The organism is Amycolatopsis sp. NBC_01480 (genome assembly GCF_036227205.1).
Lineage (GTDB): Bacteria > Actinomycetota > Actinomycetes > Mycobacteriales > Pseudonocardiaceae > Amycolatopsis.
The window spans coordinates 2659402-2771061 of sequence record NZ_CP109442.1; the positions used below are offsets into that span (position 1 = coordinate 2659402).

At 70.5% G+C, this 111660-nt stretch carries 108 protein-coding genes, 3 tRNA genes and 1 other RNA gene (2 of these 112 cut by a window edge); 51 read left to right on the forward strand and 61 right to left on the reverse strand.

What is annotated here, in order from left to right:
• The 4 genes from OG371_RS12615 to OG371_RS12630 all read left to right on the forward strand — a co-directional run.
• Nucleotides 1-62: the end of a hypothetical protein gene (locus OG371_RS12615; RefSeq protein ID WP_329068753.1), read on the forward strand. The gene continues 187 nt to the left of window position 1, outside the view; only the last 62 of its 249 coding nucleotides appear in the window; the start codon falls outside the window, past its left edge; its stop codon occupies nt 60-62.
• A 22-nt stretch (nt 63-84) separates the two neighbouring features.
• Nucleotides 85-1089 (forward strand): ArsA-related P-loop ATPase, encoded by a 1005-nt coding sequence (locus OG371_RS12620; protein WP_329068755.1) that lies wholly within the window; start codon nt 85-87, stop codon nt 1087-1089.
• Nucleotides 1089-2216, forward strand: coding sequence for an ArsA family ATPase (locus tag OG371_RS12625; protein WP_329068756.1), 1128 nt, complete (start codon nt 1089-1091; stop codon nt 2214-2216). Before OG371_RS12620 ends, OG371_RS12625 begins: the two co-directional genes overlap by 1 nt.
• A 239-nt stretch (nt 2217-2455) precedes the next feature.
• The gene (locus OG371_RS12630; protein WP_329057553.1) at nt 2456-3724 is read left to right on the forward strand and encodes an IS110 family transposase; all 1269 of its coding nucleotides are present in this window, start codon (nt 2456-2458) and stop codon (nt 3722-3724) included.
• Between the two features lie 117 nt (nt 3725-3841).
• Here OG371_RS12630 and OG371_RS12635 read toward each other — a convergent pair whose 3' ends face one another.
• Complete coding sequence (locus tag OG371_RS12635; RefSeq protein WP_091626996.1) at nt 3842-4138, reverse strand: WhiB family transcriptional regulator; 297 nt, start codon at nt 4136-4138, stop codon at nt 3842-3844.
• A 340-nt stretch (nt 4139-4478) separates the two neighbouring features.
• On the opposite strand from OG371_RS12635, the gene OG371_RS12640 reads away from it, so the two are divergent.
• The 4 genes from OG371_RS12640 (at nt 4479) to OG371_RS12655 (ending at nt 9658) form a co-directional block, all read left to right on the forward strand.
• A complete protein-coding gene (locus OG371_RS12640; RefSeq protein WP_329068758.1) occupies nt 4479-6623 on the forward strand; it encodes a transglycosylase domain-containing protein in 2145 nt (714 codons plus the stop codon).
• Nucleotides 6624-6999: 376 nt separating this feature from the next.
• Nucleotides 7000-7476: a hypothetical protein gene (locus OG371_RS12645; protein WP_329068760.1), complete on the forward strand. Its 477-nt coding sequence runs from the start codon at nt 7000-7002 to the stop codon at nt 7474-7476.
• 1098 nt (nt 7477-8574) lie between these two features.
• Nucleotides 8575-9555: a metallophosphoesterase gene (locus OG371_RS12650; RefSeq protein WP_329068762.1), complete on the forward strand. Its 981-nt coding sequence runs from the start codon at nt 8575-8577 to the stop codon at nt 9553-9555.
• Nucleotides 9556-9584: 29 nt separating this feature from the next.
• Nucleotides 9585-9658 (forward strand) — tRNA-Pro (locus OG371_RS12655).
• Nucleotides 9659-9808: 150 nt separating this feature from the next.
• Here OG371_RS12655 and OG371_RS12660 read toward each other — a convergent pair.
• Complete coding sequence (locus tag OG371_RS12660) at nt 9809-10498, reverse strand: methyltransferase domain-containing protein (protein ID WP_329068764.1); 690 nt, start codon at nt 10496-10498, stop codon at nt 9809-9811.
• Nucleotides 10499-10537: 39 nt separating this feature from the next.
• On the opposite strand from OG371_RS12660, the gene OG371_RS12665 reads away from it, so the two are divergent.
• Complete coding sequence (locus OG371_RS12665) at nt 10538-12385, forward strand: S9 family peptidase (protein ID WP_329068766.1); 1848 nt, start codon at nt 10538-10540, stop codon at nt 12383-12385.
• Nucleotides 12386-12612: 227 nt separating this feature from the next.
• Here the strand turns inward: OG371_RS12665 and OG371_RS12670 are convergent, their stop codons facing one another.
• The 4 genes from OG371_RS12670 to OG371_RS12685 all read right to left on the reverse strand — a co-directional run bounded on the left by OG371_RS12670 (nt 12613) and on the right by OG371_RS12685 (nt 15822).
• On the reverse strand, nt 12613-13239 hold the full coding sequence (locus tag OG371_RS12670; RefSeq protein WP_329068768.1) for a TIGR03085 family metal-binding protein: 627 nt from the start codon (nt 13237-13239) through the stop codon (nt 12613-12615).
• 22 nt (nt 13240-13261) lie between these two features.
• The gene (locus OG371_RS12675) at nt 13262-14653 is read right to left on the reverse strand and encodes a glutamate decarboxylase (protein ID WP_329068770.1); all 1392 of its coding nucleotides are present in this window, start codon (nt 14651-14653) and stop codon (nt 13262-13264) included.
• Nucleotides 14654-14707: 54 nt separating this feature from the next.
• Nucleotides 14708-15130 (reverse strand): organic hydroperoxide resistance protein, encoded by a 423-nt coding sequence (locus tag OG371_RS12680; RefSeq protein ID WP_329068772.1) that lies wholly within the window; start codon nt 15128-15130, stop codon nt 14708-14710.
• Nucleotides 15131-15249: 119 nt separating this feature from the next.
• Entirely contained in the window at nt 15250-15822 is a 573-nt protein-coding gene (locus OG371_RS12685) for an NADPH-dependent FMN reductase (protein WP_329068774.1), read from the reverse strand.
• Nucleotides 15823-16009: 187 nt separating this feature from the next.
• Between OG371_RS12685 and OG371_RS12690 the strand changes: the two genes are divergently transcribed.
• Together OG371_RS12690 and OG371_RS12695 are read left to right on the forward strand one after the other, a co-directional pair.
• Nucleotides 16010-17068, forward strand: a complete 1059-nt coding sequence (locus tag OG371_RS12690; protein ID WP_329068779.1) for an alpha/beta hydrolase — start codon at nt 16010-16012, stop codon at nt 17066-17068.
• 9 nt (nt 17069-17077) lie between these two features.
• Entirely contained in the window at nt 17078-17455 is a 378-nt protein-coding gene (locus OG371_RS12695; protein ID WP_329068780.1) for a nuclear transport factor 2 family protein, read from the forward strand.
• Between the two features lie 81 nt (nt 17456-17536).
• Here OG371_RS12695 and OG371_RS12700 read toward each other — a convergent pair whose 3' ends face one another.
• From OG371_RS12700 to OG371_RS12710, 3 genes are all read right to left on the reverse strand, one after another.
• A complete protein-coding gene (locus OG371_RS12700) occupies nt 17537-18067 on the reverse strand; it encodes a hypothetical protein (RefSeq protein WP_329068782.1) in 531 nt (176 codons plus the stop codon).
• 478 nt (nt 18068-18545) lie between these two features.
• Complete coding sequence (locus OG371_RS12705) at nt 18546-19988, reverse strand: catalase (RefSeq protein WP_329068784.1); 1443 nt, start codon at nt 19986-19988, stop codon at nt 18546-18548.
• Nucleotides 19985-20431, reverse strand: coding sequence for a Fur family transcriptional regulator (locus OG371_RS12710; protein WP_329068786.1), 447 nt, complete (start codon nt 20429-20431; stop codon nt 19985-19987). Before OG371_RS12710 ends, OG371_RS12705 begins: the two co-directional genes overlap by 4 nt.
• A gap of 203 nt (nt 20432-20634) precedes the next feature.
• Here OG371_RS12710 and OG371_RS12715 point away from each other — a divergent pair, with 203 nt between their 5' ends.
• Nucleotides 20635-21795: an MFS transporter gene (locus tag OG371_RS12715; RefSeq protein ID WP_329073032.1), complete on the forward strand. Its 1161-nt coding sequence runs from the start codon at nt 20635-20637 to the stop codon at nt 21793-21795.
• A gap of 1 nt (nt 21796) precedes the next feature.
• Here OG371_RS12715 and OG371_RS12720 read toward each other — a convergent pair whose 3' ends face one another.
• The 4 genes from OG371_RS12720 to OG371_RS12735 form a co-directional block, all read right to left on the reverse strand.
• Nucleotides 21797-22174 (reverse strand): hypothetical protein, encoded by a 378-nt coding sequence (locus tag OG371_RS12720; protein ID WP_091627032.1) that lies wholly within the window; start codon nt 22172-22174, stop codon nt 21797-21799.
• A 61-nt stretch (nt 22175-22235) separates the two neighbouring features.
• On the reverse strand, nt 22236-23426 hold the full coding sequence (locus OG371_RS12725) for an RtcB family protein (protein WP_329068790.1): 1191 nt from the start codon (nt 23424-23426) through the stop codon (nt 22236-22238).
• 231 nt (nt 23427-23657) lie between these two features.
• The gene (locus tag OG371_RS12730) at nt 23658-24698 is read right to left on the reverse strand and encodes an aspartate-semialdehyde dehydrogenase (RefSeq protein WP_329068792.1); all 1041 of its coding nucleotides are present in this window, start codon (nt 24696-24698) and stop codon (nt 23658-23660) included.
• Nucleotides 24698-25963, reverse strand: a complete 1266-nt coding sequence (locus tag OG371_RS12735) for an aspartate kinase (RefSeq protein WP_329068794.1) — start codon at nt 25961-25963, stop codon at nt 24698-24700. The genes OG371_RS12730 and OG371_RS12735 overlap by 1 nt, the downstream gene beginning before the upstream one ends.
• A 232-nt stretch (nt 25964-26195) precedes the next feature.
• Between OG371_RS12735 and OG371_RS12740 the strand changes: the two genes are divergently transcribed.
• Nucleotides 26196-26789 (forward strand): nitroreductase family protein, encoded by a 594-nt coding sequence (locus OG371_RS12740; RefSeq protein WP_329068796.1) that lies wholly within the window; start codon nt 26196-26198, stop codon nt 26787-26789.
• A 57-nt stretch (nt 26790-26846) separates the two neighbouring features.
• On the opposite strand, the gene OG371_RS12745 is transcribed toward OG371_RS12740, so the two are convergent.
• The gene (locus OG371_RS12745) at nt 26847-27728 is read right to left on the reverse strand and encodes an ANTAR domain-containing protein (RefSeq protein WP_329068798.1); all 882 of its coding nucleotides are present in this window, start codon (nt 27726-27728) and stop codon (nt 26847-26849) included.
• Between the two features lie 120 nt (nt 27729-27848).
• Between OG371_RS12745 and OG371_RS12750 the strand changes: the two genes are divergently transcribed.
• Nucleotides 27849-28637, forward strand: a complete 789-nt coding sequence (locus OG371_RS12750; RefSeq protein WP_329068800.1) for an ANTAR domain-containing protein — start codon at nt 27849-27851, stop codon at nt 28635-28637.
• A gap of 7 nt (nt 28638-28644) precedes the next feature.
• Here the strand turns inward: OG371_RS12750 and OG371_RS12755 are convergent, their stop codons facing one another.
• From OG371_RS12755 to OG371_RS12765, 3 genes are all read right to left on the reverse strand, one after another.
• Entirely contained in the window at nt 28645-30495 is a 1851-nt protein-coding gene (locus OG371_RS12755; RefSeq protein ID WP_329068802.1) for a CheR family methyltransferase, read from the reverse strand.
• A complete protein-coding gene (locus tag OG371_RS12760; protein ID WP_329068804.1) occupies nt 30492-31136 on the reverse strand; it encodes a chemotaxis protein CheB in 645 nt (214 codons plus the stop codon). Before OG371_RS12760 ends, OG371_RS12755 begins: the two co-directional genes overlap by 4 nt.
• A gap of 102 nt (nt 31137-31238) precedes the next feature.
• Nucleotides 31239-31619: a hypothetical protein gene (locus OG371_RS12765; RefSeq protein WP_329068807.1), complete on the reverse strand. Its 381-nt coding sequence runs from the start codon at nt 31617-31619 to the stop codon at nt 31239-31241.
• A 259-nt stretch (nt 31620-31878) separates the two neighbouring features.
• On the opposite strand from OG371_RS12765, the gene leuA reads away from it, so the two are divergent.
• Together leuA and OG371_RS12775 are read left to right on the forward strand one after the other, a co-directional pair.
• On the forward strand, nt 31879-33666 hold the full coding sequence (gene leuA / locus OG371_RS12770; RefSeq protein WP_329068808.1) for a 2-isopropylmalate synthase: 1788 nt from the start codon (nt 31879-31881) through the stop codon (nt 33664-33666).
• A 51-nt stretch (nt 33667-33717) separates the two neighbouring features.
• Nucleotides 33718-34686 carry a helix-turn-helix transcriptional regulator gene (locus OG371_RS12775; RefSeq protein ID WP_329068809.1) on the forward strand — a complete coding sequence of 323 codons (969 nt, stop codon included), beginning with the start codon at nt 33718-33720 and terminating at the stop codon, nt 34684-34686.
• 1 nt (nt 34687) lies between these two features.
• Here OG371_RS12775 and OG371_RS12780 read toward each other — a convergent pair whose 3' ends face one another.
• Nucleotides 34688-35602: an SDR family oxidoreductase gene (locus OG371_RS12780; RefSeq protein ID WP_329068811.1), complete on the reverse strand. Its 915-nt coding sequence runs from the start codon at nt 35600-35602 to the stop codon at nt 34688-34690.
• Nucleotides 35603-35760: 158 nt separating this feature from the next.
• On the opposite strand from OG371_RS12780, the gene OG371_RS12785 reads away from it, so the two are divergent.
• Entirely contained in the window at nt 35761-36318 is a 558-nt protein-coding gene (locus OG371_RS12785) for a DedA family protein (protein ID WP_329068813.1), read from the forward strand.
• On the opposite strand, the gene OG371_RS12790 is transcribed toward OG371_RS12785, so the two are convergent.
• Nucleotides 36279-36941, reverse strand: coding sequence for a peroxiredoxin-like family protein (locus OG371_RS12790; RefSeq protein ID WP_329068816.1), 663 nt, complete (start codon nt 36939-36941; stop codon nt 36279-36281). The genes OG371_RS12785 and OG371_RS12790 overlap by 40 nt on opposite strands.
• Nucleotides 36942-37000: 59 nt before the next feature.
• On the opposite strand from OG371_RS12790, the gene OG371_RS12795 reads away from it, so the two are divergent.
• A complete protein-coding gene (locus OG371_RS12795; RefSeq protein ID WP_329068818.1) occupies nt 37001-37609 on the forward strand; it encodes a TetR/AcrR family transcriptional regulator in 609 nt (202 codons plus the stop codon).
• Between the two features lie 85 nt (nt 37610-37694).
• Here the strand turns inward: OG371_RS12795 and OG371_RS12800 are convergent, their stop codons facing one another.
• The gene (locus OG371_RS12800) at nt 37695-38600 is read right to left on the reverse strand and encodes a LysR family transcriptional regulator (RefSeq protein WP_329068820.1); all 906 of its coding nucleotides are present in this window, start codon (nt 38598-38600) and stop codon (nt 37695-37697) included.
• Nucleotides 38601-38686: 86 nt separating this feature from the next.
• On the opposite strand from OG371_RS12800, the gene OG371_RS12805 reads away from it, so the two are divergent.
• Nucleotides 38687-39595: an EamA family transporter gene (locus OG371_RS12805; RefSeq protein ID WP_329068823.1), complete on the forward strand. Its 909-nt coding sequence runs from the start codon at nt 38687-38689 to the stop codon at nt 39593-39595.
• Nucleotides 39596-39598: 3 nt separating this feature from the next.
• Here OG371_RS12805 and OG371_RS12810 read toward each other — a convergent pair whose 3' ends face one another.
• From OG371_RS12810 to OG371_RS12820, 3 genes are all read right to left on the reverse strand, one after another.
• Complete coding sequence (locus tag OG371_RS12810) at nt 39599-40240, reverse strand: DedA family protein (protein WP_329068825.1); 642 nt, start codon at nt 40238-40240, stop codon at nt 39599-39601.
• A 107-nt stretch (nt 40241-40347) separates the two neighbouring features.
• On the reverse strand, nt 40348-41544 hold the full coding sequence (locus OG371_RS12815) for an RNA polymerase sigma factor (RefSeq protein ID WP_329068827.1): 1197 nt from the start codon (nt 41542-41544) through the stop codon (nt 40348-40350).
• Nucleotides 41541-41921 (reverse strand): YciI family protein, encoded by a 381-nt coding sequence (locus OG371_RS12820; RefSeq protein WP_329068829.1) that lies wholly within the window; start codon nt 41919-41921, stop codon nt 41541-41543. The genes OG371_RS12815 and OG371_RS12820 overlap by 4 nt, the downstream gene beginning before the upstream one ends.
• A gap of 103 nt (nt 41922-42024) precedes the next feature.
• On the opposite strand from OG371_RS12820, the gene OG371_RS12825 reads away from it, so the two are divergent.
• A complete protein-coding gene (locus OG371_RS12825; protein WP_329068831.1) occupies nt 42025-42447 on the forward strand; it encodes a YybH family protein in 423 nt (140 codons plus the stop codon).
• 70 nt (nt 42448-42517) lie between these two features.
• Here OG371_RS12825 and OG371_RS12830 read toward each other — a convergent pair whose 3' ends face one another.
• The 11 genes from OG371_RS12830 to OG371_RS12880 all read right to left on the reverse strand — a co-directional run bounded on the left by OG371_RS12830 (nt 42518) and on the right by OG371_RS12880 (nt 54731).
• Nucleotides 42518-43630 (reverse strand): ABC transporter ATP-binding protein, encoded by a 1113-nt coding sequence (locus OG371_RS12830; RefSeq protein WP_329068833.1) that lies wholly within the window; start codon nt 43628-43630, stop codon nt 42518-42520.
• Nucleotides 43627-44622 (reverse strand): ABC transporter ATP-binding protein, encoded by a 996-nt coding sequence (locus tag OG371_RS12835; RefSeq protein WP_329068835.1) that lies wholly within the window; start codon nt 44620-44622, stop codon nt 43627-43629. The genes OG371_RS12830 and OG371_RS12835 overlap by 4 nt, the downstream gene beginning before the upstream one ends.
• A gap of 5 nt (nt 44623-44627) precedes the next feature.
• The gene (locus OG371_RS12840) at nt 44628-45563 is read right to left on the reverse strand and encodes an ABC transporter permease (RefSeq protein ID WP_329068837.1); all 936 of its coding nucleotides are present in this window, start codon (nt 45561-45563) and stop codon (nt 44628-44630) included.
• Nucleotides 45560-46561, reverse strand: coding sequence for an ABC transporter permease (locus OG371_RS12845; protein ID WP_329068839.1), 1002 nt, complete (start codon nt 46559-46561; stop codon nt 45560-45562). Before OG371_RS12845 ends, OG371_RS12840 begins: the two co-directional genes overlap by 4 nt.
• Nucleotides 46562-46652: 91 nt before the next feature.
• Nucleotides 46653-48323, reverse strand: a complete 1671-nt coding sequence (locus OG371_RS12850; protein ID WP_329068841.1) for an ABC transporter substrate-binding protein — start codon at nt 48321-48323, stop codon at nt 46653-46655.
• Between the two features lie 298 nt (nt 48324-48621).
• Complete coding sequence (locus OG371_RS12855; RefSeq protein WP_442876155.1) at nt 48622-49131, reverse strand: uridine kinase family protein; 510 nt, start codon at nt 49129-49131, stop codon at nt 48622-48624.
• Between the two features lie 29 nt (nt 49132-49160).
• Nucleotides 49161-49598 carry a DUF2304 domain-containing protein gene (locus OG371_RS12860; protein WP_329068844.1) on the reverse strand — a complete coding sequence of 146 codons (438 nt, stop codon included), beginning with the start codon at nt 49596-49598 and terminating at the stop codon, nt 49161-49163.
• Nucleotides 49599-49607: 9 nt separating this feature from the next.
• The gene (locus tag OG371_RS12865; protein ID WP_442876156.1) at nt 49608-50309 is read right to left on the reverse strand and encodes a glycosyltransferase family 2 protein; all 702 of its coding nucleotides are present in this window, start codon (nt 50307-50309) and stop codon (nt 49608-49610) included.
• 60 nt (nt 50310-50369) lie between these two features.
• A complete protein-coding gene (locus OG371_RS12870; protein ID WP_329068847.1) occupies nt 50370-52337 on the reverse strand; it encodes a DUF6541 family protein in 1968 nt (655 codons plus the stop codon).
• A gap of 73 nt (nt 52338-52410) precedes the next feature.
• A complete protein-coding gene (locus OG371_RS12875) occupies nt 52411-53709 on the reverse strand; it encodes a hypothetical protein (protein ID WP_329068849.1) in 1299 nt (432 codons plus the stop codon).
• On the reverse strand, nt 53706-54731 hold the full coding sequence (locus tag OG371_RS12880) for a glycosyltransferase family 2 protein (RefSeq protein ID WP_329068851.1): 1026 nt from the start codon (nt 54729-54731) through the stop codon (nt 53706-53708). The genes OG371_RS12875 and OG371_RS12880 overlap by 4 nt, the downstream gene beginning before the upstream one ends.
• Nucleotides 54732-54803: 72 nt before the next feature.
• Here OG371_RS12880 and OG371_RS12885 point away from each other — a divergent pair, with 72 nt between their 5' ends.
• Nucleotides 54804-55913, forward strand: coding sequence for a UDP-N-acetylglucosamine 2-epimerase (locus tag OG371_RS12885; protein WP_329068853.1), 1110 nt, complete (start codon nt 54804-54806; stop codon nt 55911-55913).
• Nucleotides 55914-55966: 53 nt separating this feature from the next.
• On the opposite strand, the gene recR is transcribed toward OG371_RS12885, so the two are convergent.
• Both recR and OG371_RS12895 read right to left on the reverse strand, forming a co-directional pair.
• A complete protein-coding gene (gene recR, locus OG371_RS12890) occupies nt 55967-56563 on the reverse strand; it encodes a recombination mediator RecR (protein WP_329068855.1) in 597 nt (198 codons plus the stop codon).
• Between the two features lie 3 nt (nt 56564-56566).
• A complete protein-coding gene (locus tag OG371_RS12895) occupies nt 56567-56926 on the reverse strand; it encodes a YbaB/EbfC family nucleoid-associated protein (protein ID WP_329068857.1) in 360 nt (119 codons plus the stop codon).
• A 122-nt stretch (nt 56927-57048) separates the two neighbouring features.
• Here OG371_RS12895 and OG371_RS12900 point away from each other — a divergent pair, with 122 nt between their 5' ends.
• On the forward strand, nt 57049-57906 hold the full coding sequence (locus tag OG371_RS12900) for an N-acetylmuramoyl-L-alanine amidase (RefSeq protein WP_442876108.1): 858 nt from the start codon (nt 57049-57051) through the stop codon (nt 57904-57906).
• Nucleotides 57907-57955: 49 nt separating this feature from the next.
• On the opposite strand, the gene OG371_RS12905 is transcribed toward OG371_RS12900, so the two are convergent.
• Complete coding sequence (locus OG371_RS12905) at nt 57956-60127, reverse strand: DNA polymerase III subunit gamma and tau (RefSeq protein ID WP_329068861.1); 2172 nt, start codon at nt 60125-60127, stop codon at nt 57956-57958.
• A gap of 445 nt (nt 60128-60572) precedes the next feature.
• On the opposite strand from OG371_RS12905, the gene OG371_RS12910 reads away from it, so the two are divergent.
• Entirely contained in the window at nt 60573-61445 is an 873-nt protein-coding gene (locus tag OG371_RS12910) for a spermidine synthase (protein WP_329068863.1), read from the forward strand.
• 3 nt (nt 61446-61448) lie between these two features.
• Here the strand turns inward: OG371_RS12910 and ffs are convergent.
• An RNA gene (gene ffs, locus OG371_RS12915) (signal recognition particle sRNA small type) lies at nt 61449-61543 on the reverse strand.
• 74 nt (nt 61544-61617) lie between these two features.
• Here ffs and OG371_RS12920 point away from each other — a divergent pair.
• Nucleotides 61618-62535 carry a serine/threonine dehydratase gene (locus OG371_RS12920; RefSeq protein ID WP_329068865.1) on the forward strand — a complete coding sequence of 306 codons (918 nt, stop codon included), beginning with the start codon at nt 61618-61620 and terminating at the stop codon, nt 62533-62535.
• On the opposite strand, the gene OG371_RS12925 is transcribed toward OG371_RS12920, so the two are convergent.
• The 3 genes from OG371_RS12925 to OG371_RS12935 all read right to left on the reverse strand — a co-directional run bounded on the left by OG371_RS12925 (nt 62519) and on the right by OG371_RS12935 (nt 66782).
• Nucleotides 62519-64405: an ArnT family glycosyltransferase gene (locus OG371_RS12925; protein ID WP_329068867.1), complete on the reverse strand. Its 1887-nt coding sequence runs from the start codon at nt 64403-64405 to the stop codon at nt 62519-62521. The genes OG371_RS12920 and OG371_RS12925 overlap by 17 nt on opposite strands.
• A 132-nt stretch (nt 64406-64537) precedes the next feature.
• Nucleotides 64538-66055, reverse strand: coding sequence for a sensor histidine kinase (locus OG371_RS12930; RefSeq protein ID WP_329068869.1), 1518 nt, complete (start codon nt 66053-66055; stop codon nt 64538-64540).
• Entirely contained in the window at nt 66033-66782 is a 750-nt protein-coding gene (locus tag OG371_RS12935) for a response regulator transcription factor (RefSeq protein ID WP_091627115.1), read from the reverse strand. Before OG371_RS12935 ends, OG371_RS12930 begins: the two co-directional genes overlap by 23 nt.
• Nucleotides 66783-66964: 182 nt before the next feature.
• On the opposite strand from OG371_RS12935, the gene OG371_RS12940 reads away from it, so the two are divergent.
• From OG371_RS12940 to OG371_RS12960, 5 genes are all read left to right on the forward strand, one after another.
• A complete protein-coding gene (locus OG371_RS12940) occupies nt 66965-67606 on the forward strand; it encodes a hypothetical protein (protein ID WP_329068871.1) in 642 nt (213 codons plus the stop codon).
• A gap of 167 nt (nt 67607-67773) precedes the next feature.
• Entirely contained in the window at nt 67774-68922 is a 1149-nt protein-coding gene (locus OG371_RS12945; RefSeq protein WP_329068873.1) for a sensor histidine kinase, read from the forward strand.
• A gap of 70 nt (nt 68923-68992) precedes the next feature.
• The gene (locus OG371_RS12950; protein ID WP_329068875.1) at nt 68993-69658 is read left to right on the forward strand and encodes a response regulator transcription factor; all 666 of its coding nucleotides are present in this window, start codon (nt 68993-68995) and stop codon (nt 69656-69658) included.
• 7 nt (nt 69659-69665) lie between these two features.
• The gene (locus OG371_RS12955; protein ID WP_329068877.1) at nt 69666-69872 is read left to right on the forward strand and encodes a hypothetical protein; all 207 of its coding nucleotides are present in this window, start codon (nt 69666-69668) and stop codon (nt 69870-69872) included.
• A 3-nt stretch (nt 69873-69875) separates the two neighbouring features.
• On the forward strand, nt 69876-70079 hold the full coding sequence (locus tag OG371_RS12960; protein WP_329068879.1) for a hypothetical protein: 204 nt from the start codon (nt 69876-69878) through the stop codon (nt 70077-70079).
• Nucleotide 70080: 1 nt separating this feature from the next.
• Here OG371_RS12960 and OG371_RS12965 read toward each other — a convergent pair whose 3' ends face one another.
• The gene (locus tag OG371_RS12965; RefSeq protein WP_329068881.1) at nt 70081-70527 is read right to left on the reverse strand and encodes a nitroreductase family deazaflavin-dependent oxidoreductase; all 447 of its coding nucleotides are present in this window, start codon (nt 70525-70527) and stop codon (nt 70081-70083) included.
• A gap of 126 nt (nt 70528-70653) precedes the next feature.
• On the opposite strand from OG371_RS12965, the gene OG371_RS12970 reads away from it, so the two are divergent.
• Nucleotides 70654-71331, forward strand: a complete 678-nt coding sequence (locus tag OG371_RS12970) for a TetR/AcrR family transcriptional regulator (protein ID WP_329068882.1) — start codon at nt 70654-70656, stop codon at nt 71329-71331.
• Between the two features lie 154 nt (nt 71332-71485).
• Nucleotides 71486-73006, forward strand: coding sequence for a 3-hydroxyacyl-CoA dehydrogenase (locus OG371_RS12975; protein WP_329068884.1), 1521 nt, complete (start codon nt 71486-71488; stop codon nt 73004-73006).
• A 54-nt stretch (nt 73007-73060) separates the two neighbouring features.
• Here the strand turns inward: OG371_RS12975 and OG371_RS12980 are convergent, their stop codons facing one another.
• The 3 genes from OG371_RS12980 to OG371_RS12990 form a co-directional block, all read right to left on the reverse strand.
• Nucleotides 73061-73645 (reverse strand): L,D-transpeptidase, encoded by a 585-nt coding sequence (locus OG371_RS12980; RefSeq protein WP_329068886.1) that lies wholly within the window; start codon nt 73643-73645, stop codon nt 73061-73063.
• 117 nt (nt 73646-73762) lie between these two features.
• Nucleotides 73763-76534 (reverse strand): PQQ-dependent sugar dehydrogenase, encoded by a 2772-nt coding sequence (locus tag OG371_RS12985; protein ID WP_329068888.1) that lies wholly within the window; start codon nt 76532-76534, stop codon nt 73763-73765.
• Nucleotides 76535-76673: 139 nt separating this feature from the next.
• Nucleotides 76674-77306, reverse strand: coding sequence for a L,D-transpeptidase (locus tag OG371_RS12990; protein ID WP_329068890.1), 633 nt, complete (start codon nt 77304-77306; stop codon nt 76674-76676).
• Nucleotides 77307-77540: 234 nt separating this feature from the next.
• On the opposite strand from OG371_RS12990, the gene OG371_RS12995 reads away from it, so the two are divergent.
• Entirely contained in the window at nt 77541-78047 is a 507-nt protein-coding gene (locus OG371_RS12995; RefSeq protein WP_329068892.1) for a hypothetical protein, read from the forward strand.
• Nucleotides 78048-78135: 88 nt separating this feature from the next.
• Here the strand turns inward: OG371_RS12995 and OG371_RS13000 are convergent, their stop codons facing one another.
• A complete protein-coding gene (locus OG371_RS13000) occupies nt 78136-78702 on the reverse strand; it encodes a TetR/AcrR family transcriptional regulator (RefSeq protein WP_329068893.1) in 567 nt (188 codons plus the stop codon).
• A gap of 117 nt (nt 78703-78819) precedes the next feature.
• Between OG371_RS13000 and OG371_RS13005 the strand changes: the two genes are divergently transcribed.
• Complete coding sequence (locus tag OG371_RS13005) at nt 78820-79587, forward strand: SDR family NAD(P)-dependent oxidoreductase (RefSeq protein WP_329068896.1); 768 nt, start codon at nt 78820-78822, stop codon at nt 79585-79587.
• Nucleotides 79588-79601: 14 nt separating this feature from the next.
• A complete protein-coding gene (locus tag OG371_RS13010; RefSeq protein WP_329068898.1) occupies nt 79602-80573 on the forward strand; it encodes an alpha/beta hydrolase fold domain-containing protein in 972 nt (323 codons plus the stop codon).
• Nucleotides 80574-80577: 4 nt separating this feature from the next.
• Here OG371_RS13010 and OG371_RS13015 read toward each other — a convergent pair whose 3' ends face one another.
• Nucleotides 80578-81531 (reverse strand): serine/threonine-protein kinase, encoded by a 954-nt coding sequence (locus OG371_RS13015; RefSeq protein ID WP_329068900.1) that lies wholly within the window; start codon nt 81529-81531, stop codon nt 80578-80580.
• A 25-nt stretch (nt 81532-81556) separates the two neighbouring features.
• Nucleotides 81557-83311, reverse strand: a complete 1755-nt coding sequence (locus OG371_RS13020) for an N-6 DNA methylase (protein ID WP_329068902.1) — start codon at nt 83309-83311, stop codon at nt 81557-81559.
• Between the two features lie 77 nt (nt 83312-83388).
• On the opposite strand from OG371_RS13020, the gene OG371_RS13025 reads away from it, so the two are divergent.
• From OG371_RS13025 to OG371_RS13050, 6 genes are all read left to right on the forward strand, one after another.
• Complete coding sequence (locus tag OG371_RS13025) at nt 83389-84141, forward strand: PP2C family protein-serine/threonine phosphatase (RefSeq protein WP_329068904.1); 753 nt, start codon at nt 83389-83391, stop codon at nt 84139-84141.
• Between the two features lie 143 nt (nt 84142-84284).
• A tRNA-Ser gene (locus OG371_RS13030) sits at nt 84285-84369 on the forward strand.
• 691 nt (nt 84370-85060) lie between these two features.
• The gene (locus OG371_RS13035; protein WP_091627155.1) at nt 85061-85321 is read left to right on the forward strand and encodes a hypothetical protein; all 261 of its coding nucleotides are present in this window, start codon (nt 85061-85063) and stop codon (nt 85319-85321) included.
• A gap of 6 nt (nt 85322-85327) precedes the next feature.
• Nucleotides 85328-85576 (forward strand): hypothetical protein, encoded by a 249-nt coding sequence (locus OG371_RS13040; protein ID WP_329068908.1) that lies wholly within the window; start codon nt 85328-85330, stop codon nt 85574-85576.
• A gap of 26 nt (nt 85577-85602) precedes the next feature.
• Nucleotides 85603-88356, forward strand: coding sequence for an FtsK/SpoIIIE domain-containing protein (locus OG371_RS13045; RefSeq protein ID WP_329068910.1), 2754 nt, complete (start codon nt 85603-85605; stop codon nt 88354-88356).
• Nucleotides 88353-88724, forward strand: a complete 372-nt coding sequence (locus tag OG371_RS13050) for a hypothetical protein (RefSeq protein ID WP_329068912.1) — start codon at nt 88353-88355, stop codon at nt 88722-88724. The genes OG371_RS13045 and OG371_RS13050 overlap by 4 nt, the downstream gene beginning before the upstream one ends.
• Nucleotides 88725-88780: 56 nt before the next feature.
• On the opposite strand, the gene OG371_RS13055 is transcribed toward OG371_RS13050, so the two are convergent.
• The gene (locus tag OG371_RS13055) at nt 88781-91231 is read right to left on the reverse strand and encodes an endonuclease/exonuclease/phosphatase family protein (RefSeq protein WP_329068914.1); all 2451 of its coding nucleotides are present in this window, start codon (nt 91229-91231) and stop codon (nt 88781-88783) included.
• Between the two features lie 170 nt (nt 91232-91401).
• On the opposite strand from OG371_RS13055, the gene OG371_RS13060 reads away from it, so the two are divergent.
• Entirely contained in the window at nt 91402-92439 is a 1038-nt protein-coding gene (locus OG371_RS13060) for a CapA family protein (RefSeq protein ID WP_329068916.1), read from the forward strand.
• A 469-nt stretch (nt 92440-92908) separates the two neighbouring features.
• Here OG371_RS13060 and OG371_RS13065 read toward each other — a convergent pair whose 3' ends face one another.
• Both OG371_RS13065 and OG371_RS13070 read right to left on the reverse strand, forming a co-directional pair.
• Complete coding sequence (locus tag OG371_RS13065; RefSeq protein ID WP_329068918.1) at nt 92909-93355, reverse strand: limonene-1,2-epoxide hydrolase family protein; 447 nt, start codon at nt 93353-93355, stop codon at nt 92909-92911.
• A gap of 23 nt (nt 93356-93378) precedes the next feature.
• On the reverse strand, nt 93379-94305 hold the full coding sequence (locus OG371_RS13070; protein ID WP_329068920.1) for a TauD/TfdA dioxygenase family protein: 927 nt from the start codon (nt 94303-94305) through the stop codon (nt 93379-93381).
• 349 nt (nt 94306-94654) lie between these two features.
• Between OG371_RS13070 and OG371_RS13075 the strand changes: the two genes are divergently transcribed.
• The gene (locus tag OG371_RS13075) at nt 94655-94954 is read left to right on the forward strand and encodes a hypothetical protein (RefSeq protein WP_329068922.1); all 300 of its coding nucleotides are present in this window, start codon (nt 94655-94657) and stop codon (nt 94952-94954) included.
• A gap of 668 nt (nt 94955-95622) precedes the next feature.
• Nucleotides 95623-96192, forward strand: a complete 570-nt coding sequence (locus tag OG371_RS13080; protein WP_329068924.1) for a hypothetical protein — start codon at nt 95623-95625, stop codon at nt 96190-96192.
• 9 nt (nt 96193-96201) lie between these two features.
• On the opposite strand, the gene OG371_RS13085 is transcribed toward OG371_RS13080, so the two are convergent.
• The 4 genes from OG371_RS13085 to OG371_RS13100 all read right to left on the reverse strand — a co-directional run bounded on the left by OG371_RS13085 (nt 96202) and on the right by OG371_RS13100 (nt 98253).
• Nucleotides 96202-97023 (reverse strand): SAM-dependent methyltransferase, encoded by an 822-nt coding sequence (locus OG371_RS13085; RefSeq protein ID WP_329068926.1) that lies wholly within the window; start codon nt 97021-97023, stop codon nt 96202-96204.
• A gap of 148 nt (nt 97024-97171) precedes the next feature.
• Nucleotides 97172-97262: transfer RNA gene (locus OG371_RS13090), tRNA-Ser, on the reverse strand.
• 44 nt (nt 97263-97306) lie between these two features.
• A complete protein-coding gene (locus OG371_RS13095; RefSeq protein ID WP_329068928.1) occupies nt 97307-97747 on the reverse strand; it encodes a nucleoside deaminase in 441 nt (146 codons plus the stop codon).
• Nucleotides 97748-97770: 23 nt separating this feature from the next.
• On the reverse strand, nt 97771-98253 hold the full coding sequence (locus OG371_RS13100; RefSeq protein ID WP_091627185.1) for a tRNA adenosine deaminase-associated protein: 483 nt from the start codon (nt 98251-98253) through the stop codon (nt 97771-97773).
• A 76-nt stretch (nt 98254-98329) separates the two neighbouring features.
• Here OG371_RS13100 and OG371_RS13105 point away from each other — a divergent pair, with 76 nt between their 5' ends.
• The 6 genes from OG371_RS13105 (at nt 98330) to OG371_RS13130 (ending at nt 102713) form a co-directional block, all read left to right on the forward strand.
• Nucleotides 98330-99562, forward strand: coding sequence for a M20 metallopeptidase family protein (locus tag OG371_RS13105; RefSeq protein WP_329068932.1), 1233 nt, complete (start codon nt 98330-98332; stop codon nt 99560-99562).
• A gap of 25 nt (nt 99563-99587) precedes the next feature.
• Nucleotides 99588-100046 (forward strand): heme-degrading domain-containing protein, encoded by a 459-nt coding sequence (locus tag OG371_RS13110; RefSeq protein ID WP_329068934.1) that lies wholly within the window; start codon nt 99588-99590, stop codon nt 100044-100046.
• A 116-nt stretch (nt 100047-100162) separates the two neighbouring features.
• A complete protein-coding gene (locus OG371_RS13115) occupies nt 100163-101065 on the forward strand; it encodes a dihydrodipicolinate synthase family protein (RefSeq protein ID WP_329073034.1) in 903 nt (300 codons plus the stop codon).
• A gap of 243 nt (nt 101066-101308) precedes the next feature.
• Nucleotides 101309-102358, forward strand: coding sequence for a fatty acid desaturase family protein (locus tag OG371_RS13120; protein ID WP_329068936.1), 1050 nt, complete (start codon nt 101309-101311; stop codon nt 102356-102358).
• Entirely contained in the window at nt 102355-102561 is a 207-nt protein-coding gene (locus OG371_RS13125; protein ID WP_329068938.1) for an RGCVC family protein, read from the forward strand. The genes OG371_RS13120 and OG371_RS13125 overlap by 4 nt, the downstream gene beginning before the upstream one ends.
• Nucleotides 102558-102713 (forward strand): DUF6307 family protein, encoded by a 156-nt coding sequence (locus OG371_RS13130; protein WP_329068940.1) that lies wholly within the window; start codon nt 102558-102560, stop codon nt 102711-102713. The genes OG371_RS13125 and OG371_RS13130 overlap by 4 nt, the downstream gene beginning before the upstream one ends.
• Nucleotides 102714-102778: 65 nt before the next feature.
• Here the strand turns inward: OG371_RS13130 and OG371_RS13135 are convergent, their stop codons facing one another.
• A complete protein-coding gene (locus OG371_RS13135; RefSeq protein ID WP_329068942.1) occupies nt 102779-103768 on the reverse strand; it encodes an RNA polymerase subunit sigma-70 in 990 nt (329 codons plus the stop codon).
• Nucleotides 103769-103963: 195 nt separating this feature from the next.
• Here OG371_RS13135 and lysA point away from each other — a divergent pair, with 195 nt between their 5' ends.
• Nucleotides 103964-105301 carry a diaminopimelate decarboxylase gene (lysA, locus tag OG371_RS13140; RefSeq protein WP_329068943.1) on the forward strand — a complete coding sequence of 446 codons (1338 nt, stop codon included), beginning with the start codon at nt 103964-103966 and terminating at the stop codon, nt 105299-105301.
• Here lysA and OG371_RS13145 read toward each other — a convergent pair.
• On the reverse strand, nt 105298-106839 hold the full coding sequence (locus OG371_RS13145) for an APC family permease (RefSeq protein ID WP_329068945.1): 1542 nt from the start codon (nt 106837-106839) through the stop codon (nt 105298-105300). The two genes, lysA and OG371_RS13145, sit on opposite strands and share 4 nt — an antisense overlap.
• 237 nt (nt 106840-107076) lie before the next feature.
• Between OG371_RS13145 and OG371_RS13150 the strand changes: the two genes are divergently transcribed.
• Nucleotides 107077-107574 (forward strand): Lrp/AsnC family transcriptional regulator, encoded by a 498-nt coding sequence (locus OG371_RS13150; RefSeq protein ID WP_329068947.1) that lies wholly within the window; start codon nt 107077-107079, stop codon nt 107572-107574.
• Between the two features lie 61 nt (nt 107575-107635).
• On the opposite strand, the gene OG371_RS13155 is transcribed toward OG371_RS13150, so the two are convergent.
• The 4 genes from OG371_RS13155 to OG371_RS13170 all read right to left on the reverse strand — a co-directional run.
• Nucleotides 107636-108112, reverse strand: coding sequence for a DUF6328 family protein (locus OG371_RS13155; protein WP_329068949.1), 477 nt, complete (start codon nt 108110-108112; stop codon nt 107636-107638).
• A 102-nt stretch (nt 108113-108214) separates the two neighbouring features.
• Nucleotides 108215-108607 carry a hypothetical protein gene (locus OG371_RS13160; protein WP_329068951.1) on the reverse strand — a complete coding sequence of 131 codons (393 nt, stop codon included), beginning with the start codon at nt 108605-108607 and terminating at the stop codon, nt 108215-108217.
• Between the two features lie 90 nt (nt 108608-108697).
• On the reverse strand, nt 108698-110875 hold the full coding sequence (locus OG371_RS13165) for a DUF2339 domain-containing protein (protein WP_329068953.1): 2178 nt from the start codon (nt 110873-110875) through the stop codon (nt 108698-108700).
• A 114-nt stretch (nt 110876-110989) separates the two neighbouring features.
• Nucleotides 110990-111660: the 3' portion of a Gfo/Idh/MocA family protein gene (locus OG371_RS13170; RefSeq protein ID WP_329068955.1), read on the reverse strand. It continues 304 nt past the right edge of the window; the window shows 671 of its 975 coding nt (coding positions 305-975); its start codon lies off the right edge, out of view — the gene reads right to left on this strand; the stop codon is at nt 110990-110992.

Below are 111660 nucleotides of genomic sequence, written 5' to 3' on the forward strand. Positions count from 1 at the left end.
TCACCTGGATCGTCGTGGGGGCGGTGGCCGCTGCGTTCGGCGTCATGATGCTCGCCAGCTGAAAGCCGGTTTAGGGTGAACATCGTGACCACACCCCCCGCCGGCTGGACCGACGAGCTCTCCCGGGCCCGCCTGCACTTCGTCACCGGCAAGGGCGGTACCGGCAAGACCACGCTGACCGCGGCGCTGGGCCTCGCGCTCGCCCGTGAGGGCCGCCGCGTGCTGCTGATCGAGGTCGAGGGACGCCAGGGCATCGCCCAGCTCTTCGACACCGAACCGCTGCCGTACGCCGAGCAGCGCATCGCGTCCGTGCCCGGCGGCGGCGAGCTGCGCGCGCTGCACATCGACGTCGAGGCCGCGCTGCTCGAGTACTTCGAGATGTTCTACAACCTGGGCTTCGCCGGCCGGACGCTGCGGCGGATGGGCGCGATCGAGTTCGCCACCACGCTGGCGCCGGGCCTGCGCGACGTCCTGCTCACCGGGAAGATCAAGGAGTGCGTCGGCCGCACGGAGTCCGACGGGCGCCACACCTACGACGCCGTGGTCGTCGATTCGCCGCCGACCGGCCGCGTGGTGAAGTTCCTCGACGTCACCAAGGCCCTCACCGACCTCGCCAAGACCGGCCCGATCCGCGGCCAGGCCGACGGCGTCGTGCGGCTGCTGCACTCCGGCGAGACCGCGGTGCACCTGGCCACGCTGCTGGAGGAGATGCCGGTCCGCGAGACGGTGGAGGCGGTGGCCGAGCTCGACGGCGCCGACCTGCGCCCGGGCGCGGTCATGGTCAACCGGGTCCGGCCGCCGCGGCTGCCCGCGCGCTCGGTGACCGCGGCCGCGGACGGGCGCGTGGACGCCGCGCGGGTGCGCAGCGGGCTGGCGTCGGCCGGGGTGAAGCTGCCCGACGACACGCTGGACGCGCTGGTCGAGGAGACCGTGGAGCACGCCGTGCGCGTGGCCGCGGAGCAGCGGGCGCGCGAGCAGCTGGCCGAGGCCGACCTGCCGACGCTGGAGGTGCCGGAGCTCACCGACGGCGTCGACGTCGCGGGCCTCTACGAGCTCGCCGAGGCGCTGGTGGAACAAGGGGTGCGCTGATGAGCACGGCGATCGACATCGACGCGCTGCTGGACGACGCCGACAGCCGCGTGGTCGTGTGCTGCGGCTCCGGCGGCGTCGGCAAGACGACCACCGCGGCGGCGCTCGCCGTGCGCGCGGCCGAGCGCGGCCGCCGGACCGTGGTGCTCACGATCGACCCGGCGCGCCGCCTCGCGCAGGCGCTGGGCCTGCGCGAGCTGAGCAACCACCCGAAGCAGGTGAAGGTCGAAGGCTTCGAGCCCAAGGGCGAGCTGTGGGCGATGATGCTCGACATGCGCCGCACGTTCGACGACATGGTGCGCGTGCACGCCGGGCCGGAGCGGGCCGAGCAGCTGCTGCAGAATCCCTTCTACCAGACCATTTCCACGTCGTTCTCCGGGACGCAGGAGTACATGGCGATGGAGAAGCTGGGCCAGCTCGCCGCCACCGATGAGTGGGACCTGATCGTGGTGGACACCCCGCCGAGCCGGTCGGCGCTGGACTTCCTGGACGCGCCGACGCGCCTGTCCAGCGCGCTCGACGGCCGCATGATCCGCCTGCTCACCGGCCCGGCGAAGGCCGGCGGCTGGGGCCTGCGGAAGGTGGTCAGCGCGGGTTTCTCGATGTTCGCGAAGGCCGTGTCGACGATCATCGGCGGCCAGCTGCTGGCCGACGCGTCCTCTTTCATGCAGGCCTTCGACAGCATGTTCGGCGGGTTCCGCGAGCGCGCGCGCAAGACCGCGGAGCTGCTGCGCTCCAGCGGCACGTCGTTCCTCGTGGTGGCCGCGCCGGAGCCGGACGCGCTGCGTGAGGCGTCCTACTTCGTCGAACGGCTGGCCGGCGAGTCGATGCCGCTCGCCGGGCTGGTGGCGAACCGGACGCACCCGGTGCTGGCGCAGCTTTCCGCCGCGGAGGCGCTGGCCGCCGCCGAGTCGCTGGTCAAGAGCGAGACGTCCGCCCCGCTGGCCGAGGCCGTGCTGCGGCTGCACGCCGACCGCGTCGTCCTCGCCGACCGCGAGAACCGGCTCCTGTCGCGCTTCACCCTGGCCCATCCGGAGGTGCCGCTGGTCCGCGTGCCCGCGCTGGCCGGCGACGTGCACGACCTCGACGGCCTGCGCGACATCGGCGTGAAGCTCGTGAGTGGCTAGACCGGTTAGTTGGGGTCGCCCTTGCGGGCGTGCCTTTGTGGGCTGAAAATTGTGGTTGGCTGCCTGTTGACGTCGTGGTTCTTTGGTTGTGGTGGAGGCCGTCGGTTAGTCGGGCGCTGGGAACTGCGTGGTGGGCCTTTGACTGTTGCTTCGAGCACGCGGATCAGATTCTGTGTTTCCCTGGTGGTTCCCCGGGCAGCCGTTGGTTGTCCCGGGGACGCTGCTGGGAGGTGGGTGTGATGCTGGCCGAGGCGCAGGATCATGAGGAGATCATCGAGCGGGTCGCGGCGATTGATGTGGGCAAGGCCGAGGTGATGTGTTGTGTGCGGGTGCCTGATCGGGTTCATCCGGGTCGGCGGTTGCAGGAGGTGCGGCCGTATTCGACGATGACGCGGTCGTTGCTGCTGCTCTCGGACCGGCTCGCGGAGCTGGGTGTCACCCGCGTGGTGATGGAGGCGACCTCGGATTACTGGAAGCCGGTGTTTTATCTGCTGGAGCGGCCGGGGCGGCAGGTGTGGCTGGTCAACGCCCGTGATGTGAAGCATCTGCCGGGGCGGCCCAAGACCGACCGGCTGGACGCGGTGTGGTTGTGCAAGGTCGCCGAGCGGCAGATGCTGCGCCCGAGTTTCGTGCCTCCGCCCGAAGTTCGGCGGTTGCGGGACCTGACCCGCTATCGCTGTGATCTGGTCCGGGCCCGCACGAGTGAGAAGAACCGGGTGGAGAAGCTGCTCGAAGACGCCTGCATCAAACTCTCGGTGGTCGCGTCGGATATTTTCGGGGTGTCCGGGCGGGCGATGATGGCGCAGCTGATTGACGGGCAACGCAACGCGCAGCAGTTGGCGCAGCTGGCGAAGGCGGGAATGCGCCGCAAGATCCCGGTCCTGGAGGAAGCGCTGACCGGCCGGTTCACCGATCACCACGCGTTCCTGCTGGCGACGATGCTGCGCCGGATCGACGGCATCGACGCCGACCTCACGGCGGTGGAGACCGAGGTCGAGCAGGCGCTGGCCCCTTTCGCGGTGGCGGTGGCCCGGCTCGATGAGATCATCGGCGTGGGTGTCACCGCGGCCTCGGTGATCATCGCCGAGATCGGTGTGGACATGTCCCGGTTCCCCACCCCCGCGCACCTGAGCTCCTGGGCGAAGTTCGCGCCGGGAGTGTCGGAATCCGCGGGTCGGCGCAAGGGCCGCTCCGCGACCGGGCACGGCAACCGCTACCTCGCCTCGGTACTCGGGGAGATCGCTGTCGTCGTCGGCAGAACGGACACCTTCCTCGGAGAACGTTACCGGCGCATCGCGAGACGGCGGGGTACCAACCGTGCGATCGTCGCGGTCGGGCGATCCATCCTGGTGATCGTCTGGCATCTGCTGTCCGACTCCGAGGCCCGCTACCGGGACCTCGGGGCGGAGTTCTACCAGCGGCAACGCGGCACCGAACGCCAGAAAGCCGGCCACATCCGCCAGCTCCAAGCACTCGGCTACCACGTCACCCTCGAACCCGTCGCCTGACCACACCGGCCAGCACACCCCACAACCCACCCGGCTCCGCCGGGCGCTGTCGCACGCCCGGTCACCATCATTTTCGGGTCAGAACCGGCATAGCCACTCACGAGGTTCGGTTAGGGCTCAGCCGACGCGGGCGCCCTCCAGCGCGTCCCGCTTCGCGGCCTCCAGCAGATCGGACCAGCTGATCACGTCCGGCCGCCGGCGCAGCAGCGCCCGCCGCTCGCGTTCGGTCATCCCGCCCCACACGCCGAAGTTGATCCGGCCGTCGAGCGCCTCGGCGAGGCACTCCGTGCGGACCGGACAGCCGGTGCACACCGCCTTCGCCCGGTTCTGCTCGGCACCGCGCACGAAGAGCCCGTCCGGATCGGCGTCGCGGCACGACGCACTGACCCGCCAGCTCGACTGGTTGGTTTCCATACCCCCAGCTCCCTACCCTGGTGTCCCGACACCAGCGAAGGTGAAGCTCCCGCTCCCACCCCCGCGAGCGTCCCTCCCTCATAGCTCCCACGTCGGCCACGGCACCTCCCCGGCGCCGTGCCTCCATTCAGCCCAGCAGAGCTCCCACTCGCACTGGACCGTCCGTCGGCATTCTTCGTGAGACGTTGACGGACTGTAGGGGTCCTCGGTTCCCTCGCCAAGACCTAAGATGCATTCCGTTACCGGAAGTCACCGAAGTTGGTCCGATTTGTCACGCCCGGTCCGTGCCGACGGGTGTGAGGTCACGAGCGCGTGACGGGCCTTCAGTACCCTGGCCTACGTGCGCAAAACGGACGGTCTCTTCAAGCTCATCGGCCTCTGTCTGCTCGCGGGGGTGCTCGTCGCCGGAATTCTGTTCCCTGTAGTGGGCGCGGCCGGGGTTGCGTCGAACCAGGCGAGCGAGACGGTCGAACAGACCTCGACCGATCTGGCGGACATCCCGCCGCCCTTGGTGACCACCGTCACGGACTCCGCCGGCAAGCCGATCGCCACGCTGTACGACCAGTACCGCATCCCGGTGGCCGCGGACCAGATCAACGACGCCACGAAGTGGGCCCTGGTGTCGGTCGAGGACAAGCGCTTCTACGAGCACCACGGCGTGGACTGGCAGGGCACGCTGCGCGCCGCGGTGTCCAACGGCGCCGGCGGCGACACGCAGGGCGCCTCGACGCTCACGCAGCAGTACGTCAAGAACTACCTGATCAACGTCGTCTACCGCGGTGACAAGACCGGGCAGGAGAAGGCGCAGGAGCAGAGCCTGGCGCGCAAGCTCAAGGAAGCCCGGATCGCGATCAACCTCGAGTCGAAGCTGTCGAAGCAGCAGATCCTCGCGGGTTACCTGAACATCGTCGAGTTCTCGCGCCAGATCTACGGCATCGGCGCGGCCGCGCACGCGTACTTCAACACCACCCCCGAGCAGCTGACGGTGCCGCAGTCCGCGCTGCTGGCGGGCCTGGTGAACAACCCAGCCGTGAACGACCCGTGGAAGCACCCGGACAAGGCCACCGCGCGCCGGAACCTGGTGCTGGACCGCATGGTCGACAACAAGAAGCTGGCGAAGGCCGACGCGGACCGCTTCAAGGCGACCCCGCTCGGCGTGGTGGCGGACGCCCCGGCGAAGCCAGCGGCGAACTGCACCGGCGCCGGGCCGGAGAACGGCTTCTTCTGCCAGTACGTCGAGGACTACCTGCTGAAGGCGGGCTTCAACAAGGACGACCTGTACACCGGCGGCTACACGATCAAGACCACATTGGACGAGAAGGCCAACCACGAGGCGAAGGTCTCGGCGGAGACGCAGGTCTCGAAGACCCAGAAGAACGTGGCGAACACGCTTTCCTTGGTGCGTCCGGGAAAGACCCGGCACGAGGTGGTGGCGCTGGCCGCGAACCGCGACTACGGCAACGACGCGGAGGCCGGGCAGACGACGTACGCGCTGCCTTCGGGCGTCTACAACACCGGTGGCGCGGGGTCGAGCTACAAGATCTTCACCACGGCCGCCGTGCTGGACAAGGGAATCGCCGGGATCTACAGCAACATCCCGGTCGGCGACAGTTATACGTCACACGTGTTCACCGGTGGTGGCAACCACTGCCCGCCGACCGGTCCTCCGCTGAATTCCCGCTGGTACTGCGTCGGCAACGCCGGGCACTACGGCGCCTCGAACACTCTTCAGGGCGCGCTGGCGACCTCGCCGAACACCGCGTTCGTCGCGCTGGAGGACCAGCTCGGCAGCACCGCGCCGGGCATCGACATGGCCATCAAGCTGGGCATGCGCAACACGATGGCCAGCGACACCGGTGGCCAGCCGGTGGATCCGAAGGACCCGAAGAGCGCGCCCCAGTCCAAGGTGTACGCCCCGACGCCCACCAACCCGGGTTACGGCGCGTTCACCCTGGGCTTCAGCCCGACCAACGGCCTCGAACTCGCGAACGTCGCGGCGACCCTGCTCAGCGGCGGCTCCTGGTGCCCGGCGACGCCGCTGGCCGGCGTCACCGACCGAAACGGGAAAGCCGTGCCGGTCAAGGAAGCCGCCTGTGAGCAGGTCGTGCCCGAAGGCCTCGCGAACACGATGGTCGTCGGCATGAGCAAGGACGACCAGGCGGGCGGCACCTCGGCCGCGGCCGCCGCGGCGGTCAACTGGAACCGCCCGATCCTCGGCAAGACCGGCACGACGCAGAACAACGGCTCGGCCACCTTCGTCGGCGGCACCCCGCAAATGGCGGGCGCCGCCATGGTGTTCCGCCCCGAAGGCGGCACCGGCGGCCTCTGCTTCCGCGCCGTCGGCAACGTCACCACCTGCGGCACCGGCAACATGTTCGGCGGCAAAACCCCGGCCCAGACCTGGTTCGGCGCGATGACGAACATCATGGCCGACCAGCCGATCGCCGATTTGCCCGCGGAGGATCCGAAGTACACGGGCCACTGAGTCTCGGCTGCCTATGCCTGTGCCCGGCTTCAAACCAGCCGGGCACAGGCAGCTCATACGGAGCTTCGAACCGTCGGCGGGATGAATCTTTTCTACTGCAACCACGCTTACCCGGAATCGCCGGTTCAGATTGTGCGCCACGATTTGATTTTTCAAGTGGACCGCACAATTTTAGCCACCTAAATAGGAGCTAACCGCAATGGGGGATACTCGGCGAGGGATCCTTGCCCGTGGACAGCCAGTATTCAGCAGTCATGAACAACCGTCTCGACGATGTTCTTGACTCAGCGGACGCTGAACCGCGACCCCGGTCGCCGTCCCTGACTACTCCATCGATTCGACACCACCACAGCGACCGCAGGAATACACTCTTGGAGTGATGATCTCGCGACGGGTACTAGCCGTGGTGTGCGGTGCGATCGCAATGGTGACGTGCTGTACGGCCTGCACCAGCCCTGCCGACAAGCTGCGGCCGGTTGCCACGAAAGCCGCACGGGCCAAAGCAACAGGAGCCTTAGGCCAGTTGCGAGCGACGACTCCGCCGACTTCGGAATCGATCGACCGGACTATCGCCGAGATCACGCACGACTGGAACAACGGCGGCAGCACAGTCTTACTGGGAAATGACTTCTCGCCCAACGGTCGGTTCACCGCTCGATACGCGTTCTTCGCACTGGTGGGTGATGGATTCTCCGGACAGTACGAGCAGCTCGCCGTGCGACTCTGCGTTTCCTACTCCGGTGACCCGAGAAGGCCTAGTGCGGTAGAAATGGCCGACCTGACGTGTCCATCCGGGTTGCCAGACCCAAGCGACAGCGTCCCGGTGGACCGAGAAGTCAAGCTTGCCGACTGAGCGTCAAACCTTTGATGGTTCTCACAAGAGTAGTCCGACAGCGGCTTTGTGACCAATAGCATCCGCGTAATTATTTTCCGTATGCGGAGGTCTGGCTGTCCGATTGATCGCGGTGATGGCCCCGCCTGCGTCAGGCAGGGAGGATCAGTACCAGCCGGCGAGGACCATCTCACCGTTGACCGGCCCGCCGGCGCGGAAGACCCAGCTCGGGCTCGAGTTGTCGTGTTGACTGGAACTGCCGGCGCCACTCGGTCCCAGCTCCCCGAGACCGGGCGGCCGCGCCGGAAGCCGTCACCGGGCCCGCTGCCATGGCAATGTTCAGCGCTGCCGCTAGGCGCCTACTGTCAAACAAGGCGCCGCGGGTCCTTCGCCGAGCTGCGAGACAGCACAACACCCAGCCGTGCCCGGAAGCTTGCCCCGCAGCCGCAGTGGCCGTGTATCCAGGTCCGCGCGCCATCTGCGGGACCAGACCCGTCCGTCGGGAATGGCTGATCCCCACCACGCACTCGTAGAAACCCAGGCCGACGCGTGCGCGTCTGACAGCCCGGCGAGCGGCTGGTCGCCGAAGCGTTCCGGCGCCATGTGGTCGAGCAGGCCGACGATGCGCCCGCAGTGGTGGCTCTCGCCCTCTGCGTCATCAGGCCAGTTGCGAGGGCGGGCAGCAGCGGCGATTGACGATCGGGTCATTGACGTCGCGTCCCTCGACCAAGCGCCGGTCAAGGTAGAGCCGGCGAGCGCTCTCGCCGTGATCGTGGATCGGGATCACGTGCGGCTCGCACAACCACGCCATCACCTGCGGCTAACGGCGGACCGGGCGTGGAAGGCCTCGTCCACCAGGTAGGCGTCCGACAGGCGCTTCAACGCCACCACGCGGTCGTGCACCCGTCGTACTCGCGGTGCATTTCGCCGATGGCGCCGCGGCCCAGGAGCGTGTCGGATCGTAGCCAGCACGTTCCCCCAACGGGGCGAGCGTTCTCCAACCGTTGGCCGCTGTCGCCATGACACCCACTCAAACGACTCATCGTGACGGAACGCGACTAAGGGTTACAGCCTTACCGCGGCGGCGCGCCACACCGTCGAACACGTATCCTCGACTTCGTGAGCACGCTCAGTAACACCAGCACGTCCGGGGCGACCGCGAAGCGGCTCGCTGTGGGGACAGTCGCGCTTGGGGCGGCGACCCTCGGTTACGCCGTCGGGATCGAGCGGCGGCTGTGGACGCTCCGCACTGCCGAGCTGCCAGTACTGGCGCCCGGCGCGAAGCCGTTCACCATCCTGCACATCTCGGACCTGCACATGCTGCCCGGGCACCGCGCCAAGCAACGCTGGGTCGCCGCGCTGGATCGGCTGAACCCGGACCTCGTCGTGAACACCGGTGACAACCTCTCGCACCGCACCGCGGTGCCGTCGGTGCTGCGCGCGCTCGGGCCGCTGCTCGACCGGCCTGGGCTGTTCGTCTTCGGCAGCAACGACTACTACGCGCCCAAGCCCAAGAACCCCGCGCGCTACCTGATGCCGAAGGGCAAGAAGAAGCGCATCCACGGCACCCACCTGCCGTGGCGTGATCTGCGCGCGGCGTTCCTCGAGCACGGCTGGACCGACGTCACCCACGTGCGCCGCACCATCGAGGTCGCCGGGCGGCCGGTGTTCGCCGCCGGTGTCGACGATCCGCACCTGCGCCGCGACCGCTACTCCGACATCTCCGGCCCCGCCGACGCCACCGCCGCCGTCCGGCTCGGCATCACGCACTCGCCCGAGCCGCGGGTGCTCGACCCGTTCGCCACGGACGGCTACGACCTGGTCCTGGCCGGCCACACCCACGGCGGCCAGCTGCGCCTGCCCGGCTACGGCGCGCTGGTCACCAACTGTGAGCTCGACCGCACCCGCGCCCGCGGCGCCTCCCGCTGGGGCGCGCACATGTGGCTGCACGTCTCGGCCGGCCTCGGCACTTCCCCGTACGCGCCGGCGCGGTTCGCCTGCCGTCCGGAAGCCAGCCTGCTGACGCTGGTCCCGCGCGGTTCTGGAGCCCCGGAGAAGCGGAAGACAACCCCGCGTAAACCCTCAAGGAGCATCCGCTAGACTTCTCCACGACCCGCTAAGCAGTACCTCGGGGTGTGGCGCAGCTTGGTAGCGTGCCTCGTTCGGGTCGAGGAGGTCGTGGGTTCGAATCCCGCCACCCCGACGCAGTAAGTCTGGAAGGCCCCTGTTCGCGGAAAACGCGAACCAGGGGCCTTCCTGCGTTGTGTCCTCTGGGGGTCGAACCCCCAGGCCCCCGCCAGGCGGGCTCCGCCCCCTGGACCCCCGGCTTGCGCGGTTGCGTTGGTCCGCCGGTTCAGCGAGTGGCGATCAGTTCCGTCCAGCACTGCGTGAAGTCGCCGGATCCGGCGGAACGGGTCCAGGACCAGGCCGAACGCGCGGCGGACGTCAGCTGATCGCGGTCCGGATGGGTGGGGTCGGCCAGGGCGGTGGCCAAGCGGCGTTCCACGTAGGCAGCCAGGTCGCGATAGGCCAGATCAGTGCGGTAGCGGGTGCGGGCCGTGACGGCGGTGAAACCGGCGGACGCGACGTGCTCGGCGATTCGGCGGCCGGCGAAAGGGTTGCCGCCGGCGCGGCGCAGGAGCAGGTAGTAGCCGCGCAGGGCAGCGTCGACGTTTGCCGTCTTCGGGCGCAGGCGGGCCCGGCTCCAGTCCAGAGTGGACAATGCCAGCCGGCCGCCGGGGCGGAGGATGCGGTGCAGTTCGGCCAGCAGCGGGCCCGGGTCGGGCAGGCGTTCCAGCAAGGCGTGGGAGAAGGCCACGTCCACCGAGGCGGAGGGGAACGGCAGCGCGGCCGGCGCCGCCACCAGATAGTCCACTTTGGACGACACCGGGCCCTCGAGCGCGACGGTCAGGAATCCCGGGCCGCAAGACAGGTCGATCACTCGCCGGCCCGGGGTGAACAGCGGGTGCGCGAACTCCGACCGCTCCACCGCCGCACGCGCCGCCCGCCTCGAAGCCGCGTCCCGCGCGTATCCCTCCAGCACCCCGCACACAGTACGGCCAGTAGGTGGCAGGATCGAGGGGTGAGCACCCAGTCAGCCAACCAATATCCGCCCGCAGTGGTCCCCGACCGCCTGTTCGGCGACGATCAGGCCGAGACCCGCTGGCGAGCCCGCTTCCACGCCCCGCGCATCTCCGTGCCCGAATGGGCCCGCGACGCCCCGGACGCCAACGTCTACGTCTCCAACGCCAGCGGCGTCTGGGAGGTGTACGCCTGGCAGCGCGCCACCGACAGTCACCGCCGGGTCACCGACCGGCCCAACGGCACCCTGCACGCGACGCCCTCCCCCGACGGCTCGGCCATCTGGTGGTTCAACGACACCGACGGCGACGAGTTCGGCTCGTGGGTGCGCCAGCCCTTCGACGGCGACAGCTCGGCGGCGGTCAAGGCGCTGCCGGACGTCCACGACGGCTACCCGGCCGGGCTCGAGATCGGCGAGCGCGTGATCGCGGTCGGCGTCTCGACCGACGACGGCAGCGAGCTGTTCGCGAAGATCGGCGAAACCACCGAGCGCTTCTACAGCCATCCCGACGACGCGGGCATCGCCTCGCTGTCCCGTGACGAGAACCTGCTGGCGATCGCGCACTCCGAGCACGGCGACTCGCGTCACCCGGCGCTGCGCGTGCTGTCGACAGACGGCTTCGCGACCGTCGCCGAGAAGTGGGACGGCGAGGGCAAGGGCCTTTCCGCGCTGGAGTTCTCGCCGCTGCCCGGCGACCCGCGGCTGCTGGTGCTGCACGAGCGCCGCGGCCGCGAGGAACTGCTGGTCTGGGACGTCCGCGCGGACACCGAGACCGAGCTGGAGATCGACCTGCCCGGCGAGGTCGTCGCCGACTGGTACCCGGACGGCCGTGCCCTGCTGGTCGTGCACTTCCACCAGGGCCGCAGCTCCCTGCACCGCTACGACCTGGACACGGCCGAACTGTCCTCTTTGGACACCCCCGCCGGCCGGATCGGCGGCGCGGGCGTGCGGGACGACGGCACCGTCGAGTACTCCTGGTCGAGCGCGGCGGAGCCCGCGGCGGTGCGCGTCCGCGCCACCGACGGCACGGACTCCGTGCTGCTGGAGCCGCCGGGCGAGCGCGCGCCCGGCTCGGCGCCGGTCACGGACGCGTTCGTGGAGGGCGTCGGCGGGCAGATCCACGCGCTCGTCTCGCGGCCCCTGGACGCGCCTGAGGGCCCGCTGCCCACCGTGTTCTCCCTGCACGGCGGCCCGCACGCCGCCGACGAGGACCGGTTCTCCGCCTACCGCGCGACCTGGCTCGACGCCGGGTTCGCCGTGGTCGAGGTCAACTACCGCGGGTCGACGGGCTACGGCTCGGCGTGGCGGGACGCGATCGAGGGCCGCCCCGGGCTCACCGAGCTGGAGGACGTCGCGGCGGTGCACGACTGGGCCGTCGAAAGTGGACTGTCCGATAAGGACAAATGCGTGGTGAACGGCGCTTCCTGGGGCGGTTATCTCTCGCTGCTCGCGCTGGGCACGCAGCCGACGCGCTGGGCGGCCGGGGTCGCGGGCGTGCCGGTGGCGGACTACGTCGCCGCGTACGAGGACGAGATGGAGCAGCTGCGCTCGTTCGACCGCGCCCTGTTCGGCGGCGCGCCCGCCGACGTGCCGGCCGTGTACCGCGAGTGCTCGCCGATCACCTACGTCGACGCGGTCGCCGCCCCGGTGCTCGTGCTGGCCGGCGACAACGACCCGCGCTGCCCGATCCGGCAGATCGAGAACTACCTCGACCGCCTCGGCAAACGCGACGCGCCGCACGAGTTCTACCGCTACGACGCGGGCCACGGCTCGCTGGTGATCGCCGAGACGATCAAGCAGTCGTCGATCGAGGTGTACTTCGCGCTGCGGGCCCTCGGCCTGCGCTGACCCCGAGCGCCCCAATGTGGCGTTCGGTGCGTTGGACGCAACCAATGTGGCGTTGGGTGCGTTGAGCGCAACCAACGCCACATTGGGGCGCAAACCCCGATGGAGAGCCAGCCGATGAGCAGCACCAGCTCGACCGCCGCCTCGGACCTGCTCTCCCGTCGCCGCCGACGGCGTCACGCGTCCAGCCGACTCGTGACCCGTTGCGGTGTAAGGGAAATCCGGCCGGCCTAGACGCCGCGGCGCAAACCCTGCAGGCGCGCGACCGCGGACTCGTCGCCCTCGAAAGTCAGGTGGACGGCGTCACGGCCGAAGACGAACAGCACCAGGTCCACCGGGTCGCCCGTCACGGTCACCACCGGGCTGCCCGCCTTGACCAGCGCGGAACGGCCGTCGGTGGTCTTCAGCTCGACGCCGACCGGCGACTTGCGCAGGTTCAGCTTCGCCGACTGACGGGCCAGCCGCCAGGCCGCCTCGTCACGGGACGGGTCGGCCGGGCGCGGTTCCCAGCCGGGCTGGGCCCGGCGGACGTCCTCGTGGTGCACGAGGAACTCACCGCCGTTGGTCAGCTCGTTGAGCGGTCCGATCGCCATCGGCCAGTACCAGGCGGGGCCGCGGCGGACCTCGTCCACCAGCTCGGCCCACGGCTTCGCCGCGTACTGGTCCTGCACGCGCTTGGTGTACCCGGCGAGCGCGGGCAGCATGATCCCCGGCGACGCGTCCAGCCGGTGCTCCCGGACGATCAGGTGCGCCGCGAGGTCTCGCGTCGCCCAGCCCTCGCACAGCGTCGGCGCGTCCGGGCCGACCTCTTCGAAGAGCGCGCTCAGCGCCTGGCGTTCGTCCACGGCAAGACCCATACCGGCGACATTACCCCCGTGATCAGTGGTGGAACGCCGTCGACGTCGCGGCGTCGTGCTGCGGTCCGCTCTGGCGTTCCAGCTCGGGCAGGATCCGGGCCAGGTCGGCCAGCAGGAGGTCGGCCAGATCGTGGGTGAACCCGTTGCGGACCACGATGCGCAGCACCGCGAGGTCGGTGCGGTCCTCCGGGAACGTGTACGCCGGCACCAGCCAGCCGCGCTCGCGCAGCCGCCGGGAGACGTCGAACACGTCGTAGCCGGTGATGTCCTTTTTGGTGGTGAAGGCGAACACCGGCAGCTGGTCGCCGCGGGTGAGCAGCTCGAACGGGCCCATCGCGGCGATGTGGCCGGAAAGGTGCATCGCGACGTCACGCGAGGCCTGCTGCACGGCGCGGAAGCCTTCACGGCCGAGCCGGACGAACGTGTAGTACTGCGCGGCCACCTCGGCTCCGGGCCGGGAGAAGTTCAGCGCGAACGTCGGCATGTCCCCGCCGAGGTAGTTGACGTTGAACACCAGCTCCTCGGGCAGCGCCGCCTTGTCGCGCCAGACCACCCAGCCGACGCCGGGGTAGACGAGGCCGTACTTGTGCCCGGAGGTGTTGATCGACGCGACGCGCGGCAGCCGGAAGTCCCACGCCAGATCCGGGTCGAGGAACGGCGCGATCATGGCGCCCGAAGCGCCGTCCACGTGCACCGGGATGTCCCAGCCGGTGCGCGACTGGAGCTCGTCCAGAGCGGCGGCGATCTCCGCCACCGGCTCGTAACTGCCGTCGAAAGTGGACCCGAGGATGCCGACGACGCCGATGGTGTTCTCGTCGCAGCGCTTCACCGCTTCGGCCGCCGAGAGGTGGAACCGGTCGTCCTCCATCGGCACCAGCCGCGGCTCGACCTCCCAGTACTCGCAGAACTTCTCCCAGCAGACCTGGACGTTCACGCCCATCACCAGGTTCGGCTTGCCCGGGCGGCCGAGCTTCGACCAGCGCCGCTTCAGCGCCATCCCGGCGAGCATGCAGGCCTCGGACGAGCCGGTGGTGGAGCAGCCCATCACGTCGGCCGGCACCGGCGCGTGCCACAGGTCGGCGAGCATGTTCACGCAGCGGCGCTCCAGCTCGGCCGTCTGCGGGTACTCGTCCTTGTCGATCATGTTCTTGTCGACGCACTCGGCCATCAGCTCGCGGGCCTGCGGCTCCATCCACGTGGTGACGAACGTGGCCAGGTTGAGCCGCGCGTTGCCGTCGAGCATCAGCTCGTCGCGCACCAGCTGCAACGCGGTGTCCGGCGGCAGCGAGTCGTCCAGCAGCTTGTCGTGCGGCATCACGAAGTCCGCCGCCAATGCCGGATTTGCCCCGGCATACAACGGATTCGTGCCCGCTTGCCGTTCCGCCTGGTCTTGTCGCCCCTGATGCAGCACCATGAGCCGACCGTACTGCGCCGCGGGGTTCCGCGCCGCAGTACGGAAAACCCCGGATCAGACGGACGCGGACAGCGCGACCTCGATGTTGCCGCGGGTGGCGTTGGAGTACGGGCACACCTGGTGCGCCTGCGCCACCAGCTCGTCGGCCTGCGCCTGCTCCATGCCGGGCAGCGTCACGTGCAGCGCGACGCCCAGCTTGAAGCCGACTTCCTGCGGATACAGGCTGACCTCGGCGGCCACCGTCGACTCGGGCAGCTTGACCTTCGCCTGCCGGGCGACGGCCTGCAGCGCGCTGTGGAAACACGCTGAATAACCCGCGGCGAACAGCTGCTCCGGGTTGGTCTTGTCCCCGCCGGGGCCGCCCATCGACTTGGGGATCGCCAGCGACTCGTCGATCACCCCGTCCGAAGAGGTGACCTCGCCGTTGCGGCCATCGCCGCGAGCCGTTGCCGCGGCGGTGTAGATCGCGTCAGCCATTTTTCGCCTGCTTCCTTGTCGGAACGCCGATGTCTGCGCCTGTAGTGCGGACAACACGCCGCATGAGCGGAACCTAACCACCACATGGCGGAGATCACGCGCCGGACATCGGGCAGGCCTCAGCGCGCGCGGGCCGTCGCGAACTCCGCGACCTGCTGTCCGATCAGCCGCAGGGTGCGCACGCTCTTCTCGTCGGAGGCGCCGCCGGCCTCGTCGAACTTGGTCTCGGCGGAGTTGATGGAAGCACCCAGAGGTGTGGCCCAGCCGCGCAGCGCGTGCGTGATCGTGCGCAGCTGGTCGAGCGTGGTGACGGCGGCCTGCCAGCCGAAGGCGACGGCGGCGAGGCCGACCGCGCGGCCGTCGAGGTACGGGCGGGTGTCCTCGCGCAGGTCCTCGACGTAGTCCAGGGCGTTCTTGACCAGGCCGGACAGCGCGCCGTGGTAACCGGGCGAGACGACGATGACGCCGTCGGCCCGCCGGATCTCCTCGATCAACCGGGTCGCGCGCTCGTCCCGGTCGGGCAGGGCCGTGTCGTAGAACGGCAGGACGAGCTCCGGGCCGGGGATCAGCTCGGTGGTGACACCGAGTTCGGCCGCCGCGCCGAGCGCGATCCGCAGGGCGCGCTCGGACTGCGAACCCTCGCGCAGCGAGCCGCCGATCCCGAGCACCCTGACCGTGTTGGCTGAAGTCACGCTTTCGAGGTTAACAACTCCACTTAACTGGAGGACCAGGATTTGGAACGGAGTCCTGGGTCACAAGACACAACGAGCCGGTCCCGTTACTGGAATGGCGGATTGACCGGCGGCACTGCCGGCGCGGAGAGCTGGACCCCGAACCTACTCGCTAGTAACGTCGGCGGTCTCGATGCCAGGAGGAACGATGGCGATCCCGCCCCAGATCCGTGCCCAGGCCGCCGCCGCCCAGCTGCTGTTCTGGCTGCCGCGCCCCGTCCGGCGGCTGCTCGCCGGCCCGCCGCTGCGTCTCGACGGCCAGGAGCTCTCCCTCGACGCCCAGCTGCTGCTGCGGCTGCAGAAGCTGAACGGCGGCGGGCTGGTCAACGGCTCGGTGGCGCAGTCCCGCACGCTGCTCGAGCTGGGCACGCACCTGGTCAACGGCAAGCGGATCGAGCCGGTTTCCGCGCGGGAGATCCAGATCCCGGCCGAAGGCGGCCCGCTCGACGCGACGCTGTACACCCCGGCCGGGCTGCCCGAGCCGTCCGGGCTGCTGGTGTTCTTCCACGGTGGCGGCTGGGTCGTCGGCAGCCGCGCGACCCACGACAACGCCTCCCGCTACCTGGCGAAGCAGGCCGGCGTACGGGTCCTGTCGGTCGAGTACCGGATGGCGCCCGAGCACCCGTTCCCGGCGCCGGTGAAGGACGCGCTCGCGTCCTTCGCCTACGCGCACGCCAAGGCCGCCGAACTCGGCGCCGACCCGGACCGCATCGCCGTCGGCGGGGACAGCGCGGGCGGCAACCTGGCCGCGGTCGTGGCGCTGGAGACCACGCGCGCGGGCGGCCCGGCGCCGGCGTTCCAGCTGCTGATCTACCCGGCGGTGGACTTCACCACGCGGCGGCGCTCGCGGGAGCTGTTCGCCAACGACCTGTTCCTCACCGACGAGTCCATCAAGTGGTTCCAGGGCCACTACGTGCCCGAGGGCACCGATCTGGCCGACCCGCGCCTGTCGCCGCTGCTCGCGTCCGACCACAGTGGACTGCCGCCGGCCTTTGTCGTCACCGCCGGGTTCGACCCGTTGCGCGACGAAGGCGAGGCGTACGCGGAAAAACTGCGCGACGCGGGTGTTCAGGTGGGGCTGAGCCGACAGCCGGACCTGATCCACGGCTTCCTGAACTTCACCGGGGTCGGCAGCCGCTTCCGCGAAGCCGTTTCCGAGATGGCCGGCGCACTGCGGCTCGGACTGGCCGAGACCAAAACCCGGTAACTTCCCGACATGACGCACAGCGCGGAAATGCCCGCAGTGGTGGTCCGGTACTTCGCCGCCGTGAATGCCCGTGACTGGGCCGGAATCGCCGGCTGCTTCACCGAAGACGCCGAATTCTGGATGCTCGGCGCCCGGACCGCGCACGGAGCGGCGGAGATCGCCGAGCAGCTGCGCAAATCCCTGGAGCCGTTGCCCGAGACGAACGACGAGGTCGTCCGGGTGGCCACCGACGGCACGATGGTGCTGGCCGAGCTGGTGTTCCGGGCTCGCACCCCGGCGGGCGAGGCCTTCGAGATGAACGCGGCCGACGTTTTCGAGCTGACTCCCGGCGGCGAGGCCATCACCCGCGTCTCGAACTGGGCCGGCTCGCCGCGGCAGCGGGGCTGACCAACGGCCTGGGCATAGCCGGAGCCTGGCACGGCGAACCGTGCCAGGCTCCGGGTCCCCCCTTATTCCGGGTGTGGCTTCTTACTTCCCCGGCACCGGCAACGGCGGGACCGGCAGCGGCAGCGGCGGAACCGCGCCGAGCAGGCCGCCGAGGATGCCCGTGACCGCGGCGAGCAGGGCCTTGACCAGATCGCTCACGATCTTGAGCGGGCCGGGCAGGTCCGGCAGGGTCGGGACCGGGATCGGCAGCGGCGGCAGTTGCCGCGCGGTGGCCGTCGGGTCGCCCAGCAGCCGGTTGGACTCGTCCGCCCGCATCTGCGCGGCCGACGAGAGCTGCTGTGTCTCCGACTGGATGGTGTAGCGCTTACCCGCCGCGAGGTCCGCGAGCACGGGGCTGAGCTTGTCCAAGTCGGCGCGCGTCATGCCGACCTGGCCCGCGTACGCCACCTTGGTCAGGTCGTCACGCATCTGGAGCACCTGCGCGCCGACGGCTTCGGTGGCGGACGAGCCTTTGCCGCCCACCGGGCTTGCCGAGGCCATCCCCGCCGTGCCGACGGCCAGCAGACTGCCCGCGGCTACCAAGGCGATGATCCGCCCAATCTTGCCTTTCATTCCTAACCTCCTGGCCTCTGGAGACCTGACGGGTAAATCGATACTCGCTGTGTCGGGCAAGCACCAGCCGATCACCTGTTGGAGACCTTTTCTAACCCTTACGTGCCGAATCCGGAAAAGGTGAACTGGCCCGCAATTGATTAACGTGGACAGCTTGCCCATCCCCCTGTTGATCATGAAACCAATCCTGAATCTGACTCGTTGTAATCAGATTCCCTGAATGGCCTAGTCGTCCACTCGAACGGGCGTATTGCGTGATCGTTTACCTGCATCACTCCGTCGGACTGCGTGTCGCCACTGCTCCAGACGGGGCGTCCCCCACGTACGCACCGCCACCGGTGGACTAGTCGATAACGGGCCGATCATCGCGCCGACCAGGCATCCGACCCGGTGGAAAACACAGAGCGCCCGGCACGCGAGTACGTGCCGGGCCGCTCGCTCCGTGGTGGGAGCCTGAATGCGGAAAAAGCTTCAGGAATTACTTCGTGAAGGCTTCCGCCACCTTGTCGCCGAGGTCCTTGTCGACGTTGCGCCAGTATTCGAAGACCCGCTCCAGCACCGGCCGGGAAACGTCGTTCGAGGCGTGGCCGATGATGTTCCCGGCCAGCCGCTCGCGCTGCGCGTCGTCCAGCACGTCGCGGACCATGGTGCCCGCCTGGCCGAAGTCGTCGTCCTCCGCGTGGAGCCGATAAGCGGAGCGGATGACCTCGTCCTCGACGCCGTAGGCCGTCGTGGTCTCGGCCGCGACCGCCGCGTCGGCGTGCGGGCCGCCGAACGAGTTGGGCGCGTACACCGGGTCGCCCGGGTTGTTGTAGCGCATCGCGCCGTCGCGCGAGTAGCTGTTCACCGGCGCCGTCGCCGCGTTGACCGGCAGCTGCGTGTAGTTCGCGCCGATGCGGTAGCGGTGCGCGTCCGGGTAGGCGAACAGGCGGCCCTGCAGCATCTTGTCCGGCGACGGACCGATGCCCGGCACCAGGTTCGACGGCTCGAACGCGGCCTGCTCGATCTCGGCGAAGTAGTTCGACGGGTTCCGGTCCAGCACGTAGCGGCCGACCTTGATCAGCGGGTAGTCGCCGTGCGGCCACACCTTGGTCAGGTCGAACGGGTTGAAGCGGTAGGCCGCGGCTTCCTCGAAGGGCATCACCTGGACGTGCAGCGTCCAGCTGGGATGGTTGCCCTGCTTGATGTTCCGGTACAGGTCGGCGATGTGGTGGTCGGCGTTCTCGCCGGCCAGGCGGTCGGCGTCGGCCTGGCTCAGGTAGCCGATGCCCTGGTCGGTCTTGAAGTGGTACTTCACCCAGAACTTCTCGCCGCCGGCGTTCTCCCACAGATAGGTGTGCGAGGAATAGCCGTTCATCTCGCGCCAGCTGGACGGGATGCCGCGGTCGCCCATCAGCCAGGTCACCTGGTGCGCCGACTCGGGGCGCAGCGTCCAGAAGTCCCACTGGATGTCGTGGTCGCGCAGGTGGTTGTCGGCGCGGCGCTTCTGCGAGTGGATGAAGTCCGGGAACTTGATCGGGTCGCGGATGAAGAACACCGGGGTGTTGTTGCCGACGAGGTCGTAGTTGCCCTCGGGGGTGTAGAACTTCACCGCGAAACCGCGCGGGTCGCGCCAGGTGTCGGGCGAGCCGCTCTCCCCGGCCACGGTCGAGAACCGGATCAGGCTCTCGGTGCGCACGCCGGGCTGGAACAGCGCGGCCTTGGTGAACTGGCTGACGTCCTCGGTCACCTCGAGGAAGCCGAACGCGCCGCCGCCCTTGGCGTGCACCACCCGCTCGGGCACGCGCTCGCGGTTGAACTGCGCGTTCTTCTCGATCAGGTAGTGGTCCTGCAGCAGGATCGGGCCGTTGGCGCCGATGGTCAGCGAATCGTTGTCGCTGGCGACCGGGATGCCGACGTTGTTGGTGGTCGGCTTGCTCACGTCGAAACCTCCTCGTGGTGGTGGGTGGCGCAGTCCGGGCACAGGCCCCAGAAGACGACTTCCGCCTCGTCGATCACGAAGCCCGCCGCGCCCGGGGGCTCCAGGCACGGCGCCGGGCCGTCGATGCCGTCGACGTCCTCGGTGCGGCCGCACCCGCGGCAGACCAGGTGGTGGTGGTTGTCGCCGGTCCGCGTCTCGAACCGCGCCGGGTGCCCGGCGGGCTCGATGCGCCGCACCAGTTCCGCCCCGGCACAGGCGGCGAGCACGTCGTAAACGGCCTGCGTGGAGACCGAGCCCAGCAGCTCGCGCACGCCCGCCGCGACCTCGTCGGCCGTGGTGTGGGGGTGCGACGCGAGCCATTCGAGCACAGCGACCCGCGGCCCGGTGACCCGCAGGCCGGCCGAGCGGAGCCGTCGTCGGACGGGGTTTTCCTGGTGTGGCATGACCAGCCCAGCTTGCTCGTTAATCTGGAATGAGTCAAGAAAACACTCCGAGTGGGTGACCCACGCCGCTCGTGGGCTCAGCGGGGCAGACGGCTCCCACCCGGATAAGAAGTTGCACGCGCGTACCAGGATTTGCTCTCATGAAGTACGTGCCGTTCACGCCGTACCGCCGGGTCCTCACGCTGCCGCGGGTCCGCCCCTCGATGGCGCTCATGTTCTTCGCCCGCCTGCCGATGACGATGACGGGCGTGACGCCGACCTTGTACGTGGTCAGCAACCTGGGCCACGGCTACGGCGCGGCCGGGATCGTCGGCGCGGCCTCCACCCTCGGCATGGCGCTCGGCGCGCCGCTGCTCGGGCGGTCCATCGACCGATACGGCCTGCGCCCGGTGGTCGGGGTGTGCGGGGTGACGTCCACCGCCTTCTGGATCGCGGTGCCGCACCTTTCTTATGCGGTGCTGGTGGTCTGCGCGCTGCCGGCGGGCTTCCTGTCGGTGCCCGCGGGGTCGCTGGCCCGGCAGATCCTCGCCGCGCTGGTGCCCGCGGAGCAGCGGCGCGCGGCCTACTCGCTGGACACGATCCTGGTCGAGGCGTCGTTCATGATCGGCCCGGCGGCGGGCATCGCCGCCATCACCTCGCTGTCCGCGACGGTGACGCTGAGCGGGATCGGCGCCATCTTCGGCGTCACGGCGCTGCTGATCTTCCTGCTGAACCCGCCGATCCGGAACGAGGACGAGCTCGCCCCGGTCGGCTCCGTCCGGCCGCCGCTGCGGTCGTGGCTGTCGGGCCGTCTGCTCGCGACGCTGCTGGTCGCGGCGGGCACGCTGTTCTGCCTGGTCGGCACGGAGGTCGCGACGCTGGCGGCGCTGCGCTCCAACGGTGACGTCAGCTGGACCGGGCTGGTCATCGTGGTGATGTGCGCGGCTTCGATGGCCGGCGGGATCGTGCACGGCGCCGTGAAACGCTCGCTGCCCCAAGGCGTGCTGATGCTGCTGCTCGCCCTGCTGGTGCTGCCGGTCGGCCTCGCGGACCAGCCGTGGTGGCTGCTGATGCTGGTGCTGATCCCGACCAACCTGCTGTGCGCCCCCACGCTCGCGGCCACCACGGAAACCGTGAGCTCCATCGCACCCCCGGCCGTCCGCGGCGAGGCGATGGGCCTGCAGGACGCGTCCACCCGGCTCGGCCTGGCGCTCGGCAGCCCGGTGGTCGGCTTCGCGATCGACCACTCGAGCCCCGCGTGGGGCTTCTTCGCGGCGGGCGCGGGCGGGCTGGTGCTGGCGGCGTTCGGGCTGCTGTGGACGCGCCGTCGTCGGCCGGCCGCTGTCACCCCGGCGCTGGCCGCGGCCGTTCGCGCGCGGCGCTGAATCAGCTACAGGCTTTACGCAGCGCGTCCAGCTTCGCGACGTTCCGCTTCGCCCAGGCGGCGACCACCCCGGCGTCCTCGATGTGCTCCTTCTGCACCTGGACGTAGGAGTCGGCCATGCCGAGCAGGGCGTTCTTGACGTCGTTGTCCTGCACGTTCGAGGCCAGCGAGCGCAGGCGCTGTTCCTTGTCCTGCGCGCGTTCCTTGAGCTTGGCCGGGTCGACCAGCGGGTTCAGGTCCGCGAGGCCGAGCGCCTGCGTGCACGTGCTGACCTTGTCGGCGGTCGAGTTCGCCGTGTCCACCGCCGTGTTCACCTGGTCGCAGCCGGCCAGCAACGCCCCCGCGGCCGCCAGCGCGGCCACCGCTCCCCACCTCGTCATGAGCGCCAGGGTAGCGGTCCCGCGGCCGGCACGGCGGGGTTCCGTGCCGGCCGCGAGGCCCCTAACCCTTGACGCAGACCACCTGCTTGAGGTGCGCGACCACCTCGACGAGGTCCGTCTGCGCCTTGATCACCGTCTCGATGTCCTTGTACGCGGCCGGAATCTCGTCGACCACGCCCGAGTCCTTACGGCATTCGACGCCTTCGGTCTGCGCCGCGAGGTCGGCCGCGGTGAACGTCTTCTTGGCCTTGTTCCGCGACATCCGGCGCCCGGCCCCGTGTGAAGCCGACTCGAACGACGACGTGTTTCCCAGCCCCCGCACGATGTACGAGCCGGTGCCCATGCTGCCCGGGATGATCCCGAGGTCGCCGTGCCCCGCGCGGATCGCGCCCTTGCGGGTGACGAGCAGGTCGACGCCGTCGTAGGTCTCCTCGGCGACGTAGTTGTGGTGGCAGCTGATGGCGTCGTCGTAAGTGGTCCCGGGGACCACCTCGGCGACGGCCAGCTTCACCAGCGCGACCATCGTGGCCCGGTTGCGCGCCGCGTAGTCCTGCGCCCAGAACAGGTCGCGCCGGTAGGCCTGCATCTCCGGCGTGCCCGCGACGAACACCGACAGGTCGGGGTCCGGCAGGTCCTGGTTGTGCGGCAGCTTCCGCGCGACGGCCATGTGCCGTTCCGCCAGCTCCTTGCCGATGTTCCGGGAACCGGAGTGCAGCATCAGCCAGACGCGGTCTTCGTCGTCGCCGCCCTGCTCGAGGCAGACCTCGATGAAGTGGTTGCCGCCGCCGAGGCTGCCGATCTGGCGGGCCGCCCGGTCACCCAGCTCCTGGACGCCCTGGTGGAGGTCGCCGAACGACTTCCAGAACGCGTCCCAGCCGCCGACGCCGTGCACCTTGGCCGGGTTGACGGGCGTCTTGTGCAGCCCGAACCCGACGGGCACGGCCGACTCGATGCGCCGCCGCAGCCGGCTGAGGTCGTCCGGCAGGTCCGCCGCCGTGAGCGAGGTGCGGACCGCGCTCATCCCGCACCCGATGTCGACGCCGACCGCGGCCGGGGAAACCGCGTCCCGCATGGCGATCACACTGCCCACGGTCGCGCCCTTGCCGTAATGGACGTCGGGCATCACCGCGACACCGTGCACCCACGGCAGGTTGGCGACGTTGCGCAGCTGTCGCATGGCCTGATCTTCGACCGACGCGGGGTCCGCCCACATCCGGATCGGCACGCGTGCGCCTTCGACCGCCGTGTACATGACTTTCCTTTCCTGAAGGGACAACGGCGTTCAGCATCCCCTGCCGCGGTGGGCCGGACAAGCGAATTCCGGAGGTCCGTCCACATCGGAACGAAGCGTGCGGACGGTCAGGCCGTGGACGGCATCAGCACGGCGTCGTTGCCGGTGGCCGACCGCATTTCGCCTGGCCAACGGGCCGCACAACGAAGGCCCCGCACCGGAATCCGGTGCGGGGCCGACGATGCCGACGAATCAGCGGCTCTCGGCGATCAGCTCCGCGATCTGCACCGCGTTCAGCGCCGCGCCCTTGCGCAGGTTGTCCGCCGTCAGGAACAGGGCCAGGCCGCGGCCGTCGGGCACACCCGGGTCGGTGCGGATGCGGCCGACGAAGCTGGGGTCGGCGCCCGCGGCCTGCAGCGGGGTCGGGACGTCCGAGAGCTCGACGCCCGGGGCGCGCGAAAGCAGCTCGGTGGCGCGGGCGACCGAAAGGGGCCGCTCGAATTCCACGTTCACCGACAGCGCGTGGCCGGTGAACACCGGGACACGCACGCAAGTACCCGACACCAGCAGGTCCGGCAGGCCGAGGATCTTGCGGCTTTCGTTGCGCAGCTTCTGCTCTTCGTCCGTCTCGAACGAGCCGTCGTCCACAATGGAGCCGGCCATCGGCAGGACGTTGAACGCGATCGGGGCGACGTACTTGGCCGGCGCGGGGAACTCCACCGCGGAACCGTCGTGGGTCAGCGAAGCCGCGCGCGTCGCGACCGCGTTCACCTGCGCCGCCAGCTCGTCGACGCCGGCCAGGCCGCTGCCCGACACCGCCTGGTACGTGCTGGCGATCAGGCGGAGCAGGCCCGCCTCGTCGTGCAGCGGCTTGAGCACCGGCATCGCGGCCATGGTGGTGCAGTTGGGGTTCGCGATGATCCCCTTGCGCGCTTCCTTGATCGCTTCCGGGTTCACTTCGCTGACGACCAGCGGCACGTCCGGGTCGCGCCGGAAGGCCGACGAGTTGTCGATCACCGTCACGCCCGCGGCGGCGAACCGCGGCGACTGCTCCTTCGACGTCGCGCCGCCCGCGGAGAACAGCGCGATGTCCAAACCGGACGGATCCGCCGTCGCCGCGTCCTCGACGACGATTTCGGTGTCCCGCCAGGGAAGTTTGGTGCCCGCCGAGCGCGAGGACGCGAAGTAGCGCAGCTCCTCGACCGGGAAGTCCCGCTCCGCCAGCAGTTTCCGCATCACGGCGCCGACCTGGCCGGTCGCCCCGACCACCCCGACGCGAAGGCCGTTCGCCATCAGCGACCACTCCCCGCGTAGACGACGGCTTCTTCATCGCCGCCGAGCTCGAACGCCTCGTGGATCGCGCGCACGGCCTCGTCCAGCTGCGCGTCACGGATCAGCACCGAGATCCGGATCTCCGAGGTGTTGATGATTTCGATGTTCACGCCGGAGGAGGCCAGCGCCTCGCAGAACGTCGCCGTGACGCCCGGGTGCGAGCGCATGCCCGCGCCGACCAGCGAGACCTTGCCGACGTGGTCGTCGTAGAGCACCGACTCGAAGCCGATCTCGGTCTTGACCTTCTCCAGCTCCTTGACCGCCTTGGCGCCATTGGCCTTCGACAGCGTGAAGGTGATGTCGGTCCGGCCGGAGACCGTGCTGGACACGTTCTGCAGCACCATGTCGATGTCGATCTCGGCGTCGGCGATCACGCGGAAGATCCGGGCCGCCGCGCCGGCGGTGTCCGGCACCCCGGTGACCGTGATCTTGGCCTCGGAGCGGTCGTGTGCCACACCGGTGATCAGCGCTTGTTCCACGGGGATCTCCTCGATAGAACCGGCCACCGTGGTGCCCGGCTTGTCACTGTAGGAAGAGCGGACTCGGATCGGCACGCCGTAGCGCCGCGCGTACTCCACCGAGCGCAGGTGCAGGATCTTCGACCCGCTCGCGGCCAGCTCCAGCATCTCCTCGTACGGGATGGTGTCGAGCTTCTTCGCGTCCGGCACGATCCGCGGGTCCGCGGTGTACACACCGTCCACATCGGAATAGATCTCGCACACGTCGGCGTTCAGCGCCGCGGCGAGCGCGACGGCCGTGGTGTCCGAGCCGCCGCGGCCGAGGGTGGTGATGTCCTTGGTGTCCTGGGCCACGCCCTGGAACCCGGCGACCAGCGCGACGTAGCCCTGTTCGAGGGCTTCGGTGACGCGGCTCGGCGTGACGTCGATGATGCGCGCGTTGCCGTGCACCGACGTCGTGACGACCCCGGCCTGCGAACCGGTGAACGACCACGCCTCGGCCCCCTGGGCCGAGATGGCCATGGCGACCAGCGAGTTCGATATGCGCTCACCGGCGGTGAGCAGCATGTCCATCTCCCGCTCCGGCGGCGCCGGATTCACCTGCTGCGCCAGATCAAGCAGCTCGTCGGTGGTGTCGCCCATCGCCGAGCACACCACGACGACGTCGTTGCCCGCCTTCTTGGTGGCGACGATGCGCTCCGCGACGCGCTTGATCCGGTCGGCACTCTCCAGCGACGATCCGCCGTACTTCTGGACCACGAGGGCCACGCCCGAACCTCCTTGACGGGCCGGGTCTGCTCCTGGTGGGCACCGAGGAGCCCCCGCGTCCCTTCATTTGGGAAAAGCCTACCGGGGCCGTCGCCGCCCGCCACCCCATCGAGTGGTGTCCGCCACCGTTCGAGGCCCATTCGGAAGTAAATCTTCCTTAACGCCACCGAAATACTCGGAGCCCTTTCGCCGGAGTGATAGAGAGCACTACGCCGGTACTACGGTGCTTTCCGTGCGCAAAACCGCCGAGACGAGCGTCCCCCTCACGCCGGCCATCGCCGAGCGCTGGAGCCCCCGCGCCTTCGACGCCGGGGCCGAGCTGACCGGGCCGCAGCTGACCGCCCTGCTGGAGGCCGCCCGCTGGGCGCCGTCCTTCGGCAACACCCAGCCGGCCCGTTATCTGGCCGGCCGCCGCGGCGAGCGCGCGTTCACCCTGATCCTCGAGGCGCTGAACTCGGGGAACCAGGCGTGGGCGTTCCGCGCCAGCGCGCTGCTGATCGGCGTGATGGTGACCACGAATGAGAAGGGCGACATCCCGTACGCCGAGTACGGCCTCGGCATGGCGAGCGAGAACCTGGTGCTGCAGGCCGTCGAGCTGGGGCTGGTCGCGCACCAGATGGCCGGCTTCTCCGCCGACGCCGTGCGCTCCTCGTTCGGGCTGCCCGATCACGCCGTGCCGCGGATCGCCATCGCCGTCGGCTCGCTCGCCGACGCGTCGGTGCTGGAGGACGAGCGGCGCATCGCGCGGGAGCTGGCGCCGCGGGAACGGCTGCCGCTGAGCGAGTTCGCGTTCGGCGAAGGCTGGGGCAACCCCGCCCTTCCGTGACAGACCGCTACCGCAAACGCTTGCCTGCCCCGTTCACGGCCTTGGTCATGGCGGGGTTTACGGCAGGACCAGGGTCCGGTCCACGATCGCCAGCGCCACGTCCAGCACGCTCCGGCCCGCCGCGAACGCGTGCGCGCGGATCAGCGACAGCGCGTCCGCGGCGCCGCAGTTCCCGGTGGTCATGACCACGCCGGCCGCCTGGTGCACCACCAGCCGGAGGCCGACGTCGTCGAACAGCGGGTGGGCGGGCAACCCGTCCTCGGCCTCGAGGATCGGCAGCAGCGCGGTGTTCGTCAGCGCTTCGGCGACCGCGCTCAGCGACCGCACCGCCAGCGCGCCGTGGTCGGACGGGGGCTGGTAGACGGTGATCGCGCCCAGCGGCGAAGCCGCCGCGCCGAGCCGTGCCGAAACCACCGAGTCCACGCCGATTTCCTGCAAAGCCGCCCCGAACTGGGGCCAGTGCCGGCTCAGCTCGCCACCGCTCAGGCTCAGCTCGCCGGGCCCGGTCAGCACGGCGACGGCCGGGCCCTCGCCGTAGACGTACTCGAGGTCCTGCGCGGCCTCGGCGAGCGGCCCGGAGGTCGCCGCCATCGAGTCGCTCGCGTGGGCGCCGAACAGGGTCACGGCGGTGCTGTGCGCACCACAGGCTTCGGCGACCGCCTCGATGAAGGTCGGCGCGTCCGACGGCTCCGGCCCCCGGCCGAGAGTCCGTTCGGCGTAATAGGCGTGCATCACCACGGCGGCGCGGTGCGCGCGCTCGCTGCCACGGTGGACCTCCGCCAGCCGGAGGTGGAACCCGCGCATCCCGGCACTGCCGGTGACGGCCAAGTCGTCGTGCCGCGAAGCGACGCCGGCTGCGCGCTCCGCCCGCAGCCGCTCGGTCTCGACGAGACCCAGCACGACCGCCAGGTCGCGCCCACGGTCGGAGCGGTCGCTCATGCGCTGAGCCTACGCCGGGGCGCCGCGACGCGGCAGCACCCGGAAACCGGGCGGAAGCTGCCTTTTGCATCATGAAACCGAGGACTACTGTGGGTGGCCCCCAACGCAGTGTCCGGAGGCATGGCACCCATGCGGAACCGCGAGGAATGGCTCGCCGAATCGATGCTGGAGCTGGCCGACACGCTGGTCCCCGGTTTCGAGCCGCTGCCCTATTGGCTCAGCGTGGCCGGCCGGTTCGCCGAGCTGACGAACACCTCCGTCCGCCTGAACGCGACCGCGGACCAGGGCACCGGGACCGTGGTGGCGTGCACCGACGACCGGCTCGAGGCGGCGACGCTGGGCGAGGTGCTGATCGAGGAGGGCCCCGGCGCGGACTGCGAGCTGACCGGCGACCCGATCGTCGACGTCCGGCTGGACGGCGCGGCCGAAAGCTGGCCGCGGCTGGCCCCGGCTGCGTACGCGCTCGGTTTCCGCATGATGCACGCGTTCCCACTGCGGCTGCGCGAAACGTCGCTCGGCTCGGTCACCCTGCTGGCCGCGACGCCGGATCGGTTGTCGGAAGGGAATTTCCGCCTGGCCCGGAGTCTCGCCGAAGTCGCCACGATCAGCATGCTCCAGCGCCGCGCCGTGGTCGCGCTGACCGAGACCTCAGGGCAGCTGCAGCACGCGCTGAGCAGCCGGGTGGTGATCGAGCAGGCCAAGGGGCTGATCTCCAGCAAGCTGGACGTCAGCATGGAAGAGGCGTTCAAGCTGCTGCGCGGTTACGTGCGCGGGCGCAACCTGAAGCTGAACGAAGTCGCCACGCGGCTCGTCGAGCGGAGCACGGCCGTCGCGGAGCTGCTGATGCTGCCGGAGCAGGGGAAAACGCTCCCGCCCGGCGGCCGGAAACCGCCCGCCGCCCAGGGCTGAAGGGTTTTCAGGACTTGCGATCCTGCTCCATCAGCAGCACCACGCCCTCGCCCGGGCCGTGCAGCGGTGAGCAGCTGACCCGGCAGACCAGCGGACGGCCCTTGCGGTTGACCGCGTCGATCTTCAGCGGGCCGGACCGTTCGCCGGTGTCGTTGGAGGTCCGGACTCGCTCGCGGAGCACGTCCGTGGGCAGGCCGAAGTCCAGCTTGAAGAAGTCCTCCCGGAACACCTCGTCGGCGCGCAGGCCCCACAGCTCCTCCGCGCCGCGGTTCCAGCTGCGCACCTGCAGCTGCCCGTCCAGGACCACCACCCCGGCCTCGACGCTGGAGAGCACGCCTTCGAAGAACGTGCGCGTCTCGTCCAGCTCGGCCGTGCGGATGCGCATCTCCTCGTTCATGGTCTCCAGTTCCTCGTTGCCGGACTGGAGTTCCTCGTTGGTGGTCTCGAGTTCTTCGTTGGTGGACTGGAGTTCCTCGTTGGTGGTCTCCAGTTCCTCGATGCTCGACTGGAGTTCCTCGTTCACCGTCTCCAGTTCCGCGTTGGTCGACTGGAGCTCGGCGTACGCGGTCGCGAGATTCTCCTGGGCGCGCTTGATCTCGCGCTGGAGCCGGGTCGCCTCGGTGGTGTCGACGAACGTGATCGCGGCGCCGACGTCCTCGCCGTCGCTGGTGATCAGCGGCCGGACGATGATGTCGAAGTGCTGCGCGTCGTCACCGGGCTGGCGGCTCTGCACCGCGGTCAGCCGGACGCTGCGGCGCTCGGCGTGGGCCTGGTCGATCGCGGAGCGCAGCTCGGTCGGGCGATAGGAGACCTCCAGCTCGTGGAACGGACGGCCGACGTCGTGCGAGCTGAGCCCGAACTGGAGCCGCGCCGCGCCGTTGACCATGGCCACCGTGCCGTCGCTGTCGACGCCGAGCATCGCGTCCGGGGCCGAGGCCAGCGCGAGGTCGGTGACCAGCCGCCGCCGGTTCGCGTCGCGCAGGTCGGCCCCGGCCGCCAGGTCGAACCGGGTGCCGCGCGGATGGCCGCCGCCGACCCGGCTGCGGAACACGCGGTGGCGCATGTTGGCGACGTCGAACCGCGCGCTGTCCGAAAGCAGCATCTCGGCCTTGCCGAGGAACAGGTAACCGCTTTCGTGGAGCGCGAAGTGGAACCTTTCGATGATCTTGACCTGGGCCTCGACGTTGAAGTACATCAACGTGTTCCGGCAGGCAAGCAGGTCCACACGCGAGATCGGCGCGTCGCGCGTGACGTCGTGGCGGCCGAAGATCACCCGGCGCCGCAGGTCGCGGCGGAACGCGAACAGCTCGCCGGACGGTTCGAAGTACTTCGTGCGCATGCCTTCGGGAAGCCGTTCCAGCGCCTTCGCCGGGTACAGCCCGGTGCGGGCTTCGCGCAGGGCCTCCTCGTCGACGTCCGTGCCGTAGATCTTGACCCGCTTGGTGGCCTGCTCGATGCCGAGGTGCTCGGCGAAGGCGATCGCCAGCGTGTACGCCTCCTGCCCGCTCGAACAGCCCGCGCTCCAGATCCGGATCTCCTGGGCCGGGTCGGTTTTCGCGACCAGGTCCGGCACGACCGCGGTCTGCAGGAAGCTCCACGCCTCGATGTCGCGGAAGAAGCTCGTGACGTTGATCAGGACGGTGTTGAACAGCTCCTGGAACTCCTCGGCGTTGCTCTCGAGGTGGTCCCGGTAGTCGGGGTAGCGCTCGAATCCCACGGTCTGCATGCGCTTGCGGATCCGGCGGGCGAGCGAAGTCCGCTTGTAGCCGGTGAAATCGAAGCCGCGGGAATCGCGGATGAACGTCAGCAGCTCCTCCAGCTGGCCGTTGTCCTCGATCTCGTCCTCGGGAGGGCTCATCTCGACACAGTTCCGTTCACCAGGCCGACGAGCACGCCGGCGATTTCGTTGAGGGGGCGGACGAAGTCGACGACGCCCGCGCGCACGACCGCCCCGGGCATCCCGGCGAACGCCGCGGTCTCGGGATCCTCGGCGACCACCGTGCCGCCCTGTTCCTTGACGAGGGCGGCGCCGCGCGCGCCGTCGGCCCCGGTTCCGCTCAGGACGCACACCACGGCCCGCTCGCCATAGCCGTCCGCGACCGATTCGAAGAGCACGTCGACGGCCGGGCGCACGTAGTTCACGTGGGACTCTTCGGAGAGCGCCAGCACGCCACGGGCGGAGATGCGCAGGTGCCGATCGGGCGGCGCGAAGTAAACGACTCCGGGCCGGACGAGATCACCGGGCTCGGCCAGCTTCGCCGCCAGCTCCGACCGCCGCCCGAGGATCACGGCGATGATCGTGTCGTGCCGCGGATCGAGGTGCTGCACGACGAGGACCGGCACCGGAAACTCCGCCGGCAGGCCCCCGAGCACCGAGATGAGCGCCTTGATCCCCCCGGCCGACGCCCCGAAGGCGACGAGGTCGAACGGCCTCGTCTCTTCCGGTCCCCGCGGCCCGGGTTGCCTGCCCGCCGCACGCGTCCGGCTCGGGCGTTCCATCCGTCAAGACTAGTCGGGGGTGGGGCAGCTGCCCGGTTCACGGGGCGTCGGCTTTCCGGGCGCGGCTTTCCGAGCGCGTCCGAGAGCCGGACACCACCGTCGTCAGGAAGAGACGACGCCGCCGATCCGGCGGATGATCCTCGCCAGGATGCCGGAGACGATCAGCCAGAAGATCGCCGCGATGCCGTAGTTGACCAGCACGCGAAGCTTGGCGTCACTGGGCGTGAACAGGTCCTTGAAGCCGAGCGACAGGCTGTCGGCCCAGCTGCGGACGAACGACACGATGCCGTTGGCCGAGTTGGCCGAGCCGATGACGAAGATCACGTGCAGCACGAGCAGTGCGGCGAAGATCAGCCCGACCCACCGCACCACTGAGGCCAGGATGGAAAAGGCCTGCTCACGGCCGCGGCGCCAGTCGATCGGCGCGCGCTTGGGCCTAGGCTCGGCTTCCTCTTCGTGTTCCGCTTCGGCATGCTCGGCCATGCCGGGCAGTCTGGCACGTCGCGAGGCTGCCCGCTACCCGCTGGTAACACCTAGCGCCCACCCGACGTAACAATTTCGGCGTGACTGCTCGATCGCGGAGGCGGCTTCACAACGGCGGCCGTCCGCGGTTATGGTGAGCGCGTGGCGCGTGCTCTCCTGCTTCGCTGCCGCGACGGGGCCTGACAACGACCGGCTCCTCGTCGCGGGGCTTTGTGGTGCCGGTCGTCCGCACCCATCCTCCTCAGGAGTCGTTCTACCCATGAGCACGCCCGATCCTCGTACGTCCACCAGCCGCATCCGCACGCCGTCGCGTCCCGTCGCGCCCGGCCAGCCGTCCTGGAACCCGCAGCGCGGCACCTCGATGCCGGTCCACCGCTACCGCCCGTGGCACCAACTGGTCGAGGACATCGACCTGCCCGACCGCACCTGGCCGGCCAAGCGCATCGAGCGCGCGCCGCTGTGGTGCGCGGTCGACCTGCGCGACGGCAACCAGGCCCTGATCGACCCGATGTCGCCCGCGCGCAAGCGCAAGTTCTTCGACCTGCTGGTCCGCATGGGCTACAAGGAGATCGAGGTCGGCTTCCCGGCCGCCTCGCAGACGGACTTCGACTTCGTCCGCGAGATCATCGAAGAGGGCGCCATCCCCGACGACGTCAGCATCCAGGTGCTCACGCAGTGCCGCCCGGAGCTGATCGAGCGCACGTTCAAGTCGCTGGAAGGCGCGCCGCGCGCGATCGTCCACATCTACAACTCGACGTCGATCCTGCAGCGCCGCGTGGTGTTCCGCGAGGAGCGCGAGGGCATCAAGAAGATCGCGACGCAGGCCGCGGAGATGGTCGTCGAGCTGGCCGCGAAGCAGCCCGACACCGACTTCCGCTTCCAGTACTCGCCCGAGTCCTACACCGGCACCGAGCTGTCGTACGCCGTCGAGGTATGCAACGCCGTCACGGAGATCTGGCAGCCGACACCGGAGAAGCCGGTGATCCTGAACCTGCCGGCGACCGTCGAGATGGCGACGCCGAACGTCTACGCCGACTCGATCGAGTGGATGAGCCGCAACCTGGCCCGCCGGGACTCGGTGATCCTGTCGCTGCACCCGCACAACGACCGCGGCACCGGCATCGCCGCCGCCGAGCTGGGCTACCAGGCCGGCGCGGACCGGATCGAGGGCTGCCTGTTCGGCAACGGCGAGCGCACCGGCAACGTCGACCTGGTCGCGCTGGGCATGAACCTGTACAGCCAGGGCATCGACCCGCAGATCGACTTCTCCGACATGGACGAGATCAAGCGCACGGTCGAGTACTGCAACCAGCTGCCCGTGCCGGAGCGCTCGCCGTGGGGCGGCGACCTGGTCTTCACCGCGTTCTCCGGCAGCCACCAGGACGCGATCAACAAGGGCCTGGACGCGCTGAAGGACGCCGCCGGCAAGCAGGGCGTGCCGGTCGACGAGTACCCGTGGGAGGTCCCGTACCTGCCGATCGACCCGAAGGACGTCGGCCGCACGTACGAGGCCGTGATCCGGGTGAACTCGCAGTCCGGCAAGGGCGGCGTCGCGTACATCATGAAGGCCGAGCACCAGCTCGACCTGCCGCGCCGGCTGCAGATCGAGTTCTCCAAGGTGATCCAGACCTACACCGACTCCGAGGGCGGCGAGGTCGCCCCGGCGACGATGTGGAACGCGTTCTCCAAGGAGTACCTGGAGCTGACGACGCCGCTGGAGCTGATCCGCCAGCGCGTCACCGACAACGGCGGCGGCGAGTACGACATCGAGGCCACCGTGAAGGTCGAGGGCGACGAGCACGACATCACCGGCCGCGGAAACGGCCCGATCGCGGCGTTCTTCGACGCCCTGTCGACCGTCGGCTTCGACCTGCGGCTGCTGGACTACAGCGAGCACACCCTCACCCCGGGCGACGACGCGCGCGCCGCGTCGTACATCGAGTGCGCGATCTCGGACCGGGTGTTCTGGGGCATCGGCGTGGACGCGTCGATCGTCACGGCCTCGCTGCGCGCGGTGGTCAGCGCGGTCAACCGCGCGAACCGGTAGTCGTCTCGGGCGGCCAGGTGCGAGCGCCTGGCCGCCCCTAGGCTGAGTTCCATGCGGGCCGAACGCTTGGTCGCCCTCCTGTTCACCCTCCACCGCCGGCGCTCGGCCACGGCGGGGTCGCTCGCGGCCGAGCTGGGCGTCACCGAGCGCACGATGCGGCGTGATCTGGCCGCCCTGCGCGAGGCCGGCGTCCCGCTGTGGAGCGAGCCCGGACGGCACGGCGGCGTCCGGCTGATGGACGGCTGGCGGTCCCGTTTGGACGGTCTGACCTCACGGGAAGCCGTGGCGCTGCTGGCTTTGGACGCTCCGGACGCCCTCGCCGGCCTCGGCCTCGGCACCGCCGTGGCGGCCGCGCACGCGAAGGTCTCGGCCGGCCTGCCGCGCGAGCTGCGGGAGCAGGCCGAGACGGTGGCCGCCCGGTTCCACCTCGACGCTCCCGCCTGGTTCCGCCCGACCGACGAGGCGGCCGCGTTGCCCGCGGTCGCCCGCGCGGTGTGGTCGCAGCGACGCCTGGAAATCCAGTACCAGCGCCGGGACAAAACCGCGTCACGGGTGCTGGAGCCGCTGGGCCTCGTCCTCAAGGCCGGGGTCTGGTACCTCGTGGCCCGGGTTCCGGGCGCGGGGCTGCGCACGTACCGGGTGTCGCGGATCCTCGCCGTCGAGGAGCTGGGCACCGCGTTCGAGCGGCCGGCCGATTTCGACCTGGCGCTGTGGTGGCGCGAGTCTTCGGCGGAGTTCGAGAAGGTCGCGCTGCCGTTGCGGGTGCGGGTGCGGCTCGACCCGTCGGCCGTCAGCGGACTGCGGCGGGTGTTCGGCGCCGAGCACCTGGCCGAGGTGCTCGTCTCCCTCGGTCCACGCGACGCCGAAGGCCGGGCCGAGGCCGAACTCACCCTGGAGAGCCACCAGATCGCCGTCGGCCAGATCGTCTCGCTCGGGCCCGGCGCGGAAGTCCTCGACCCGCCGGAGGTGCGGGCGGCGGTGGCCGGGATCGGCGCCGCCATCGCCGCCCGCAACGCCTGACCTACCGGTACCCGGTGGTGTCCGGGTCCTTGCCGGCGTCCTGGACCTCGACGACGTAACGCCAGGCGTCCGGGCGGCTGCCGTCCAGATCGTCGACGCCGTAGTGCGCGGCGAGCTGACCGCTGGACAACGTCTGCCCGCTCCAGCTGTGCCGGTCCGGGTCGGCGGCGAGGGCGGCCACCGTGCGGCCCGCGAAGGTCGGCGTCTCCGAGATGGCGAAGTACGGCTCTCGCGCCGTCGCGTCACGCCAGTTCTCCTCCGTGACGCCGTAGATGTCGAGCATCGCCTCCGAACGCAGCCAGCCCGGGGTGAAGGCGACGGCCGTGCAGCCGTGCGAAGCAAGCTCCGCCGCTTCGCCGATGGCGAGCAGATGCGCGGAGGCCTTCGCGATGTAGAAGGGCAGCGAAGTCCCTTCGCGGTACTTCGCGTTGTACTCGGCCGTGCCGTCGGTCAGCTCGACCACCAGGCCCTTGCGCCGGATCACCAACGGCAGCAGGTGATGGCTGGTGATCAGGTGCGCGTCGATGCCGAGCCGGATCATGCGCAGGCCCGCGTCCAGGGAGTGCTCCCACACCGGCTTCGCCCATTCCAGGTGGTGGTCGCCGCCCCACAGGCCGTCGACGAGCAGGTCCAGGCCGCCGCGTTCCCGCTCGATCCGGGCCGCCAGCGCGGCGACCTCGTCGCTCTCCAGGTGATCCACCCGCACCGCGACACCCTCGCCGCCGGCCGCCTCGATCAGCTCGACCGTCCCGTCGATCGTCTCCGGACGGTCCACTTCGGACCGTTGGCGTCGCGTCGAGCGCCCGGTCACGTAGACGAACGCCCCGGCTCGGGCCAGCTCGACCGCGATGGCCCGGCTCGCGCCGCGCGTGCCGCCCGCCACCAGCGCGACCTGGCCCGCCAATTCCGTGCCCATCTTCACGTCCCCTTCCGTAGTCGGTCGGGGTCCACTCTCGGGCCGAACCCTGACAGCCACTGTCCGGGTTTCCGTGATTGCCTGTGCGGCTCCTGTGCCTTGCTGTGAGAAGCCGGTGAACGGGACTCATCCGGGCCCCCGCGGCGGTTAATGGAAGTGTGGATGCGACAACGGCGGGACTGGTGGTGCTGTTCGTCGTCTCGCTGGTGCCCTTGCTGCCCACCGAGGTGACGATCCTCGGCATGGGCATCGCCGCGGCGCAGGGCGGGACTTCGCTCGCCGCCGTGATCGCGGTCGGGACCGCCGGCTGCCTCGTGTCCGACCAGGCGTTGTACGCGCTGGGCCGGTACGGCGGCAGCCGTGTGCTGGAACGCATCGGCCGCCGCCGCAAGCTCGCCGCCGGCCTCGAATGGCTGGACGGGCGCCTCCAACAGCACCCGCGCCCGGTGCTCGTCGTCGCGCGCTGGCTGCCGTCCGGCGGCACTGTCGGTGCTCTGCTGGCCGGCTCGCTGTGCTGGCCGAGGGGCGAGTTCTTCACCGCGTCGGCCGTGGGGGTCACGCTCTGGACGTCGTACGTCGCCTTCCTCGGCTACGCCGGCGGCCAGCTCATCACCGAACCCGGGATCAGCCTGCTGCTCTCCCTCGGCGTCGCGCTGATCCTGGGTTCGGCCATCACCTACGGCATCCGCCGCGGCGCCAGCGCTTCGAGGACCTGAGCCGGCTCGGCGCGCGCGGTGTAGTCCGGCTGGACGTCGATGAACCGGATCGTGCGGCCGGGCTCGACGACCAGCACGGCCGGGTGTGGCAGCTCCCAGCTCCCGTCGCCGTTGCGCTCGGCCAGGTCGGCGCCGGCGCCGGTCATCGCCGCCCGCACCTCCTCCGTCGGCTGGAAGGTGATGCCGAGGCCGCGGGCCACGAGGTTGCCGACGTCGGACAGCACGGCGTACTCCAGCTCGTTGGCCTCCCGCATGCTCAGCGAGCCGTCGGGTGCCTGCGGGCTGATCGCCACGAGCGGCACGCCTTGCTCCTTCAACGCGGGCAGCAGATCTTGTTGGTACGCGCGCAAAGCGACGTTGCAGTACGGGCACCAGGCGCCGCGGTAGAAGACCAGCACGGCGGGCCCGTCGGCGACCAGCGCGCTGAGCGCGACCTCGCCGCCGGCCGCGTCGGGCAGGGTGAAGTCGTCCATCCGTTCACCGGCCTTGGCGAACTTGTCCCGCTCGGCGACCCGCACCGATCGTTCCTGGTCGGCGGAAAAGACCTCGCCCACCTCGCTCGGCAGCAGCTCCTTGGCCTTCTCCTTCAGGCCGGTTAAAGCATCCCGCAGTGCTTCGGCCACGAGTGGCCCCCTTCGGTTGTACTGATTGGTACAGTGGCATCGAATGTACTATCTGGTACATGGAGGCGCAACCAACCGTGGCCGTCACGGCGCACGGACGGCGGACCCGCGACGCGATCGTCGACGCGGCCGCGCAGCTGATGTACGTCAACGGGGTCTCGGGCACGAGCGTCGACAAGGTGCTGGCCGCGAGCGGGGCCGGGAAATCGCAGATGTACCACTACTTCAAGAACAAGGACCAGCTGGTCGAGGCGGTGATCGACCGGTACCTGGAGGAGATCCTCGGCAAGCAGCCGACCATCCGCGAGCTGAAGTCGTGGCCGGATTTCGACCGCTGGGCCGAGCAGGTCCTCTCGCTGCACCGCGGCCCGTCGGGCCCGATCGCCTGCCCCCTGGGCAACATCGCGGGCGAACTGGGCGACGACCCGCGCGTGCGCGCCTTGCTGGACCGCGCCTACCTGGAGTGGGAGTCCCACCTCACGAACGGCCTGAACACCTTGCGTGACAACGGTTCCCTGCACCCTGATGCGGATCCGGCGCGCCTCGCCCAGGCCGTGATGACATGCCTGCAGGGCGGCCTGCTGCTCGGCCACATCCGCAACGACATCACTCCGATCGAGGACGCGCTGCGGATAGCTGTGGCGCATCTGCGGAGTCACGCGATCTGAGCCGGTTCGCCTTGCGGCGCCGGCGGGTTTGCGGGCGAAGCTGGAGGAGGCCCGGCAAGCGCAAGGCAAACAGGGTTACCCGGCGTTACGCGGTCAGGATCGTTACCTCCGCGCGTAACTCGTCGATCACCGTCGCCACCGCGGGACGAGCCAGCGCACCAATGCGGCAGACCACCTCGATCAGCCGCGCCGCACGGATCCCGGCCAGCGGGCGACCGACCAGGCCACTACCCCGCCGAGTGTCCATTGTGTACCGAGGCATCAACGCGATCCCATGCCCAGCCGCCACGAGCCGCTCCGTGATACGGAAGTCGTTGATGCGCTGGACGATCTGCGGCCGTACCCCGGTGCGGACCGTGAGTGAGCGCAGCACGTCGTCGACCGGGAAGCCGTGGTCGACGCTGATCCAGCGTTCGTCGGCGAGGTCGGCGAGGTCCACGCGGCGGCGGCGCGCCAGGTGGTGCCCGGTCGGGAGCGCGACGTCGAGCGGCTCGCGCAGCAGCGGGACCACCTCGAGCCGCTCGGACCGGAACTCCGGCGCGTGCTCGTCGCGGTGCGCCACGACGATGTCGTAGTCCGCGACCAGGCCCGGCACTTCCGGGGGCGTCATGTCGACATCGCGGACGTCCACCTCCAGCCCCTCGTGCGCGGCGACGCGGCGGAGCAGCCCGGGCAGCAGCATCAGGCCGGCCGACTGGAAGATCGCGATCCGCACCCGCCCCCGCGGCGCACTGCGGTAGGTGTCCAGCTCCGACTCGGCGCGGTCCAGCGCGGCCAGCACCTCGTCGGCGCGCGCGACCAGCGCGCGGCCCGCGTCCGTGAGGCGGAGGCCGCGGCCCGCCGGCTCCGTCAACGCGATGCCGACCTCGCTCTGCAACCCCCGCAACTGCTGCGACACCGCGGACGGCGAACAGTGCAGCGCCTGCGCGGCCGCCGTCACGCTGCCGCGGTCGGCGAACTCACGCAGCATCCGCAGTCTTCCCAGGTCCACGGGGTCAGCCTAGTTGAAGCAGAACTACAAGGTCAGTGCAGATATTCTCGCTGGTCCTTCACGGTCGTGGTCGGCAGAGTGGGGGCATGCCCGCTCGTGACCGTCTGCTCGCCGTGTTCGTCGCCGTCCTGTGGGGCTGCAACTTCCTCGCCATCCACGCCACTCTCGGCCAGTTCCCGCCGATGTTCGCCGGCGCGCTGCGCTTCGTGGTGATCGCGATCCCGACGCTGCTGTTCGTGCCGTGGCCACGCGTGAAACTGCGTTACCTGCTCGGTTACGGCCTGGGCTTCGGCACCGGCCAGTTCGCCTTCCTGTTCGTCGCGATGGACACCGGCATGCCGACCGGGCTCGCGTCGCTGGTGCTGCAGGCCTCGGCGCCGTTCACCGTGCTGCTCGGCGCGGTCCTGCTGCGCGAGCGCGTCTCGGCCCGGCAGCTGATCGGCATCCTGCTGGCCGTCGCGGGCATGACGGCGATCGCCTGGCAGCAGGCGGGCCACGCCGCGCTGCTGCCGGTGATCCTGACCCTGCTGGCCGCGCTGAGCTGGGCGTTCGGCAACCTGAGCATGCGCCGCGCGGAGCCGGACAACCCGCTGCACCTGACGTTGTGGATGTCGGTGGTGCCGCCGTTGCCGATGTTCGCGCTGTCACTGCTGCGGGAGGGCCCGGCCGCGCAGTGGCACTCGCTGACCACCCTCGGCACCCCGACCGGCCTGCTCGGCCTCGCCGGCCTGGCCTACGTGGTCCTGCTCGGCACGGTCGTCGGCTCAGGCATCTGGACCACGTTGATGCGCCGCAACCCGGCGGGCGTGGTCGCGCCGTTCTCGCTGCTGGTGCCGGTGGTCGGGCTGACGGCTTCGTACTTCTTGCTGAACGAGCGGCCGAGTGCACTGGAGATCGTGGCGGCGGCCGTGGTCATCGGCGGGGTGCTGGTCGGGTCCCTGCGGCGGAAGCCGGTTTCCCGATTGGAGGAGGACCTTCTTCCGGCGAACGCCTGAAGCTCAGGCGACCGCGTCGTCCTTCTCGGCCGGAGTCTCCTCATGCGTACGGGACATGCGCTTCTTCAGCACCAGCGTCACGACCAGCCCGATGACCAGCGCGGCACCGAGCCCGGCCCACTGGAAGCCCTTCAGCCACTTGTCCGCGACGACGCCCAGGTAGTAGATCAGCGCGGTGGTGCCGCCGGCCCAGATGATGCCGCCGAGGGCGTTCGCGATGAGGAAGCGGGGGTAGTGCATGTTCAGGGAGCCGGCGAGGGGGCCGGCCAGAATGCGCAGGACCGCGACGAAACGGCCGAAGAACACGGCCCACATGCCGCGTTTGTGGAACATCCGCTCGGCGTTCGCGATGTGCTGGGGGCCGAAATGCTTGGGGAATTTGCGGCCGGCCCAGTCGAACAGCCGTTTGCCGCCCTTTTTGCCGATCAGATAACCGATGCTGTCGCCGATGATGGCGCCCGCGCTGGCCAGCGCGCCGATCCAGAGCGGGTTCAGGCCGCTGTGCGACGAAGCCAGCAGAGCGGCGCTGACCAGCACGATCTCGCCGGGCAGCGGGATGCCGAGGCTCTCCACCATCACCACGAGGCCCACCAGCAGATAGACCGACAGCGGAGGGATCGCCTCCAGCACGTGGTCGATGTTCACTTGCCCTACCCCCTGCGCCTTGCCGGTTTCGTGCCGTTCTCCCGCAGCGTACCGGGGTCGGAGCAGCCCGGCGTCAACCTTCAGTCGGGGGTGGGGTCCTCCTTGGGTCAGGGTTTTCCGGACAAACAACGCAAAGCACGTGATTCGAGGTACCGCTGCTCCGGCGCGCTCAACGTCCGCTGGGCCGCCTTCGCGTAGTACTCACCCGCACCCGCCCGGTCGCCCGACTGCTCGAGTAAATGCGCCCGGACGACGTCGGCGCGGTAGTGCCCGGACGGTTCCAGCGCGTCGAGCTCCGCCAGCGCGGCGGCCGGTCCCGAGACCTCCGCCAGCGCGACGAGCCGGTTCAGCGTCACCATCGGCCCGGGCGCGACCTGGCACAGGAGGTCGTACAGCAGCAGGATCTGCGGCCAGTCCGTCTCGGCGGCCGTCGGCGCTTCGTCGTGCACCGCGGCGATCGCGGCCTGCAGCTGGTATGGGCCGACGGGCGCCGTCGCGAGTGCGTGCGCGATCAGCGAGGCGCCCTCCGCGATCGCGCCGGAGTCCCAGAGCGAGCGGTCCTGCTCCGCGAGGGGGACAGTCGTGCCGCCCGGGCCGACGCGGGCCGGGCGGCGCGCGTCGGTGAGCAGCATCAGCGCGAGCAGGCCGGTGACCTCGCCGTCGTCCGGGAGCAGGGCGTGCAGCTGGCGCGCCAAGCGGATGGCCTCGGCCGTCAGCTCGACGCGGCCGACCTCGGCACCGGCGCTGGCCGTGTGTCCTTCGGTGAAAATCAGGTACAGCACCTGCCGCACGGCCGCGATCCGCGACGGCCGCTCGTCCTCCGGCGGCAGGCTGAACGCCGCCCCCTTCACGCGCTGCTTGGCGCGGCTGATGCGCTGGCCGATCGTCGATTCCGGCACCAGGTACGCGCGCGCGATCTCGGCCGTGGTCAGCCCGCCGACCGCCCGCAGAGTCAAAGCGACCTGCGACGGCCGGGTCAGCTCCGGGTGACAGCAGAGCAGCAGCAACGTGAGCGTGTCGTCGACTGCGGGCGCCGGGTCCGGATCCGGCGGCGCCAGGGCGTACACCGCCTCCTCGCGCCGCTGCCGCGCCGAATCGCGGCGCCACAACTCGATCCGGCGCCGCGAAGCCGTGGTGATCAGCCACGCCTTCGGGTTGTCCGGCACGCCGTCGCGCGGCCACTGCACGGCCGCCGCGAGCAGGGCTTCCTGCACTGCGTCCTCACACGTGTCGAACCCGCCGTACCGCCGCACGAGCACGCCCACGACCTGCGGCGCCAACTCCCGCAGCAGGCCTTCGATCACAGCTCGAAGCCGACGTCGCCGGTCAGCCCCATCACCGGCCGGACCTCGATCGTCGCGTACGGCGCCTCCGGAATCCGCGCGGCGATCTCCAGCGCCCGCTCCTGGGTCTCGCATTCCAGCAGGTAAACGCCCGCGAGCTGCTCCTTGATCTCCGCGAACGGCCCGTCGGTGGTGCTCACCCGGTCCTCGCGCACGATCACCTGCTTCGTCAGCTCCGGCGCGGCCAGCCGCTCGGACACGATGCGCTCGCCGGACGCGTCCAGCTCCTCGTTGAACTCCACGTACGCGCGCAGGCCCGCGGCTTTCTGCTCGTCGCTCATGCCGGCCCACGCCGAACGCGACGCCGGGTTGCCGTAGATCAGGACCAGGTACTTCATCGGGTGCCTCCTCGAAATCTCGGTCACACGGGATGTCGAAGCGGCGGGCGCGGTCTCGACGTCCTGGGTGAAGGTAGCCCCGAGAAACCAGGAGAGCATCGAAATGGCCGAGAACGAGATCCGCGAGCTGCTGGCCGACCGCACCGCCGCCATGCACGACAAGGACCCGGAACGCCTGGTGGCGGGGTACGCGGACGGCGCCGTGAAGTTCGACCTCGCCCCGCCGCTGCGCAACACCGGCGCGTCGGCGGAGTTCCTGGAGAAGTGGTTCGGCACCTTCGCGGGCCCGCTGACCTACGAGTACCACGACGTCGAGGTGACCGAATCCGGCGAGCTGGCCTTCGCGACCAGCCTGGCGAAGATGTCCGCGGTGCCGGCCGGGATGAGCGCGCCGTTCACGCTCTGGTTCCGCTCGACGCTGTGCTTCCGCCGCGTCGACGGCGCCTGGCGCATCGTCCACGAGCACAACTCGACGCCGTTCCACATGGACGGCTCGTTCCGGGCCGCGGTCGAGCTCCAGCCCTGAAAAGCCGTCAAGGCCTCCTTACCTGCGTCGGACGCGGGTAAGGAGGCCTTGACGGACCATCTGCCTGGTACTAAAGGATTTCCGTGACCGAGCCGATGTCCGGCGGGCCGCCGCCGGGGTTCAGCGCCCCGGTCAGCTCCACCAGCTCCGGCTCCACCTCGTGCGGGGTGATGCGCCCGTCGCGGATGTCCTCGGCGTAGTGGCAGGCCACGCGGTGGCCGGCGCCGATCTCGCGCAGCTGCGGCCGGTCCGTGTCGCACAGGCTGGCCTGCCGCCACGGGCACCGCGTGTGGAAGCGGCAGCCCGACGGCGGGTTGGCCGGCGAGGGCAGGTCGCCCGCCAGCAGGATCTGCTCGCGGGTGTCCTCCACGACCGGGTCCGGCACCGGGATGGCCGAGAGCAGCGCCCGGGTGTACGGGTGCAGCGGGTTCTCGTACAGCTCGGCCGCCGTGGTCTCCTCGACCAGCGCGCCCAGGTACATCACGCCGATCCGGTCGGAGATGTGCCGCACCACGGCGAGGTCGTGCGCGATCACCAGGTAGGTCAGGCCCAGCTCGTCCTGCAGGTCCTCCAGCAGGTTGACCACCTGCGCCTGCACCGACACGTCCAGCGCGGACACCGGCTCGTCGGCCACGATCAGGTCCGGCTCGACCGCCAGGGCCCGCGCGATGCCGATGCGCTGGCGCTGGCCGCCGGAGAACTCGTGCGGGTACTTCCGCAGCGAGGTCTCGGGCAGGCCGACCGCGCCCAGCAGCTCGCGCAGCCGCGCGTCGGTGGCCGCCTTGTCCTGGTCGAGGCCGTGCGCGTGCATGCCCTCGAGCAGGATCGACTCGACCGACTGGCGCGGGTCGAGGCTGGACATCGGGTCCTGGAAGATCATCTGCATCCGGCGCCGGGCCTTGCGCAGCTTCTCGCCCTTGAGCTGGGCGACGTCGGTGCCGTCGAAGACCACCTTGCCGGCCGTCGGCTCGTTCAGCCGCAGGATCGCCCGGCCGAGCGTGGACTTGCCGCAGCCGGACTCGCCGACCAGCCCGTACGTCTCGCCGCGGCGGATCGCCAGGTCCACGCCGTCCACGGCATACACATGGCCGACCGTGCGGTCGATCACGACGCCGCGCTTGATCGGGAAGTGCACCTTGAGGTCGGTGACCTCGAGCAGCACCTCGGTCTTCGACTCGGTCATCGGGTCCCCCCTCCGGCGGCCACGGCGGGCTTGACCGGGTTGTGGCAGCGCAGCAGGCCGTGGTGATCAGGGACCAGCTCCGGCGAGCGCTCCTGGCACACCGGCAGTGCGTTGGGGCAGCGGGGCGCGAACGCGCACCCGTTGTCCCACGGGATGTTGTCGGACACCGAGCCCTGGATCGGCACCAGCTTCTCGCCCCGGCCCTGGTCCAGGCGCGGGATCGAGGACAGCAGGCCGTGGGTGTACGGGTGCCGCGGCTCGGCGAACAGCGCGTGCCGCTCGGCCCGCTCCACGATCCGGCCGCCGTAGAGCACGTTCACCTCGTCGCAGAGTCCCGCGACCACACCGAGGTCGTGCGTGATCATGATCAGCGCGGTGCCGGTGTCCTGCACCAGTTCCCGCAGCAGCGCGAGGATCTGGGCCTGGATGGTGACGTCGAGCGCGGTGGTCGGCTCGTCCGCGATGAGCAGCCGCGGCCGGCAGGCGAGCGCGATCGCGATCAGCGCGCGCTGGCGCATCCCGCCCGAAAGCTGGTGCGGGTACTCGGAAAGCCGCCGGGCCGGGTCGGGGATGCCGACCTTGTCGAGCAGCTCCGTCGCCTCGATCTTGGCTTTGCTGCGCGAAAGCCCACGGTGCCGTTCGAGCACCTCGGTGATCTGCAGCCCGATCGGGATCACCGGGTTCAGCGAGGACAGCGGGTCCTGGAACACCATGCCCAGGTCGCGGCCGCGCCGGTCCCGCATCTCGCGGTCGGAGATCTTCATCAGGTCGGTGCCCTCGAAGGACACCGAGCCGCTGACCTTGTTGCCGCGCTTGGCCAGCAGCCGCATGATCGCCAGCGACGTCACGGACTTGCCGCAGCCGGACTCGCCGACCAGGCCGACCGTCTGGCCGGGCTCGACGTCGAAGCTGACGCCGTCGACCGCGGTGAACGGCTTCTCGCCGCGGCGCTGGAACACGACCTTGAGGTCGCGGACTTCGAGGAGTGGCACGCCGTTCACCGCCGGTTCTTCGGGTCGAGGGCTTCACGCAGGGACTCGCCGAGCAGCGTGAACCCGAGCGCCACCACGATGATCGCGATGGCCGGGTAGTAGGCGAGCTCGGGGCGGATGTCGAGGAACTGGCGCGAGGCGTTGCCCAGCATCAGCCCCCACTCCGCGCGGGTCGGGTCGGGATCGCCGAGGCCGAGGAACGACAGCGCCGCGGCCTCGAGGATCGCGGTGGCCAGCGTCAGCGTGGCCTGCACGATCACCGGGCCCAGCGAGTTCGGCAGCATGTGCCGGAAGACGATCGTCGTGCGCTTCACGCCCAGCGAGGTCGCGGCCAGCACGTGGTCGGCCTCCCGTTGCGCGAGCATGGAACCACGCAGCAGCCGGGCGAACACCGGCACGCCGATGATCGACACGGCCAGGATCACCGTCCACTGGCTCGGCTTCGCGAACAGCGCCGCGATCGAAACGGCCAGCAGCAGCGAGGGGAACGACAGCAGCACGTCGACCAGTCGCATGAGGACGGTGTCGACCCAGCCGCCGAAGGCGCCCGCGAGACCGCCGATGATCACCCCGAGCAGCACACCGATCAACGTGGCCAGCACGCCGACCAGCAGCGTCTGCTGCGCGCCGACCAGCAGCCGGGACAGGAAGTCGCGGCCGAAGTCGTCGACGCCGAGCGGGAAGCCGGGCTGCGCGCCGGGGATGATGCCCCGGCCGAGCTGGACCTGGTCCTGCAGGTACCGCGTCTGCGGGTCCTTCGGGGCCAGCAGCGGCGCGAAGATCGCCAGCAGCACGAACAGCAGCGTGATCGCCGCGCCGGTGATCGCCACCGGGCTGCGCAGCATCCGCCGCAGGGCCTCGGCGCCGAGGCTGCGCCCGCTCGCGCTCGCCGCGGCGAGCTTGTCGATCGGTTCCTTCTTCTTGTTCAGCAGAGTGTTCATCGCACACGCACCCTCGGGTCGATGATCCCGTACGAGACGTCGACCAGCATGTTGACCAGCACGTACACCAGCGCCCCGAACAGCAGCAGCGCCTGCAGCCGTGGATAGTCACGCCGTTCGATGCCTTCGGCGAGCAGGAACCCGAGGCCGCGGAAGTTGAACACCCGCTCGGTCAGCACCGCGCCGCCGAGCAGCGCGCCGGTCTGCAGGCCGATGGTCGTGACCACCGGCAGCAGGGCGTTGCGCAGAACATGCCGCGTCCGCACCACTTGCTGGGTCAGGCCCTTCGAGTTGGCGGTGCGGATGAAGTCCTCGTTGAACACCTCGAGGACCGATGCCCGGGTGATCCGCGTGATCACCGCGAGCGGGATCGTGGCCAGCGCGAACGCCGGCAGGATCAGGTGCTTGATCGCGTCCCAGACCGCGTCCCACTCGCTGGTCATGATGCCGTCGAGGATGGCGAAGTTGGTGATGCTGGTGGCGTCGATGCCCGGCGCCTGACGGCCCTGCGAAGGCAGGCCGAGCGGCGTCGCCAGCAGGTCCTGCATGGTGTAGCCGAGGAAGAACACCGGCACCGCGACCCCGATCAGGGTCAGCACGATGATGACGTTGTCCAGCGCGCCGCCGCGGTAGCGCGCGGCCAGGTAGCCGAACGGCACGCCCAGGATGACCGCGATGAGCATCGCGGAGACGCCGAGCTCGATCGTGGCGGGCAGGAACGTGCCGATCTCCGACATCACCGGCTGCGCGGAGACCAGCGAGTTGCCGAAGTCGCCGGTGACGGCGCGGCCGAGGAACTTGAAGTACTGCAGGATGATCGGCTGGTCGAGGCCGAGCACGTGGTTGAGGCTCGCGATTTTCTCCGGCGTCGCCTTGTCCCCCAGCAACGCGGCCGCGGGGCCGCCAGGCAGGGAACGCAACCAGGCGAACACCAGAATGGACAGGATGAGCAGCGTCGGAATCGCTTGTAGCACCCGACGCACGAGGAAACGGAGCACTTGCAGTCCTTTGTAAACCAGCCCGGGAACGTAGGCCAAAGGGCAGGCGCGGTGGCACCTGCCCTTTGGCCTGGCTGTTCAGCAGTCCACGTCAGCCGAGGATGACGTTGTTGAATCGTTCGTCGGTGAGCGGGCTGGCCACCACACCCTTGATCTTCGGCCCGACCACGATGGCCGGCGTCGGGTACGCGATCGGGATGGCGGGCAGGTACTCCATGATCTGCTGGTTCGCCGCCTGGTACGCCTTGGCGTGCTGGTCGCCCGGGGGCGCCGCGTCGGCGGCCGAAAGCGCGGAGAACAGCTGCGGGTTGTTGAAGCCGAATTCCGTCTTCTCGCGGCCGAAGAACGTGCCTACGAAGTTGCCCGCGTCGTTGTAGTCACCGGTCCAGCCGAGCAGGTGGATGTCCTGCTTGCCGAACTTCTGGACGTCGTCCTTGTACCCGCCGTTCCACGGCTCCGCGACCGGCTGGACCGTGATGCCGATGGCCTTGAGGTCCTCGGAGATCGCGGTGAACGTGTCTGCCGGGTTCGGCATGTAGGGCCGGGTGACCTCGGTCGGGTAGTAGAACTTCAGCGTCAGGTTCGACGCGCCGGCGTCGGCCAGCAGCTGCTTGGCCTTCGCCGGGTCGTACGGGTACTTGGTGACGTCGTCGGTGTAGCCCGAGACGGCCTTGGGCACGAACTCGGTGGCGACCTCGGACCCCTCGGCCAGCTTCGAGGTGACGAACTGCTGCCGGTTGATGCCGTAGGCCAGCGCCTGGCGGACCCGCACGTCCTTCAGCTTCGGGTTGCCCGCCTGGTTGATGCCCAGGTACAGCACGTTGAACGAGGGGCGGATGAGCACCTGCTCGCCCTCGTTGCGCAGCAGGCCGTAGTCGGCGGGCGCCGGGAAGTCGTAACCCTGGATGTCGCCGGCCTTGAGGGCCTGCTTGCGGGCGTTCTCGTCCGGGATGACCTTGAAGACGAGCTTGTCGAGCTTGGCCGGCTCGGCGCTGCTGTCGTTGCGGACCAGCGTGATCTCGCCCTTGCCCTGGTCCCAGCTCTCGAACTTGAACGGGCCGGTGCCGGTCACGTGCTTGTACGCGTAGTCGCTGTAGGAGAACGAGTCCCCGGACTGCGTGACCTTGTCCGCGTTGTACTGCTTCAGCGCGGTCGGGCTCTGCATCGCGAACGAGGGCAGCGTGAACGCGGCCGGGAACGCACCCTTGGCCTTGTTCAGGTTCAGCACCGCGGTGCCGGCGTCCTTCGCCTCGCAGCTCTTGTAGACCGGGGCGCCGCCCGCGTCGCCTTCGTTCTTGGCGAAGCCCTCGAAGACGTCGCCGTAGTAGATCATCTGGCTCTGGGCGGCGGCGCCCTTCATGTTGAACCAGCGGTCGAAGTTGAAGCAGACCGCCGCGGCGTCGAACGGGGTGCCGTCGCTGAACTTGACCCCGGACTTGAGGGTGAAGGTCCAGGTCTTGCTGTCGTTGCTCGGCTCCCACTTGGTGGCGAGCGAGGGCTCGAGCTCAGCGGTGCCGGGCTTGTTCTGGATCAGCGTGTCCAGCATCTGCCGGGTGATCCGGAACGTCTCGCCGTCGTCGTTGAAGGCCGGGTCGAACATCTTCGGGTTGCCGGTGTCGCCGAAGACCATCGTGCCACCGGAGCCACCGCCTCCGGCTTGGTCGCGCTGGGACTGCGCGCACCCGGTCAGCGAAACCGCGAGCGCTCCGGCGAGCCCGATCAGGGCAGCACGGCGCGTTCGGGTCAGCCGCAATAACTGCATCTGGCACCCCTTGGGAATGTTCGGGTCATAGTCACCGTCCGGTCGGTCAGTCGGGATGACCCCGGACGATCGGTGTGCTCGCCGACACTAGCGGGAACTCGGCCCGCACTTAAGCACGTGAGGTTACGATCGCGCTACTTACAGGCCAAAATGAGCGCAAACAGTCCGGAATTGTGCACAGTGCGTAGCGGTTTTCGGGGGTTTCGCACCAGGAGTGCCGAGTTCGCTACCCAAATGGCCTAGGGCTTTGGTGGGGCCGCGGCGACTGGTCTGAACCGATCCGGACGGCGCGTGACGATCAGGGCAGGCGCGCGCCGGGCAGCCGGACCGCCGCCGCGTCCCGGGTGCCGTCCACGGCGAACCAGCCGCGTTCGAACAGCTGCCACTTCCGCAATTCGGCGCGATGGGCCTCGCCGTCCCGTGCGACGGCGGCCGCCAGCCGTCCGGCCTCGGTGCCGCCTTCGACCCAGCACAGCAGGGAAAGCAGCGGCCGCACGGAGCGCCGGCCGCAGGAAACCCCTTCCAGGACAAGGACCTCCGGGACTTCGACGCGCACGCGCGCGCCCGGCCGGGGGACGCCGGTGGACCAGTCCATTCGGCGGTATGAACCACTCCGTCCGGCCGCCAGCGGGTCCAGCACACCCGAGACCAGCCGCGGCCACCACGAAACCGGGGAAGTCCAGGTGGCGAAGGAATCCGTGGTCACCAGCGCTGCTCGCGAGCCCAGCAGAGAAAGCGCTTCACGCGCCGCGGTCGACTTCCCGGCGCCGGACGGCCCGTCGAAGGCGAGCACACGAATGCCGCCCAGCCGAGGCGGGGCGGCGTCGAGTCGGTCGATCAGCGCACGCGTGCGGGGCTCACTTCGGGCAGGCCCTTGACGTTGTCCGGGGTCGCGGTCTTGTCCTCCAGCGCGGCGATGCGGGTTTCGAGCTCGCGCTTGGTGTCCTCGAGTTCGCAGCGCAGCAAGGCGATCTCCTCGACGGAGGTCCGGACCTCTTCCTCGAGGTGCCCGACCTCGGTGGACAGGTGCAGCGCGACCAGTGCCAGCACCACGCCGGCCAGGAGGAACACGAAGTTCGACGGCGTCTGCACGCCGGTGATCTTCGCCAGGAACTCGGCGGCCTGCGGGATGACCGCCAGCACCACCACGCCCACGGCGACCACGAGCCACACGCCCGCGTACTTCTCCCGCAGCTTGCGGCGCCGCATCATCTCGAGGACGACGAACAGCACCAGGCATGCGACGACGATGCTGAGTACCCGCCAGCCGGCCATGAAATCCCCTTACGCTGCGTCGGACGAGTCGACGGACGGACGGCGGCGGACCAGCGCGAGCAGCAGGGCCAGGCCCGCGCGGCCGAGGTACACCGCCGATTTCACCGGTGAGTGGCTGGGCGTGCCGCCCGCGCGCTCGCGCATGATCACCGGGATCTCGGCGATCACCAGCTTCGCGCGGATCGCCATCACCAGCGACTCCACCGTGTCACCGAGGTACTCGGCCGGGTAATACGAAGCGAACAGCCGGATGGCCTTCGGGCCCATGGCCTTGAACCCGGACGTGACGTCGGTGATCTTCCGGCGGGCGAGCCGCGAGAACACCAGCGAAAGCGCCACCATCGCGTACTTGCGCGGGCCACTGGCCTTGTACGCGCCCTTGCCCGCGAACCGCGAGCCGATCACGATGTCGGCTTCGTCCAGCCCGGCCAGCAGCGCGCCGACCTCTTCCGGGTCGTGCTGGCCGTCGGCGTCCACCTGGACCACGACGTCGTACCCGCGCGCGGCGGCGTACCGGAAGCCGGTGCGCATCGCGCCGCCGACCCCGAGGTTGACCGAGAGCCGGGCCACTTCGGCGCCGGCGGCCCGGGCGAGCCGGGCCGTGTCGTCCACCGAACCGTCGTCCACGACCAGGATGTCCATGTCCGGCAAGGACGCTCTGACCTGGGCGATGACGGACCCGACACTGGCCTGCTCGTTGAGCGCAGGCATCACGATGAGCACGCGTCGGGTGTGCACGGACGTAGTGGACACGGAGATCACTCTAGCTTCTTACTGCCCGTGAGGGCGGTCGGACCCGGAGGAGGCGCCCGCCGCGACGACGCCCTGCTGGCCCTCGATCTGGTAGATCGTGGCCCCGTCGTTGCGGAACACCTCGTGGAACTCGGGACCAGGGGCGACGCGCGCGACGCCGACCGACCGTTCGGCCGTGGGCGTGACCATTCCCTTGCCCACGATCACGTAGCGCACGTGCAGGTCGGTGAGGTCCTTGCGTACCTGTGGGTATTTGTCGATGTCGTCGAGCCACACGCTGAGGTAGCCGGCCTTGCTGGTCGGGTCGGCGCCGTAGAAGGTCCACTCGACCGGGGTGACGCCCGCCAGCGCGTACATCCACACCGAGCCGTCGGCCTTGTCGTTCATCACGGGCTCGCCGGGCGCGGTGTGCTGGGCGAGCCAGGTGTACGCGGCTTCTTCGGCCTTCGACACCGTGGGGCCGTTGCCGTAGTTGATTTCCATCCGCGAGGCGTTGCGGCCGATGTAGCCACCACGGCTCAGGCCGCCGAGCACGATGCCGACCAGCAGGGCGCCGACCAATGCGAGCGTCGCGGGCTTGAGGTGGACGCGGGTACCCACCTTGGCGGCGAACCAGCGGCCCGCGGTGTCCACGAACTCGCCGAACGCCACCGCGCCGGCCAGCGGGACCAGCGCGGCGATGCGCCAGTGGTCGTTGTAGAAGATGCCGGTGAGGGTGTGGACCAGCGGCGTCTCCAGCGAGACGGTGGCCGCGAACAGGCCGCCGAACACGATGTACGCGCCCACCATCCACATCATCCGGCGGCGCTTGACCAGCAGGAAGACGCCGATCAGGGCGGGCACGCCGATCCACCACTGTGGGAAGTCGGCCATCGGGGAGAACGTGATCGTCTCGCCGATGCCACCGCTCACCGTCGCCTCGGTCGCCCAGGTCGCACTGGTCACACCGCCCGCGTTGTACAGCGAAGGCAGCACCAGCGGCACACCGAGCACGGCGGCCAGCACCACGGTCCAGATGAGCGAGGCCCGGGAGCGGCGCCAGTCGATCTTCTCCCAGTGGAACAGCACCGCGAGCAGGATCAGGATGAAGTAGACCGCGATGACGAAAACGAGGCTGGTGTGCAGGCCGGTGAGGCCCGCGACGCCGACGCCGATCGCGACCGGGCCCGCGATGCCACGCGGGGAGAGCAGGTGCTTCGCCAGCGCGAGCATGGCGGGGACCATCGCGACACCCGCGACGTACGGCCACAACGGACCGCGCCACAGCGAGTCGTACGGGAACGCGGTGAACCAGGTGGTGACGGCGGCCGCGGCGGCCACGGCCAGCGGCGGCATGTTCCAGGCCCGGCACATCGCGGCCACGCCGAGCGGCACGCTGATGATCACGGCGAGCACCGCGAGGTTCAGCGTCGGCATCATCGTCAGCCCGGCCTTGTCGAAGACCAGGGCCAGCAGCGCGTGGTAGGTGTCGGGGTAGAAGTAGTCGGTCTGGTTCGGCAAGTTCGCGATCGTGCCCACAGTGGAGGGCCGCGCGTCGCCGTGCTCGGCGATCCAGCGCACCAGGTTGCCGTGGAACGGCGCGTCCCAGCCCTGCTGCACGCTGTTGATCCCGTGCGAGCCGCGCAGGAAGGTGACGGTGCCGACGGCCATACCGACCAGTACGCCGAGGCCGATGAGCACGTGGTCACGGACCGAGCGGGCCGGCTTCTCGTCCTCGGCCGCCCAGTCCGGGTGCCGCCGCGCGGTGAAGCGGCGGACGGCGAACGCGAGGCCGAAGCCGGCCAGCGCCACCAGCACCGTCCACAGTGCCACGTCGAGCAGGTTCCAGCGGATGCCGAGCCCGCCGAGCACCGGGATGCCAAGCGCCACGATGCCGAAGGTGAGCAACGGCCCGGCCGCGGCGAGCGTCCAGCCGCGGAGCCCGATCGCGGTGCCGAACACCAGTCCCGGCACCCAGAAGGCGAGCAAGATCAGTACTACGTTCATCGGATTCGCTGTCCAACCCTCACCGGCTCTTCACACCGACCTCTTCGGCGGCCTGACCCCGCGTGCACACTACTCAGACGCCCGGCAGGACCTTCACGTTGCCCGGCCGTCGCAGGACGAACGCCGCGGCGACCACGAGCCCGACGGTCGGCCCGGCGGCCAGCCCGGCGACCGCCCGCAAGATCGTGTCACCCGGCAGGAACAACAGCACCAACGCGGTCGAAACAGCGACCACAGCCCAGGTGACGAGCACCTTGTTGGCCTGCGTCCTGGCCACCAGCACAGCGGTCATCAGCTGCATCGCGGTGAGCAGCACCGCTCCCCACACCATCCCGCCGACCCACCAGCCCTGGGCGGACGCGTACTTCGCGCCGAACAGCAGCTGCACCAGCCACGGCCCGATGAGCAGGCCGACCACCGCGCCGACCACCCCCACGACGAGCGTGCCGAGCGTGCCGAGCGCGAGCAGACGACGTAGGCGGTGCATGCCCTCGGCGGTCCCGGACAGCCGCACCACGGTCGGCACCGCCAGCGCTTGGAGTGGCGAAAGCAGCAGCAGCGGGACTCTCGACACCTGGAGCGTGGCGAACAGCACGCCGACCTGCGTGGCGTCACCGGCCGGCGCGAGCAGGCTGACCATCGCGGGGTAGCCCGTGATGACGCTGGCGGTGAGCCCGGCACCCGCCATGAGCAGCACGATCCGCGAGGCGACCGGCCGCCACGCCTCGCCGTCGAGGTGCGGGTCGATCAGGCCGCTGATCGGCCGCACGAACAGCAGCCAGGCGAACGAGCCGGCCGCCGCGGCGATGGCGAAGGACGCGATCCCGGTCAGGCCCGCCACGAACACCGCGGCGAGCACCACCACGCGGACCGCGGCCTCGGCGAACACCAGCCACGAGTACTGGGCGATCTTCTGGGCCCCGACCAGCAGGCCGCGGGAGGCGAACTGGCAGGCGAACGAGAGCGCGCCGCAGAACACGATGATCCCGAGCTCGGTGCGGCCTGAGTACAGGCGCTCGCTGAGCACCGGTACCAGCAGTGTGAGCCCGGCGACCACCGCGACGATCACGGCGCCGACGGTGAGCGCCCGCAGCGCGGACCGCCCGGGCTTGTGGCCGTCCTGCGCGGCGACCGCCGACTGGCGCGAAAGCTCTTGCTCCAACGGCGACAGGGCGCTGCCGAGGCCCATGAGGATGCCCCAGAAGGAAAGGAAAACCTTGCTGTCCGTCGGTCCGAGCCAGCGGGCGGCCAGCAGCGTCAGGACGTAGCCGAGGCCGATGGCGACCAGCAGCGAAATGCCGATCTTGCCCGCTGAGCGGCCGGTTTCCCTGGCCAGCCCGCGCTGGTCCTCGTCGGTCACGGGCGTGCTCATCGGCCGGATCGGCCCAGCCGGGCACGCAGGGCGAGGAAGAGGCCGCGAACGGCGCCCGCGCCGAATCCGGCGCCGAACACCGGCGTCAGCAACGCGACCGCGCGGGCTTCGGACTTGGTGGCGCCGAAGCGCGTCACCGCGGCACCGGCGGCCGCCGAGCCCGCGGCGGCGAGCGCGACGGCGGTCTTCGGACGGCGGGCGGCGAGGCCCAGGCCGAGCACGCCCACGGCGAACGCGGCGAACAGGCCGTTGCGCGCCGGGCCGGGCGAGGCGAGATAGGAATCGACGAACGTGGTGCCGCGGAAATAGGACTGGGCGGCGAACTTCTTGAACGAGTCGCGCCCGTGGTAGGTCGCGGACAGCTCCGGTGCCAGGAAGATCCGGTGGCGCTCGGCGATCCAGCGCAGCACTCCCGTGTCGTCGCTGGCGAAACGGGAATCGTCGAACAGCGATTCGAACGCCGCGCAGGCCCGCTCGAGAACATCGCGTGGCGCGGAAAAGAATCCGGTGCCCTTCGGGAACACGTCGAATTCTTCGATTCCGAACGACATCAGCCGCGGATTCGCGCAGTAGCGGCGCCAAGGAATCTTCACCAGGCCCGCGAGGAAGCCCGCGTACGGGTTGTTCTCGGACGCGACGTTGATGTGTCCGTTCCAGACCGTGCGCTCGGGATGCGCGAGCAGCTGGTCACGCAGGAAGACGAGCGTGCCCTCATCGACGATCACCCGGCTGTCCAGCAACAGGACCTGCTGCCCGGACGCCTTGGCCAGCCCGGCGAGGCGGGCCTCGAACCGGCCGCTGTTCGGCTGGGCCAGCACGGTGATGCCGTGCTGCTGCTGGAGTGCGGCGAGCGTCTCCGAGGTGCCGTCGGTGCTGCCGTCGTCGACCACCACGATCTCGGCCGGCCAGCCCGCGGCGGCGCAGGCCGCGACCAGTGCGCCGACGCTGCGGGCGATCCAGTCCTGCTCGTTGTAGACCGGAATCACGACGCTGAGCGAAGGGAGGAGCGGGTTCGCACTCACCGGGCCGAGGCTACCCTGTGCCCCCGGGCCGGGAGCCCCCAGTATCCTTCGGGCACCGCAAACCGACCAGAAATGGGCCTCACGGTGATTTCCTTCATTCTCGGCACCACGGCGGAACTGATCAAGATCGCGCCGGTTTACCACGGGATCGCCGAGCGCGGCATGCGGCCGAAGATCTGGTTCACCGCACAGCACGTGGACGAGGTCGCGGACGTGCTCGCCGACCTCAAGCTGCCGGCGCCGGACGTCTGGCTGGTGCCCGAGGAGAAGGCGCACAACCTGGAGTCGCCGGCGCAGGTGCCGGGCTGGGCCGCGCAGGTGCTGCGCACCGCTTGGGGCCGCCGTCACGAACTGCGCGCCGCGCTGAACGAAGACGGGCGCCCGCCGCTGGTCCTGGTGCACGGCGACACTTTCACCACGCCGTACGGCTCGCTGATCGGCAAGCGCATCCTCAAGGCGCGCGTCGGGCACGTTGAGGCCGGGGCCCGGTCGGGCAGCATCATGTCGCCGCTGCCGGAAGAGCTGAACCGCAAGATCGCGGCGAAGATCGTCGACATGCACTTCGCGCCGAGCGCGCGCGAAGTGAACAACCTGCGCCACGCGCGCGGCGTTGTCGTCGACACCGAAGCGAACACGGCGATCGACGCGATGCGCCTGGCCATCAACCAGCCGCTGGACGTGCCGAACCTGCCGGAGAAGTTCGGCCTGGCCACGCTGCACCGGTTCGAGCTGGTCTCGCGCGCGGACAAATACCGTGAGGCGCTGGAAATCCTGCGCGAGCAGAGCCGGCAGATGCCGATCCTGTACATGGCCGGCGCGCCGGAGCGCGAGAAGATCCGCTCACTGGGACTGGACAACCTGTTCGACGACAAGTTCATCGCCCAGCCGAAAATGCGTTACCTGAAGTTCCTGCCGCTGGTGGCGCGCGCGGAGTACGTCGTCACCGACTCGGGCGGCCTGTCCGCGGAGTGCTACTACCTCGGCCTGCCCTGCGCGGTGCACCGCGAGCGCACCGAAACCCCGCAGCACCTCGGCGAAACCGTCGTGCTCACCGAGATGCGCGGCGACAAACTGCAGAACTTCCTGGACACGTACCAGAATCGGCGCGGGGAGTCCTGGATGGACAAGTACCACCCGTCCGAGATCATCGTGAACTCGCTGGCGCAGCTCGGCTATTGCTGAACCGACTCGTGAGTGTTCATGACGGTTAGAACCGTCATGAACACTCACGAGTCCTAGAGCGCGCGACGGCCGGAAAGCGCCCGGCCCAGGGTCAGCTCGTCGGCGAACTCGAGGTCGCCGCCCATCGGCAGGCCGGACGCGAGCCGCGTCACGGACAGGCCGGGGAAGTCCCGCAGCATGCGGACCAGGTAGGTGGCCGTGGCCTCGCCCTCGGTGTTGGGGTCCGTGGCGATGATGATCTCGCTGACGTCCGCCTCGCCGATGCGCTTGAGCAGCTCACGCATGCGCAACTGCTCCGGGCCGATGCCCGAGAGCGGGTCCAGCGCGCCGCCCAGCACGTGGTAGCGGCCCTTGAACTCGCGCGTGCGCTCGACCGCCAGCACGTCCTTGGGCTCCTCGACCACGCAGATCACCGTGAGGTCGCGGCGCTCGTCGCGGCAGATGCGGCAAGTCGGCTGCTCGGAGACGTTGCCGCAGATCTCGCAGAACTGCACGCCCTCCTTGACCTTGCCCAGCACGTCCTGCAGCCGCCCGATGTCGACGGGGTCCGTGGCGAGCAGGTGGAACGCGATGCGCTGCGCACTCTTCGGACCGACCCCGGGCAACCGCCCGAGCTCGTCGATCAGGTCCTGGACCACACCCTCGTACAAGGGTCAGCCGCCGAAGCCGAGTGCGCCGAGGTCCGGCATGCCGCCGCCACCGCCGAGGCCGCCGGCCAGCGGGCCCAGCTTCTGCTCGGTGAGCTTCTGCGCGTTCGCCGACGCGTCGCGCACCGCCGCGACGACGAGGTCGGCCAGCGTCTCGACGTCCTCGGGGTCGACCACCTTCGGGTCGATGACGAGGCCCTTCAGCTGGCTGTCGCCGGACACGGTCGCCGTGACCAGGCCGCCGCCCGCGGAGCCGGTGACCTCCGTGGAGGCGAGCTCCTCCTGGGCCTCGACCAGCTTTTGCTGCATCTGCTGCGCCTGCTGCATGATCTGCGACAGGTCGAAGCCTCCGCCGGGTTGCACCATGATCGCACTCGATCCTTCCGCCGATGTGGGTCTCCACCAGGGTAGCCGCGTGGGCGGTTCGCCCGGTCAGGCGGCGGGCTGTGGCGCGCCGCGGCGCGATCTGGCGGGGGTGCTGTGGCACCGTGGTCGGCGTGCGCGTGAACCCTCTCCTGCTGCTGGCCGGCGTCTTCCTGCTCGCGGGCTGCGACAACGGCGGTGGCACGGCGGCGCCTTCCACCTCGACGGTTGCCACTTCTGCTGCTGCTTCGCCGTCTTCTTCTGTGCCGTCTTCGGCGCCCTCGGTGCCGCCTTCGGTGCCTTCGTCGGTGCTGTCACCGGCTCCGTCTCCGGCCGCGGGGAAGGTCGTGGTGCTGGACCCCGGGCACAACGGCGGGAACGGCTCGCACCCGAAGGAGATCAACCAGAGCGTCCCGGCCGGGCGCGGCGAGATGAAGCCGTGCAACACCACCGGCACGTCGACGAACGCCGGTTACACCGAGCACGCGTTCAACTTCGATGTGGCCAACCAGGTCGGGAAAGCCTTGTCCGCCAAAGGGATCAAGGTCATCTACACCCGATCCGACGATTCCGGCGTCGGCCCGTGCGTCGACCGCCGCGCCGAAATCGGCAACGCCGCGAACGCCGACGCGGTCGTCTCCATCCACGCGGACGGATCGACGTCGGCAGGCGCGCACGGCTTCCACGTGGCGTACTCGTCACCACCGCTGAACGCCGCCCAGGGCGCCCCGTCGACAACCTTGGCCCGAGCCCTCCGCGACGGCCTCCGCTCCGACGGCTTCACCACCTCGACCTACATCGGCACCGCAGGCCTGTCCCCCCGCTCCGACCTGGCCGGCCTCAACCTCTCGACCCGCCCGGCGGTTCTCGTGGAATGCGGCAACATGCGCAACGCCGCGGAGGCAGCGCAGATGTCCTCGGCCCCTGGTCGCGCCCAGTACGCCGCCGCGATCGCTGCTGGTATCGAGGCTTATCTGGGGTGACTCGTGAGTGTTCATGACGGTTAGAACCGTCACGAACACTCACGAGCTTTCAGTCCAGGGGGCGGGCGCCGAGGTGGTCGGAGAGCAGTTTGCGGGCGATCTCGTCCGGGTCCTGGTCCGCTGGGATGGGCGGCGGAGGCGGGGCGGGGCTCGCGTCCTCGGAGTAGATGTCGTCGTCGTCCTCGTCCGACGGCTCGGGCGGGAGCGGGATGTCCGGCTCGCTCGTGGCCACCTTCGGGCGGGACGGGGGCTCGGGCGCGGGCGTCGGGCGGGTCGGTTCCGCGGCGGGCGGACGTTCCACGGCCGGACGTTCTGCCGGAGCGGCCGGAGCATCAGCAGCAGGAGTGGCGGGGGCGGCGGCCGAACGTCGGGTGAATGAGCGTTCCGGGGCCGTCGCGGCCGGTTGGGCGGGCGTCGCGGCGTGGGGGGCGGCCGCGGCGGGCACCGCGCCGTGGACGCAGCGGACCTGCCACTCGCCGCCCAGCACGTCGGTCAGGGCGCCCGCGATCTTGCGCGTGTTGTCCTGGTCGCCGAGGCGGCGGGCGAGCGGCTCGGACTTGTGCGTCAACGTCACCGCCGAACCCTCGACCCCGACGACCGTCGCCTGCGTGAGCATGGCCTCGAGGCTGCGTCCGCCGGCGAACTTCCGCAGGGACGTCAACAGCTGTGGCCACACATTCCGGATCGCCGCGGCGTCGATTCCTCCCGAGGAAGCAGGCGGCGCTTCAACGGCCGGTTCAGTCGGCGCCGGCTCCGAAGGTGCTGGTGCGGTTACCTCCTGACGGGCAGGCGCAGCCTCGGCGGCAGGCGCAGTTTCCGACCGGGCCGGGGCGACGTCAGGACGAGCGGGCGCAGCCTCTGCACGAACCGGTGCAGCGTCAGGGCGAACAGGTGCAGCCTCGGCGCGAGCGGGAGCAGCCTCAGCGGGCGCGGCTTCCGGACGTGCCGGAGCGGCTTCCGAGCGATCCGCCCCAGCCGGACGTTGCGAAGGCCGTTGGTACGCGGGCGCCGCCGCCCCGCTGACGGGCGGCTCGACACCGGCGGCGCCACCACCGCCACTGACCGTCGCGCGGCGTTCCAGGCGTTCGATGCGGGCCAGCAGCGCCTTTTCGCCGTCCGTGACCGAGGGCAGCAGCATCCGCGCGCACAGCAGTTCCAGCACGAGCCGGGGCGACGTCGCGCCGCGCATCTCCAAGAGTCCACTGTGGACGATGTCGGCGTAGCGGGACAGCGTGCCGAGGCCGATGCGCTCGGCCTGCGCGCTCATCCGGTTCAGTTCTTCTTCCGGCGCCGCAACCAATCCGCGTTCGCCCGCCTCGGGCACGGAGCGCAGCATGACGAGGTCTCGCAGCCTGTCGAGCAGGTCGGTGGCGAAGCGGCGCGGGTCGTGGCCGGCGTCGGCGAGGCGCTCGACCGTGCCGAACACCGTGGCGGCGTCCTCGGCCGAGAGGGCGTCGACCATGTCGTCGATCAGCGCGACGTCGGTGACGCCCAGCAGCGAGACCGCGCGCGGATACGTGACGCCCTCGGGCCCGGCGCCGGCGAGCAGCTGGTCGAGCACCGACTGCGTGTCACGCGCCGAGCCGCCGCCCGCGCGGATCACCAGCGGGTACACGGCCGGCTCGACCTGGGCGCCCTCGGCGGCGACGTTGCGCTCCAGCAGCGCACGCATCGCACCCGGCGGGATGAGCCGGAACGGGTAGTGGTGCGTGCGCGAGCGGATGGTGGTGAGCACCTTGTCCGGCTCGGTCGTGGCGAAGATGAAGATCAGGTGTTCCGGCGGCTCTTCCACGATCTTCAGCAGGGCGTTGAAGCCCTGCGTGGTGACCATGTGCGCCTCGTCGATGATGAACACGCGGTAGCGGGACTCGGCGGGTGCGTAGAACGCTTTGTCGCGCAGCTCGCGGGCGTCGTCGACACCACCGTGGCTCGCGGCGTCCAGCTCCGTGACGTCCACGCTGCCCGGGCCTTCGGGCGCCAGCGCGCGGCAGGAGTTGCACTTGCCGCACGGGTCCGGGGTCGGCCCCTCCACGCAGTTCAGCGAGCGCGCCATGATGCGCGCGCTGGAGGTCTTGCCGCAGCCGCGCGGCCCCGAGAACAGGTACGCGTGGTTGATGCGGCCCGCCGCCAGCGCGGTCCGCAGCGGTTCGGTCACATGCTCCTGGCCGACAACCTCGGCGAAGGTCGCCGGACGGTACTTTCGGTACAGCGCGAGAGCCACGCAGCGAGACTACCGGCACCCCCCGACAACCTCGCCGGTGCCGGGTCCCCGCCCCGGCCGGCCCCTCGAAACGCGGCTGGTCAGCGTGGTCGGAACGGTCGCCCACACCCTGCCCCCGGCTGGCCTGCCCGGCTGGCCTGCGCGCCTGACCGATCCAGCCGGCCAGGCTGCCGACGACTCCACTTCGCCCCCGCCTCCACCGGACTTGTCCACAACCCCGCCGCCCTGTGGACAACCTCTTCGCGCACCTGATCCGGTCGGGGGGCGCCGGTAGAATGGGACTGGGGCAGCCCCCCGAGGTGTGGCGGGGGACGTCCATGGCGGGGGTGACTGCGCCGGGCCTAACTGCGACGCCCCCGACGGATCCGAAGCCCGGACAGACTCCGACCCGGCCAACCGACCCCCGACGAGTCGACCAACTGCCCCTCGAAGAGAGGAATCACCGGTGAGCCACGCCCGTTCGGCCCGCGGCCGCGCCCAGGACGGGCCCAAGCCGGGGCGCTACCCGGTGCGGTTCGGGACCGCGGAACTGCTGCGGGACGCCGACCGGCCGAACGCCTGGCTGATCTCGGTCGACGGCGTGGCGCAGTCCTACGTCGACCTCGACGATCCGGCCAACCTCGAGTTCGACTACGTCCGGCGGCTCGGCGACATCGTCGACTGCCTGCCCGCCGGGCCCCTCGACGCGCTGCACGTCGGCGGGGCCGGGTGCACGCTGCCCCGGTACGTCGCGACGAAGCGGCCCGGGTCGCGGCAGCTGGTGTTCGACGCCGACGCGCCGCTGATCGAGCTGGTGCGCGAGCAGCTGGACCTGCGCAGCGTGCCCAAGCTGCGGGTGCGCATCGAGGGCGGCCGCGAAGGCGTGCGCAGCCGGCACGACGCGTCGGCGGACCTGATCGTGGTCGACGCCTTCGAACGCGCGACGCTCGCGGGCGGGCTGGCCACGGTGGAGTTCATCGCCGACGTCCGCCGGGTCCTCAAGCCCACCGGCACGATGCTCGCCAACATCACCGACGGGCCGGGCCTGCCGTTCGCGCGCCGGTTCCTGGCGACGCTCGCCGAGGTGTTCCCGCACGTCGTGCTGCTGGCCGAGCCGGGGGTGCTGCGCGGGCGCCGTTTCGGGAACCTGGTGCTGGCCGCTTCGGCGAACGAGCTGCCGACGGCGGAGCTGACGCGCCGGGCCGCGTCGTCGGCCTACCCCGCGCGCTGCGTGCACGACGGTGACCTGCGGGCGCTGCGGGGAAAGGCCGAACCGGTGTACGACGCGGCACCGATGGCTTCGCCGAACCCGCCCGAGGACGTGCTCGGCGTCTTTTGAAACGAAAGGGGACCCCGCGCACCCGTCAGAGCCTGCTTATCCTTGCTGCCTTCCGGCCCTGGGGAGGTTCACAGGGTGGACGCCGCGCGGGGTCCGTGGACCAGTGTAGCGGGTGATCGGGACCCGCCGGTGGCCGCCCGCACCGGCGCGAAAACGAGCCACAATGGACGTCATGACCGCCTCGCCGCGCCTCCCCGTCCCGGCTGACGTCGACGCCGCCCTCGCGCGCATCCGACCGCACGTGCGGCGCACCCCGCAGCTCCGGGCCGAAATCGACGGCCGCCCCGTGGTCCTGAAGCTGGAGCACCTGCAGCGGAGCGGTTCGTTCAAGCTTCGCGGCGCGGTGAACGCGCTGCTGGCCGGCCCGGCACCGGCGCGGGTGGTCACGGCGTCCGGCGGGAACCACGGCCTCGGTGTCGCCACTGCCGCGCAGGCCCTCGGCGTGCCCGCGATCGTCTACGTGCCCGAGTCAGTGCCCGAGGCGAAAGCCGCCGGCATCGAGGCGACGGGCGTCAAGCTGGTCCGTCACGGCGCGACCTACGCCGAGGCGGCCGCCGCCGCACTGGCCGTCGCCGAGGAGCCCGGCAGCCGTTACCTGCACGCGTACGACGACCCGGACGTGATCGCCGGGCAGGGCACGGTGACCGCCGAGATCGTCGAGGACAGCCCCGAGGTCGACGCCGTGGTGGTGGCCGTCGGCGGTGGCGGGCTCGCGTCCGGCACCACGCTCGCGGCCGGTGGACGGCGCGTGTTCGCGGTGGAGCCGGAGCGCTGCTGCGCCCTGAACGCCGCGCTGGCGGCGGGTGAGCCGGTGGACGTGAAGCTCGACTCCGTCGCGTCCTCCGCCCTCGGCGCGACGCGGGTGGGTCAGCTGCCGTTCCGGCTCCTGAACTCGCCCGCCGTGACGTCCGTACTGGTCAGCGACGCCGAACTGCTCGCCGCCCGCGACCGGCTGTGGGCCGAGTTCCGCCTGGTCGTCGAGCCTGCCGCGGCGGTCCCGTTCGCGGCCTGGCTCGCTGGGCGCGTCGACGCCGAGCTGCCGTGTCTGATCCTTTGTGGAGCGAACACGACCGTCACTTTCCCTTCGTGAGGTCGTAAACAGTCGTCCCACCCACCGTCTCCGACGGGAAGTTCTGCTCCACCCACGTGGTGATCTGTCCGGAAGTCCCCCGGCTGCCACCAAAACCGCGGCCGCCCGCGACGAAGTAGTGCACCTCGCCCGCACCGACGTACTGCTGGAACTGCTTGAGCGTCGGCGCCGGGTCGCTGCCGCTGAAGCCGCCGATGGCCATCACCGGTTTGCCGCTGCCCAGCGCCAGGCCGGCGGACTGCATCGCGCCGGTCTGCGCGGCGGCCCACTTGTTCTTGGTGGCCTGCAAGAGCCGGTCGAGCTCCACATTGGACTGAGTGGCGCCGCCGAAGCCGCGCATCCCACCGCGGCCACTGGACGGCGACGAAGACGGCTGGCCGCCGGTGTGCGCGGTGGCCGCCGTCGCGATCGTCGAAGTGGCGGTGCCGAGCAGAGCCGCCACCAGCCCGAGCGCGCCGACGACGGGCGCGATCCGACGCAGCCGCTCCAGGCCGAAGAGCAGCGCGACCACGCCGAGAGCGCCGAGCACCAAGGCCGTGTAACGCAGCCACGGTTGCCACTCCGGCGCGCGGCCGAGCAGGACGAAGCCCCAGACCACCGAAGCGGCGAGCATCAGCGCGAGCACCGCGCGCGACGACACGTGCGCTCGTCCGCGCCACAGCTCACGGACCGTGACGCCCAGCGTCGCCGCGATGCCCGGCACGAGTGCCACCGTGTAGTACGGGTGGATGATGCCGCTCATGTAACTCAGCACCACCACGGTCACCACCGTCCAACCGCCCCACAGCAGCAGCGCGGCGCGCGTCCGGTCCGTGCGCGGCGCGCGGCGGGTGAACCACAGCCCCGCGACCAGCCCGATCAGCGCGGCGGGCAGCAGCCAGGACGCCTCGCCGCCGAACTGCTGGGTGAACAGCCTGGTCAAGCCGGTCTGACCGCCGAAGCCACCGAAGCCGCCACGAGCACCGCCCGGAAAATCCAGCCCCGCAGGCAATTCCGGACGGGCACCACCGCGAGCCCCACCACCACCGTGACCCTGGCCGAAGATCCGGCCGAGCCCGTTGTAACCGAAAGCCAGCTGCAGCACGCTGTTGTCGGTCGAACCGCTGATGTACGGCCGGTCGCTCGCGGGCCACGCCGCCACCGCGGCCACCCACCAGCCCGCGGACACCAGCACCGCGCCCGCCGCCGCGAACAGCTGCCAGATCCGGCGCCCGAGCGAGGTCGGCGCGGCCACCAGGTACGCGAGCACAAACGCGGGCAGCACCAGGAACGCCTGCAGCATCTTGTCCAGGAACCCGAAGCCGATCGCGACGCCGGCGAGCAGCAGCCAGCCCGTGCCCGCCTTCTCCAGCGCGCGGACCAAGCAGTACGCGCCGGCGACCATGAGCAGCACAAGGAACGCGTCCGGGTTGTTGAAGCGGAACATCAACGCGGCCACCGGCGTCAGCGCGAGCGCGGACCCGGCCAGCAGCCCGGCGCCGGGCCCGGAAAGCCGCCGCACCGCCAGGTACAGCAGCCCGACCGAAGCGACGCCCGCGAGCGCGTCCGGCACCAGCATGCTCCAGCTGGTGAACCCGAAGATCCGGCCGGAAAGACCCATAATCCACAGCGAAAAAGGCGGTTTGTCGACGGTGACGATGTTGCCCGGATCCAGCGAGCCGAAGAACCAGGCCTTCCAGCTCTCGGTGCCGGCCTGTACCGCCATCGCATAGAAACTGTTGCCCCAGCCCGAAATCGCCACGTTGATCAGGTACAGCGCGGCAGTCGCGGCCAGCAGCAGCGCGACGGCGGGACGGACCCACCGCGGCCGCTCGGCCGGCGGGGCCTCGTCCACGGTGGTGCTCACGGGCGTGACAACGGCACTCGACATGGGCCCGATGCTTTCGGCGCCGTGTGTGCCGTAGATGTGCGCCTGCTGTGCGCGAGCTGTGAAATGTCCACGGACGGGTGTCGGCCGGGTCACCCGCAATCAGTCCTTAACGGACACACCGCGCGTAAGCAATCACAATACCTGTGGGAAAATCGCGGTGAACTCAGTACGCCCCGGCCGGCTCGTCACCATCACACGGCCGCGGTGGGCGCCCACCACGGCGGCGACGATGGCCAGCCCCAGCCCGGTGCTGCCGGCCGCCCGGGAACGGGAGTTGTCGCCCCGCGCGAAGCGCTCGAAGACCTCCGGCAGGATCTCCGGCGGGATGCCGGGGCCGTCGTCGAGGATGGACAGCGTGACCCAACCGTCCTGTGTGGACAGTGTAGTGGTCACGGTGGTGCCGGGCGGGGTGTGGTTGCGGGCGTTGCCCAGCAGGTTCAGCACGACCTGGTGCAGCTGGTCGTCGTCGCCGAGCACGCTCAGCGGCTCGCCCGGCGCTTCGAGCAGCCACTTGTGGTCCGGGCCCGCGACGTGCGAGTCCGCGACGGCGTCGGCCACCAGGCGCGAGAGGTCCACCCGCTCGTGCACCCGCGCGCGGCCCGAGTCGAGCCGCGCCAGCAGCAGCAGGTCCTCCACCAGCGTGGTCATCCGCGCCGACTCGGACTCGACGCGGCCCATCGCGAACGCGACGTCCGGCGGCACCTGCTCGCCGCTGCGCCGGGTCAGCTCGGCGTAACCGCGGATGGCGGCCAGCGGCGTCCGCAGCTCGTGGCTGGCGTCGGCGACGAACTGGCGGACCCGGCTCTCGCTGGCCTGCCGCGCCGAGAGGGCGTTCGAGATGTGGCCGAGCATCCGGTTGAGCGCGAAGCCGACCTTGCCGACCTCCGTGTGCGGGTCGGTGTCCACCTCGTCCACCCGCTCCGAAAGCGCCACCTCGCCGCGGTCGAGCTTCAGCTCCGAGACGCGGGACGCGGTGGCGGCCAGCCGGTCCAGCGGCGCCATCGTGCGCCGGATCGTGACCGCGCCGACGAAACCCGCGACGAGCAGCCCGCCGAGCGCCACCCCGCCGAAGATGAAACCCAAGCGCCACAACGTGTCCCTCACGTCCACGAGCGGCAACCCGACCACGGTGAACTCGCCGGCCGGGGAGAACGACGACACCACGCGGTAATCGCCGAGCGCCCCGCCGAGGTCGACGGTGCGCCGCTGGCCGTCGGCCGGCAGGGCGAGCAGCATCGACTGCTGCTGCGGCGTGACGTCCTGCAGCGGCGGCTTGTCCCGCGCGGGCGGGCTCGCCTCGAAGTTCAGCACCTTGGCGTTGACCACGCCGTTTTTGTGCACCTGGACCGCCAGCGTGCCGTCGACCTGGCCGAGCACGCGCAACGGGTCCGGCGGGGGCTTGTCGCCGTAGTTCCACGGCGGCAGCCCGCCGCCGCGGTGGGAGCCGCGCTCGCTGGTCGCCGCGAGCCGCTTGTCGACCTGGCTGACCAGGAATTCGTTCAACGCCAGCTCGGTGACCACGCCGACCACCAGGCACACCAGCGCGAGCAGCGCGGCGAGCTGCACGATCAGCCGCCGGCGCAGCGACCACGGCCTTCGCTCACGCCCCGGCCGCGGCCCGGCGGGCTCAGCCGGCGGGCTTGAGTACATACCCCGCGCCGCGCATCGTGTGGATCATCGGCTCGCGGTCGGCGTCGATCTTCTTCCGCAGGTACGAGATGTACAGCTCGACGATGTTGGCCTGGCCGCCGAAGTCGTAGCTCCAGACGCGGTCGAGGATCTGCGCCTTCGACAGCACCCGCTTGGGGTTGCGCATCAGGTAGCGCAGCAGCTCGAACTCGGTCGCGGTGAGCGGCACCAGGTCGCCGCCGCGGTGCACCTCGCGGCTGTCCTCGTCCAGCGTCAGGTCGCCGACCACGAGCTGGGAGCCGCTCGCGCCGGTCACCCCGCTGGCCCGGCGCAGCAGCGCGCGCAGCCGGAGCGCGACCTCTTCGAGGCTGAACGGCTTGGTGACGTAGTCGTCGCCGCCCGCGGTGAGCCCGGCGATGCGGTCCTCGACGGCGTCCTTGGCGGTGAGGAACAGGACCGGCAGGTACGGCGCCTCCGCACGCATGCGGCGCAGCACTTCGAGGCCGTCGAAGTCGGGCAGCATCACGTCGAGCACCACGGCATCGGGCCGGAAATCGCGCGCGACGCGGACGGCTTCAGTGCCGTCGCCCGCGCTGCGGACCTCCCAGCCCTCCATGCGCAGCGCCATCGAGACGAGTTCGGCCAGGGTCGACTCGTCGTCGACCACCAGCACTCGGACGGGACTGCCGTCGGCGCGACGCAGATCGGCCTTTCCCCGGCCCTGCGACGTGGCGTTCATACCGCTCATGGTGACATCCTCGGGCGCTTCCGTCAGGGCGAGCTGTGGCGTGCCTGTGCGTTTCCTGTGCGAATTCACCCCGGAGCGCATGGCCTGGCCATCTCCACAGGGCCCACCCACGACGAACACAGCTCCCGCACAGCGACGGCGCCGAACCTCGGAGCGGACAAGTCCGTACCACCGGAGGAACCATGACGACCGAGCCCACTGACCCAGCACAGGGCCCCACCTGGGGCGCCGCTCCCGGTACCCCGGGCGCCGCCGTTCCCCCCGTTCCCCCCGAGAAGAAGGCCTGGTCCGGGCGCAAGACCGCGATCGCCGCGGGCGTCGCGGTGGTGATCGCCGTCGGCGGCGGCCTGGCGATCTGGGCGGGCACCAGCTCCAACAACGCGTCGGCCCAGCAGGGCTTCGGCGGCCCGGGCGGCACCGGCGGGCCTGGCGGAACCGGCGGCTTCGGCGGCCGCGCGGGCGGCTTCGGCGGCGGCGCGGCGGCTTTGCGCGACGCCCTGCACGGCGACTTCGTGGTCGCCGACCCGACGGGCGGCTACGTGACCGAACGCCTGCAGACCGGCGACGTCTCCGCGCTCAGCGCCACCTCCGTGACGCTGACCAGCAAGGACGGCTACAAGCAGACGTACACCATCGACTCGTCCACGCAGAAGACCGGCAACGTCAATACAGGCGACAACGTCACCGTCGTCGCCAAGGTCAACGGCACCACCGCCACCGCCACCACCCTCGGCGAGGCGACCACCCTCCAGCCCGGCGCCGGCCCCGGCGGCCAGGGCCAGAACGGCCAGCCGGGCCAGGGCCGCCGCCGCTACGGCAGCTGACCCGGCTCCCACCGGCGGTGGCGCGACGTTCCCCCTCGTCGTGCCACCGCCGTTTTCGTGTTCCCGGTTCTTTGCCCCGAAAACCCAACGCGACCGCCCGCTCGCAGTAAGTTGGCGGCGTGCGGGACATCAGCGGGTCACTGGCGCGGCAATCGCTGCTGGTTGCCATGGTTTGTCTCGTTTGCGACGCCTCGTTGTTCATCATCCGCGGCCCGCTGGGGGTGGCCGGGTGGCAAGCGTGGGCCGTGCTGCTGGCCGGGGTCGCCGCCGACCTCGCGTTGGCCGGGGCGGCGCGGCATTCGGGGTGGGTGGCGCTCGCGCACGCGATCGTCTTCGCGAGCGGGCCGATCCTGCTCTGCCCGTGCACCGGGTACGTCATCGGCAACAACGCGGGCCTGCTCATCGCCGGGTACCGGGCCGGCGCGTGGCTGCGGACGGGGCCCGCGGTGCTCGCGCTCGCCGCGACGGTCATCGGCATCGGCAGCAGTGAGTGGATCGGCGGCGGGCGTGGGGCCGCGCCCGCGCTGATCCTCATCAGCATGGGCGTCACCGGGTTGCTGCCGTGGCTCGTCGGGCGGTACACGACGGCGCGGCGCGCGTACATCGCAGACCTCGAGCGCGCCACGGAGCAACGACAGCGGCACGAAGCAGACGCCGTGCGCCGCGCCGTGCTCGAAGAGCGCGAGACGATCGCGCGCGACCTGCACGACGTGATCTCCCATCACGTCAGCGCCATCGGCGTCCACGCCGGCGCCGCGCGGCTCAGCCTGCCCGCAAAAGGCTTACCTGCCAACAACATTCCCGCGGACGGCGAGGGTGACGCCGCCGTCCGGCAGTCGCTCGGGGCCGTCGAATCCGCCAGCCGCTCCGCGATGGCCGACCTGCGACGTCTGCTCGACCTCCTGCACGCCCGCGACGACGAAGCGGGCCAGCCCGGCCTCGACAACCTCGACGAGCTGCTCGGCACCGTCCGCGAAGCCGGCCTGCCCGTGCACCTGACCGTCCACGGCGACGTCCGCGAAATCCCCGGCTCGCTCGACGTCGCGCTGTACCGGATCGCGCAGGAAGCACTGACCAACGCGCTGCGCCACGGCACCGGGCCGGTCGAGATCGAGCTGGACCGGCGGCGCACCGAGATCGTCCTGGCCGTCACCAACAAGGTGAGCGCGGCCCGACCGGACCGCGAAGGCGCCCACCGCGGGCTCGCCGGGATCCGGCAGCGCGTGACGCTGTTCGGCGGCAAAGTGGAATACGGCCAGCTGCCCGAGGGGCCGCGCTGGCGCGTCCGGGCGAGTTTTCCGCTGGAGGTGGCATGACAGCACAAGCTCGTGAGTGTTCATGCCGGTTAGAACCGTCATTGCCACTCACAAGGCGAAGGGAGGCACCGTGATCCGCGTCCTGCTCGCCGACGACCACGCGATGTTCCGCTCCGGCATGCGGGCCCTGCTGGACACCCAGCCGGACTTCGAGTGTGTGGGCGAGGCCGCCGACGGGCGCGAAGCCGTCGCCGAAACCCAGCGCCTGCGCCCGGACGTCACAGTCCTCGACGTCCGCATGCCGCGCCTCGACGGGCTAGCCGCCACCGAAGCGATCCTCAGCGCGCCCGGCAACGACACCCGCGTGCTCGTCCTGACCACCTACGACGCCGACGAGTACGTCTACCGCGCCCTTCGCGCCGGGGCGAGCGGCTTCCTGCTGAAGAGCCTCTCGCCGGAGGAGCTGGTCGCCGCGATGCGCGTCGCGGCCAGGGGTGACGCGCTGATCGACCCTTCGGTGACGCGCCGGCTCGTCGAGCACTTCGCCACCAGCCTCGAACCCCGCGCCGCCGAGCCGCCGGAGCTGACGCGGCTGACCTCACGGGAGCGCGAGGTGCTCCTGCTCATCGCGGACGCTTGCAGCAACGCGGAGATCGCCCACCGGCTCCACGTCGGGGAGGAGACTGTGAAGACGCACGTCTCCCGCGTGCTCGCGAAGCTCGGCCTGCGCGACCGCGTGCACGCCGTCGTCTACGCGTACCAGAACGACCTCGTGACCCGCCCGAACCTGAAATGAGGCACCGATGAAGGCGCAACGCTGGATTTCGCTCGTCGCCGGGGTGATCCTGCTGCTGATCGGCGTTCTGTGGACGCTGCAGGGCTCCAACGTGATCACCGGCAGCGGCATGTCCGGGCAGAAGCTGTGGTTCCTGATCGGCTTGGTCGCGGCGGTCGTGGGGATCGTGCTCCTCGTGGCCGGCGCGCGACGGTCGCCGAAGAAGACGAGCTGACCCATGGCCCGCTGGATCTCACTCGCCGTCGGGGTGGTCCTGCTGCTGGTGGGCGCCGTGTGGGTGCTGCAGGGCGCCGGCGTCGTCACCGGCAGCTTCATGACGGGCCAGAAGCTGTGGTTCCTGATCGGGCTGGCCTCGTTCCTGGCCGGCGTGGTCGTGGTCGCGGCCACCACCCGGCGCTCGGCCAGGAAGAAGACCGACTGATTCAGGCCGGCAGGATCTCGAACACCGGGTAGCCCGGGGCGATGTCACGCAGCTTCGCCTCGGGCGCGTCGGCGTCCACGCCGTCGAAGAAGACGCCGACCTCGAACTTCCAACGCTTCAGGTACGGGCGCAGCACGGCGGGCTTCTCGTCGTCGGGCAGCTCGCGGTAGGTGAACGCCTGCACCCGGTTCCCGACCCGCAGCTGCCCCTCGCCGGCCACCCGCAGGTTGCGCACCCACTGCGTCTCCCCGCGCGGCGCGACCAGGAACTGCTTGCCCTCGAACGGCAGCAGGTTCACCGGCACCTCGCGGACCTCGCCGCTCTTGCGGCCGCGGACCATCAGCACGCGGCTGCCCCAGACGCTGACACCGAGCTTGGTCAGCTGCTGCACCAGCTTGTTGGACATCCGGGTCGCCAGTCCGGGTTCGAGGTAACGGGTCGCGGTCATCGGGGACTCCCTCAGTTGGTGAGAGCAGTGCTCTCGGTTGAGATCAGTGAACACCGGCTCGTCGGCTGAGTCAAGAGCAGTGCTCTCTATTTGGTGCATCGATCTCGTCCTGGCACACTGTGGACCATGGCCGCCATCCGCAACGCCCGTGAACGGGCCCGTGCCGAGCTGACCCAGGAGATCAAGGACGAGGCCCGCCGGCAGCTGGGCGAGGTCGGCCCGCACGGGCTGTCGCTCCGTGCCGTCGCACGGGAGCTGGGCATGGTTTCCTCGGCGCTGTACCGATATTTCCCGAGCCGCGACCGGCTGCTGACCGATCTGATCATCGACGCGTACAACGCCGTTGGCGAAGCTGCCGAGTCCGCCGACCCCGGCCACGGCGAGCACCGCGCGCGCTGGCGTTCGATCTGGCAGGCGACGCGCACGTGGGCTAAAGCACACCCGCACGAGTACACGTTGATCTACGGCTCACCGGTCCCCGGTTACCAGGCGCCGCCGGACACCGTGGCGCCCGCGAGCCGCGTCGCGCTGGCGCTGGTCGCCGTGCTGGCCGACGCCGAGCCGCACGAGCCCGCGGTCACCTCCCCGATGCCCGCGGCGCTGCGGAAACAGGCGGAGACGCTGGGCACGGGACTGGGCGTGGACCTGTCGGCGGAGACCGGGACCCGGCTGGTGGCCGCGTGGACGCTGCTCTTCGGCGCGATCAGTTTCGAGCTGTTCGGCCACTACGTCGGCAGCGTCAGCCCGGCTGACGCCTACTTCGAGCACTTGATCGGTCAGATGGCCGACTTCGTGGGGCTCTGAGGAAAACCGGGTACGTTCGCCGGGAACGTAACTGTGCTGTTCGCTGCTAATCCGACTACAGTCACGGCGGAAACGGGTCCTTGCAAGCAGATCGGCTGCGGACCGTATCCGCCTACTTCCGGTCGGATCAGCAGCGCGGGAAGGCGGGTTCGACGTGACGGGATGGGCCGGGCGGGTCGGCAGGATCCGGGTGATCGGGACCGGGGTGATGGGGCGCGGCATCGTCCAGCTGGCCGCGACCGGCGGGGTCACCGTCGAGCTGGCGGACGTCCGGGCCGACGCCGTGCAGGCGGCGATCGAGTACGTCAGCGGGATGCTCGACCGGCTCGAGTCGAAGGGCAAGCTGACCGCCGAGCAAGCCAGTGCCGCCAAGGACCGGCTGGTGCCCGTGGACGCGCCGGCCGCCCCCGCCGAAGGCGTGGACCTGGTGATCGAAGCCGTCCGCGAAGACCTCGAGACCAAGCGCGCCCTGTTCGCCGAACTGGAGCGGGTCTGCGCGCCGGAGACGGTGTTCGCCACCAACACCAGTTCCCTGTCCGTCACCGAGATCGCGGCCGGACTGGCCGAGCCGGCGCGGATGATCGGGCTGCACTTCTTCAACCCGGTCCCGCTGATGCGGCTGGTCGAGGTCGTGCCGGGAGTGCGCACGCACGCGTGGCTGCCCGGCGAAGCGCTCGAGCTGGTCCGCGGCTGGGGTCACGAACCGGTGCTGGCCCGTGACGCGCCGGGCTTCCTGGTCAACCACGCCGGGCGCGGGCTGAACACCGAGGCGCTGCAGATCCTGTCGGAATCGCTCGCCGAGCCGGCGGACGTCGACCGCATCGCGCGGGACGTGCTGGGGCTGAAGCTGGGGCCGTTCGAGCTGCTGGACCTGACCGGGCTGGACGTCTCGCACGCCGTGCTGGAGAGCATCTGGAGCGGCTTCCACTCCGAGCCGCGGCTGCGGCCTTCGTGGCTGACGCGGCCGAGGGTGGCGGCCGGGCTGTTCGGCCGCAAGAACGGCGAGGGCTTTTACCGTTACGTGGACGGGAAACAGGAGGTCCCGGCGGAGCCCGCCGCGCCGCCGGTGCCGGACATCCCGGTGTTCACTTCGGACGAGCGATTGGGTCGGCTGCTGGCCGCGGCCGGGGTCCAGGTCGTCTCCGACGCCTACCCGGATGCCGTGCTGCTGCTGACCTTGCGCGGTGAGTCCACTGTGGAGGCTGCCGCGCGCGAGGGTCTTCCCGCCGACCGAGTGTGCGGTGTGGACGCACTCGGCGCGTACGAACGCCGCTTCACCCTGTCCGTCCACCCCGGACTGGACCCGGCCGCGGGACGCGCCGCGTGGGGCGCACTGGCCGGGACCGGGCTGCCGGTGACCATCGTGCGTGACGGGCCCGCGCCCATCGCCCAGCGGCTGCTGGCCTCGATCGTCAACACCGCCTGCTACATCGCCGACCAGGGCCTCGCCGCGCCCGCGGACATCGACACCGCCGTCCGCCTCGGCCTCGGCTACCCGCGCGGCCCGCTGGAGTGGGGCGACCTGGTCGGCCCGGACAAGCTGCTGCGCGTCCTCACCGGACTCGCCGAGTCCACCGGGGACCCGCGCTACCGGCCGAGCGGGTGGCTGACCGAGCGGGTGGCCCTCGGCCTGCCGCTGACCGCCACCGGCACCCGGCCGGCCGACCTGCACTGAAAAGCTCGTGAGTGTTCATGACGGTTAGAACCGTCATAAACACTCACGAGTCCTCTACTTGACGACCTGAACCTCGTCGCCCTTCTCCAGCGTGTTAAAAAACTTCAGCGACGAGGTCTGGGAAAGGTGCACGCAGCCGTTCGAGTACTTGCTCAGCGAGCCCTCGTGGAACGCGACGCCCGGGTAGAAGAACACCGAGTTCGGCATCGGCGCGTTGTCGAACTCGCGGCTGAGGTGCATCTTCTCCTTGGACAGCACCTTCCACGTGCCGAGCGGGGTGGTGCTGCCTGCCTTGCCGGGCATGGTCTTCACCGGGCCGTAGGTGATCTGGCCGTTGTCGAGCAGCCAGGCCTGGTGGCTCGAAAGGTCCACACACGCCTTCGCGGTGATGGTGCACGGGACGCCCGGCGCCATCTCCTTCTTCTCCGCGACCGGCTTCTCCTTGACCGGGACGGAGGCCGGCGCGTCCGAAGCGGCCGGCGCGCTCCGGTCCGCCGGCTGCGCGGCCGGCGAGGTGACCGGAATGTCCAATGTGGAGGGGAGTGCGGTCCCCGTCGTCGCACCGGCCGCGGAGCAGGCGCTCATCAGCGCGGCAGCGGCCACAGTGGACAGACCGATCAGAATCTTCTTGACCCGCACGACTACCCCCGCAAGCTCGGTTTTGCTTTACGGGGAATGAGACGTGCCAGGCCGGGCGGAGGTTGACCTCGCGGAAGCGGCGAACATCACCGCAACCTCAGCCCGGCCCGCGCGTCTTCACCAGTGGCGGTCGACGGCCCCGCCGGCGAGCGTGTACACGATGTACCCGCCCTGGAAATCACTGCGGAATCCGCCGCCGGAGATCGCGTACTCGTCCGAGATCGGCAATCCCAGGTATGACCGCTCCCAGCCGAGCGCGGCCCAGCGGTTCCGGATCTCGCCCTGCACGTTGTGCGCGCCCGTGGCCGAGCTCCAGTAGATCGAGCCGTTCTTGGTGAAGTGGTTGTACCGCGCTCCGCCGCCCGGAGTCGCGAGCTCGTCCGTGGTCGGGTAGCCCATCCCGCGCTCGTAGCCGAACGCGGCCCACTTCCGCTTGATCTCGCCGCCGATCTGGTGCGCGCCGGTCGACGGCGTCCAGTAGATCGAGCTGCCACCGCTGAAGTGGTTGAACCGCCCGACGCCGTCGGGAGCCACGGTCTCGTCGGTGATCGGGTAGCCGAGGCCCCGTTCGTAGCCGAAGTCCGCCCACTTCTGCCGGATCGCGCCGCCGATCTGGTGCGCCCCGGTCGAGGACGTCCAATAGATCGAGCTGCCGCCGGCGAAGTGGTTGTAGCGCCCCACTCCGTCCGGCGTCGCCGTCTCGTCGATGAGCGGCGGCCCGAACTTCTGGTGCCCGCCGGTCGCCAGGTAATCGGCGAGGATCTGGCCGCCGACCTCGTGCACGCCGGTCTGCGCCGACCAGTAGAGCCGGCCGTTCGCGTACGGCCGCAGGTGCACGAGCCCGTCGACGACCTCAGGCCCGGTAGCGGCCCCGAGCGATGTGCGCAACGCGGGCTCGGCGGCGTACCGCTGGTCGATCGCGGACACGTAGTTCGCGGTCAGCGTCTGGTCAGTGGTGCCGACGGTGATCGACCACGACGTCGTCGTCGGACCGCCCTGCCAGCCGGCGAACTTCGACGCGCCGTCGCTGCCCAGGGTTGAAGCGGTCACGTCGAACTTCGCGCCCTCGGCGACCATCGCGGTGCTGACACCGCCCTCGCTCGGGATGCTCAACGCGGCCGGCTGCGTGCTCACGAGCGTGAGCCGGTGCTGCCGCGGCAACGCGACGTACGTACTGCTCGCCTGTACACCCGCGCTGTCGGTCACCGTCGCGGTGAACTCCATGCGCGAGTCGGTGTGGTCGGTGAACGGCACGGTCAGCGACGGCCCGGTCGCGCCGTCGCCCGGATGCACGTGGCAGGCGCCGAGGTCCGGGCAGTGCCGGATCAGCGATGTCCACGTGACGGGCAGGGCGCCGTCCTCGGTGTCGGTGGCCGTCGCGGAGAGCGAGATGGGCTCGCCGACGGCGAAGTCCGCCTGGCCCGGAGGCGTCAGCGTGACCGTCGGCGAGTGGTTGCCCGGCGCGACCGCGACGGTGGTGGTTCCCTTGGCGCCCAACGGGTCCTGGACGGTGAGGGTCGCGGTGAACTGCGTGCCCGCGGCGTACTGGTGGCTCGCCTTCACGCCGGTCCCCGTGGTGCCGTCGCCGAAGTCCCAGGCGTAGCTGATCGGGTCGCTGTCGAAGTCGTACGAGCCGCTGCCGTCGAAGGTGACGGTGCGGGTGTCCGGGTCGGTCGACGAGGTCGCCACCGCGACCGGCGCGGAGTTGTTCGTCGAGTAGCTCAGCCTCCGCAGCAGGCCCGAGTTGAGGTCGCTGAACACGATGTCGCCGTTGGGGGCCGAGGAGATGCGCGTGACCCCGCCGATGTTCGAGAACGGCGGCGGGTTCTGCGGCGACTGCGTGAGCTTGCCCTGCGCGTCGTACTTCAGGGTCCACATCTTCTGGCCGGCGTAGTCGCCGAAGAAGTACGCGCCCTGGTACGCCGCCGGATACGTCGTTCCACTGTAGACAATCCCGCCGGTGACGCTGTTGCCCTGCGCCGGCCCGGTGCCGTGCTGGTGCTCCCACAGCGGCGGGGTGTTCACCACCGACGCGCACCGCGCGTCGACCGAGTAGCCGGGCGTCGGGTGGTTGCCCTCCCAGCACGGCCACGCCAGGTTAGCCCCGGGCTGCACGACGTCGACCTCTTCCCAGGTGTACCAGCCGACGTCGCCGACCACCGGCAGGCCGCTCTTCGGGTCGAGCGTGAAGCGGAACGGGTTGCGGAAGCCGCTCGCGAACACCTTGGAGCGCACGGAATCCGGCGCGGCGGCGTTGTAGTACGGGTTCCCGGGCACCGCCTTGCCGTCCGCGGTGAGGTGCAGGATCTTGCCGTACGGCGAGTCCAGGTCCTGCGCGGCGAAGGCGACCTCGTTGGTCTTGCCCGCGTCGCCGTTGTCGCCGATCGAGTACCAGAGCGTGCCGTCGGCCGCGGGGATCACGGTGTCGACGCCGTGGATGTACCACTGGCTGCCCGGCACGTCGAAGATCACCTGCTCCTCGGCGAGCCCGGCCGGGTGCCCGGCCTGGTCGAGGGTCACGGTGAAGCGGGCGGCGCGCTGGATGTAGGCGCCGTTGCCCGTGCTGACCGAGCGGTTCAGGTAGATGTGGTGCGTGGTGGCGTAGTCCGGGGCCAGCGCGATGCTGGTGAGCCCGATGTCGCCCTGCGATTCGACGTTGAAGGTCGCGATCTGCACCGGCGTGCCGGTGCCGTTCGGCGGCACCCAGTTGACGATGCCGGACTTGCCGAGCGCCAGCACGCTGTCGTCCGGCAGCCAGGCGAAGTCGGTGAACTGGTAGGCCGCCAGCCCCGTCGGGATGTCCCGCAGGACGAACCCCGGTGGCAGCGTCGGCGCCCCCGCGGCGACGGCCGGCGTGGCCAGCACAGGCGCCAGCGCAACGGCCGTCATCGCGGCCACCAACAACGTACGAAACTTTGCCCAGGCCATCGATTGGCCCCCTTCCCCAAGTGATCGCTTGTCGCCTGGGGAAGGCCAACCGTTGCCACGATCGGGTGATATTTACCCGAACGTGACACTAAGCGTAGGTTTACGGCACCACCTGAACGACGTCACCGACGGCCAGGGTGTTGAAGAATTTCAGCGAGGACGTCGCCGAGAGGTGCACGCAGCCGTGTGAGTACGCCTTCAGGCTGCCGGTGTGGAAGGCGTCGCCCGGGTAGAAGAAAACCGAGTTCGGCATCTTCGCGTTGTCGAACTCCCGGCTGTAGTGCATCTTCTCCTTCGACAGCACGTGGAACGTGCCCGTCGGAGTCGGGTTGGCCTTCTGGCCGGGCAGCATCGAGACCGGCCCGTAGACGACGTTGCCGTCCTCGAGCAGCCAAGCGCGGTGCGCGGACAGGTCGACGCAGGCGCTGGTGCCGCTGGCCGCCGCGGCCTTCGCGCACGGCACGTCCGCGGCGGTGGTCACCGGCGGCTTCGGCTTGGGTTTGGGCGGCGCCGGCTTGGGCGGGGTCGGCGTGGCCTTGGGGGTACTCGACGGCGTCGGCGTCGAACTGCTCGTGGTCGGCGCCGGGGTCGTGGTGGCCGGCGCGCTGCTGCTCGCCCCCGCGGCCACCGCGCCGCCGCCGGTCGTGGACCCCGCGTCGGACGAGCCGCCGGAACACGCGGCCAGCGCGAACGCACTGGCCAGCCCCACCGCACCCACCAAAATCCTCTTCACGATCCGGCACCCCCACGAATGTTTTCCAGGTCGACCCTGTCTACCCGGGAAAGACGGGTTACACCCGCCGCCGGTTGCGATCGGAAGGTCACGATCAGGTAGCTGACCACCCTTCCGAGTGACGGGTCCACCCGTGGATGGAGCCGCGGATCCACCTGGGCCCCGCCCGTGCGCCGACGAGATCCGGGCCCGTTTCGCCGAGTCTTGAAGGACCACGAAAACTGAGGAGTCCTGATGAACCCGGCCACTGTCCTGCTGTACGTCGCGATCGCCGCGCTGGTCTTCTACCGCATGATCTACCGCCAGCTGCGCGGCACGCTGCTCAGCCGGAGGGCGTTGCTGCTGATGCCGTTGATCCTGGTGGCCATCGGCTTCTTCACCGCGGTCCAGGCGCTGCCGCAGGCCGGCGCCGGCGAACTGGCGCTGCTCGGCGTCGACCTCGTCGTGCTGGGTGCCCTCGGGGCGCTGCGCAGCGCGACCACCACGCTCACCCGCAGCGGCAACACGACGTTCCAGAAGGGCTCGGCCCTCACGCTGGTGCTGTGGCTCGCGACGATCGCCGTCCGCGTCGGCTTCGGCTTCCTCGGCGGTACGCTGGGCGTGAGCGGGACGCTGACGTCGTCGACGATCATGCTCACCCTCGGCGTCAGCATCGGCGTGCAGAACGCCCTGACCTACTACCGGATCCAGCGCCTCGGCCTGCCGCTGATCGACCGGGAACCGAGCGCCGTCCGCGCCTAGTCCCTGCCGATTCCGTCGCCGGACCCCGGCTCCTCAACACCGCGTGTGCCGAATCCGGCGCACGCGGTGTTTCGGTTTTGGGGGCCGCTCAGGCGAGCGTGTCGACGACCTCGCGCAGGTCCGCAAAAGCCTGGTCGACCAGCTTGGCCAGCTTGATCGACCCGTCGGCCTGCCACCGGGCCGTGGCGCTCCGGAAGGTGTCCATCCCGATCTGCGCGCACAGGTGCGCGGTCCGCTGCTCGGTTCCGCGGGCCTGCAAGGCCTCGGCCATCGCGTTGACGAGCGAGGCGGTCTTGGCCAGCGAGCGTTCGTGGAGCGCCGGGGTCGTGGCGACCAGGCGCGCGCCGGGCTCGGAAACCGATCGGTTGCGTTCGAAGAGCGGCACGCTCGCGTGGAACGCGGCCTGGATCGTCGGGAGCGGCTTCGTGCCCTCCGGCACCGCCGCGATCGCGTTGGTCAGCGTCTCGCGAAGCTCGGCCTCGCCGCCGAACAGCACCTCGCGCTTGTCGGCGAAATGCCGGAAGAACGTGCGCTCGGTGACGCCGGCGCGGGTGGCGATGCGCTGGGCCGTGGTCTGTTCGTAGCCGTGCTCGAGGAACAGCTCGACGGCGGCCAGTTCCAGCCGCCGCCGGACCGGTTCTCCGCTTCGTGGCACCCGTCGATGCTAGCACGAACGGCGGGGGTTGCGTCAGCAGCTGACATCTCTTAGTGTCAGTTACTGACGGAACTTTGCGTCAGCGGCTGACGCAAACTGCTCGGCTGAGGAGAACACATGGAACAGCGATTCGACGGGCGCACGGTCGTCGTCACCGGGGCGAGCTCCGGCATCGGCGTCGGCATCGCCCGGCGCTTCGCCGCGGAGGGCGCCAACCTGGTCATCGCGGCCCGGCGCAAGGACCGGCTAGACGACCTCGCGGCCGAACTCGGGCCGGACCGGGTCCTCGCCGTCGGCACGGACGTCTCCCGGCAGGAGGACGTGCAGGCGATGGTCAGCGCGGGCGCGGACCGGTTCGGCGGGATCGACGTGCTGGTCTCGAACGCCGGCCTCGGCCTGGCCAAGCCCTTCGAGGAGACCACGCTCGAGGACTGGCGGCTGGTGCTGGGCACCGACCTGGACAGCTGCTTCTTCGGCGCGCAGGCCGCGCTGCCGCACCTCAAGGCGAGCCGCGGCAGCATCGTCCACATCGCCTCGGCCTCCGGGCTCGGCGGCGACCGGCGGCTGACCGCGTACAACGCGGCGAAGGGCGCGGTCGTGAACTTCACCCGCGGGCTCGCCTTCGACCTCGGCGCGCACGGGATCCGCGTCAACGCCGTCACCCCGTCGCTCACCATCGGCCCGGAGCACCGGGACCATCCCGGGCTCGAGCAGATGGTCGAGAAATTCAACCCGCGCCGGGCCCTGCCCGGCTACTCCACCCCGGACGACATCGGCGCCGCCGTCGCATTTCTGGCCAGTGCGGACGCGCGGTTCATCACCGGCGCGATCCTGCCGGTCGACGGCGGGATCACCGCCGGCAGCGGCCAGCCCAACCTGTTCTGACGAAGGGAAAACCCATGGCAGTCTCCGATTACGCGCTCGACCCCGAGCTGGCCCCGGTGCTCGAGGCGATGCTCCAAGCGGCGGGCGGGCCGCTGCTCGACTTCTCCGACGTGCCCGCCCTGCGCGCCCGGCTGCGCGCCGCCGCGGCCCAGGCCGGCACGGCGGGGCTGGACGACCCGCGGGTGAGCGTCGAAACCGTGCCGGTCGCGCGGGCCGACGGGTCGCCGCTCGACCTCGTGCTGTTCCGCCCGGCCGGTGACGACCGCCCGCGGCCCGCCCTGCTCTGGTTCCACGCCGGCGGCCAGGTTCTCGGCACCGCGCACGACGACGCGCCGTACCACGCCTCGCTCGCGCTGGCGCTCGACTGCGTGGTCGCCGCCGTCGACTACCGCCTCGCGCCGGAGACCGAGGCTCCCGGCGCCGCCGAGGACGGCTACCTGGCCTACACCTACGTGCGCGAGCACGCCGAGCAGCTCGGCGTCGTGCCCGAGCGGATCGGGCTCGCCGGGGCGAGCGGCGGTGGCGCGCCCGCCGCCGCGGCCGCGCTGATGGCCCGGGACCACCAGGACCCCGCGCCGTGCCTGCTGGCCCTGAACTACCCGATGCTCGACGACCGCAACGAAACCCGGTCGAGCCACGAGATCGTCGACCTGGGCGTGGTGGACCGCGACCAGAACCTGCTGGCCTGGGCCGCCGTTCTCGGCGCGCGGGCCGGCTCGCCCGACCTGCACCCGTACTGCGCGCCGGGACGCGCCACCGACCTTTCCGGTCTGCCGCCCACCTTCATCGCCGCCGCCCAGTTCGACGTCTTCCGCGACGAGGACATCGACTTCGCGCAGCGCCTGATCGCCGCCGGGGTTCCGGTCGACCTGCACGTCTACTCCGGCGCGTTCCACGCTTGGGACCGCTTCACCCCGAAGGCGGCCGTGACCGCGTCCTTCGAGCAGGCCTGGCACACGTTCCTGCGCCGCCGCCTGCACGGCTGACGGTCTAGGACGGCATCCGGCCGACCATCCGCGCGTACATCCGGGCCGGGCTCGGCACCGACGCCGGGTGGAGGAATCCGGGCAGCGGCGGCAGATCGCGGACGAACGGCGTGAGGCGGGCGAACAGCGCGTCCGCGCCGGCCGGCCGTTGCTCGGGGTCCTTCGCCAGCGTCGAGGCGAGCACCGCGTTCAACGCGGGCGGCACCCCGAGCACGGCCGGCGGAGCGTCTTTCACCTGCTTGTCGAAGACCGCGTACGCGGTGGGGCCGGTGAAGAGTTGTTTGCCGGTAAGCATTTCGTGCAGCACACAGCCGAGCGCGTACAGGTCGCTTCGCGGCTCCGCGAGCCCGCGCTGGATCTGCTCCGGCGCCATGTACGACGGCGTGCCCAGCAGCTGTCCAGCGCGCGTGAAGCGGGCGACGTCGGCTTCCGCTGCCTCCTGGGGCCAAGCCCCAGACCCCGGCCGGGGGGCAAGCCCCCCTGGACCCCCCGAAGCGATGGAAGCCAAACCGAAATCCATCACCTTGACACTGCCGTCGGGACAGAGCATGAGGTTGGCCGGTTTGAGGTCGCGGTGGCACACCGAACGCGTGTGCGCCGCGACCAGCACGGCGGCGGCCTGGGGCGCGATCGCCGCCGCCCACGGGACCGGCAGCGGGCCGTGCTCGGCCAGCAGGTCGGCCACCGTCGCCCCTTCGACGAACTGCATGACCTGGAACAACCGGTCGTCGTGGGTGCCGAAGTCGTACAGCGCCGGGACGCCCGCGTGGTCGAGCGTCGCGAGGATCCGGGCTTCGCGCGCGAAGCGTTCTTCAAGCTCTTCGTCGCGCCCCGGCAGCCGAAGCAGCTTGATCGCGACGCGCCGGCCGAGCCGCCGGTCGTGCCCGCGGTGCACGGCCCCCATCCCGCCGCGGCCCAGCGGCAGCTCGTCGACCTCGTAACGATCGGCGATGAGCATGGGCCCCCTCACAGCGTCGCGGCGCTCACCCGGCACCGGGCCGCAGCCGTCCTTCGGCGAGCGCGGCAAAGCCTAGCCGGACCAGGTCACGGCCGATTTCCGCCGTCGTCCGCAGGGCCCGGTCGAACTCCGCGAGCGCGCGGAACGCGGCCCCGTACGCCCGTTGTGTCTCCAGCGGGTATCGCGGCACCTTGAGCCGGCGCGCGTCGATGCGGGTGGAGGCGCTGTGCACGGGGAAGTCGGCGGCGCGCAGGCAGCCGGCCAGGAACTCGGCGTCGAGCCGCCGGGGATCCACGCGGTAGAGCGAAAGCGACGGGCCGAGCCGGACCGGTGGTCCACTGTGGACACCGACGGCGCCGGTCACGGACGCGACGACGTCACCCTCCTGCGCCGTCACGGCCGCCTCGTCGGGCGCCGCGCGGCCGGTGGGCGGGCCGCCGGCCAGCACGTCATCGGCGGTGAGCAGGGGCTCGTCCCCGTCGGCGGGGCGCGGCGGGGCGTGCCACACCTGGAGCGCGCCGGACTTCACCAGCTCCCCGACGGTGGTGTACGCCAGTTCTTCGGCGGCCGGCTCCAGCGGCGGGAGCCGTAGCCCGGCGTTGTCGAAAAGCTGTTGTGCGGCAAGGAAAGCCTGGCCCGAGTCCTCGCGTGCGGTACGGCGCAGGGCGGGGGTGAGGTCAACGTCGTCGTCGAGCAGGTCGATGATCCGCTCGCCGACGGCCTCCGGTCGCTCGACGTACGCGCGCCACAGCGGTTCGACCTCGGCGACTTCGGCCTCGGCGATCAGCGCGGTGCCGGGCGGGCGCTCGCCGGGCACCGGGCGCGTGAGCAGCCACAGGTCGGGGCCGCCGGACGCGAGGGTGACCACCGCGCGCAGTGCGCCGGCCCGCAGCAGGTTCGCGCGGATCCGCTTGCCGCTGCGTCGTCCCGCGGCGGCGCCCGGCATCAGGATCGCGACGGCGCCGCCCGGCTTCGCGTGCGCCAGGCAATGCTGGACCCACGCCAGCTCGGACTCGCCGCGCGGCGGCAGGCCGTACTCCCAGCGCGCGTCGCCGAGCAGCTCTTCCTGACCCCACGCGCGTTCGTTGAACGGCGGGTCGCACAGCACGACGTCGGCCTCCTGGCCGTCGAAGGCGTCCTCGCGAAGCGCGTCGGCGGCGTGGACCTCGGTGTCGATCTCTCGCAGCTTCAGCCGCAGCGCGGCGATCTTCGCGGTGGTGGCGTCGCTGTCCTGACCGCGCGCGCTCTTCGCGCCGCTGGCAAGCAGCAGGGAGCCGAAGCCGCACGCGGGGTCGAGCACAGTGGTCCCCCTCGCGCCGGTGAGCCGGACCATCAGGTCGGCGTACTCGGGCGGTGTCGGCGAGAGACGGCGGGAGTGGGCCTCGAAGTAGCGCTCGCACAGCTGCTCGAACGTCCACGCCGCGCCCTTGTCCACGGCCAGCCGGGTCAGCATCGCGCGCAGATCGGGGTCGTCGCCGGCCCGCGGCACGGGGTGCGCCAGGTACGCTCCGGCAGCGGCGACCCGTGCCCCCAGTTCGAGGTCGTCGCCGAGGGCGCGCAGCTGCTGCCACGCGCGGTCGATCGGGGCCAGCTCGAACGGGCGGCCGCGGCCGCGTAACCAGGCCTGGATCTCGGGCAGGGAGAACAGCGGGCTGGAAGCGGTGCCGCCCACCGGGCGCGGGAAGTCGCCGTGGCGACGTCGCCAGTTGCTCACCGCGGCCCGGCGCACACCCGCCAGCCGGGCGATGTCAGCGGCGCTGACTGCCGCGTCGTCTTCCATGGCCAGCACCATAGCCGATGACTGAGGTTTCCATCATTTTGCTTGTTAACTCAATCAACCAATGGTTTCATGGAGCCATGGTTAACGAGCAGTCCCGGTTCGCCCTGCGGTACGCCGCGGGCTCCGACACCGGGCGACGACGCCGGATCAACGAAGATTCCGTCTACGCCAGCGGCCGCCTGCTTGCCGTGGCCGACGGTATCGGTGGTCAGCCCCACGGTGAAGTGGCCAGTGCGACGGCGGTCGGGGTGCTCGCGAGCCTGGACACGGAACTGGACCCGCTCGACCTGGCCTCGCTCGACCTCGGCGCCACCCTCGCCGACGGCGTGCGGCGCATCAACCAGCGGCTCTCCGAGGTCGCGGAGGCCGACCCGGCCACCCACGGCATGGGCACCACCCTGACCGCCCTGCTGTTCGACGGCACCCAGTTCGCCGCCGCCCACATCGGCGACTCCCGTGGCTACCTCCTGCGCGACGGCGACCTCCACCGGCTGACCCACGACCACACCCTCGTCCAGGCCCTGGTCGAAGACGGCCGCATCTCGCAGGCCGACGCGGCCGACCACCCGCGCCGCTCGCTGCTCATGAAGGCCCTCCTGAGCACCGGCTCGGGCGAACCGGACGTCTGGACGTTCACCCCCCAGCCCGGCGACCGCTACCTGCTCTGCTCCGACGGCCTCACCGCCGGCGCCGACGAGCCGTCCATCCGAGACGTCCTGGAAGCCGGCGCCCCCGCCGAAGCAGTCCCGGCCCTGATCGCCCTGGCCAACGAAGGCGGCGGCCCGGACAACATCACCATCGTCGTCGCGGACGTCCTCCCGGCCGAGTAGCCCCGCCCGGACCCGGCGGCCCGAACGCAGTGGATGACGCTTCCGCTGCACTGAGCGTGGCGGAAGCGTCATCCGCTGCATCAAGTCGCCCTGGGCTGGACCACCTTCCGAGCGTCAACACCCCATCCGGTACCCTTCTCCACGGAGGATTGGCCGAGCGGCCTAAGGCGCACGCTTGGAAAGCGTGTTGGGTTCACGCCCTCGCAGGTTCGAATCCTGTATCCTCCGCCGCAGTAACCAGGCGAAACGCCGGGTGCCCCGTTTCGGGACGCCCGGCGTTTCGCGTCTTGGTCTCAGTTCTAGTCTCAATTCAGGTGAAGCCGGGCGGACTTGAACCTTGCGCGCGGACATTCAGGTCCAGCTTCAACGCCCGGTCGCCATATTCAGGTATGACAAGGCTTCCGGCGTCCGCTGCGGCAAGCAAGCAGAGCGACATGCCGACGCTCTGGTCGTTGCTCCGAGCAGTCGGATCACCGACCCGTCGACCAGGCCCCAGCACTCCTCCGCGGAGTCGACACATCGCGTCCCGCGCATGCGGAAAAGGGCGTTCGGAAAAGATCGATAGCCGAATTCGTGGCGTCCGGACGGGCCAGGACTCGGCTATCCGCAGGCACCCGCTAGGCTTCGCGACAGACTTGTTCGTACCCGCTCGGAGAGGTTCTTCGGTGTCACGAATACCGGCTTGACCTGGGCGCGGCAGAGCGCGGACATCTCGATACACGCAGGTAGGCAGGCTGGCACGCGGGGTCGGGATGACCGTTTTCGGACCCGGTCCGCCGCCGCCCGCCGAGGCCCCGGACGTCACCACGTCCGGGGCCTTGTCGATTCTCCTGTTCTCACTTACTTACCGAAAACACCTGATCACGCTAAGTTTGTATGTGGTCGTTCCAGCCCCCGACGTCCCGAGGAGTCCGCCCACATGGCCGGAGTGGAAGAGATCCGCGCTGGTATCGCGCTCGCGAACGAGAAGGCTTCCGCGAGCATTGCCGCACTTCAGCAGGCCGCGCAAGCTCTCGAAGAAGCGCAGCTGTCGCTTTCGCAGGCGACCCAGGGCAGCAGTCAGCACGAGGTGAACCAGGCCCACGGCCTGCTGTCCGAAGCCCTGAACGGGATAAGCGGGATGCAAAGCACCATCCAGGCCGGGATCTCCTCGGCCGACTCCTACTCGGCCCGCCTCTAGCCCACCATGTCGGGACTCGCCGAGATTCACCAGCTGCTGACCGCCGTGCAAGCGGGCCTCACCGACGGGCGGGCCTACGCCGAGCGGGCGAAGAACCTGCTCGGCGACGCCCGCCAGGCACTCGTCGACGCGCAGGCGAAAGCCGATCCGTGGCTGCCGCGGCAACTGGCGATGGCCGACGAGGGAATCGACCACCTCCTCACCCGTTTAGCCGCCGCCGACGACCTGGTGAGCGGATACCAGTCACGCCTGTAGGGACGACCGCGTCATGAGCGAAACCGATGGCTAACAAGGCAAGCGAGCAGCGCAACCGCGTGCAGACCGCGCTGGAGCGGGTCCGCCACCAGATCGGGCTCGTCCTCGGCGCGGCCGCGGGCGCGCGGGAGATGGCCGAGGCCGAGCTGTCCCGGCTGATGCTGGAGCAGGAGATCGTCCGGATCGGCATGAACCACGCCGACGCCGAGCAGCAGACCGAATGGGCGCGGCATCCGGCCGCGCACGAGGTGTTCGCGTCGCTCGGCGGGGTCCGCAACGCGTTCTACACCGACTGGAGCACGGGGCCCAACACCCTGCGCGAACTGGTCGCCGCGAACGCGCCGGGCCCCGCCGGGCGCCCGCCCGGCGAATGGCTCGGCCGCGTGGGCACCAACCCCGGCGTGACCGGCCCCGGGCTCTGGCGGGTCGGCTCGGCGACGGCGGCGGGACGCGACATCTCCCGCACCTTCGACGTCGCCGTCCCGCTGCTGGACGAGTCGCACCTGGCCATCACGTCGGCGCCCAAGACGCGGCCGGTCGTCGACGGGATCGTGCAGAACCTGCTGATGCGGGTGCTGTCCGCGTTCGAGCCGGGCGCGGTCAAGGTGCACCTGTGGGACGTCGGGCAGCTCACCGCGATCCTGCCCGACCTGTACCCGCTCAGCCGCACCAGCGCGTTGTCGCTGTACGACCCGACGCGCCTGGAAGACCTGCTCGACGAGCTGGCCGGCCACATCCGCCGCATCCACGCGACGGGCATGCAGGCCGGGCACACGTCGTTGCGGGAGCTGCGAAAGGCGACCGGGCAGCGCGTGGAGCCGTACCGGATCGCGGTGCTGTACGGCAACGGCGAGACGCTCGAGCCCGAGCGCGCGCGTGACCTCAAGCGCGTGGCCAGCGGTGCGCTCGCCGCCGGGATCTGCCTGATCCTGGTGGACGTGCCGACGGCCGTCAGCGCGTCGATCGAAACGCTGAGCCTGCTCGACGAACGGCGCGCGGTCAGCAGCATGACGGGCAGCGACCTGGTCGTGGACCTGGACCCGGCGCTCCCGTCAGGCCAGGTGATCCGCGCGGCGGGACGGATCGCGGAGGCGCTGATCGAGAAGCAGGGCGGACCGCGCGCGTTCGCGGACCTGCTGCCGACGGAGCTGGGCCAGGAGAGTTCGGCGCGGGAGCTGCGCGCGTCCGTCGGGTTCTACGAGGGCGAGAGCGTGGAGGTCGTGATCGGCGACGCCAGCCCGCACGCCCTGATCGGCGGGCCGAGCGGGTCCGGCAAGACCAACTTCCTGTACGCGCTGCTGGGCAGCCTGGCCGCGCGCTACACCCCCGACGAGCTGGCGCTGTACCTGCTGGACTTCAAGGAGGGCGTCTCGTTCGCGGGCCTGGCGCCCGGCCGCAAGGACGCCAGCTGGCTGCCGCACGCGAAGCTGGTCGGCGTCAACGTGAACACCGACCGCGAGTTCGGCCTGGCGCTGCTGCGCTTCCTGGCCGACGAGCTGCGCCGGCGCTCGGCCGCGGCCAAGGAGCACGAGGTGACCAACCTGGCCGACCTGCGCGAGCAGGACCCGGGCGGGCACTGGCCGCGGATCGTGGCCGTGATCGACGAGTTCCAGTACCTGTTCGCGGGCCGCGACCAGGTGACCGCGCAGGCCACGCAGCTGCTCGAGGACATCGCGCGGCGCGGCCGTTCGCAGGGCATCCACCTGGTGCTGGCGAGCCAGGACGTCGCGGGCATCGAGGCGTTCTGGGGCAAGCCGGCCGTGTTCGAGCAGTGCACGCTGCGCATCGCGATGCCGAAGGCGCGGCGCGTGCTGGCAGAGACGAACAACGCGGCGGTTTCGGCGCCCAAGTGGCACGCGGTGATCAACCACGACTCCGGCGTCGCGCACGGCAACATGCTCGCGCACGTGCCGGATTCCAGCAGCCGCAACGTGTTCGTGAACCTGCAGCACCAGCTGTGGGAGCTGTACTCCGGGCGGTTCCCGCGCCCGCGCCTGTTCGACGGCGCGCACTCGCCGGTGCTGGAGCAGTTCCCGGCGTACACCGAGCTCAAGCCGGGTTCGAAGCCGCGCGCGCTGCTGGGCCAGTCCATCGACGTCACGGAGGCGGCCTGCGGAGTGGAGCTGCCGCGGGCGCCGGGCCGCAACGTCGCGGTACTGGGCGGCGCGACGGCGGAGGCACTGTCCATCATGGACTCGGCCGCGCGTTCGCTCGCCCGCCAGTTCGACGTCGGCGAGGTGGAGTTCGTGCTGAGCTGCCCCATCGACGCCTGCGCGCCCGCAGTGCTGGAGCTGACGGAGCGGCTACGCGCCGAAGGCCACGTCGCCACCCTCGCGGACGACCTGCCGGCCACACTGGCGTCGGTCACGGAGTCGATGTCCACTTCGGATGTCGCCACGAAAGTACTGCTGCTGTACGGAGTGGACGCTGCGCTCCCGGCCCTGGAGGCAAAGGCCGTCGGTCAGCCGAAGAGCGGCCTGGACCACCTGCGCGCGGTGCTGAAGCAAGGCCCCGGCCACGGCGTGCACACCATCGGCTGGTGGCGCAGCATCGCGCGGCTCAAGGACACCCTGGGCTTCGGCGGCACGGACGACATCGGCGCCTGGGCGGCCCTGGACGTGCAGGGCAACGAGCTTTCGCCGTTCGCCGCGGGCCTGGTCGTGCACTGGTCCCCGCGCCCGGGCCGCACCCTGTTCTTCGACCGCACGACGCACAGCGCGCCGGAGGTCATCATCCCGTTCCAGCGCCCCGACCTCGACCCCGCGGGAGGCACCCCATGACCGGCGAAAACCCCGGCGCGGCCATGCGTTACAAGGAGGTCGTGGGCATGGCCCGCGGCTCGGCGGAAAACCTGCGCGCCTGGGAACTCGCCCGCGCCGACGAGATCGAACGCCAGCTCGCCGAGGCCCACGCCGCCGTCGCCGCCGCCACCGAACGCGAGGAGAAGGCGGCGGAACGCGCTTCGCGGTGGTGGAAGATGGCCCTGCACAACGTTTCACGGCTGACCTTTGTGGACTCTTCGGAGGAGCCGCAGGCAGTTGCGACGGCTCGGCCGCAGTATTTGGAGCGGTACTTGGAAGAGGTCAAGCCGAGTTATCAGGAGTTGGTGCAGGCAGTGCTGGGGCTGGGGTGGCGGGCGAAGCGCTGAGGGCTCGTGAGTGTTTATGACGGTTAGAACCGTCATAAACACTCACGAGCCGTTCCCTACTTACGAGGTGCAGTCCGCCCCAGCAACTGGTCCAGATAATCCAGCAAGTCGTACCCGTAATCGGCCAGCTTGTTCCCCGTGGAAGGCCGGAACCGGACGACCTGCGGATCATGATCGCTGGCCTGGTCCGCGAACTCCGCGTTGATGTGGACCACGTCGTAGTCCACCCCGCGCAAAGCGGCCGAAGCCAGGATGTGGTCCAGGACCTGAGACTGGCCCTCGAACACGTAGCTGTACCGCTCCGCGGCCGGCAGCGTCGAGATCAGGTCCTTCAGATACCCGCCCGAAGTCAGCTTCGCCAGCGCCGGTGAGAACTGGTAGTCGTTCAGGTCGCCGGCCACCACGACGTTGGCGCCGGGGTCAGCGGTCAGCAGCTTGCCCACAAAAGCCTGCAGCACTGTGGCCTGCTTCTGGCGCTGGACTTCCGAACTGCGCGTCGGCGGCTGGTAACGGCCGTGCGTCGGCTGGTCGCCGCCCTTCGAGTTGAAGTGGTTGGCGATGATGAACACCGTGCGGCCCTGGAAGACGAACTCGCCGGCCAGCGGCTTGCGGCTGTCGGTCCAGGCCTCGTTGGTCGGGTCCACCCGGCCCGGGGACTGGGTCAGGTGCGCCTTGCCGTGGTCCTGCACGACGTCCACCGAGGACAGCGCGCTGCCGCCCGGCCGATCCACAAAGGACACCCGCGCCGGGTTGAACAGGAAGCCCACGCGGATGTTCCCGCCCGGCTGGCCGCCGTCGGCGTCGTTGACCGGGTCGATCTCACGCGCCTGGTAGGCCGGGCCGCCCGCCGCGACGATCGCGTCGGTGAACTTCTTGAGCGTCGCGTCGGAGGCGACCACGCCGTCGTCCGTCGCGCCGTCGTTGTCCTGGATCTCCTCCAGGTTCACCACGTCCGGCGCCGCCAGGTTGTCGACGATGCCGTGCGCCAGCTGCGCGAACTTCGTGTCCGGGTCGGACGGCGCGAGGTTCTCCACGTTGTACGTCGCCACCGCGAGCTCACCCGGGCGCTGCCGCCGCGTGACCTCCTTCTGCAGCTTGTTGTCCTTCGCCGCGCCGAGCTGCGACGCGAACAGCGTGTAGCCGCCGAAGCTGCTGTACTCGACCGGGCCCGAGGTGACGCCGGTGAGCACGTCGCCGGTGTTGACCTTCGGGAACGGCTGCTGGCCGAACGGGATGATCGACTGGACCTTCAGCACGCCCGTGTTGATCTTGTCGTACGACGGGTAGACCGTGCCGCCGCGCGGCGTCGGGTTCTGCTGCGGCTTCGTGGTCACGTACAGCTCGTCGTAGCTGTTGCTCGGGCCGACGACCCGCGCGTCCGAGATGCTGACGATCTCGCTCTCGTGCGACTCCCAGAAGTCCAGCGAGTACTTGGCCGGTTCCAGCGGCAGCGGCTCGATGTTCCCGCCGGCGTTCGGCGCCAGCACGTCCGGCACCTGGTCCGGCGTGATGACGGTCGGGGCGGGCAGCGGGTTCGCGTGCGAGCCGACCGTCCACTGTGCACTGCTCAGCTCGGTCAGCGACTGGTAGGTCGACGTCGCCGGGGCGTCCGGGTAGAACTCCTTGACCGTGCCGGACGCGGTGATCGCGTCGCCGACCGCCACGGCGGGCGTGGTCGAGCCGGTGAACACGAACAGGCCCTCGCTGGTGCGTGGGTCGCTGTCCGGGTTCGGGTCGGTCATCCAGAAGCCGCGCGACGAGCCGAAGGCGCGGACCGCCGTGACGATGCCGGTGACGTCGCCGACCTTCTTGTCCTTGAACGGTGAGATCCGCGTGAACCCCTGGATGTCGTGGATCTTCGCGGCCACCGGCGGCTGGCCCGGGTCGCCGCCGCCACCGGCGGTCTCGCCCTTGGAGTTGGTGGCCGTCGCGTCGCCGACGGTGAAGTCGGCGCTGTTGTCGTCGGTGTCGGCGAGCGAGGCGGCGCGCGAAGCGGACGTCCCGTTCGCCGGGGCCACCGTCGGGCTGCCCTCGCGGACGGTCGCGGCGCCGAAGCCCACCAGGTCCTTGACCCGCGGGTCGGCCGCGCAATCGGCGGAGGTCTTGCAGGTCAGCGCCGTGGTGCCGTTGACCAGCGCGACCGTGCCCGCGGTCGCGGACATCTGAATCGTGCCGGTGGCGTCCGGCGTCGGCAGCGCGACCGTGCCGCCGGCGCCCTTGCCCTCGGCGACCAGGTAACGCGCGCCGGCGCCGACACTGCCGGCCAGGTTGGTGACCTGCCACGTGCTGGTCGGCGACGCCGAGCCGGGCAGGTACTGCACGCTGTAGCCATCGAGCGGGAACGCCGTGCCCCCACGGTTCCCGAGCTCGACGAAGTCGTTGGTGAGCGTGGCCCCCGAGTTGCCGCCACCGCCGTAGACCTCGGCGATGACCGCGTCCGCGCTGGGCGCGGCGAGCGCGGCCGGGGCGGCGACGCCGCCCAGCACAACACCCGTTACTACCGCCACGGACAACGTGGCTCTTCTGACGGCCGGGCGGCGGGATATGGTCACCCTGAGTCCCCTCTGCAACTGAACGGTCGAGGCATCGTCCCCCGAACAAGCGAAGAGGAGGAAGACGATAAGGCAACAATTCGTAACGAGCGTGAGGGAATTCCTCCTTTGGACGGGTTGACTCGGTGATCACTCTTGTTCTCGGCGGCGACGTCAACCTCCAGGGCCGAACCGAGCCGGCGCGAGCGTTCGACGCGCTTTCCCCGCTGCTCAAGGGGGCCGACCTGCGCTTCGTCAACCTCGAAGGGCCGCTGTCCGGCTCGGCCGTCGGGCACGGCAGCCTGGACATCCCGCACAAGCCGAACTGGCGGCATTCACCCCCGGAAATGGCCGTCGCGCTGACCACTGCGGGAATCGACGTCGTTTCGTGCGCCAACAACGTGACTTTCCCACCGTCGGCCGCGCTGGCGAGCCTGGCCGTGCTCGACCAGGCCGGCATCGCGCACTGCGGCGCGGGCGTGAACCTGACCGGCGCGCACACGCCCGCGATCCTCGAACGGTCCGGCCGCAAGGTCGCGTTCCTGGCGTACACCTCGCTCTGCTGGCCGGTCGGGCAGGCGGCGAAGGCGGACTCGCCGGGCGTCGCGGTGGCGGGCGCGCTGACCTCGTACCAGCCGGACGAGCGGGTGCTGGACGTCCCGGGCCGGCCGCCGATCGTCCGCACCACCCCGGTGCCGGAGCACCTGGAGCGCGTGGTCGCCGACGTCCACCGCGGCAAGGCCGCGGCCGACCACGTGGTCGTCTCGATGCACTGGGGACTGCCCGGCGACGACCTCACCGAGTACCAGGTCGCGTACGCGCACGCGCTGATCGACGCGGGGGCCGACCTCGTCGTGGGCCACGGCCCGCACACCGTGCAGGCGGTCGAGGTGTACCGCGGCCGCGGAATCCTTTACAGCCTGGGAAATCTGGTCTTCGACTGGCCGGCCATGCGCGGCCGGCACCTCGACGGGCTGATGGCGGGCTGCGTGCTCGGCGCCGAGCCGCGGCTCGAGCTGATTCCGGTGCGCCGCGGCGAGGACAACACGTGCGCGCCCCTGGCCGGTGAGGCGGCGGACGAGGCGCTGCGCCACGTCGTGACGCTGTCGGCTGCCCGGTCAACGCGGATCGTCGTGCGCGACGGGATCGGCTCGGTGGCGGGGTTGAGCGCGCCGAGACACTGAAAGCCCCTGACCGACGGGCGACGACGGGTCCGTCGTGAACCCTGCTCGCGCACGCGCCGCGCCAAGCCAGCCGAGACCGTTCAACACCTGGTCCGCGGTCCGATCTTCGAGCGCTAAGCGGCGTTTCGCCGGTTCGTCACCCATCCGGCCCATCTGCCTTAAATGCAGGTCAAGCTTAGGCGCGGTCGGGTCACAGCGGAGGTACCTTACTTTCGAGCGGCCGGAAAGTGGCCCAGACCACTCTCGACCGGACCGCCCCGGCGCTCACCGGCCGCCCGGCACGGGGGGAGGCGACACGATCACATGGGGGTTGATCGTGCTCGGCTTGCGTGTCCGGGCGCCGGCTCGGGAAACGCCGCGGGCGCGGGAATTCCGGTTCCACCCCGCGACCGCGGCGCCTTGACTCGCCCCGGGGGCTCGGCCGTGCCCGGTCCGTCCACTTCGGACCGGCACGGCCGGCATTTTGTTCTCAGCTGCGGATTTCGTTCACCGGACGGTATTTCCCGATGAGCGTGCGCGCGCCGGCGATCGCCGCCTTGCCCGCGCCCTTCGCGCTGGCCGCGAGCACCGTCGTCCAGTCGAAGTAGTCGCGCCACAGCACAATGCGGCCGTCGCGGACCTCGAAGGTGCCGCACACCCAGAATTCCGCTTCCCACGAGCCCTTGCGCAGCACGTCGGTGCGCTCGGTGAGCACGACGTCGCCGTCCGCGGCGATGTGGTGGGTGCGCGCCTCGAAGCCCGAGCCGAACCGGGCCATCGTGCGCAGCTGCTTCTCCACGGCCGTCAGCCCGCGCGCGGGCGGGAGCGGCACGTTCTGGTACGTGATGTCGACGGCCGCGCAGCTCAGCGCGCGGTCGATGTCGAGTTCTTCGAGCGCCTGCAGGAAACCGCTGACCACGGCCTTCGGTTCAGTCATGGGTCCAGGCTAGGCCGTCGGGCTCAGAACGGCTCGTCCCCGACGATCGCGACGCGCTCGGCCACGCGGACGTGCGGGTGGTAATCGTTGACCGCGTAGTGCTGGGTGGCGCGGTTGTCCCAGAACGCCACCGAATCCCGTTCCCAGCGGAAGCGGACCTGGAACTCCGGCGTGTGCGCCTGGAGGAAGAGGTACCGCAGCAGCCGGTCGCTCTCCGCCCGGTCCAGGCCGACGATGTGCGTGGTGAAGGACTGGTTCACGAACAGCGTGCGCCGCCCGGTCTCCGGGTGGGTGCGGACCACCGGGTGCTCGACCGGCGGGAACCGCTCCTGCCACCGGGCCAGCAGGTCGGGGTCGGTGAAGCGGTCGAAGCCGGGGATGAAGTCGTGCACGGCGGTGAGGCCGTCCACGCGCTCGCGGACGTCGGCCGGCAGGTTGTCGTAGGCCGCGCCCATGTCGGCCCACATCGTGTCGCCGCCGACCGGCGGGACCTCGACCAGGCGAAGCACGGAGCCCAGCGCCGGGTTCGGGCGCCACGTGACGTCGGTGTGCCAGATGTTCTCGTAACCCGGCATGCCGGCGCTGCGGGTGAACCGGACGACCTCGTCGGTCTCGCCGCGTTCGATGAACGGGTTGGTCTCCAGCTCGCCCCAGTTCGCGGCGAACGCACGCTGCTGCGCGGACGTGATGCGCTGGTCGCGGAAGAACAGCACCTTCCACTCCAGCAGCGCGCGGTTCAGCTCGGCGCGCAGCGCGGGGGTCAATGACGCTCCGAGGTCGACACCCGCGATTTCCGCCCCGATCACCCGGCCGAGTGGCCGCAGCCGGAACAGCTCGTACGGCCGGTCCCCGACCCCTTCGGGCCGGCGGCGCAGGGTGCGCGGACCCTCGACGATGCCGTCGTCGGGCACCGTGACGGAACGGAGGCGGGCGGGCAGGTCGATCGACACGTGACGCCCCCGGGGTAGGAGAATTCGGCTTGGCTGAGCGGAAATTCGCCTACGCGGGCGGGGAGCCGAGGCGGCCGCGGCGCAGCAGCAGGGCCGTGACGCCCTCGCCGGCCGACCGGGCCGGGGCCCGACCGGCGAGCGGGTGGTCCCGGGTCGCTGGCATGACCCGATGATCGTCACGCGCCGGTCACAGGGTCAAGCTGCCTCACGATGTGGAATCGGCCATCGCCTGGCCGGGTGACCACACAGGATGTGATGGGGTTAGATCTCCCCCTACGGGGTGACGGATGGGGGCCCGCCCCTCGTGACCGGCCGCTCGTCGGGAGCGGCGCCCAGGGAGGGGAGTCCCATGCCAGGTTCGACGAGCGAACGGCTGACCTCGGCAGCCGACGCACTGGACAAGGCCGCGGCCGACGCCGACCAGGCCGCCGGCCGCTTCGCCGAAGCCCGCCTCGAGTCGACGCCCTTCGGCATCTCCGCGCCGGCCCGCGAGCTCGCCGCCCGCTGGGAAGCCGCCCTCGCCGCCCGCGACGTGGACGCCCGCGTCCTCGGCGACGCGACCTCCGACCTGGCCGGCCTGCTCCGCATGGCCGCGGGCGGCCACGCCGACCGCATCCGGCCGATCGTGGCCACGGCCCTGTTCAGCTGAGCCTGGTGACCCGAGCCCGTTCCCTTGAGGGGTCCTGATGCCGTTCCCGCGCTCGGCGCTGCTTGTGCCGGTCGACCTGTCGCCAGGCCTCTTCGCCCGTCCCCGACCTGGTGGGTCCAAGCGCCCCAATGTGGCGTTCGGTGCGCTCAACGCAACCAACGCCACATTGGGTGCGCTCAACGCACCCAATGTGGCATTGGGGCGCCTCGAGCAGGCTCTCGGCAGCGGATCCTCGACGCGCTCGGCGAAGGGGGCCTGATGCCAGTCCCGCACTCCGCGCCACTCGCGCCTGCCGCGCCCTCGCCCGTCCCCGACACGGCGACTCCCCGCAGCGGATCCTCGATGCCGTCAGCGGGGATTCTGATGCGACTCCCGCACTTCCCACCGATTGCGCCTCCCGGCCGCCCCCGACGCGGCGGCGCCAAGCGGCGGCCCCACGACGCGCTCGGCGGAGGGGTCCTGATGTCACTCCCGCACTTCGCGCCACTTGCGCCTGCCGCACCCTCGCCCGCCCTGGGCGTGGCAATTCCAAGCGCCCCAATGTGGCGTTCGGTGCGTTCAACGCAACCAACGCCACATTGGGTGCGCTCAACGCACCCAATGTGGCATTGGGGCGCTTCAAGCAGGCCGTCGGCGGCGCTCCCGACGCGCACGGCGGAGGGGTTCTGATGCCGTTCCTGCATCCGGTGCTGGAGCAGGCCGCCATGGTGTTGGAGCCGTTGCGGGTTGCGGGGGCGCGGCTCGGGGCGCCCAATCCCGTTGCGGCGTTGCGGCAGATCGACTGTTCACCGCAGGCCATCCGTGAGTCCGCGCGCAAGCTTTCCAGTGGACGCGACGTGCTCGTCACCGCGCGGCTGCAGTTCGAGGGCGGGGCGCACCGCGCGGAACGGCGCTGGGGCGGCGAGCCGGCCGCGCTCTTCCGCAGCCGCGCCGACGAGCTGGACGCGCACTACCGCCAAGCCGCGGAAGCCGCCGCGCGGACCGCGGCCGTCGGGCTGGACCTTGCCGATCTTCTGGACCGGCTGGCCGTCCAGACCGCCGAGCAGGTCACGTCGATTGCGGCGGCCGCGCAGTCGGCGGCGGAAGCCGTGCTGGCCGGTGACCGTTCGACGGACGTCGTCTACCCCGTGACGTCGGCCTGCCACTCGGTCGCGAAGGCCGTCGCGGCGGGCGTTTCGACGATCGTCGAGACTATTCCCGTCCTGGAACCCTTCAGCACTCCGGTGACCCCGGGCTGACAGAGTCCACTAAGGACGATCAGTTTTCACGCCGGTGACGAACCCGCCGCTCGCCGGGTCCTCGGACGGCCGCCCGTACCCCGCGGCGAGTTCGGCGCGCGAGAACGTCTCGGGCCGCCAACCGTGTTCGGCCAGCCATTCCGGCGCGGTGCCGCCGAGACCGCCCTTCCACAGACTGGTGACGGACTCGCCGTTCGCCACCGCGCGGGCCCGCTGAAGAAGACCGTCCCGATCCGCCTGCGGCCGGTGCTCGAAGGAGATCCGGCTGCCGGGCGCGGACAGCGCGGTGACGTCCGCGAGCAAGCGCGCGGCATCGTCGTAGTCGAGGTAAACGAGCAGCCCCTCGGCGAGCCACGCGGTCGGCCGTCCGGGCGCGAAACCGGCTTCGCGCAACGCCGCGGGCCAATCGTCGCGCAGGTCGACCGGGACCACCACGCGCTCGCACCGCGGTTCGGCGGACCGCGCGGCCAGCACGGAATCCTTGAACTCCAGCACATCCGGCAGGTCCAGCTCGAACAGCCGGGTGCCCTCGGGCCAGTCCAGCCGGAACGCCCGCGCGTCGAGCCCCGCCGCGAGCAGCACGACCTGGTCCGCGCCGGCGAGGAAGTCGTCGAAGAACCGGGTCCGGATCGCCACCTGCTCGGCGAACACCCGGCCGACACCGTCGCCTCGCTCTTCCGCCGAGAACAACGCCTGCCCCGCCCGGAAAAACGCGCCCGCGTAAGGATCCTCGAACAACCGATCCGGCCGCCCGCTCTCCAACGCCCGCAACCCGGCCACCCCGACCGCAGTCCGGCTGACCGGAGGCAGCGCTTCCGCAGAGCTACTCACTACCCCACCCTAAAACCGCACGACCAACGCGATGGTGACCACCACCGGGGGTCCGGGGCTAGCCGCCGGGCGGGCCCGGGGTTGCACCCCGGAAAAAACGCCAGGCGAGGTGCGCCCGCGCTTTTTGCGGGCACACCTCGCCTGAGAATGGCGGTGGCGGTGGGATTTGAACCCACGGACGGGGATTAGCCGTCACACGATTTCGAGTCGTGCTCCTTCGGCCGCTCGGACACGCCACCGCCGAGAAATATACCGGACCCCTCTCGGACACCCGGAGCGGGGTTCAGGAGAGCTGGGCGCGGCGGGTGGCGAAGTAGGTCTCGAGCAGGCCGGCGCATTCGTCGGCCAGCACGCCGCCGTGGACTTCCGGGCGGTGGTTGAGCCGGCGGTCGCGCACGACGTCCCACAGGGACGACACGGCGCCGGTCTTCGGTTCCCACGCGCCGAACACCAGGCGGGAGATCCGGGCGAGCACCAGGGCGCCCGCGCACATCGTGCAGGGCTCCAGCGTCACGGCGAGGGTGCAGCCCTCCAGGCGCCAGCCGTCGCCGTGGACGCGGGCGGCGGCGCGCAGGGCGAGGATCTCCGCATGGGCAGTGGGGTCGCCCAGTTCGACGCGGGCGTTGCGGGCCGCCGCGAGGGGGCGGCCGTCAGGGCCGAACACCACGGCGCCGATGGGCACATCGGCGCCTGGGCCGCGGGCCGCCTCGAGGGCGGCCTGCACGGCCTCGGTGTCGGCCGGGCGTCTCAGAGCTCGTCCAGCAGCTTGGTGAACTCGGGCGCGAACCCGCATCTCTGGGCCACCATCTGCAACTGCTCATCCGGGTAGAGATCCACCTCTCCGACGATAACTTCCAGCTCGACGCCCGGCAGCCCGAGATCGGTCAGGATCTCGAGGTCGCCCTCCGGCCAGACGGCTTCGTCGTCCTCGTCGGGCGGGTCGACGCGCAGGACGTCCAGCACGTCGGCGGCGATGTCGTAGTCCAGTGCCGCGGCCGCGTCCGAAAGCAGCAGCGACGGCCCCCGCGGGCTCGGCCGGACGATCACGAAGAACTCGTCGTCCACGGCCAGCAGCCCGAACGCCGCCCCGGTCGAGCGGAGTTTCCCCAGCTCGGTGATCGCCGCGTCCAGCTCTGTGAGCGCCGCGGGATCGAGCGCACTGCACCGCCACCGACCGTCTTCTCGGACCACAGCCATCGCGAAGCCCGTGACCGGCTCTTGCACCGCCATGCGCACACCGTATTCCGCCGGGGAAACGAGCGCACGCACGGTGCACCCGAAGGGGCCGGGGTGCCACTATCGAATCATGACCGGACCCACCGACCTGCCCACTCTCCCCGGCACCCCGTTCGCCGGGCTGCTCGCCGAAGCGCGGGCGCTGCAGGACCGCACCGTCGACCTCCGCCGGGCCCTGCACCGCCGTCCGGAGCAGGGCCTGCGGCTGCCGAGGACGCAGCAGGCGATCCGCGCGACGCTCGCCGACCTGCCGATCGAGTTCACCGAGGGCCGTTCGACGACGTCGCTCACCGGCGTCCTGCGCGGCGCCCGCCCGGGCCCGGCCGTGCTGCTGCGCGGCGACATGGACGCGCTGCCGCTGCACGAGGACACCGGCCTGGAGTTCGCCTCCGAGGTCGACGATTCGATGCACGCCTGCGGGCACGACACGCACGTGGCGATGCTGGCGTCGGCCGCACGGCTGCTCGCCGGGCGCGTCGACGAGCTGGCCGGCTCGGTGGTGTTCATGTTCCAGCCCGGTGAAGAGGGTGACCACGGCGCGCGGCACATGATCCACGAGGGCGTGCTGGACGCCGCGGGCCCGCGGGTTTCGCGCGCCTTCGCCCTGCACTCGATGGCGACGATGCCCAGCGGCGTCCTGCGGGTGCGCGGCGGGACGATCATGGCGTCGGCGGACACGTTCCGGGTCGAGGTGACCGGCCGCGGCGGGCACGGCTCGATGCCGCACGAGGCGATCGACCCGGTGCCGGCGGCAGCCGCGATGGTCGGCGCCCTGCAGACGATGGTGACGCGCCGCATCCCGGTGTTCGACCCGGCGGTGATCTCGGTGACCCGCATCGAGGCCGGCACGACCACGAACATCATCCCCGAGACGGCGGTGCTCCAGGGGACCATTCGCGCCCTGTCGGAGCACACGCGCGCGCTGATCCGCGAGGAGCTGCCGAAGGTCTGCACGTCCATCGGCGAGGCCCACGGCTGCCGCGTGCTGGCCGACGTCGACCCGGGCTACCCGGTGACGGTGAACGACGACGCCGTCGCCGCCCACGTGCTGGCCCTCGCCGCCGAAGTGCTCGGCCCGGAGAACGCCGAGGAGATCGGGGTCCCCAGTATGGCGGCCGAGGACTTTTCCTATGTGCTGCAACGGGTTCCGGGTGCGTTTGCGTTCCTCGGCGCCTGCCCGCCCGGGGTGGATGCCAAGACCGCCCCGAACAACCACTCCAACCGCGTGGTGTTCGACGAGGACGCGATGCCCAGCGGCGTGGCGATGCACGCGGCCTTCGCCCTGGCCGCCTTGCGGGATTAAACAACAGTGTTGATTTAATAGCGGCATGACGACCGTTACCGAGCTTCTCGAGCAAGAGGACCGGCTCACCTTCACCCGGTTCGACAACGAGACCGCGCTGGCGCTCGGCGAGCACCTGCTGGCCGAAGCGCGGGCGCGGGCTCTGCCGGTGACGATCTCGGTCCGACGGAACGGCCAGCGCCTGTTCCACGCCGCGCTGCCGGGCACGTCCGCCGACAACGACGCGTGGATCGAGCGCAAGAGCCGCGTCGTCGACCGCTACGGGCACAGCTCGTTCCTGGTCGGCACGCAGTTCCGCGAGAAGGGCAGCTCGTTCGAGGCCGACTCACGCCTCGACCCAGACCTGTACGCGGCGCACGGCGGCGTGTTCCCGGTGATCGTCGCGGGCGTCGGGCCGGTCGGCACCGTCGGCGTCTCGGGCCTGCCGCAGGCCGACGACCACGCGTTTGTCGTCGAGCAGCTGACGTCTTTCCTGGCTCGCTGATCCCGGCACGGCCAGAACCCGCCGTCGATCAGGCCACCTGACCCAAGACCCAGGACGCCCGCCCCGTGCTAGTCTCCTCGGGTCGGTGCACATCATATATCAGATCGGACATGCCAGTGGTGTTCGAAACACAGCGGCGGCGGCTGGCCGGCGTGGTCGCGATCCCCGTGACGCCCTTCCTCGGCGACGGCGAGATCGACGAGGAGACGTACTGCCGGCTGGTCGAGCGGCTGACCACCAGCGGCATCGAGGTGGTCACGCCCAACGGGAACACCGGGGAGTTCTACGCGCTCGACGGGCCCGAGACGCGGCTGTGCCTCGAGCTGGCCGTCAAGCGGGCGCACGGCGCGAGCGTGCTGGCGGGCGTCGGGCACGATCTGCGCTCCGCGGTCAAGGCCGCGCGGCACGCCCGGGACACCGGCGCGGACATGATCATGATCCACCAGCCGGTGCATCCCTATGTTTCGCGCGACGGCTGGGTCGAGTACCACCGGACGATCGCCGAGGCGGTGCCCGAGCTCGGCGTGGTCCTCTACATCCGCAACCCCGCCATCTCCGGGGAAGAGCTGGCCCGCCTCGGCGACGCCGCGCCGAACGTGATCGGCGTCAAGTACGCGGTGCCGGACCCGGTGCACTTCGCGACCGTCGCGCGCGAAGCGGGTTACGAGCGCTTCGTGTGGATCGCCGGCCTGGCCGAACTGTCCGCGCCTGGTTACTTCGCCGTCGGCGCGACCGGCTTCACCTCCGGACTGGTGAACGTCGACCCGAGGATTTCGCTGGACCTGTACGCCAAGCTCAGCACCCGCGACTTCGCGGGCGCGATGAAGATCTGGGAGCGCATCCGGCCGTTCGAACAGATGCGTGCGGCCGAAGGGAACGCCAACAACGTCAGCGTCGTCAAGGACGCGCTCTCGCAATTGGGCCTGTGCCGTCCGGACGTCCGCCCGCCGAGCCGTCTGCTCACCGCGCCGGAGCGGGAACGGCTGTTCGGACTGCTGTCCTCATGGGGACTTTCGTAGGCGGCCGAACGGGCCGCTCGCGCCGACGCCGCCGGTGATGTCCGCGTAATACCGTTGACCATACGCCTGTTTCGGTTCCGCCAGGGGAATTGCCATCGCCGCGCAGGAGTGAGAGGCTGGGCGCAGGCCGCGATGCCATCGCGGCCAGGCCCCAGCGCCCTTCTCCCGGACTGGACCCGGACCCGTCGTGGCCGGAAAACCGTCGCTGGACAAGCATCTCGCCTGAACCAGAGCGGTGTCGTCATGACCTCGTCCCGTACTTCTGATGCCCTCGATCCGTTGCCCCCCAAGGGTAGTGAGTTCGCGGAGCTGTCCCGTCTGATCAAGGCGGCGGGCCTGCTGGAGCGCCGTCGCAAGAGCTACGGCATCCGGATCGGGCTCAACTTGTTCGCCTTCGCGGCCGGCTGGGTCGCCTTCGTCTACCTCGGCGATTCCTGGTGGCAGCTGTTCCTCGCCGCCTTCTTCGCGATGATGTTCGCGCAGCTCGCCTTCATCGGCCACGACGCCGGGCACCGCCAGATCTTCGGTACCCACAAGGCAAACGACGCCACCGGATTGGTCCACGGTGGACTGACCGGGCTGAGTTACGGCTGGTGGATCGGCACGCACAACCGGCACCACGCCAACCCGAACCACGAGGACGAGGACCCGGACGTCGACATCGCCGCCCTCGCCTTCAGCCGCGCGCAGAGCAGTGAGAAGCGCGGTTTTCTCCGCTGGGTGGCCAAATACCAGGCCTTCCTGTTCTTCCCGCTGCTGTTGCTGGAAGGCCTGAACCTGCACGTGTCCAGTGTGAAGGCGGTCTGGGCCGGTGACGTCCGCCGGCACAAACTGGAGTCCGCGCTCCTGATCGGCCACCTGGTGGCCTACCTGGCCGCGGTGTTCATCGTGCTGTCACCGCTGACCGGTCTGGTGTTCATCGCCGTGCACCAGTGTCTTTGGGGCCTGTACATGGGCTCTTCGTTCGCGCCCAACCACAAGGGCATGGAGATGCTGACCAGCGGGCACAAGCTCGACTTCCTGCGCAAGCAGGTGCTGACCTCGCGCAACATCCGCGGCGGCCCGGTCGTCGACTTCGTCCTCGGCGGCCTGAACTACCAGATCGAGCACCACCTGTTCCCGAGCATGGCCCGGTCCAACCTCAAGCACGCGCAGGTGATCGTGCGGGAGTTCTGTGCCGAGCGCGGGATTTCCTACGCCGAGTGCGGCTGGGCCCGGTCCTACGGTTACGTGCTGGAGCACCTGCACTCCGTCGGCGAACCGCTGCGAACACCCGCCCGGGTCTCGGCATGACCGCGGCGGACGCACCGGCCGAGACCCTGTCGGAGACACCCGTCGAGCCGCTGGCGGAGAACGCCTGCCCCAGCTGCCCGCACCCGCTCGATTCCCACGACGTGATCGCGCGCCGCTTCTGCACCGCGACGTCCGCCGGCCACCTCGATCGCGGCTGCGTCTGCGGCGCGGCCGTCAACCCCCACGTCAGGAAGAAGCCATGACCGCACCCGCGCCCGTCACCCGTTATCAGCAACGGATCGACCGAGTACAGAAAATCGTCCAGGTCCACACCAAGCTCGACGACACCAAGGCCCGCGCCCTCGCGACGGACATGGTGCACGTGCTCGACACCACGCCGGAGACCGTTCGCTGAAACCCGGGCGGCCACCGGTGAGAGCACCTGGTGGCCGCTTGGCCATTTCCGTGACGGCAGCCGTCTCACGACGGCAAGTCCGGCCAGGTCTCGGCGAGGCCGAACGCGGGGAACGCCGCGGTGCTGAAGGTGATCACCTCGGCGACCTTGCCTTCCGAAATCCGTAGCGCGTTGATCCCGAAAGCGCGGAAAACCCCGTCCACGCGGACGTAAGTGGCCAGCGCGGGCAGGCCGTTCGCGGAGATCGGCAGCACGCGGAACGGCGCGGCGTACTCGCCCCGGAACGCCGGCTCCCAGGCCTTCTGCACCGTCGACAGGCCTGAATACCAGGTGGGCTCCGGTCCGGAGTGACCGCCGGCCCCCGACGCATGGCTACAGCGGACGTCTTCGCGCAGCAGTTCCGCGAAGGTCGCTTCGTCGTGCTCCACCAACGCCGTCATGTAGCGCGCGACGACAGCGCGTTCCGCTTCGCTCGCTTCGCCGGCCTGCCACTCCGTACGCCGTGCGGGCAGATGCTCCTTCAGCGCAGCACGGCTGCGTTGAACGGTGCTGTTCACCGAAGCCGGCGTGGTCCCCAGCGTCGCCGCGGTCTCCCGCGCGGACCAGCCGAGCACGTCACGCAGCAACAACGCCGCCCGTCCGCGCGGCGAAAGGTGCTGGATCGCCGCCAGGAAAGCCAGCTCCACGGTCTCGCGCGCGACGACCACGGCGTCCGGCTCCAGCAGGCGGTCCGGGAACGGCTGCAGCCACGGCACCGCCACCGCCGGCTGCGGCGTGAGGTCCGAATCGCGCGTCGACGGCAGGTCCAGCACCGGCAGCTCGCGCGGGTGTGCGTCGAGGAAGTCGAGGCACGCGTTCGTCGCGATGCGGTACAGCCACGCCCGCACGCTCGCGCGTCCCTCGTACGTCGAACGGCCGCGCCACGCGCGCAGCATCGTCTCCTGGACCAGGTCGTCGGCCTCGTCGAACGAGCCGAGCATCCGGTAGCAGTGCACCCGCAGCTCCCGCCGGTGCGTCTCGATTTCCGTCGCGAAGTCCGTCATCGGTTCAACCATGTCCCTTGTGACGGCGGTCCGCGCGAGAACTGAGCACAGCGCAGGTCAGGAGCGCGTGTGGCGCAAGTTACCCGCACGTAAATAACGCGTCAGCGAGGAGCGCGGGACCGTCAGCGTGGTGTTCACGGCGCAGGCGGAACGCCGGGCCCGGCAGTCTGCTGGAGGGGTCCGAATGACCCACTCACGGAGGTAACCGTGACGCTCAGCGAGCTACTGCCCAGCCTCGGTTGTGAGGCCGCCGACCACCTCGAACCGGGGCTCTGGCCGCGGAGCACATCCCTGGGCGAAGGCGGTGAGCTGATCTTCGCGGGTGCCCCGGTGAGTCACCTGGCCGCCCGGTTCGGCACCCCCGCGTACCTCCTCGACGAAGCGCAGGTGCGCGACACGGCCCGCGCGTACCGCCGTGCCCTTCCGGAGGCCGAAGTCGCCTTCGCGAGCAAGGCGCTGTGTACCCGCGCCGTGCTGCGTTGGGTCGCCGAAGAGGGGCTGTCGCTCGACACCTGCTCCGCGGGCGAGATCGCCGTCGCGCGTTCCATCGGCTTTCCCGCCGAGCGGATTCTGTTGCACGGCAACGCGAAGACGCCCGAAGACCTGAAGGCCGCGCTCGAGTACGGCGTCCGCCGCATCGTGCTGGACTCGCTCGACGAGGTCGAGCAGCTCGGCGCCCTCGCCCACGGCGCGCAGGAGGTGATGATCCGCGTGACGCCCGGCGTCACCGGCGACACCCACGCCGCGATCACCACCGGCACCGAGGGGCAGAAGTTCGGCTTCTCGCTTCGCGACGACGTCCGCGACAACGTGGACCGCGCTGTCGCCGCCGTGCTCGCGCAACCCGGGTTGCGGCTGGTCGGGCTGCACTGCCACATCGGCTCGCAGGTCTCGCGCGTGGACCGGTACGAGGAGGCCGCGCGGCGGATGGTCGAGGTGCTCGTGCGCATCCGCGACACCTACGGCGTCACCCTGCGTGAGCTGGACCTGGGCGGCGGGCACGCCGTGCCTTACCTGGACCGCGAGGCGGCGTTCGACCTCGACGGTTACGCGCGCCGGCTCCGGGTGGCGCTGGGGTACGAATGCTCGTCGCACGGATTTCCCTTGCCCCGCTTGACGATCGAGCCCGGCCGCGCGATCGTCGGGCCGTCCGGGATCACGGTGTACCGGGTGTGCGCGGTCAAGCGCGGCAGCCGCACGTTCGTCGCGGTCGACGGCGGCATGAGCGACAACGCGCGCCCCGCGCTGTACGGCGCGCGCTACACAGCGCGGCTCGTCGGACGGCACACGAAGGCGGCGCGGCAGCCGGTGACCGTGGTCGGACGGCACTGCGAGTCCGGCGACGTGCTGGCCACCGACGTCTGCCTACCGGGCGACATCCACGCGGGCGACCTGCTGGCCGTGCCGTGCACCGGCGCGTACCACCACGCGCTGGCCTCGAACTACAACCTCGTGGGGCGCCCGCCGCTGGTCGGCGTCCGCGACGGCCTCGCGACGCTGCTGGTCCCGCGCGAGACCGAGGAAGACCTGCTCCGCCGCTGTTAGGCCTCGATGACGTCGCCGCCGCGCGGTACCGAACCGCGCGGCAGGCGGCGGCCGGCGAAGAACTCGCGGCACCAGTGGCGCACGGCGAACATCAGCGGGAGCCCGATCACGATCGACACCACGCCGATCACCGCCACGCCGCCGATGCCGAAGACCGTGGTCTCCCCGGCGTCCGGCTTCGCGTACTCGCGCACCGCGAGCACCAGCACGGCCAGGAAGAACAGGCCCCCGACGAGCGGAAGCAGGCCTCGTAAGAAAAAGTGACGCACGCTCGTCAGCAGCGTCCGGCGGAACACCCAGACGCACGCGAGCGCCGTCATCGTGTACTCGATCGCGATCGTGAGCCCGACGGCGTCCACGGAGTCCGACAGCACGTTGTCGCTCCACACCGCCAGCAACACGAACAACGCGAGTGACACGAGCCCGAACGTCCAGGTCGCGACTGTCGGCGTCCGGTATTTCGGGTGCACGCGGCCGAACACCTTCGGCAGCGCGCCGTGGCTCGCCATCGACAACGTGGTGCGGGCGGCGGGCATGATCGTCGCCTGGCTGGTCGCGGCGCCGCTGGTCAGCACCGAGACGATCAGCAGCAGCCCGAACACCCGGCCCAGCCCGGACGAGCCGAACACCGCGCCGCCGAGGCCGGCCAGCACGTCCCCGGAGTTGGCCTCGTTGCCCAGCCCGATGCCGTGTTCGCCGACTCCCGCGAAGGCGAGCGCGGCGACCGTGACGAGCAGGTAGTTCAGCACCAGCAGCACGGTCGACAACACGGCGGCGCGGCCCGGCGCGTGCCGCGGGTCGGCGGACTCCTCGTTCACCGACAGCGAGCTTTCCCAGCCCCAGTAGATGAACACGGCCAGCAGCACGGCGGACACGGCCGTCCCGACGCTCACGCCGTTCGGCCACAGCCAGCTCCACTGCGGCAGGCTCGCCTGCGCGCCCGCGCTGCCGCCGTACACGCGCACGAGCGCGACCACGGAGAACACCACCAGCACGGCCAGCTCGATGCCGAGCAGGATCCACTGCACCCGCGCGGACACCTCGATGCCGCGGTAGCAGAGCCAGCACAGCGCGAGCAGCCAGACGCCGCCGATCGCGGTCGTGACGGCGCGGTTGCCCGCGAGGCCGTCGGCGCCGAAGAGCAGCAGCGTGTACCGGCCGGTGAGCGCCGACTGGCTGCTCATCACCAGCAGCTGCGCGACGGTGACCACCCAGCCCGTCAGCCAGCCGGCGCGGCTGCCGAACGCGCGCGTCGCCCAGGTGAAGTTGGTGCCGCAGTCCGGCTCCGCGGCATTCAGCTCACGGAACGCAAAAGCCACGAACAGCACCGGCACGAACGAAAGCAGGATGAACGCGGCGGCCTTGAATCCCGTGCCTGCGAGCACGATGAAGCCGAGCGTTGCCGCAATGGAATATGCGGGCGCCGTCGACGACATCCCGATCACCATCGACGACACCATGCCGAGCGCGCCGCCGCGCAGGCCTTTGGCTTGGACCACGGGAGCGATCCCGGGGCCGGGCACGACGGCTTCCGACATGGCTTTTCCTCCCTTTTTCCGGGGCGAACGCTGCGGCGACGGGCCGGCAAACGTTACCCGGAGCGCCCGGCGCGACGAGAGCGGCTGTGCCCGGACGCACACCGCGGGCCCCGGTGAAAGTTCACCGGACCAGCGGCTTGACCACGGTTTGCTGCCGAACAGCCCTCCTGCTCGGGCGTCATGGCCGATACGCTGCGCGCTTAAGGAATCACATGCCGAAACACAGGGAGGGACGGCATGGGTGACGAAAACCGCACGAAGGTCGATGACCAGCGTGCGCCGAAGGCGTTGGACAGCACCGACAGAACCTTGATCGCCTTGCTCCAGCATGACGGGAGGGCGTCGTTCACGGCGCTGGCCAAGGCGGTCGGGTTATCGGAGGGCGCCGTGCGACAACGGGTCCAGCGGCTGCTGCGCGACGACATGATGCAGATCGTCGCGGTGACCGCACCGGAGAACGTGGACCTGACCCGGCAGGCGATGATCGGCATCACGGTGAACGGCGACCCGCGTGAAATCGCGACGCGGCTGTCCACACTGGCGCACGTCCACCAGGTGGTGCTCTGTGCCGGCCGTTTCGATCTGCTGGCCGAACTGATCTGCCGGGACGACGAGCACCTGCTCGAAGTGCTGGGCGAGGAGGTCCGGCCCATCCCCGGGGTGACGTCGACGGAGCTGTTCGTGTATTTGAAGCTCGCGAAGCAGAACTACGCTTGGGGAAAGCTCACGGCGTGACCTGTTCTCGGAGGCCGCCGATGGGTTTTCGGTGGCCTCCGAGACTTGTTTCCGGAGCGGCTCAGTCGTGGTCTTGGTCCTGCCGCATCCGGTACGGGATCAGTCCCCAGAGCACCCCGAACAGCAGCAACGCGACCACCGCGACGATCACCATCGCGACCAGCCCGTAGACGACTTCCGCGATGAGCGCGACCGTCACCGTCATCGCCCCGGCCAGGCAGCCCAGCCCGACCAGCACGAACCGGTTGCCGACGCGCAGGATCTCGTCGCGCCGCCCGGTCCGGAACAGCACCCGGTGCCAGGCCGCGGGAGCGGTCAGCAGGGCCGTCGCCGCCACCGTGAGCAGGACGGCGCACAGGTGCAGCGCCTTTTCGAGCCCGCTCGCGCTGTGGAACCGGTCCGTGAACACCACCGTCAGCAGGAACCCGAACAGGATCTGCACCCCGGCCTGCGCCACCCGCAACTCCTGGAGCAGCTCGCCGATGTTGCGCTGCAACTTCTGGTTGCGGGTCTCGCCGGTGTCCTCAGCATCGGTCATCTGCAGTCTCCAGCACTAGTGCCCGGCTCCGCGTCACCCCCAGGGACGCCGAGGAAACACTAGGCGGCCTGCCGCACCGGCCGCGACTCCAGATTCTGCCGGTCAGCCCGCGAGCCAGTCCTCGACGAGCTTTCCCCAGTGGCGGTCGTCCGTGGTCTCCATGAACTCCTTGCGGTCGATCAGCAGGTACAGCTCGGCGTCGGCGACCTCGAGGATCAACGGTTTCCCAGCGTTCAGCAGCCCGCCGATGAACCGCCCGTACAGGCCGGTGAACTCGACTCGCACGCTCTTGACGTCCTCGCGGCGCAAGACGAGATCGTCATTGTCGCCCCAATTGCCCAGCACCAGGCGATCGTCGTACAGAGTGATTTCGCCGCGGCGCTGGAAAATCGCCTTCTGACTGACGCCGGCGGCGATCGAGTCGGCGCCCGTGCGACGGGCGAGGACATCGGCGGTCTGTCCGACATAAGTGGCGTTGGCCAGCACGTTTCCCATCTGGCCAACGTGTCAGCCGGCGGCGTCGCGGCGCATCGCTCGAAGGGAGCCGATCGATCGACTTTCGGCTAAACCGGCCTGGTCGAACGGCTAACGCGACGCCACGAGCCTCGCGTAACGTGCGCCCGCGACCATCAGCACCAGCCCGGCGCCGAGGAACGCGGCGACGCGCGCGAGGCCGTCCAGCGCGGCGAGGTCGAACAGCACGAGCTTCAGCACCGCTGCCCCCACCAGCACCAGCCCGACCACTCGCAGCGCGACGACGTTGATGCCGCGTAACAGCAGGACCAGCGCGGTGATCGTCCAGGACACGGTGATCAGCGCGTGCCCGGTCAGGAACCCGGGCCGGTCCGGGATCGCCAGCAGCGACGCGCAGAGCACGAGGCCGGCGGCGCCGTGCAGCGCGGCCGGGCCGGCGGGCAGCCAGGGCCCGAGTTTGGCGGGCTTGAGCACCTCCAGCCGGACCGCGGCCCACGGCACCGCGACCGCCGCGGCCAGCAGCAGGACGGCGGCGGCGAGACCGGTCAGCAAGTGCGTCGTGGTGCGGGGTTGGGCGACGAACAGCAGTGCCGGCGTGAGGTCCTTGACGAGCGCGATCAGCCAGCCGATCAAGCCGAACGCGAACGAGCCGCCGAGCACGAACCGGTTGCGCGTCCACCGCGCGGCGAAGGCGAGCGCAAGGGCCTCCCCGAGCAGCACCGCGCCGCCGTCGAACTCCGTGACGGTGGCCTGCAGCGCGGCGACGAGCCCGGCGACCACCGCGACGTTCCCGGCCTGACCCCGCACGAGAAGCCCAGTCGTGACAAGCAGAACGGCCGCGCCACCCGCCAGAAGCGCCGATTGGGTCTTCGGCAACAACGCCGCGGCGACCAGGACGGGCAGCACGGCGGACGCGAGCACGGTCAGCGCGAACGGATCGTTTTCCGTACGCCGCAACGTGATCAGCGCGAGCGCGGCGCTCACGGCGCCGGCGGCCACGGCGACCGGAACGTTCTGCGTCTGCAGCGCGCTGCCGATCACCGACGTTGTCAAGGGCGGCAAGGCCGCGGTGAGCGAAAGGGACCACCACTCCCGCCGGAACTGGACAGGCGCCGTCGCGATCTGGAGCATGAGCAGGAACGTCACCAGTTCCGGAGTGAAGCCCCAAGTGATCAGGGGCGCGCACACTCCGCACCCGACCACAACCGCGCCGGCGAGCAGAGAGGAGTCCCATTTGACCGCAAGGAGCAGCCCGCCCACCGCGATGACAAGCCCGGCGCCGAGCCCTGCCGGAACGGGCAAGAAGTCGTAGAGCGAAGTCGCGGCGACGGCGTCGAGGTAAAGCGCCGCGATACCGGTCGCGGCCAGCGCGAACGCGCCCGTGCGCGCGGCGGGTTTGCGATGCAGCCACGCGCCCACCCCGACGAGCACAGCCCCGAACGCCGCCCCCACCAGCACCCGCGGCAACGGCCCAAGCCACCCACGCTGCACGGCGAGCACGAGCAGCAGCACCACGCCCAGCAACGTGACCGCCCCGCCAACCCACGCGAGGAGGCGCGCCCCGGCGCCTTCTTTCCGCAGCCGTTCCCCGAGGGTGGGCGGCGGGATGTAGGGCTGTTGGGGCGGCACCGCGAAGTACTGCGGGACGGGTTGGGTGTATTGGTTTTGCCCGTAGTGGTTTTGCGCGTACTGCGGTTGCGGTCCTGCGGGATAAGGCGTGCCGTGGCTGTAACCCGGCGCATCGTAGGGGTAGGCACCGCCGTAAACGGGCGTGGACGGCCCGGCTGACGGCGCGAACGCGTCCGCCCTGACGGCCCGCGAATCCCCTTGCGCGCCAACCGATTCCGGCGACCGTGGCTGAGGTGCGCCCGCCACCACAGGCGACGGCTGCGGCTGCGCGCGCGAACTCTCTGGCGCCACCGCCGATTCCCCCGGCACCGTGCCCGAGTCGCTCGGCGCCACGGCCGCTTCCTCCGACACCGTGCGCGAATCGCCCGGCGCCGCCGCCGATTCCCCCGGCACCGTGCGCGAATCGTCCGGCGCCGCCGCCGGTTCCGGCGACAACGCAGGCGGGCCATCTTGTGCTGCCACCGATTCCGGCGGCCGGGCGCCCGCAACCGTCGGCGGCGTCTGCGGAGCGGCCCCAGCCGTCGACAAACCGGCCCGTGGCTCAGCTCCAGTGACCGAAACCTCGACGTCGCGCAGCTCGGCCCCGACCACGGCCAGGCGCCGGCCGAGGTCGTTGATCTCGTCGGCCAGGCGGTGGAGGGTTTCGCCTTCGGTTGTCATGCGGCCAGATTCGGGCATAAGGGCCGTTGATCGGATCCGTAGCACTACTCAACCCCGGACACGGGACGGTTGCGGTCGGCGTCCCGGCCCCGCCCCCCGAGCCGAATCCCAGCGTCACCCGGCGCTGGCGGCGGCCTGCGCGAGCACCTCGTCCATGGTCTCCATGATCGAGACGGTCTCGTCCAACGGCATGAGCGGGCTCTCGATCTCCCCCGCACGCAGGCGCAACGCGACCTCGTCCGCCTCGTGGCGCAGGCCGCGGCCCTCGTCGGTGTACTCGAACCGGGTCCGCTCGCCGCGGCGCGGGATCACCGTGAACGAGGCGGGGGCGTAGAACGCGCCCTCGATCTCGATGCGGGCGTCGGTGCCCACGATCGTCGCCGTGGTGGGGCCGACCGCGCGCAGCGTGCAGCTGAGTACCGCCTGCGCGCTGCTCGCGTGGCCGAGCAGGATCGACGTCTGCGCGTCCACGCCGGTGAACGCCGGGTCGGACAGGCTGACCACCCGGTTCGGCGCGCCGAGGACCATCGACGCGAACGACACCGGGTAGATCCCGAGGTCCAGCAGCGCGCCGCCACCCAGTTCCGGCGCGAACAGCCGGAACGCGGGATCCTCGGCGAACCACTGCCCGTGGTCCGCGATGACGGTCACGAGGTCGCCGAGGTCACCGAGCAGCTCGCGGATGCGCCGGACGTGCGGCAGGAACCGCGTCCACATCGCCTCCATCAGGAACAGCCCCCGCTCCCGCGCGACCGCGACCAGCTCACGAGCCTCCGCGGCGTTCA

Bases quoted from the DNA above. Each gene is read 5' to 3' on its own strand.
- OG371_RS12625 (WP_329068756.1), top strand. From the start codon at position 1,089: ATGAGCACGGCGATCGACATCGACGCGCTGCTGGACGACGCCGACAGC.
- OG371_RS12630 (WP_329057553.1), top strand. From the start codon at position 2,456: ATGCTGGCCGAGGCGCAGGATCATGAGGAGATCATCGAGCGGGTCGCG.
- OG371_RS12635 (WP_091626996.1), bottom strand. From the start codon at position 4,138: ATGGAAACCAACCAGTCGAGCTGGCGGGTCAGTGCGTCGTGCCGCGAC.
- OG371_RS12670 (WP_329068768.1), bottom strand. From the start codon at position 13,239: ATGGGTCTTGCCGTGGACGAACGCCAGGCGCTGAGCGCGCTCTTCGAA.
- OG371_RS12675 (WP_329068770.1), bottom strand. From the start codon at position 14,653: ATGGTGCTGCATCAGGGGCGACAAGACCAGGCGGAACGGCAAGCGGGC.
- OG371_RS12680 (WP_329068772.1), bottom strand. From the start codon at position 15,130: ATGGCTGACGCGATCTACACCGCCGCGGCAACGGCTCGCGGCGATGGC.
- OG371_RS12690 (WP_329068779.1), top strand. From the start codon at position 16,010: ATGGCGATCCCGCCCCAGATCCGTGCCCAGGCCGCCGCCGCCCAGCTG.
- OG371_RS12695 (WP_329068780.1), top strand. From the start codon at position 17,078: ATGACGCACAGCGCGGAAATGCCCGCAGTGGTGGTCCGGTACTTCGCC.
- OG371_RS12700 (WP_329068782.1), bottom strand. From the start codon at position 18,067: ATGAAAGGCAAGATTGGGCGGATCATCGCCTTGGTAGCCGCGGGCAGT.
- OG371_RS12710 (WP_329068786.1), bottom strand. From the start codon at position 20,431: ATGCCACACCAGGAAAACCCCGTCCGACGACGGCTCCGCTCGGCCGGC.
- OG371_RS12715 (WP_329073032.1), top strand. From the start codon at position 20,635: ATGGCGCTCATGTTCTTCGCCCGCCTGCCGATGACGATGACGGGCGTG.
- OG371_RS12720 (WP_091627032.1), bottom strand. From the start codon at position 22,174: ATGACGAGGTGGGGAGCGGTGGCCGCGCTGGCGGCCGCGGGGGCGTTG.
- OG371_RS12725 (WP_329068790.1), bottom strand. From the start codon at position 23,426: ATGTACACGGCGGTCGAAGGCGCACGCGTGCCGATCCGGATGTGGGCG.
- OG371_RS12730 (WP_329068792.1), bottom strand. From the start codon at position 24,698: ATGGCGAACGGCCTTCGCGTCGGGGTGGTCGGGGCGACCGGCCAGGTC.
- OG371_RS12745 (WP_329068798.1), bottom strand. From the start codon at position 27,728: ATGAGCGACCGCTCCGACCGTGGGCGCGACCTGGCGGTCGTGCTGGGT.
- OG371_RS12750 (WP_329068800.1), top strand. From the start codon at position 27,849: ATGGCACCCATGCGGAACCGCGAGGAATGGCTCGCCGAATCGATGCTG.
- OG371_RS12755 (WP_329068802.1), bottom strand. From the start codon at position 30,495: ATGAGCCCTCCCGAGGACGAGATCGAGGACAACGGCCAGCTGGAGGAG.
- OG371_RS12760 (WP_329068804.1), bottom strand. From the start codon at position 31,136: ATGGAACGCCCGAGCCGGACGCGTGCGGCGGGCAGGCAACCCGGGCCG.
- OG371_RS12765 (WP_329068807.1), bottom strand. From the start codon at position 31,619: ATGGCCGAGCATGCCGAAGCGGAACACGAAGAGGAAGCCGAGCCTAGG.
- leuA (WP_329068808.1), top strand. From the start codon at position 31,879: ATGAGCACGCCCGATCCTCGTACGTCCACCAGCCGCATCCGCACGCCG.
- OG371_RS12775 (WP_329068809.1), top strand. From the start codon at position 33,718: ATGCGGGCCGAACGCTTGGTCGCCCTCCTGTTCACCCTCCACCGCCGG.
- OG371_RS12780 (WP_329068811.1), bottom strand. From the start codon at position 35,602: ATGGGCACGGAATTGGCGGGCCAGGTCGCGCTGGTGGCGGGCGGCACG.
- OG371_RS12795 (WP_329068818.1), top strand. From the start codon at position 37,001: ATGGAGGCGCAACCAACCGTGGCCGTCACGGCGCACGGACGGCGGACC.
- OG371_RS12805 (WP_329068823.1), top strand. From the start codon at position 38,687: ATGCCCGCTCGTGACCGTCTGCTCGCCGTGTTCGTCGCCGTCCTGTGG.
- OG371_RS12820 (WP_329068829.1), bottom strand. From the start codon at position 41,921: ATGAAGTACCTGGTCCTGATCTACGGCAACCCGGCGTCGCGTTCGGCG.
- OG371_RS12825 (WP_329068831.1), top strand. From the start codon at position 42,025: ATGGCCGAGAACGAGATCCGCGAGCTGCTGGCCGACCGCACCGCCGCC.
- OG371_RS12830 (WP_329068833.1), bottom strand. From the start codon at position 43,630: ATGACCGAGTCGAAGACCGAGGTGCTGCTCGAGGTCACCGACCTCAAG.
- OG371_RS12840 (WP_329068837.1), bottom strand. From the start codon at position 45,563: ATGAACACTCTGCTGAACAAGAAGAAGGAACCGATCGACAAGCTCGCC.
- OG371_RS12850 (WP_329068841.1), bottom strand. From the start codon at position 48,323: ATGCAGTTATTGCGGCTGACCCGAACGCGCCGTGCTGCCCTGATCGGG.
- OG371_RS12860 (WP_329068844.1), bottom strand. From the start codon at position 49,598: ATGGCCGGCTGGCGGGTACTCAGCATCGTCGTCGCATGCCTGGTGCTG.
- OG371_RS12865 (WP_442876156.1), bottom strand. From the start codon at position 50,309: ATGCCTGCGCTCAACGAGCAGGCCAGTGTCGGGTCCGTCATCGCCCAG.
- OG371_RS12870 (WP_329068847.1), bottom strand. From the start codon at position 52,337: ATGAACGTAGTACTGATCTTGCTCGCCTTCTGGGTGCCGGGACTGGTG.
- OG371_RS12875 (WP_329068849.1), bottom strand. From the start codon at position 53,709: ATGAGCACGCCCGTGACCGACGAGGACCAGCGCGGGCTGGCCAGGGAA.
- OG371_RS12885 (WP_329068853.1), top strand. From the start codon at position 54,804: ATGGGCCTCACGGTGATTTCCTTCATTCTCGGCACCACGGCGGAACTG.
- OG371_RS12895 (WP_329068857.1), bottom strand. From the start codon at position 56,926: ATGGTGCAACCCGGCGGAGGCTTCGACCTGTCGCAGATCATGCAGCAG.
- OG371_RS12920 (WP_329068865.1), top strand. From the start codon at position 61,618: ATGACCGCCTCGCCGCGCCTCCCCGTCCCGGCTGACGTCGACGCCGCC.
- OG371_RS12925 (WP_329068867.1), bottom strand. From the start codon at position 64,405: ATGTCGAGTGCCGTTGTCACGCCCGTGAGCACCACCGTGGACGAGGCC.
- OG371_RS12930 (WP_329068869.1), bottom strand. From the start codon at position 66,055: ATGTACTCAAGCCCGCCGGCTGAGCCCGCCGGGCCGCGGCCGGGGCGT.
- OG371_RS12935 (WP_091627115.1), bottom strand. From the start codon at position 66,782: ATGAGCGGTATGAACGCCACGTCGCAGGGCCGGGGAAAGGCCGATCTG.
- OG371_RS12940 (WP_329068871.1), top strand. From the start codon at position 66,965: ATGACGACCGAGCCCACTGACCCAGCACAGGGCCCCACCTGGGGCGCC.
- OG371_RS12945 (WP_329068873.1), top strand. From the start codon at position 67,774: ATGGTTTGTCTCGTTTGCGACGCCTCGTTGTTCATCATCCGCGGCCCG.
- OG371_RS12955 (WP_329068877.1), top strand. From the start codon at position 69,666: ATGAAGGCGCAACGCTGGATTTCGCTCGTCGCCGGGGTGATCCTGCTG.
- OG371_RS12960 (WP_329068879.1), top strand. From the start codon at position 69,876: ATGGCCCGCTGGATCTCACTCGCCGTCGGGGTGGTCCTGCTGCTGGTG.
- OG371_RS12965 (WP_329068881.1), bottom strand. From the start codon at position 70,527: ATGACCGCGACCCGTTACCTCGAACCCGGACTGGCGACCCGGATGTCC.
- OG371_RS12970 (WP_329068882.1), top strand. From the start codon at position 70,654: ATGGCCGCCATCCGCAACGCCCGTGAACGGGCCCGTGCCGAGCTGACC.
- OG371_RS12985 (WP_329068888.1), bottom strand. From the start codon at position 76,534: ATGACGGCCGTTGCGCTGGCGCCTGTGCTGGCCACGCCGGCCGTCGCC.
- OG371_RS12995 (WP_329068892.1), top strand. From the start codon at position 77,541: ATGAACCCGGCCACTGTCCTGCTGTACGTCGCGATCGCCGCGCTGGTC.
- OG371_RS13005 (WP_329068896.1), top strand. From the start codon at position 78,820: ATGGAACAGCGATTCGACGGGCGCACGGTCGTCGTCACCGGGGCGAGC.
- OG371_RS13010 (WP_329068898.1), top strand. From the start codon at position 79,602: ATGGCAGTCTCCGATTACGCGCTCGACCCCGAGCTGGCCCCGGTGCTC.
- OG371_RS13015 (WP_329068900.1), bottom strand. From the start codon at position 81,531: ATGCTCATCGCCGATCGTTACGAGGTCGACGAGCTGCCGCTGGGCCGC.
- OG371_RS13020 (WP_329068902.1), bottom strand. From the start codon at position 83,311: ATGGAAGACGACGCGGCAGTCAGCGCCGCTGACATCGCCCGGCTGGCG.
- OG371_RS13025 (WP_329068904.1), top strand. From the start codon at position 83,389: ATGGTTAACGAGCAGTCCCGGTTCGCCCTGCGGTACGCCGCGGGCTCC.
- OG371_RS13035 (WP_091627155.1), top strand. From the start codon at position 85,061: ATGGCCGGAGTGGAAGAGATCCGCGCTGGTATCGCGCTCGCGAACGAG.
- OG371_RS13040 (WP_329068908.1), top strand. From the start codon at position 85,328: ATGTCGGGACTCGCCGAGATTCACCAGCTGCTGACCGCCGTGCAAGCG.
- OG371_RS13045 (WP_329068910.1), top strand. From the start codon at position 85,603: ATGGCTAACAAGGCAAGCGAGCAGCGCAACCGCGTGCAGACCGCGCTG.
- OG371_RS13050 (WP_329068912.1), top strand. From the start codon at position 88,353: ATGACCGGCGAAAACCCCGGCGCGGCCATGCGTTACAAGGAGGTCGTG.
- OG371_RS13065 (WP_329068918.1), bottom strand. From the start codon at position 93,355: ATGACTGAACCGAAGGCCGTGGTCAGCGGTTTCCTGCAGGCGCTCGAA.
- OG371_RS13075 (WP_329068922.1), top strand. From the start codon at position 94,655: ATGCCAGGTTCGACGAGCGAACGGCTGACCTCGGCAGCCGACGCACTG.
- OG371_RS13080 (WP_329068924.1), top strand. From the start codon at position 95,623: ATGCCGTTCCTGCATCCGGTGCTGGAGCAGGCCGCCATGGTGTTGGAG.
- OG371_RS13100 (WP_091627185.1), bottom strand. From the start codon at position 98,253: ATGGCGGTGCAAGAGCCGGTCACGGGCTTCGCGATGGCTGTGGTCCGA.
- OG371_RS13105 (WP_329068932.1), top strand. From the start codon at position 98,330: ATGACCGGACCCACCGACCTGCCCACTCTCCCCGGCACCCCGTTCGCC.
- OG371_RS13110 (WP_329068934.1), top strand. From the start codon at position 99,588: ATGACGACCGTTACCGAGCTTCTCGAGCAAGAGGACCGGCTCACCTTC.
- OG371_RS13120 (WP_329068936.1), top strand. From the start codon at position 101,309: ATGACCTCGTCCCGTACTTCTGATGCCCTCGATCCGTTGCCCCCCAAG.
- OG371_RS13125 (WP_329068938.1), top strand. From the start codon at position 102,355: ATGACCGCGGCGGACGCACCGGCCGAGACCCTGTCGGAGACACCCGTC.
- OG371_RS13130 (WP_329068940.1), top strand. From the start codon at position 102,558: ATGACCGCACCCGCGCCCGTCACCCGTTATCAGCAACGGATCGACCGA.
- OG371_RS13135 (WP_329068942.1), bottom strand. From the start codon at position 103,768: ATGGTTGAACCGATGACGGACTTCGCGACGGAAATCGAGACGCACCGG.
- OG371_RS13145 (WP_329068945.1), bottom strand. From the start codon at position 106,839: ATGTCGGAAGCCGTCGTGCCCGGCCCCGGGATCGCTCCCGTGGTCCAA.
- OG371_RS13150 (WP_329068947.1), top strand. From the start codon at position 107,077: ATGGGTGACGAAAACCGCACGAAGGTCGATGACCAGCGTGCGCCGAAG.
- OG371_RS13155 (WP_329068949.1), bottom strand. From the start codon at position 108,112: ATGACCGATGCTGAGGACACCGGCGAGACCCGCAACCAGAAGTTGCAG.
- OG371_RS13160 (WP_329068951.1), bottom strand. From the start codon at position 108,607: ATGGGAAACGTGCTGGCCAACGCCACTTATGTCGGACAGACCGCCGAT.
- OG371_RS13165 (WP_329068953.1), bottom strand. From the start codon at position 110,875: ATGACAACCGAAGGCGAAACCCTCCACCGCCTGGCCGACGAGATCAAC.